Origin of the sequence: Streptomyces sp. KR80, from assembly GCF_052245555.1 — a bacterium.
GTDB lineage: Bacteria > Actinomycetota > Actinomycetes > Streptomycetales > Streptomycetaceae > Streptomyces.
This window is the reverse complement of the sequence record NZ_JBQQCD010000001.1, coordinates 112,651-225,338: the sequence shown is the minus strand read 5'-3', so window position 1 is coordinate 225,338 and position 112,688 is coordinate 112,651. Positions and strand designations below refer to the sequence as shown.

The 112,688-nt window shown below is 69.4% G+C and carries 96 protein-coding genes, 1 other RNA gene and 9 pseudogenes (2 of these 106 only partly in view); 50 read left to right on the top strand and 56 right to left on the bottom strand.

Features of this window, described 5'->3' with window-relative positions:
* Together ACTWQI_RS01040 and ACTWQI_RS01035 are read right to left on the bottom strand one after the other, a co-directional pair.
* Positions 1–793, bottom strand: the 5' portion of a protein-coding gene (locus ACTWQI_RS01040) for an N-acetylmuramoyl-L-alanine amidase (RefSeq protein ID WP_443266468.1). It extends 167 nt beyond the left edge of the window; only the first 793 of its 960 coding nucleotides appear in the window; it begins with the start codon at positions 791–793; its stop codon lies off the left edge, out of view.
* 265 nt (positions 794–1,058) lie between these two features.
* Positions 1,059–1,709: a class I SAM-dependent methyltransferase gene (locus ACTWQI_RS01035; RefSeq protein ID WP_443266466.1), complete on the bottom strand. Its 651-nt coding sequence runs from the start codon at positions 1,707–1,709 to the stop codon at positions 1,059–1,061.
* A gap of 375 nt (positions 1,710–2,084) precedes the next feature.
* Between ACTWQI_RS01035 and ACTWQI_RS01030 the strand changes: the two genes are divergently transcribed.
* From ACTWQI_RS01030 to ACTWQI_RS01020, 3 genes are all read left to right on the top strand, one after another.
* On the top strand, positions 2,085–2,957 hold the full coding sequence (locus ACTWQI_RS01030) for a MaoC/PaaZ C-terminal domain-containing protein (RefSeq protein ID WP_443266464.1): 873 nt from the start codon (positions 2,085–2,087) through the stop codon (positions 2,955–2,957).
* Positions 2,958–3,168: 211 nt separating this feature from the next.
* Positions 3,169–4,254, top strand: a complete 1,086-nt coding sequence (locus ACTWQI_RS01025) for a Zn-dependent alcohol dehydrogenase (RefSeq protein ID WP_443266462.1) — start codon at positions 3,169–3,171, stop codon at positions 4,252–4,254.
* Positions 4,136–5,221: a 3-oxoacyl-ACP reductase gene (locus ACTWQI_RS01020; protein WP_443266460.1), complete on the top strand. Its 1,086-nt coding sequence runs from the start codon at positions 4,136–4,138 to the stop codon at positions 5,219–5,221. Before ACTWQI_RS01025 ends, ACTWQI_RS01020 begins: the two co-directional genes overlap by 119 nt.
* A 450-nt stretch (positions 5,222–5,671) precedes the next feature.
* Here ACTWQI_RS01020 and ACTWQI_RS01015 read toward each other — a convergent pair whose 3' ends face one another.
* Positions 5,672–6,898, bottom strand: a complete 1,227-nt coding sequence (locus ACTWQI_RS01015; RefSeq protein ID WP_443266459.1) for a hypothetical protein — start codon at positions 6,896–6,898, stop codon at positions 5,672–5,674.
* Positions 6,899–7,209: 311 nt separating this feature from the next.
* Between ACTWQI_RS01015 and ACTWQI_RS01010 the strand changes: the two genes are divergently transcribed.
* From ACTWQI_RS01010 to ACTWQI_RS01000, 3 genes are read left to right on the top strand one after another with little or no spacing between them, the layout of a single operon-like run.
* Positions 7,210–8,154, top strand: coding sequence for a Nif3-like dinuclear metal center hexameric protein (locus ACTWQI_RS01010; protein WP_443266458.1), 945 nt, complete (start codon positions 7,210–7,212; stop codon positions 8,152–8,154).
* Positions 8,151–8,894, top strand: a complete 744-nt coding sequence (locus ACTWQI_RS01005; protein ID WP_443267137.1) for a zinc ribbon domain-containing protein — start codon at positions 8,151–8,153, stop codon at positions 8,892–8,894. The genes ACTWQI_RS01010 and ACTWQI_RS01005 overlap by 4 nt, the downstream gene beginning before the upstream one ends.
* Positions 8,895–8,899: 5 nt before the next feature.
* Positions 8,900–10,117, top strand: coding sequence for a bifunctional RNase H/acid phosphatase (locus tag ACTWQI_RS01000; protein ID WP_443266456.1), 1,218 nt, complete (start codon positions 8,900–8,902; stop codon positions 10,115–10,117).
* A gap of 59 nt (positions 10,118–10,176) precedes the next feature.
* On the opposite strand, the gene eda is transcribed toward ACTWQI_RS01000, so the two are convergent.
* Both eda and yaaA read right to left on the bottom strand, forming a co-directional pair.
* Positions 10,177–10,806 (bottom strand): bifunctional 4-hydroxy-2-oxoglutarate aldolase/2-dehydro-3-deoxy-phosphogluconate aldolase, encoded by a 630-nt coding sequence (gene eda / locus ACTWQI_RS00995; RefSeq protein ID WP_443266455.1) that lies wholly within the window; start codon positions 10,804–10,806, stop codon positions 10,177–10,179.
* Positions 10,807–10,952: 146 nt separating this feature from the next.
* Positions 10,953–11,753 carry a peroxide stress protein YaaA gene (gene yaaA, locus ACTWQI_RS00990; RefSeq protein ID WP_443266453.1) on the bottom strand — a complete coding sequence of 267 codons (801 nt, stop codon included), beginning with the start codon at positions 11,751–11,753 and terminating at the stop codon, positions 10,953–10,955.
* A 255-nt stretch (positions 11,754–12,008) separates the two neighbouring features.
* Between yaaA and rnpB the strand changes: the two genes are divergently transcribed.
* Together rnpB and ACTWQI_RS00980 are read left to right on the top strand one after the other, a co-directional pair.
* Positions 12,009–12,410: RNase P RNA component class A (gene rnpB / locus ACTWQI_RS00985), an RNA gene on the top strand.
* Positions 12,411–13,455: 1,045 nt separating this feature from the next.
* Positions 13,456–13,581, top strand: a pseudogene (locus ACTWQI_RS00980) (IS481 family transposase); the annotation flags it as partial.
* A 40-nt stretch (positions 13,582–13,621) separates the two neighbouring features.
* On the opposite strand, the gene ACTWQI_RS00975 reads toward ACTWQI_RS00980, so the two are convergent.
* On the bottom strand, positions 13,622–14,146 hold the full coding sequence (locus ACTWQI_RS00975; protein WP_443266452.1) for a MarR family winged helix-turn-helix transcriptional regulator: 525 nt from the start codon (positions 14,144–14,146) through the stop codon (positions 13,622–13,624).
* Between the two features lie 52 nt (positions 14,147–14,198).
* On the opposite strand from ACTWQI_RS00975, the gene ACTWQI_RS00970 reads away from it, so the two are divergent.
* Positions 14,199–15,119: an EamA family transporter gene (locus ACTWQI_RS00970; protein WP_443266450.1), complete on the top strand. Its 921-nt coding sequence runs from the start codon at positions 14,199–14,201 to the stop codon at positions 15,117–15,119.
* Between the two features lie 577 nt (positions 15,120–15,696).
* Here the strand turns inward: ACTWQI_RS00970 and ACTWQI_RS00965 are convergent.
* Complete coding sequence (locus tag ACTWQI_RS00965) at positions 15,697–16,575, bottom strand: DUF5707 domain-containing protein (RefSeq protein WP_443266449.1); 879 nt, start codon at positions 16,573–16,575, stop codon at positions 15,697–15,699.
* A gap of 405 nt (positions 16,576–16,980) precedes the next feature.
* Here ACTWQI_RS00965 and ACTWQI_RS00960 point away from each other — a divergent pair.
* Both ACTWQI_RS00960 and ACTWQI_RS00955 read left to right on the top strand, forming a co-directional pair.
* Positions 16,981–17,474: pseudogene (locus ACTWQI_RS00960) on the top strand (GNAT family N-acetyltransferase).
* 321 nt (positions 17,475–17,795) lie between these two features.
* Positions 17,796–18,011: pseudogene (locus tag ACTWQI_RS00955) on the top strand (methyltransferase, FxLD system); the annotation flags it as partial.
* A gap of 37 nt (positions 18,012–18,048) precedes the next feature.
* Here the strand turns inward: ACTWQI_RS00955 and ACTWQI_RS00950 are convergent.
* The gene (locus ACTWQI_RS00950) at positions 18,049–18,210 is read right to left on the bottom strand and encodes a hypothetical protein (RefSeq protein WP_443266448.1); all 162 of its coding nucleotides are present in this window, start codon (positions 18,208–18,210) and stop codon (positions 18,049–18,051) included.
* Between the two features lie 216 nt (positions 18,211–18,426).
* Here ACTWQI_RS00950 and ACTWQI_RS00945 point away from each other — a divergent pair, with 216 nt between their 5' ends.
* Positions 18,427–18,648, top strand: coding sequence for a hypothetical protein (locus ACTWQI_RS00945; RefSeq protein WP_443266447.1), 222 nt, complete (start codon positions 18,427–18,429; stop codon positions 18,646–18,648).
* A gap of 437 nt (positions 18,649–19,085) precedes the next feature.
* Positions 19,086–20,498: an FAD-binding oxidoreductase gene (locus ACTWQI_RS00940; protein ID WP_443266445.1), complete on the top strand. Its 1,413-nt coding sequence runs from the start codon at positions 19,086–19,088 to the stop codon at positions 20,496–20,498.
* A 112-nt stretch (positions 20,499–20,610) separates the two neighbouring features.
* On the opposite strand, the gene ACTWQI_RS00935 is transcribed toward ACTWQI_RS00940, so the two are convergent.
* The gene (locus tag ACTWQI_RS00935; protein ID WP_443266443.1) at positions 20,611–20,991 is read right to left on the bottom strand and encodes a DUF2267 domain-containing protein; all 381 of its coding nucleotides are present in this window, start codon (positions 20,989–20,991) and stop codon (positions 20,611–20,613) included.
* 428 nt (positions 20,992–21,419) lie between these two features.
* On the opposite strand from ACTWQI_RS00935, the gene ACTWQI_RS00930 reads away from it, so the two are divergent.
* On the top strand, positions 21,420–21,569 hold the full coding sequence (locus tag ACTWQI_RS00930; protein ID WP_443266441.1) for a hypothetical protein: 150 nt from the start codon (positions 21,420–21,422) through the stop codon (positions 21,567–21,569).
* A gap of 172 nt (positions 21,570–21,741) precedes the next feature.
* On the opposite strand, the gene ACTWQI_RS00925 is transcribed toward ACTWQI_RS00930, so the two are convergent.
* The 5 genes from ACTWQI_RS00925 to ACTWQI_RS00905 form a co-directional block, all read right to left on the bottom strand.
* Positions 21,742–22,746 (bottom strand): SCO1860 family LAETG-anchored protein, encoded by a 1,005-nt coding sequence (locus ACTWQI_RS00925; protein WP_443266439.1) that lies wholly within the window; start codon positions 22,744–22,746, stop codon positions 21,742–21,744.
* Between the two features lie 818 nt (positions 22,747–23,564).
* Complete coding sequence (locus ACTWQI_RS00920; protein WP_443266437.1) at positions 23,565–23,816, bottom strand: hypothetical protein; 252 nt, start codon at positions 23,814–23,816, stop codon at positions 23,565–23,567.
* 96 nt (positions 23,817–23,912) lie between these two features.
* Positions 23,913–24,467, bottom strand: a complete 555-nt coding sequence (locus ACTWQI_RS00915; protein WP_443266436.1) for a hypothetical protein — start codon at positions 24,465–24,467, stop codon at positions 23,913–23,915.
* A gap of 228 nt (positions 24,468–24,695) precedes the next feature.
* Positions 24,696–25,892: an MFS transporter gene (locus tag ACTWQI_RS00910; protein ID WP_443266435.1), complete on the bottom strand. Its 1,197-nt coding sequence runs from the start codon at positions 25,890–25,892 to the stop codon at positions 24,696–24,698.
* A gap of 102 nt (positions 25,893–25,994) precedes the next feature.
* Positions 25,995–26,675 (bottom strand): pyridoxamine 5'-phosphate oxidase family protein, encoded by a 681-nt coding sequence (locus tag ACTWQI_RS00905; RefSeq protein ID WP_443266433.1) that lies wholly within the window; start codon positions 26,673–26,675, stop codon positions 25,995–25,997.
* A 706-nt stretch (positions 26,676–27,381) separates the two neighbouring features.
* Here ACTWQI_RS00905 and ACTWQI_RS00900 point away from each other — a divergent pair.
* From ACTWQI_RS00900 to ACTWQI_RS00860, 9 genes and pseudogenes are all read left to right on the top strand, one after another.
* Positions 27,382–28,785 carry a lysine N(6)-hydroxylase/L-ornithine N(5)-oxygenase family protein gene (locus tag ACTWQI_RS00900; protein ID WP_443266430.1) on the top strand — a complete coding sequence of 468 codons (1,404 nt, stop codon included), beginning with the start codon at positions 27,382–27,384 and terminating at the stop codon, positions 28,783–28,785.
* A 54-nt stretch (positions 28,786–28,839) separates the two neighbouring features.
* Positions 28,840–29,190: a cupin domain-containing protein gene (locus ACTWQI_RS00895; RefSeq protein WP_443266428.1), complete on the top strand. Its 351-nt coding sequence runs from the start codon at positions 28,840–28,842 to the stop codon at positions 29,188–29,190.
* 17 nt (positions 29,191–29,207) lie between these two features.
* Positions 29,208–30,893, top strand: a complete 1,686-nt coding sequence (locus ACTWQI_RS00890; protein WP_443266426.1) for a methionine--tRNA ligase — start codon at positions 29,208–29,210, stop codon at positions 30,891–30,893.
* A gap of 100 nt (positions 30,894–30,993) precedes the next feature.
* Positions 30,994–31,203, top strand: a pseudogene (locus ACTWQI_RS00885) (transposase); the annotation flags it as partial.
* A gap of 971 nt (positions 31,204–32,174) precedes the next feature.
* Positions 32,175–32,837: a DUF2637 domain-containing protein gene (locus ACTWQI_RS00880; RefSeq protein WP_443266425.1), complete on the top strand. Its 663-nt coding sequence runs from the start codon at positions 32,175–32,177 to the stop codon at positions 32,835–32,837.
* Positions 32,838–33,187: 350 nt separating this feature from the next.
* Positions 33,188–33,364: pseudogene (locus ACTWQI_RS00875) on the top strand (Tat pathway signal sequence domain protein); the annotation flags it as partial.
* Positions 33,365–33,372: 8 nt separating this feature from the next.
* Positions 33,373–33,659 (top strand): annotated as a pseudogene (locus ACTWQI_RS00870) (arabinose isomerase); the annotation flags it as partial.
* Between the two features lie 250 nt (positions 33,660–33,909).
* Positions 33,910–34,011, top strand: a complete 102-nt coding sequence (locus tag ACTWQI_RS00865) for a hypothetical protein (RefSeq protein ID WP_443266423.1) — start codon at positions 33,910–33,912, stop codon at positions 34,009–34,011.
* A gap of 19 nt (positions 34,012–34,030) precedes the next feature.
* Entirely contained in the window at positions 34,031–35,047 is a 1,017-nt protein-coding gene (locus ACTWQI_RS00860; protein WP_443267135.1) for a LacI family DNA-binding transcriptional regulator, read from the top strand.
* Between the two features lie 352 nt (positions 35,048–35,399).
* On the opposite strand, the gene ACTWQI_RS00855 is transcribed toward ACTWQI_RS00860, so the two are convergent.
* The 3 genes from ACTWQI_RS00855 to ACTWQI_RS00845 are packed head-to-tail and all read right to left on the bottom strand — an operon-like array spanning position 35,400 to position 38,538.
* Positions 35,400–36,296, bottom strand: a complete 897-nt coding sequence (locus ACTWQI_RS00855) for a carbohydrate ABC transporter permease (protein WP_443266421.1) — start codon at positions 36,294–36,296, stop codon at positions 35,400–35,402.
* Positions 36,293–37,192, bottom strand: a complete 900-nt coding sequence (locus ACTWQI_RS00850) for a carbohydrate ABC transporter permease (protein ID WP_443267133.1) — start codon at positions 37,190–37,192, stop codon at positions 36,293–36,295. The genes ACTWQI_RS00855 and ACTWQI_RS00850 overlap by 4 nt, the downstream gene beginning before the upstream one ends.
* Before the next feature lie 32 nt (positions 37,193–37,224).
* The gene (locus tag ACTWQI_RS00845; RefSeq protein ID WP_443266419.1) at positions 37,225–38,538 is read right to left on the bottom strand and encodes an ABC transporter substrate-binding protein; all 1,314 of its coding nucleotides are present in this window, start codon (positions 38,536–38,538) and stop codon (positions 37,225–37,227) included.
* Positions 38,539–38,867: 329 nt separating this feature from the next.
* Here ACTWQI_RS00845 and ACTWQI_RS00840 point away from each other — a divergent pair, with 329 nt between their 5' ends.
* The 6 genes from ACTWQI_RS00840 (at position 38,868) to ACTWQI_RS00815 (ending at position 44,229) form a co-directional block, all read left to right on the top strand.
* The gene (locus ACTWQI_RS00840; protein WP_443266417.1) at positions 38,868–40,439 is read left to right on the top strand and encodes a glycosyl hydrolase family 28 protein; all 1,572 of its coding nucleotides are present in this window, start codon (positions 38,868–38,870) and stop codon (positions 40,437–40,439) included.
* Positions 40,440–40,618: 179 nt separating this feature from the next.
* Positions 40,619–40,783 (top strand): hypothetical protein, encoded by a 165-nt coding sequence (locus ACTWQI_RS00835; protein WP_443266415.1) that lies wholly within the window; start codon positions 40,619–40,621, stop codon positions 40,781–40,783.
* A complete protein-coding gene (locus tag ACTWQI_RS00830) occupies positions 40,780–42,021 on the top strand; it encodes an enolase C-terminal domain-like protein (protein WP_443266412.1) in 1,242 nt (413 codons plus the stop codon). Before ACTWQI_RS00835 ends, ACTWQI_RS00830 begins: the two co-directional genes overlap by 4 nt.
* A 54-nt stretch (positions 42,022–42,075) precedes the next feature.
* The gene (locus ACTWQI_RS00825; RefSeq protein ID WP_443266410.1) at positions 42,076–43,332 is read left to right on the top strand and encodes a hypothetical protein; all 1,257 of its coding nucleotides are present in this window, start codon (positions 42,076–42,078) and stop codon (positions 43,330–43,332) included.
* Positions 43,333–43,480: 148 nt separating this feature from the next.
* Positions 43,481–43,729 (top strand): Tn3 family transposase, encoded by a 249-nt coding sequence (locus tag ACTWQI_RS00820; RefSeq protein WP_443266408.1) that lies wholly within the window; start codon positions 43,481–43,483, stop codon positions 43,727–43,729.
* 77 nt (positions 43,730–43,806) lie between these two features.
* Positions 43,807–44,229: a hypothetical protein gene (locus ACTWQI_RS00815; RefSeq protein WP_443266406.1), complete on the top strand. Its 423-nt coding sequence runs from the start codon at positions 43,807–43,809 to the stop codon at positions 44,227–44,229.
* Here the strand turns inward: ACTWQI_RS00815 and ACTWQI_RS00810 are convergent.
* Entirely contained in the window at positions 44,210–44,650 is a 441-nt protein-coding gene (locus ACTWQI_RS00810) for a hypothetical protein (RefSeq protein WP_443266404.1), read from the bottom strand. The two genes, ACTWQI_RS00815 and ACTWQI_RS00810, sit on opposite strands and share 20 nt — an antisense overlap.
* A 795-nt stretch (positions 44,651–45,445) precedes the next feature.
* Between ACTWQI_RS00810 and ACTWQI_RS00805 the strand changes: the two genes are divergently transcribed.
* Entirely contained in the window at positions 45,446–48,079 is a 2,634-nt protein-coding gene (locus ACTWQI_RS00805) for a glycoside hydrolase family 97 catalytic domain-containing protein (protein WP_443266402.1), read from the top strand.
* 238 nt (positions 48,080–48,317) lie between these two features.
* A pseudogene (locus ACTWQI_RS00800) lies at positions 48,318–48,554 on the top strand (hypothetical protein); the annotation flags it as partial.
* A gap of 781 nt (positions 48,555–49,335) precedes the next feature.
* Here ACTWQI_RS00800 and ACTWQI_RS00795 read toward each other — a convergent pair.
* The 3 genes and pseudogenes from ACTWQI_RS00795 to ACTWQI_RS00785 form a co-directional block, all read right to left on the bottom strand.
* A complete protein-coding gene (locus tag ACTWQI_RS00795) occupies positions 49,336–50,487 on the bottom strand; it encodes a right-handed parallel beta-helix repeat-containing protein (RefSeq protein ID WP_443266400.1) in 1,152 nt (383 codons plus the stop codon).
* Between the two features lie 17 nt (positions 50,488–50,504).
* Positions 50,505–51,497 carry a right-handed parallel beta-helix repeat-containing protein gene (locus ACTWQI_RS00790; protein WP_443266398.1) on the bottom strand — a complete coding sequence of 331 codons (993 nt, stop codon included), beginning with the start codon at positions 51,495–51,497 and terminating at the stop codon, positions 50,505–50,507.
* A 132-nt stretch (positions 51,498–51,629) separates the two neighbouring features.
* Positions 51,630–51,829, bottom strand: a pseudogene (locus tag ACTWQI_RS00785) (AMP-dependent synthetase); the annotation flags it as partial.
* A gap of 216 nt (positions 51,830–52,045) precedes the next feature.
* Between ACTWQI_RS00785 and ACTWQI_RS00780 the strand changes: the two are divergent.
* The gene (locus ACTWQI_RS00780) at positions 52,046–53,821 is read left to right on the top strand and encodes an NB-ARC domain-containing protein (protein WP_443266396.1); all 1,776 of its coding nucleotides are present in this window, start codon (positions 52,046–52,048) and stop codon (positions 53,819–53,821) included.
* Positions 53,785–54,633 (top strand): DUF1996 domain-containing protein, encoded by an 849-nt coding sequence (locus ACTWQI_RS00775; protein ID WP_443266395.1) that lies wholly within the window; start codon positions 53,785–53,787, stop codon positions 54,631–54,633. The genes ACTWQI_RS00780 and ACTWQI_RS00775 overlap by 37 nt, the downstream gene beginning before the upstream one ends.
* Before the next feature lie 174 nt (positions 54,634–54,807).
* On the opposite strand, the gene ACTWQI_RS00770 is transcribed toward ACTWQI_RS00775, so the two are convergent.
* From ACTWQI_RS00770 to ACTWQI_RS00755, 4 genes are all read right to left on the bottom strand, one after another.
* Positions 54,808–55,611: an NPP1 family protein gene (locus ACTWQI_RS00770; protein WP_443266393.1), complete on the bottom strand. Its 804-nt coding sequence runs from the start codon at positions 55,609–55,611 to the stop codon at positions 54,808–54,810.
* Between the two features lie 99 nt (positions 55,612–55,710).
* Entirely contained in the window at positions 55,711–56,979 is a 1,269-nt protein-coding gene (locus ACTWQI_RS00765) for a glycoside hydrolase family 71/99-like protein (RefSeq protein WP_443266391.1), read from the bottom strand.
* 119 nt (positions 56,980–57,098) lie between these two features.
* Entirely contained in the window at positions 57,099–58,322 is a 1,224-nt protein-coding gene (locus tag ACTWQI_RS00760; RefSeq protein WP_443266389.1) for an alginate lyase family protein, read from the bottom strand.
* A 378-nt stretch (positions 58,323–58,700) separates the two neighbouring features.
* Positions 58,701–59,117, bottom strand: coding sequence for a Fur family transcriptional regulator (locus ACTWQI_RS00755; RefSeq protein ID WP_443266387.1), 417 nt, complete (start codon positions 59,115–59,117; stop codon positions 58,701–58,703).
* Positions 59,118–59,278: 161 nt separating this feature from the next.
* Here ACTWQI_RS00755 and ACTWQI_RS00750 point away from each other — a divergent pair.
* Both ACTWQI_RS00750 and katG read left to right on the top strand, forming a co-directional pair.
* Positions 59,279–59,446: pseudogene (locus tag ACTWQI_RS00750) on the top strand (transcriptional repressor); the annotation flags it as partial.
* A gap of 24 nt (positions 59,447–59,470) precedes the next feature.
* Complete coding sequence (gene katG / locus ACTWQI_RS00745; protein WP_443266385.1) at positions 59,471–61,702, top strand: catalase/peroxidase HPI; 2,232 nt, start codon at positions 59,471–59,473, stop codon at positions 61,700–61,702.
* A 102-nt stretch (positions 61,703–61,804) separates the two neighbouring features.
* Here katG and ACTWQI_RS00740 read toward each other — a convergent pair whose 3' ends face one another.
* Positions 61,805–62,185, bottom strand: coding sequence for a glycoside hydrolase family 88 protein (locus ACTWQI_RS00740; RefSeq protein ID WP_443266384.1), 381 nt, complete (start codon positions 62,183–62,185; stop codon positions 61,805–61,807).
* Between the two features lie 259 nt (positions 62,186–62,444).
* The gene (locus ACTWQI_RS00735; RefSeq protein ID WP_443266382.1) at positions 62,445–62,978 is read right to left on the bottom strand and encodes a mycothiol transferase; all 534 of its coding nucleotides are present in this window, start codon (positions 62,976–62,978) and stop codon (positions 62,445–62,447) included.
* 193 nt (positions 62,979–63,171) lie between these two features.
* Between ACTWQI_RS00735 and ACTWQI_RS00730 the strand changes: the two genes are divergently transcribed.
* Positions 63,172–63,507: a YnfA family protein gene (locus ACTWQI_RS00730; protein WP_443266380.1), complete on the top strand. Its 336-nt coding sequence runs from the start codon at positions 63,172–63,174 to the stop codon at positions 63,505–63,507.
* A gap of 199 nt (positions 63,508–63,706) precedes the next feature.
* Here the strand turns inward: ACTWQI_RS00730 and ACTWQI_RS00725 are convergent, their stop codons facing one another.
* The 3 genes from ACTWQI_RS00725 to ACTWQI_RS00715 form a co-directional block, all read right to left on the bottom strand.
* Positions 63,707–64,468: a class I SAM-dependent methyltransferase gene (locus tag ACTWQI_RS00725; RefSeq protein ID WP_443266377.1), complete on the bottom strand. Its 762-nt coding sequence runs from the start codon at positions 64,466–64,468 to the stop codon at positions 63,707–63,709.
* A 123-nt stretch (positions 64,469–64,591) separates the two neighbouring features.
* The gene (locus ACTWQI_RS00720) at positions 64,592–67,264 is read right to left on the bottom strand and encodes a SpoIIE family protein phosphatase (protein WP_443267131.1); all 2,673 of its coding nucleotides are present in this window, start codon (positions 67,262–67,264) and stop codon (positions 64,592–64,594) included.
* A 118-nt stretch (positions 67,265–67,382) separates the two neighbouring features.
* Positions 67,383–69,773, bottom strand: a complete 2,391-nt coding sequence (locus ACTWQI_RS00715; RefSeq protein ID WP_443266374.1) for an ATP-binding protein — start codon at positions 69,771–69,773, stop codon at positions 67,383–67,385.
* A 318-nt stretch (positions 69,774–70,091) separates the two neighbouring features.
* On the opposite strand from ACTWQI_RS00715, the gene ACTWQI_RS00710 reads away from it, so the two are divergent.
* Together ACTWQI_RS00710 and ACTWQI_RS00705 are read left to right on the top strand one after the other, a co-directional pair.
* Positions 70,092–72,110: an ATP-binding protein gene (locus ACTWQI_RS00710; RefSeq protein ID WP_443266371.1), complete on the top strand. Its 2,019-nt coding sequence runs from the start codon at positions 70,092–70,094 to the stop codon at positions 72,108–72,110.
* 167 nt (positions 72,111–72,277) lie between these two features.
* Positions 72,278–72,472, top strand: a complete 195-nt coding sequence (locus tag ACTWQI_RS00705) for a DUF5999 family protein (protein WP_443266370.1) — start codon at positions 72,278–72,280, stop codon at positions 72,470–72,472.
* An 87-nt stretch (positions 72,473–72,559) separates the two neighbouring features.
* Here ACTWQI_RS00705 and ACTWQI_RS00700 read toward each other — a convergent pair whose 3' ends face one another.
* Positions 72,560–72,784 (bottom strand): hypothetical protein, encoded by a 225-nt coding sequence (locus tag ACTWQI_RS00700; protein ID WP_443266368.1) that lies wholly within the window; start codon positions 72,782–72,784, stop codon positions 72,560–72,562.
* A 170-nt stretch (positions 72,785–72,954) separates the two neighbouring features.
* Between ACTWQI_RS00700 and ACTWQI_RS00695 the strand changes: the two genes are divergently transcribed.
* The gene (locus tag ACTWQI_RS00695; protein WP_443266366.1) at positions 72,955–74,040 is read left to right on the top strand and encodes a MerR family transcriptional regulator; all 1,086 of its coding nucleotides are present in this window, start codon (positions 72,955–72,957) and stop codon (positions 74,038–74,040) included.
* A gap of 72 nt (positions 74,041–74,112) precedes the next feature.
* Positions 74,113–74,751 carry an HAD family hydrolase gene (locus ACTWQI_RS00690; RefSeq protein WP_443266364.1) on the top strand — a complete coding sequence of 213 codons (639 nt, stop codon included), beginning with the start codon at positions 74,113–74,115 and terminating at the stop codon, positions 74,749–74,751.
* Positions 74,752–75,077: 326 nt separating this feature from the next.
* Here ACTWQI_RS00690 and ACTWQI_RS00685 read toward each other — a convergent pair whose 3' ends face one another.
* Positions 75,078–76,031 carry a hypothetical protein gene (locus ACTWQI_RS00685; RefSeq protein ID WP_443266362.1) on the bottom strand — a complete coding sequence of 318 codons (954 nt, stop codon included), beginning with the start codon at positions 76,029–76,031 and terminating at the stop codon, positions 75,078–75,080.
* Between the two features lie 89 nt (positions 76,032–76,120).
* The gene (locus tag ACTWQI_RS00680; RefSeq protein ID WP_443266360.1) at positions 76,121–76,909 is read right to left on the bottom strand and encodes an SDR family oxidoreductase; all 789 of its coding nucleotides are present in this window, start codon (positions 76,907–76,909) and stop codon (positions 76,121–76,123) included.
* A gap of 216 nt (positions 76,910–77,125) precedes the next feature.
* Here ACTWQI_RS00680 and ACTWQI_RS00675 point away from each other — a divergent pair, with 216 nt between their 5' ends.
* The 3 genes from ACTWQI_RS00675 to ACTWQI_RS00665 all read left to right on the top strand — a co-directional run bounded on the left by ACTWQI_RS00675 (position 77,126) and on the right by ACTWQI_RS00665 (position 81,506).
* On the top strand, positions 77,126–78,799 hold the full coding sequence (locus tag ACTWQI_RS00675; RefSeq protein ID WP_443266358.1) for an alkaline phosphatase D family protein: 1,674 nt from the start codon (positions 77,126–77,128) through the stop codon (positions 78,797–78,799).
* A 182-nt stretch (positions 78,800–78,981) separates the two neighbouring features.
* Positions 78,982–80,271, top strand: a complete 1,290-nt coding sequence (locus tag ACTWQI_RS00670; RefSeq protein WP_443266356.1) for a multidrug effflux MFS transporter — start codon at positions 78,982–78,984, stop codon at positions 80,269–80,271.
* Positions 80,272–80,498: 227 nt separating this feature from the next.
* A complete protein-coding gene (locus ACTWQI_RS00665) occupies positions 80,499–81,506 on the top strand; it encodes a small ribosomal subunit Rsm22 family protein (RefSeq protein ID WP_443266355.1) in 1,008 nt (335 codons plus the stop codon).
* A 51-nt stretch (positions 81,507–81,557) separates the two neighbouring features.
* Here the strand turns inward: ACTWQI_RS00665 and ddaH are convergent, their stop codons facing one another.
* Together ddaH and ACTWQI_RS00655 are read right to left on the bottom strand one after the other, a co-directional pair.
* Complete coding sequence (gene ddaH / locus ACTWQI_RS00660) at positions 81,558–82,379, bottom strand: dimethylargininase (protein WP_443266353.1); 822 nt, start codon at positions 82,377–82,379, stop codon at positions 81,558–81,560.
* Between the two features lie 315 nt (positions 82,380–82,694).
* A complete protein-coding gene (locus ACTWQI_RS00655) occupies positions 82,695–83,537 on the bottom strand; it encodes a glycerophosphodiester phosphodiesterase (protein ID WP_443266351.1) in 843 nt (280 codons plus the stop codon).
* Positions 83,538–83,688: 151 nt separating this feature from the next.
* On the opposite strand from ACTWQI_RS00655, the gene ACTWQI_RS00650 reads away from it, so the two are divergent.
* Positions 83,689–84,447 (top strand): bifunctional DNA primase/polymerase, encoded by a 759-nt coding sequence (locus tag ACTWQI_RS00650; protein ID WP_443266349.1) that lies wholly within the window; start codon positions 83,689–83,691, stop codon positions 84,445–84,447.
* 58 nt (positions 84,448–84,505) lie between these two features.
* Here the strand turns inward: ACTWQI_RS00650 and ACTWQI_RS00645 are convergent, their stop codons facing one another.
* Genes ACTWQI_RS00645 through efeO form a run of 4 tightly spaced genes read right to left on the bottom strand, consistent with a single transcriptional unit; the run spans position 84,506 to position 88,913 of the window.
* Complete coding sequence (locus ACTWQI_RS00645) at positions 84,506–85,372, bottom strand: hypothetical protein (protein ID WP_443267129.1); 867 nt, start codon at positions 85,370–85,372, stop codon at positions 84,506–84,508.
* Positions 85,359–86,333, bottom strand: coding sequence for an iron uptake transporter permease EfeU (gene efeU / locus ACTWQI_RS00640; protein ID WP_443266347.1), 975 nt, complete (start codon positions 86,331–86,333; stop codon positions 85,359–85,361). The genes ACTWQI_RS00645 and efeU overlap by 14 nt, the downstream gene beginning before the upstream one ends.
* Positions 86,333–87,730: an iron uptake transporter deferrochelatase/peroxidase subunit gene (gene efeB / locus ACTWQI_RS00635; protein WP_443266346.1), complete on the bottom strand. Its 1,398-nt coding sequence runs from the start codon at positions 87,728–87,730 to the stop codon at positions 86,333–86,335. Before efeB ends, efeU begins: the two co-directional genes overlap by 1 nt.
* 16 nt (positions 87,731–87,746) lie before the next feature.
* A complete protein-coding gene (gene efeO / locus ACTWQI_RS00630; RefSeq protein WP_443266344.1) occupies positions 87,747–88,913 on the bottom strand; it encodes an iron uptake system protein EfeO in 1,167 nt (388 codons plus the stop codon).
* A 314-nt stretch (positions 88,914–89,227) separates the two neighbouring features.
* On the opposite strand from efeO, the gene ACTWQI_RS00625 reads away from it, so the two are divergent.
* Positions 89,228–89,941, top strand: coding sequence for a CDP-alcohol phosphatidyltransferase family protein (locus tag ACTWQI_RS00625; protein WP_443267128.1), 714 nt, complete (start codon positions 89,228–89,230; stop codon positions 89,939–89,941).
* Here the strand turns inward: ACTWQI_RS00625 and ACTWQI_RS00620 are convergent.
* Positions 89,895–90,377, bottom strand: coding sequence for an adenylyltransferase/cytidyltransferase family protein (locus ACTWQI_RS00620; RefSeq protein WP_443266342.1), 483 nt, complete (start codon positions 90,375–90,377; stop codon positions 89,895–89,897). The two genes, ACTWQI_RS00625 and ACTWQI_RS00620, sit on opposite strands and share 47 nt — an antisense overlap.
* Positions 90,378–90,618: 241 nt before the next feature.
* Here ACTWQI_RS00620 and ACTWQI_RS00615 point away from each other — a divergent pair, with 241 nt between their 5' ends.
* From ACTWQI_RS00615 to ACTWQI_RS00605, 3 genes are all read left to right on the top strand, one after another.
* Positions 90,619–91,878 (top strand): glycosyltransferase, encoded by a 1,260-nt coding sequence (locus ACTWQI_RS00615; RefSeq protein ID WP_443266341.1) that lies wholly within the window; start codon positions 90,619–90,621, stop codon positions 91,876–91,878.
* Positions 91,875–93,770 carry a lipopolysaccharide biosynthesis protein gene (locus ACTWQI_RS00610; protein ID WP_443266339.1) on the top strand — a complete coding sequence of 632 codons (1,896 nt, stop codon included), beginning with the start codon at positions 91,875–91,877 and terminating at the stop codon, positions 93,768–93,770. The genes ACTWQI_RS00615 and ACTWQI_RS00610 overlap by 4 nt, the downstream gene beginning before the upstream one ends.
* Before the next feature lie 542 nt (positions 93,771–94,312).
* On the top strand, positions 94,313–95,581 hold the full coding sequence (locus tag ACTWQI_RS00605; RefSeq protein ID WP_443267126.1) for a hypothetical protein: 1,269 nt from the start codon (positions 94,313–94,315) through the stop codon (positions 95,579–95,581).
* Here the strand turns inward: ACTWQI_RS00605 and ACTWQI_RS00600 are convergent.
* The 4 genes from ACTWQI_RS00600 to ACTWQI_RS00585 all read right to left on the bottom strand — a co-directional run bounded on the left by ACTWQI_RS00600 (position 95,547) and on the right by ACTWQI_RS00585 (position 98,368).
* Entirely contained in the window at positions 95,547–95,669 is a 123-nt protein-coding gene (locus ACTWQI_RS00600) for a hypothetical protein (protein ID WP_443266337.1), read from the bottom strand. The genes ACTWQI_RS00605 and ACTWQI_RS00600 overlap by 35 nt on opposite strands.
* A gap of 48 nt (positions 95,670–95,717) precedes the next feature.
* Positions 95,718–96,302 (bottom strand): hypothetical protein, encoded by a 585-nt coding sequence (locus ACTWQI_RS00595; RefSeq protein WP_443266335.1) that lies wholly within the window; start codon positions 96,300–96,302, stop codon positions 95,718–95,720.
* Positions 96,299–97,456, bottom strand: a complete 1,158-nt coding sequence (locus ACTWQI_RS00590) for an ImmA/IrrE family metallo-endopeptidase (RefSeq protein ID WP_443266333.1) — start codon at positions 97,454–97,456, stop codon at positions 96,299–96,301. The genes ACTWQI_RS00595 and ACTWQI_RS00590 overlap by 4 nt, the downstream gene beginning before the upstream one ends.
* Before the next feature lie 204 nt (positions 97,457–97,660).
* A complete protein-coding gene (locus ACTWQI_RS00585) occupies positions 97,661–98,368 on the bottom strand; it encodes a type 1 glutamine amidotransferase domain-containing protein (RefSeq protein WP_443266331.1) in 708 nt (235 codons plus the stop codon).
* A gap of 124 nt (positions 98,369–98,492) precedes the next feature.
* Here ACTWQI_RS00585 and ACTWQI_RS00580 point away from each other — a divergent pair, with 124 nt between their 5' ends.
* Positions 98,493–99,401 carry a LysR family transcriptional regulator gene (locus ACTWQI_RS00580; protein ID WP_443266329.1) on the top strand — a complete coding sequence of 303 codons (909 nt, stop codon included), beginning with the start codon at positions 98,493–98,495 and terminating at the stop codon, positions 99,399–99,401.
* A gap of 347 nt (positions 99,402–99,748) precedes the next feature.
* Here the strand turns inward: ACTWQI_RS00580 and ACTWQI_RS00575 are convergent, their stop codons facing one another.
* From ACTWQI_RS00575 to ACTWQI_RS00560, 4 genes are all read right to left on the bottom strand, one after another.
* Complete coding sequence (locus ACTWQI_RS00575; protein WP_443266327.1) at positions 99,749–100,276, bottom strand: DUF6262 family protein; 528 nt, start codon at positions 100,274–100,276, stop codon at positions 99,749–99,751.
* A 29-nt stretch (positions 100,277–100,305) separates the two neighbouring features.
* On the bottom strand, positions 100,306–102,336 hold the full coding sequence (locus ACTWQI_RS00570) for a tyrosine-type recombinase/integrase (RefSeq protein WP_443266325.1): 2,031 nt from the start codon (positions 102,334–102,336) through the stop codon (positions 100,306–100,308).
* A 449-nt stretch (positions 102,337–102,785) separates the two neighbouring features.
* Positions 102,786–103,919: a tyrosine-type recombinase/integrase gene (locus ACTWQI_RS00565; RefSeq protein ID WP_443266323.1), complete on the bottom strand. Its 1,134-nt coding sequence runs from the start codon at positions 103,917–103,919 to the stop codon at positions 102,786–102,788.
* A 65-nt stretch (positions 103,920–103,984) separates the two neighbouring features.
* Positions 103,985–105,085 (bottom strand): RNA-guided endonuclease InsQ/TnpB family protein, encoded by a 1,101-nt coding sequence (locus ACTWQI_RS00560; protein WP_443266321.1) that lies wholly within the window; start codon positions 105,083–105,085, stop codon positions 103,985–103,987.
* 26 nt (positions 105,086–105,111) lie between these two features.
* Here ACTWQI_RS00560 and tnpA point away from each other — a divergent pair, with 26 nt between their 5' ends.
* The gene (gene tnpA, locus ACTWQI_RS00555; RefSeq protein ID WP_443266319.1) at positions 105,112–105,528 is read left to right on the top strand and encodes an IS200/IS605 family transposase; all 417 of its coding nucleotides are present in this window, start codon (positions 105,112–105,114) and stop codon (positions 105,526–105,528) included.
* Between the two features lie 299 nt (positions 105,529–105,827).
* On the opposite strand, the gene ACTWQI_RS00550 is transcribed toward tnpA, so the two are convergent.
* From ACTWQI_RS00550 to ACTWQI_RS00515, 8 genes are all read right to left on the bottom strand, one after another.
* Positions 105,828–106,124 (bottom strand): hypothetical protein, encoded by a 297-nt coding sequence (locus tag ACTWQI_RS00550; protein WP_443266317.1) that lies wholly within the window; start codon positions 106,122–106,124, stop codon positions 105,828–105,830.
* Positions 106,125–107,484: 1,360 nt separating this feature from the next.
* A complete protein-coding gene (tgmC, locus tag ACTWQI_RS00545) occupies positions 107,485–108,615 on the bottom strand; it encodes an ATP-grasp peptide maturase system methyltransferase (protein ID WP_443266315.1) in 1,131 nt (376 codons plus the stop codon).
* The gene (gene tgmB, locus ACTWQI_RS00540) at positions 108,615–109,565 is read right to left on the bottom strand and encodes an ATP-grasp ribosomal peptide maturase (RefSeq protein WP_443266314.1); all 951 of its coding nucleotides are present in this window, start codon (positions 109,563–109,565) and stop codon (positions 108,615–108,617) included. Before tgmB ends, tgmC begins: the two co-directional genes overlap by 1 nt.
* Complete coding sequence (gene tgmA / locus ACTWQI_RS00535; protein ID WP_443266312.1) at positions 109,562–109,873, bottom strand: putative ATP-grasp-modified RiPP; 312 nt, start codon at positions 109,871–109,873, stop codon at positions 109,562–109,564. The genes tgmB and tgmA overlap by 4 nt, the downstream gene beginning before the upstream one ends.
* Positions 109,874–110,155: 282 nt before the next feature.
* On the bottom strand, positions 110,156–110,560 hold the full coding sequence (locus tag ACTWQI_RS00530) for a hypothetical protein (RefSeq protein ID WP_443266310.1): 405 nt from the start codon (positions 110,558–110,560) through the stop codon (positions 110,156–110,158).
* Positions 110,557–110,784 (bottom strand): hypothetical protein, encoded by a 228-nt coding sequence (locus ACTWQI_RS00525; RefSeq protein ID WP_443266307.1) that lies wholly within the window; start codon positions 110,782–110,784, stop codon positions 110,557–110,559. The genes ACTWQI_RS00530 and ACTWQI_RS00525 overlap by 4 nt, the downstream gene beginning before the upstream one ends.
* Before the next feature lie 179 nt (positions 110,785–110,963).
* Complete coding sequence (locus tag ACTWQI_RS00520) at positions 110,964–112,181, bottom strand: helix-turn-helix domain-containing protein (RefSeq protein WP_443266305.1); 1,218 nt, start codon at positions 112,179–112,181, stop codon at positions 110,964–110,966.
* 242 nt (positions 112,182–112,423) lie between these two features.
* Positions 112,424–112,688, bottom strand: the 3' portion of a protein-coding gene (locus ACTWQI_RS00515) for a PadR family transcriptional regulator (protein WP_443266303.1). The gene runs 263 nt beyond the window's last position; 265 of the gene's 528 nt are visible here — the last part of the coding sequence; its start codon lies beyond the right edge, outside the window — the gene reads right to left on this strand; it ends in the stop codon at positions 112,424–112,426.

Genomic DNA, 112,688 nt, shown 5'->3' with positions numbered 1-112,688 from the left:
AGCGGACTTTCAACCCCGTACCGCCGCCGACGTAGTCGGAGGGGCGGCTGCCCGTCTCGCGGACGAATCGCCCCGCGATCCGCTCGCCCAGCGCACGTGACGGTCCGACGATGGCCGAGGTGTCGGCGTCGCCCCGCTTCACGGCCGCGGGGAGGATCACATGGAAGCCGCGGTTCCCCGCTCCCGAGCCGTCGGCATGGATGGAGACGGCCGCGTCGGCCTTCACCTTGTTCCCGATCCGCGCCCGTTCGTCCACGCACGGGCCGTACGGACGGTCGTCGTCCTGCGTGAACACGACCTTCGCGCCCTGCCGCTCGAGGAGCGGTCGGATCCGGCGCGCGAGGTCGAGGGTGAAGGCGGCCTCGGTGTAGCCGTCGTTGGTGGACGTACCGGTGGTGTCGCACTCCTTGCGGTGGGTGCCGACGTCCACCCGGCGGGCGATCTCCCGGGAGTGATCGCGGTTGCCGGGGTTGTGGCCCGGGTCGATGACGACGACCTTGCCGGAGAGGGGGCCGGTCCGCGGGCGGGTGGGTTGCTCCGGTGTGCCGGACGTGGGCGGTTTTGTGGTCCTGGGTGGGGCCGAGGTGGTCCGGGTGGCCGAGGGTTGGCTCGAGGGCCGGTTGTCCGCGGGCGGCGGCGAGGGCCTGTCGCCGCCCGCGTGGTCCGATCCGGCAGCCGCCACCTGCCACATCAGCCACCCGGCGAAGCCCAGCGGTACAAGCGTGGCGAGCACGACGAGCAGGGTGTGGCCGCGAAGCGGCCGAGACGCGGGCGGGAAGCTGCCGTTCGACACGTCCGCGATGCTAGCCCCTGTCCGGCCGATCATGCCGGGCTCGCGACGCCTGGCACCGCACGTCGCCGCGTTGTCGTCGGTCGCCGATGGCCCCCAGCTACCGCTGGGAGGTGCCCCCACCGCGTGGACTCCCTCCTCCGCCTTGCGATGCTCCCCCAGCTATCGCTGGGAGGTGCCCCCTGCACCAGACGCCGCTCGCTGATCCGGCCTGACCGACCGGACAGGACCTAGCCCCTGTCCGTGTCGCTCAGCTGCCCGCCGCCGGCTATGGCGTACTGGACCCGGCCACGCGGCGCAGCACGTGGAGGGAGCGCGTGGCGGAGACCTCGGTGAAGGCGCCCGAGCCGAGGGCGCGGCGGTAGACGCGGTACGGCGCCTGCCCGCCGTCTGCCGGGTCCGCGAACACGTCGTGGATGACCAGGAGGCCGCCCTCGGCGACATGCGGGGCCCAGCCCTCGTAGTCGGCCGTGGCGTGCTCGTCGGTGTGGCCGCCGTCGATGAAGACCAGGCCGAGTGGCGTGGTCCAGAGCGCCGCGACCTGCGGTGAGCGCCCGACGACCGCCACGACGTGGTCCTCCAGGCCCGCGCGGTGCAGCGTGCGGCGGAAGGTCGGCAGCGTGTCCATCCGGCCGGTGTCGGGGTCGACGACGGACGTGTCGTGGTACTCCCAGCCCGGCTGCTGCTCCTCCGAGCCACGGTGGTGGTCGACGGTGACGGCGACGGTTCCGGCCTCCCGGGCGGCGTCGGCGAGCAGGACGGTGGAGCGGCCGCAGTAGGTGCCGACCTCGAGGAGGGGCAGGCCCAGCGCCGACGCCTCGACCGCCGCGGCGTACAGGGCCAGCCCCTCGTCGGTCGGCATGAAGCCCTTGGCCGCTTCGAAGGCGGCGAGAATCTCCGGCTTGGGGCTCAGGCCCATGGCCTTCCTCCTGGTCGTGCGGTGGGTGCTGCTCCGGCCACCCATGCTGCCGGACGGGGTGGGGCAGGCTGCGGGCGGGGCCGCTCCGCGCCCGGCGGGACCTCCGGGCCCCCGGCGTCCGCGGCCCGTCGGCCGGGTCGTATCGCCGTACGACGGCGGGCATCCGGCAGCGGCGGCTCGGCTATCTGACATGCCGTCAGCAGTCTTCCCAACTGCTGAGGGGTGCGTTATACATGGGTGCCATCAGCTAGAACGCGTTCTAGGCGGCATGTCCGGGCGCGTTCGGGCCGACCGGAATCGACCCCGGTACGACGACGGTGCGGACGGCCGTGCCGGGGTCTTCAGCACCCCACCGTGGCGAAGGAGCAGCCCCCGATGCCCATCGACGTCGGACGAGCCCTCTCGGCCGAGCCCTGCCGGACGGATCTCGTCTGGGGACACAAGGACATTCAGCTCTACCACCTCGGCATCGGCGCGGGTGCGAACCCGGACAAGGACGGCCCGGCCACCGACCCCGACGAGCTCCGCTACACCCTGGAGAGCAGACTGCACGTCCTGCCCAGCTTCGCGACCGTGGCCGGGGGCGCCCTCGCCGCGGCCGGCGGGCTCTCGACGCCCGGCATCGACGTCGACCTCGCCGCGGTGCTCCACGGCGGCCAGCGCCTGGAGCTGCACCGCCCGATCCCGGTCGAGGGACGAGCGGTCCAGACCTCGCGGATCGCCGCCGTGTACGACAAGGGGAAGGCGGCCGTCATCGTGCTGCGCTCCGACGCCGCCGACGAGGATGGGCCGCTGTGGACCAGCGACACGCTGATCTTCGTACGCGGTGAGGGCGGCTTCGGTGGCGAGCGGGGGCCGTCCGAGCGGCTCGAACTCCCCGACCGGGAGCCGGACCGCACCGCGCTGCGCCCCGTCCGCGAGGACCAGGCGCTGCTCTACCGGCTCTCCGGAGACTGGAACCCGTTGCACGCCGACCCCGAGTTCGCCAAACTCGCCGGCTTCGACAAGCCGATCCTGCACGGCCTGTGCACCTACGGCATCACGCTCAAGGCCGTCGTGGACACGGCGCTCGACGGCGATGTGTCCCGGGTGCGGGCGTACACCACGCGCTTCGCCGGAGTCGTGTACCCGGGCGAGACCCTGCGCATCCGGATGTGGCGGGACGAGGGGCGCGTACAGGTGTCGGTCACCGCGGTCGACCGGGACGACGCCCCCGTCCTCGCCGACACGGTGATCGAGCACGGCTGAGCCTGGGGGTACCCCCTGGGGGCACCACCCAGCGTTAGCTGGGGGAGCGACCTGCACCCGCGTCCGCCGGGCCCCACCCGTCGCCCGGTGCTTCGCGCCGAGAGAGCCCGCGCCGCTGGGGAGCGCGGGCGGGTCCTGCGGCATCAGCCGCTGATGTCAAAGCCTCCCAAGCCCTCTGGGCTGGGGAGGGAAATAGTGAAGGGAGTACACCGTGCGCGCAGCCGTACAGCACGAGATTGGGCAGGACAAGCTCGAGGTGCTCGACGACATCGAGGCGGTGGGGTTCGGCCCCGGGAAGGTCAGGCTGCGCATCCGGGCCACCGGTCTGTGCCACTCCGACGTCTCCGCGATGAACGGCGTACTGCCCCAGCCCGCCCCGTTCATCCCCGGCCACGAGGGCGCGGGCGAGGTCATCGACGTCGGCGACGGCGTGACGAACGTCCAGCAAGGCGACCGCGTCCTGGTCTGCTGGCTGCCCGCCTGCGGCGCGTGTCCCTCGTGCAAGCGCGGCCAGCCGCACCTCTGCCTGGCCGGCTTCATGAACGCGGGCACCCCCAACTTCAAGCGCTCCGGCGGGAGTCCCGAGGACGTCTTCGGCTTCGCGGGAACCGGCACCTTCACCGAGGAAGTGGTCGTCGGAGCGGGGTGCGCCGTGCCGATCCCCGACGACGTGCCGTTCGACATCGCGGCGCTCATCGGCTGCGGCGTCACCACCGGCCTCGGCGCCGCGCTCAACACGGCCAAGGTCGAGGCCGGTTCGTCCGTGGCGGTGATCGGCTGCGGCGGCGTCGGCATCAGCACCATCCAGGGGGCCAGGGCATCCGGTGCGGCGCAGATCGTGGCCGTCGACCCGGTCGCCTCCCGGCGCGACGCGGCGCTGCGCTTCGGCGCCACCGAGTCGGTGTCACCGGAGGAGCTGGCGGATGCCAAGGCCCGTATCACCGGGGGAGAGGGCTTCGACTACGTCTTCGAGGTCGTCGGCAAGTCCGCCACCGCTCGCACGGCCTACGAGACCACGCGCCGCGGAGGCACGCTGTGCATCGTCGGCGCGGGTGCGATGGACGACTTCTTCCAGGTCAGCATGTTCGAGCTGTTCTTCGACGAGAAGCGGATCCTGCCGTCGATGTACGGCGGCGGGGACGTGCTCCGGTCGTACGAGCGCGCCATCGCCCTGTGGCGTGCCGGCCGCATCGACCTCGCAAGCCTCATCACCCACCGGGTCCAACTGGCCGAGATCAACGACGCGCTGGACCAGATGCGCACCGGTGAGGCGCTGCGCACCTGCATCGAGATCTGAGAGGACGACGCGTATGTCATTGCACGGCAGGACGGCCGTCGTCACGGGCGGTGGACGCGGGCTCGGGCGCGCCGAAGCCCTGGAGCTCGCCCGCCTGGGCGCGAACGTGGTCGTCAACGACCTCGGCCGGCCGGGGCGGGACGGTACGGGCGAGGCCTCGGCCGCCCCGGCCGAGGAGGTGGTCGCCGAGATCCGGGCCGAGGGCGGGCAGGCCGTGGCCCACCTCGGCGACGTGGCCGACTTCGAGCAGGCGCGGGCGCTGGTCCGGCTCGCCGTCGACACCTACGGCTCGCTCGACATCCTGGTCAACAACGCGGGCATCCTGCGCGACAGGATGATCTTCTCGATGACCGAGGAGGAGTGGGACGCGGTGATCCGGGTGCATGTGAAGGGCCACTTCAACACCACGCACTTCGCCGCGGCGTACTGGCGCGAAAAGTCGAAGGCGGCGGGAGGCCCGGTCTACGGCCGGATCGTGAACACCTCGTCGGAGGCCTTCCTGGCGGGGTCGGCGGGTCAGCCCAACTACGCGGCCGCCAAAGGCGGCATCGTGGGGCTGACCACCTCGACCGCGCTGGCGCTCGGTAAGTACGGGGTGACAGCGAATGTCATCTGCCCGCGCGCCCGGACCCGTATGACCGAGGACGTCTTCGCGACCGCACCGGCGCCGCAGGGCGGCGGGGAACCGGCGGACGGAGCGCTGGACGTGCTCGCTCCCGAGCACGTCTCGCCGCTCGTCGGCTATCTCGCCTCGCCGGCCGCCGCGCAGATCAACGGGCAGCTGTTCGTGGTGCACGGCGGGATGGTCGCGATCGTCGAACGGCCCAAGGTGGCCGCGAAGTTCGACACGGCGAAGGACGTCTTCGGCCATGAGGAGCTCGACGAGCTGCTGACCCCGTACTTCGCGGAACGCCCACCGAACGAGACCTTCGCCGCGGTGGAGGTTCTCCGGCTGAAGAAGGGATAGCCGGCCCGTACCGACCCATGCCGGCCCGGGCCAACTGACCCCGTGCCGACCGTCCCGGCCCGGCCTTGACGAGCCGGGCCGGGATGACATCGGTGTCGGCTCAGGATGCCTGGTCCGGGCGGCGGTGGCGGCCGTGGGCCGGGGACTGGCTGTCCTCGGATGCCGCCTGGCCCCGGTGCCTGCCGCGGCCCGTCGAGGTCCGGGCAGAGGCGCCCTTGGGCTGGGGCGTGGGGGACCCCGGTGTGGGAGCTTCGGTGGTGTCGGCCCGTGTTTCGGACATGTGGGATGTCACCCCGTCGTATCGCTTCGTGCTGTGCGCATGGGGTGCTCGCAGCGTGTGACCGCGCGTCAACCAGCACCCCACACGAGACCGGTGAGCACCCTTCGGTGCCCGGTCGGTGCAGCTGCGGAGCCCCCACACCGAGTTTAACCAGGGTGATGATCGCGCAGCTACCGGGCCCTGGCCATGGGCGCCTGCTGCAACGGGATCGGCCGCAGGGGCAGCGGTCCGGCCGGATTCGCTGCCGAGGCCGGTGCGCAATCCCGCGCTTGTGCGGGCCTTGCCTGCGGGGCCTGTGGCGCGGGTTCCGTCACCGCGGCCACTCGCGCCAGCCCGCACGGCACATCCGCCGTCGCGTACGGCAGCCGCAGCTCGCCCTTCGTCGTCCACAGCCCGGCTCCCGCCAGCCAGCCGTCAGGCGCGGGCAGTTGGCGCAACTGCCGCTCGGACGGCCGCCAAATTCCCACCCTCCCCCAGCTACCTCCCCCAGCTATCGCTGGGCGGTGCCCCCTGGGAGGTACCCCCAGCCCGCCGCCACCCTCAACGGATGCCCCGTCGATTCGCAGCGCCACCCCGCAGCTCTCCGGCATCAGCATCTGCCCCGGCTGTATGGCGAAGGGCGTGACCGCTGCGCCCGCGAGCCGTAGCGCCTCCGGGAAGCGCACCGGCCGCCTGCTGCCGAGCACCCCCCAGCCCAGTCGGTCGTGCCCGGCCGCGTCGGACCGTACGAGGAGCAGCCCGCTGTCCGGATCGGCCATCAGCAGACGGTCGTTGCTCTCCTCGGTGATCTGCAGCAGAGCGCTGGTCTCGCCGCCGCGGCCCAGATCCACGGCGACGGCCTTCACCCTGCCGTCCGCCGACTCCTGATCGAGGGCGAGCATCCGGCCCGTACGGTCCAGCCATGCGCCACCGCTGCACCGGCCCGGCAGCTCGGCCACGCGCTCCGGGCCGGTGCCTCCCCCGTGCACGAGCCACAGCGCGGTGGACCGCTCGCCGGGTGCCAGGGCGTACGCGAGGGAGCCGCCGGGTGCGGGCGGCAGCAGCGTGAGCCGCTCACATTCGACCGTGCCGAGCGGCAGTTCGCCGGTGCCGGGATCGGTCGGGTAGAGGAGGGCGAGCAGGTGCCGGTCCGCGACGCGGCGGCGGATCAGCACCCGGCCGTCGGCGAGCGGCAGCACGTCGCTGTCGGGTTCCTCCGGCTGGGCGAGGGGCAGCGGCACGGCGTACGGCTCCGGGCCGTCCAGCGTCCAGCGTTCGGGGAACCAGCTCTCCGGCTCGGCACCTCTCACCAGCCGCGCCGCGTAACTGTGGTCCGCGGCGATGGTCATCGGTGCCGGTCGCGCCTGTCGCGCCGTGCCGCCTGCTTCCGTGGCGGTCTCGAGTGCACAGGCCGTCATCACAGCATCACCTCCGGCGACCGAAGCTAGTTTTCGCACTTCCAGCCGACGAACGTGAGTTGCAACGACTTCACACATACGGGTGGCTCTGATCCGGTTCCGCTGAGAGCCGGGGGCCGGTTGTGCTCGTGCCGCGTGATGAGGGTCCCCCTGGGGGACGGAGTCTGGGGGAGCTCGAGGCAGGCTTTGCCTCAGGAGACGGCCGTACGGCAGGCCCCGCGGCCCCGGCCGAGCGTCGGGCGGGCAGTCATCAGGCCATCGGGCCCCCGCGGCCGCTCGCGGGTGCACCCCTGCGAGGTAACCTCTCACCCGTGCCCGCATTGCCTGAAGTCATCGCCGCGCTCGACGCCCTCTGGCCCCCGGAGCGGGCTGAGGACTGGGACGCCGTCGGGACGGTCTGCGGAGACCCGGACGCTGAGGTGCGACGAGTCCTCTTCGCCGTCGACCCCGTCCAGGAGATCGCCGACGAAGCCGTGAAGCTCGGGGCCGATCTGCTGGTCACCCATCACCCGCTCTATCTGCGCGGAACGACGACGGTCGCGGCCGCGACCTTCAAGGGCCGGGTCGTACACACGCTGATCAAGAACGACATCGCCCTGCACGTGGCGCACACCAATGCCGACCGAGCCGACCCCGGCGTCTCCGACGCCCTCGCGGGCGCCCTCGACCTGAGGGTCACCGGCCCGCTCGTCCCGGACCCGGCCGATCCGGCGGGCCGCCGCGGCCTGGGCCGGATCTGCGAGCTCGACGAGCCGATGACGCTCGCCTCCTTCGCCGAGCGGGTCGCGGCCCGGCTGCCCGCCACGGCGCAGGGCGTCCGCATGGCGGGCGACCCCGAGGGCAGGGTCGTCAGGGTCGCCGTCTGCGGCGGCTCCGGTGACAGCCTCTTCGACGAAGTGCGGGCGGCGGGGGTCGACGCATACGTGACCGCCGATCTGCGACACCACCCCGCGTCCGAGGCCCAGCAGCAGAGCCCGCTGGGTCTGGTGGACGCCGCGCACTGGGCCACCGAGTGGCCCTGGATCGAGCAGGCGGCCGCGCAGCTCGACGAAATCTCCGACCGGCACGGCTGGAACCTGCGAACCCACATCTCCCGTACGGTCACCGACCCCTGGACCGCGCACGCCGCGTCCCCTCGTCCCGGAAGCCGGGACACCGCCCGTCCCGGTGCCGCCTCCTCCCCCTCGGTCGACTCGGTCGACGAGACCGACCCCCGTACCACTCGTCCCCACGATTCATCTGGAGCCCCCAACTGAACGCCGCGTCCGCCGACCAGATCCGCCTGCTCGACGTCCAGGCGCTCGATCTCCGTCTCACGCAGCTCGCGCACAAGCGCCGGAGCCTGCCGGAGCACGCGGAGCTCGACACCCTGAACGCCGACCTCGCACAGCTGCGCGACCTGCTGGTCGCCGCCCAGACCGAGGAGAGCGACACCGCCCGCGAGCAGACCAAGGCGGAGCAGGACGTGGACCAGGTGCGCCAGCGCGCCGCTCGCGACCAGCACCGGCTCGACTCCGGGGCGGTGACCTCGCCGAAGGACCTGGAAAACCTCCAGCACGAGATCGCCTCCCTCGCCAAGCGCCAGGGCGACCTCGAGGACATCGTCCTGGAGGTGATGGAGCGCCGTGAGTCGGTACAGGAGCGGGTCGGTGAGCTGACCGAGCGCGTGGGATCCGTCGAGGCCAAGGTTTCCGACGCGACGGGGCGGCGGGACGCGGCGCAGCAGGAGATCGACGGCGAGGTCGCGGCCGTGACGAAGGAGCGCGAGGTCGTGGCGGCAGCCGTCCCGGCCGACCTGATGAAGCTCTACGAGAAGCTGCGCGGGCAGCAGGGCGGCGTCGGCGCGGCCCGGCTCTACCAGCGGCGCTGCGAGGGCTGCCGCCAGGAACTGGCCATCACCGAGCTGAACGAGGTGCGGGCCGCCGCCCCGGACGAGGTGGTGCGGTGCGAGAACTGCCGCCGCATCCTGGTCCGGACGCCCGAATCGGGGCTGTAGCTCCGATGAGTCGCCGGAGTCGACGCTTCATCGTCGAGGCGGACGGCGGTTCCCGGGGCAACCCCGGACCCGCCGGCTACGGCGCGGTGGTCCTCGATGCGACATCGGGCGAGCCGCTCGCCGAGGCCGCGGAGTACCTCGGCACGGCGACGAACAACGTGGCCGAGTACCGGGGACTGATCGCCGGTCTGCGGGCGGCCCACGCGCTCGACCCCGAGGCGGAGATCCGGGTGCGGATGGACTCCAAGCTCGTCGTCGAGCAGATGACGGGGCGCTGGAAAATCAAGCACCCGGACATGCGCCCGCTGGCCGCCGAGGCCAAGTCGATCTTTCCGCCCGGCCGGATCTCGTACGAGTGGATCCCGCGGGAGAAGAACAAGCACGCGGACCGGCTCGCGAACGAGGCGATGGACGCGGGCAGGGCCGGGCGGCAGTGGGAGGCCTCGCGGTCGACGGCGGCGCTGGAGAGCGTGCCACGACCGCTGGGCGCGCCGGAGGGGGCGGCGGTTCCGGTGGAGGAGGCGGTCCCGGAGGCGGTGCCGGCGCCGCTCGCCGAGCCCAAGGCCGCCCCGGTCGGCTGGGCCGCCACCGCGGACCTGGGCGCGCCCACCACCTTCGTCCTGCTCCGGCACGGCGAGACCCAGGTGACACGCGAGAAGCGGTTCTCCGGCAGCGGCGGCAAGGACCCGGAGCTCTCGCCCGCAGGTCGCCGCCAGGCCGAACAGGTCGCGGCGGTGCTCGCCGCGCGGGGCACGATCCAGGCGATCGTCAGCTCGCCGCTGCGCCGCTGCCACGAGACGGCGGAGATCGCGGCGGCACGGCTCGGGCTGGAGGTCCGTATCGACGAAGGGCTGCGGGAGACGGACTTCGGAGCCTGGGAGGGCCTGACGTTCGCGGAGGTACGGGAGCGCCACCCGGAGGACCTCGACGCCTGGCTGGCTTCGGCGAAGGCCGCGCCGACGGGCGGCGGCGAGAGCTTCGCACAGGTCGCGCGGCGCGTCGCGCTCTCCCGCGACAAGCTGCTGGCGCGCTATGCCGGGCGTACGGTCCTGCTGGTCACCCATGTCACCCCGATCAAGGTCCTGGTCCGCCTGGCCCTGGGCGCGCCCCCGGAGTCGGTGTTCCGCATGGAGCTGTCGGCGGCGTCCCTGTCGGCGGTGGCGTACTACGCGGACGGCAACGCGTCGGTGCGCCTGCTGAACGACACGAACCATCTGCGGTGAGCCTGGCGTGACGCCTCGGCCCATGGCCCGAGGCGTCACGCGCGTTGGAGCGCGGTGCCTCAGCGCGCGGCCGGCGCACGGAGCGCCGCGGCCTCGCGGGCCAGGCGCTCCACCCGCCCCCAGTCCCCGGCCCTGAGGGCGTCCGGCGGCAGCATCCACGTGCCACCGACGCACCCCACGTTCGGCAGGGCCAGATAGGAGGGCGCCGAGTCCGGGCCGATGCCGCCCGTGGGACAGAAGCGGGCCTCGGGGAGCGGCGAGGCCAGGGACTTCAGATACGCCGTGCCGCCGGCGGCCTCCGCGGGGAAGAACTTCATGTCCGTGACCCCGAGTTCCAGCAGGGCGACGACCTCCGAGGTGGTCGAGACCCCCGGCAGGAACGGAATTCCGGAGGCCTTGAGCGCGTCGAGCAGCCGGTCCGTCCAGCCGGGGCTGACGAGGAAGCGGGATCCGGCGGCGAGGGCCGTCCGCACGCTCTCGGGCGAGGTCACGGTGCCCGCGCCCACCAGTGCCTCCGGCACCTCGTCGGCGATGGCGCGGATCGCCGCCGGGGCGGCGGGCGTCCGCAGCGTGACCTCGATCGCGGGCAGGCCGCCCGCCACCAGCGCGCGGGCGAGCGGCACGGCGTGGGCGGCGTCTTCCAGGACCACGACCGGAATGACCGCAGCGAGGTCGAGCACGGAATCCATGCGGTCATCCTGCCGAGCCACGTCGCGCTGCGCAACGCACGTTGCACATATTGCAACCAGCCTGCTGACGTTTTCCGCGTACTCCCGCATGACGTGGTCCTGCACGGACGGCCCGCCGTCGTCGGTGGGGGTGCCGTCCTGCGTCGTCAGTGGAGTTCGGTCACGACGACATCCACCTGCCATGCCCGGCCGCTCTTCGCGGGCTGCTGGGCCTCGACCATGTGGCCGAGCCCACGCAGGACGTCCACCAGCGCCGCCGGGCTCTCCGGCTCCGCACCCGCCGCCAGCAGGTCCCGGACCAGCCGTCCCTTGGTCGCCTTGTTGAAGTGGCTGACGACCGACCGCTTCTCGACGCCGTCCACGACCCGCGAGTGCAGCACGCGGACAGTGGCCGTACGTTCCGCGACCTCGCCCTTGGGCTTCCATGCGGTTGCGTACGCGGCGGAGCGCAGGTCCAGGACGAGTCCGTCCCCGGCGAGCTCGGGCATGACCTCGGCCATCGGCTCCCTCCAGTACGGACCGAGTGCGCCGAGGCCGGGCAACTTCACCCCCATCGAGCAGCGGTACGACGGGATCCGGTCGTCGATCCGTACCGCACCCCAGAGCCCGGAGAAGACCAGCAGCGCTCGCCCGGCCAGCTCGCGCGCAGGCGCGTCGAGGGAGGCGAGGCCGAGGGCGTCGTACAGCACGCCGGTGTAGATCTCGGCGGCCCGGCGGGCGGGTGCGGTCCGCAGCTCTGCGTTCTTGGCCACCTCGCCTCGCAGACCCTCGCTGAGCCCGAGCACCTCGCGTGCCTTCTCCTCGTCGCCCGAGCACAGCGACACCAGCTCGTCGAGGACGGATGCCCGCGCGGCGGAGAGTCCCGGCAACGACAGTTCCCCGGCCTTCAAGGGCGCCCCGGAACCGCCAACGGCCTTCCCTTCGGACGGCGGCAACAGCACGAGCACAGTCGATCTCCTTCACATGAGGATGCGGGGGTGCGGCCCCGGCGCCGCAGCCTAACTGCGACCGGCGCGGGCTCATGTCCCCGGTGTGCGGACCGCGGACGAGCCGCCGCCACAGCCGGACCGGCGGGGCGGGAGGCGACGCCCGAACCTGGAACCGACGCCCGAGCCGCCGCACACCAACCGCGCAGGGACCGGCCGCACAGCAGGTCGCGTACACCCGGCCTGACCGGCAGGTACCATGGTCGGCACGGCAGACGAGCCGAGCGGGCGGCCGCGACGGGGCCTTGGGCCCTGCCGAGGAACGTCCGGGCTCCACAGGGCAGGGTGGTGGGTAACACCCACCCGGGGTGACCCGCGGGACAGTGCCACAGAAAGCAGACCGCCGGGGCCGAAAGGCACCCGGTAAGGGTGAAACGGTGGTGTAAGAGACCACCAGCGTCCGAGGTGACTCGGACGGCTCGGTAAACCCCACCCGGAGCAAGGTCAAGAGGGGTCATCGACCGATGGCCCTGCGCGGACGCTCGAGGGCTGCCCGCCCGAGTCCGCGGGTAGACCGCACGAGGCTGCCGGCAACGGCAGTCCTAGATGGATGGCCGCCTCCCACCGGGCCGCGAGACCCGGCGGAGACAGAACCCGGCGTACAGCTCGACTCGTCTGCCGCCTGTATTTCCGCAGGTCAGAGGCTATTTCTTGCTGTGAACGTTCCGGCCGGGTCGAATCCTGGTCGCATTTGCGTCGACGTGCGGCGGACATCTCGGGCGTGTACTTCAGGGCTATCGGGTGTTCCGCGGAGATTTCCGCAGGTCGGGTGGGGCGTTGAGGTGCGGAGACATCTCGGCGTTGTACTCAGAGTATTGTCCGGCACGGCCCGCAGGTGGCAGGACTGGCCTTCCCCTGAAGGAAGCGGCCGTCCGTTCATCTATGCAAAGTTGCGGTTGGTTGTGAGTTCTGTCGTCCCATGCCCTGGCGGCCTGGATCGAGGCCTCCCCGAACTGGTACCGGAACGTCGGCTAGGAGATGCCAGCCGACGGCGACTGGGCCCTCTTCGCACGTGCATTGAGCGCGGCACTCACGTACGAGTGACCCCAGCCACCCACCGTTTCAGGTGAGTGCCAGAACGAGCGGGGAACACGGTCAATGCAGGCCAGTTTGAGCCCGCGCCTTATACGACAGCGCTGGCGGGCCCGCTCTCTTGCCGACCCGGGCGCGGCGGAGCTCTGGTCCCGGGTGGCTATTACGACCGCACCGCGCTCGCCCCGGCCGCCCCCATCGCGAACGAGGACCGCACCGTTCGCCTCCTGTGCGAGCTGGCCGATCGCCTGGTCGCTCAGGCTGCTTGAGGGGTGTCGAGGAGCTTCTCGAGATGGCGGCCGAGACGGGGCGAGCGGCGGTGAGGTCCGTCGGCGGTGTAGCTCCGCCGCCGACGGACCGAGCGCAAGCGCGACGCGGGGAGGCGCTTTGGCGCTTCCGCCGGGTGGCGGCGAAGGCCCGCCCCGGGGGCGTGTTCAGAACCCGGGGTGGAAACCCGGCAGTGCGACTGGGAGGTCCGCACTTGAGGTGGGCCTTGCGAGTGACTCTACGGATCCGGAGGGCTCGGGAGAAGGCGGATCCCACTTCCTTTGCGCGCTTCTGACGCTCTTCCGCCGACCGTGTCAAAGCCACCGGTGGACCGTGGCGTGGGACGGCAGCGGCGCGGCGCCCCGAGGTCCTGGCCGACAACGGCAAGCAGTTCACCGGCCGCTACGCCAAGCCGCTGCCGGTGGAGGTGATGTCCGAGCGGGTCTGCCGGCCACACGGCATCACCGCCCGGCTGACCAAGCCCGAAAGCTGCCTCGCCCTCGAGGGCGCGTTTCGGGAGGGGTGGCGGGTCAGTCGCTGCCGGGAGTGCGCGGATGTTCCAGGCGGGAGAGCCAGGTTGTGAGCAGCGTTTCGAGTGTCTCGGCCTCGCTGGGCGTCAGTAGATCCAGGAGGTGGCGTTCGTTGTGCATGTGGTCGGTGAATGCTCGGTCGATCAGTTCGCGTCCAGGTCTGGTGAGGGCGACGATCCGGCCACGTTGGTCGTCGTCGGAACGGCGGCGGGTGACGAGTCCGGCTCGCTCCAGGCGGTCGATTCTCTTCGTCATCGCGCCGGTGGTGACCATGGTGTGCGCGGCGAGCTCGCCGGGTGCCCGTTCGTAGGGCTCCCCGGCGCGGCGCAGGGCGCACAGGACGTCGAACTCTCCCTCGCTGAGACCGTAGCGGCCGTAGACGAGGCAGAGTTCCTCGGTGAGCCGGTCGGACAGGCGGTGCAGTCGGCCGATCACTCCTTGCGGGGTGACGTCGACGTCGGGCCGTTCGCGGCGCCAGTCGGCCTGGATGCGCGCTACGCGGTCCAGCGGTTGCCGGTGTTCCATGCACACCATGATAGCTTCCCGGGAAGCTATGTCATCTTCCATGGAAACTAATATGCGTTGGGTGGTTCTGACCGCGGTCGCACCGGTGGCCTGGGGGACGAACTACTTCGTCACGCACGAATTCCTGCCGGCGGACTGTCCGCTGTACGGGGCTGCCCTGCGGGCGCTGCCGGCCGGCCTCGTCCTGTTGGCCTTGTGCAGGCAGCGGCCGCGCGGCGCGTGGTGGTGGCGGTCCGCGGTGCTGGGGCTGCTCAACGTGAGCGTGTTCTTCGTTCTCGTCTATGCCGCCTCCCAGCTGCTTCCGACGAGCGTCGCCTCGACCGTCATGGCGGTGTCTCCGCTGGCGATGATGCTCATTGCCTGGTCCCTGGTGTCCGAGCGGCCCGGAATCGCGCACCTGGCCGGCGCCGCGATCGGGCTCGGCGGGGTCTGTCTCATGCTGCTCACGGGGGTGGGAGGGGCGAGCGTGCCGGGAGTCCTCGTCTCGGCCGCAGCCATGCTGGTGTCGTCCTTCGGCCACATCGTGGCCAAGCGGTGGAGTGCCGGCGCCGATGTGCTCGCCTCGACCGCCTGGCAGCTCGCCGCCGGAGGTCTCTTCCTGCTCCCACTCGCCGCAGCCGTGGAGGGCCCTCCGCCCGCGCTCTCCACGCCGGCGCTCCTGGCGTTCGGCTACGTCGCCCTGGTCGCCACCGCGCTGGCCTTCGCCGCCTGGTTCACCGGGCTGCGGCACCTGCCCGCGGGGACAGTGGGTCTGATCGGACTGCTCAACCCCGTTACGGGCGTACTGCTCGGCACAGCGGTTGCCGGAGAGGTGCTGACGGTCCAGCAACTGTGCGGGCTGGTACTCGTCCTGGCCGGAGTCGTCCTCGGCCGGCCCAAGCGCGCGGGCCGACGCGGCAGCAGTCAGGCACCTCCCCATCCTGAATCTGACGAGTGTCCCGCGCGACAGCCCTCTATGTGCAATCCCCGGTGAGGCTCAGGTATGCGGGGTAGGGCTCCGGCACGGATCCGTACGAGGACGAGTTCGTCGACCAGGACGACGCCGACGACGGACCGGTCCTGGACGCGTGTGACGTGTGCGGGCGGGTGCTCCGGATGGAGCTGCATGGCGGTGACAATCCGCTGCCGGTGACGTCCGTGCGATGGTCGGCGGGTTCGAGGCCGCGCTCGGCGACCAGTGGGCGGCATTCCGGGAGATCCGCATGCCGGAGTACAAGCTCTGGGCCCTTGTTCAGCGCGTACCGGGAGCACTGTCGGATCGACGAGGACGGCAACCCCCTCGACGAGGGCGGCGCACCGCCTTCGGAGCCCTCCTTCACCTGACCGACCGCGGCCAGTGGTGGCGGATCTGCCTCGTCGCCGCGGGGGACGGACGCCTGCTTCCTCGTCGTGACGGGGACTCCGGCGCTTCTTCGCACTGAAGCTGGTGGGCATCACGATGTCTTGGGCCACGGTCGCTAACGCGGCGGTGGCGGCGGCCGCCCTGGAGTGCCTGTGGGGGTGGGTCGGCCACCGCTTGCCCGCGCAGCGTGTGCCGCGGGGACGACCGGCTACTGCACGTCGACGTAGTCGCTCGTGGAGGTGGCGGAGCCGGTGGTCGAGGTGCCGGCGAACCTGTAGCGCCAGTAACCATCGTAGGTGGCGGTCACAGTGGTCTTCAGGTCGCCGTAGCTGTTCGACGTCACCGTCTTGACGTTGCTGTAAGTGCTGGAGCCCGACTTACGGAACTGCAGCGTCACCGACTGGTTCGTGTAGCCCTTGTAGGTGCTCGTCTCCCAGTTGGCCCGGGTCAACTTGCCCGTGACGGTGAGGCTCTTGCCCTTAGCAACCGGCTCGGGAGAGGCGTTGGTGGTGAGCTTGGCGTAACGCTTCACCTTGTGCATCTTGTAGTAGTCGTTCCAGTAGAAGCTGCCATCACCGGCGAGCGCGGCGGCGGTCACGTGCCAGGTGCCGGCCAGCGCGTTGGCGTACAGGCCGTTCATGTCCGGGGCGCCCTGCGGGTCGGCCGTGATCGTCAGCTTGCAGGTCGACGTGGTCGCGCTGCTGGCGGTGCAGGTGGCGGCTTCCTGGTTCGGACCGAGGTAGCCGTCGATGTTGTCGACATCGGAGCCGTGCCACAGGTCGATGTATGCGTCCTGGATGCCCGAGGCGTGGCTGGCGGTCAGCGAGACCGTGAAGGTCTTCAGGTTGGTGGTACCGACGACGACGTCCTTGCCCGCGTTGACGGTGACGTTCGAGACGACCGGCTCCTCGGCCGCCTGTGAGGTGCTGAACGCCGACTTGGCCGCAGTGGCGGGACCGAAACGCTCGCTGGCGTTCGCCTTGTGCAGGCTCTCGACCGGCTGGTAGTTGGCGTGGGCGGCCGGGACCACGAGGGCCCCGAGAACGAGGGCGCCGGAAGCGGCGGCCACGGTGGAACGAATGCGCATGTAGTTCCCCATGAGGAGAAGGGGCATCGCGCTTCTTGACTGTCACGCGATGCCCAGCGATCTAGGAGTCTGCTGACTCCACGGATCAGACTCGGGAGATCCACGCATGGTTGTACGCACGGTAAAGGATCGGTGAACCCTTTTGCCAATGGACGGGTGACACAGCAGGCCGCGCCCAGGAAACGGCACCGGCGGGTCAGTCGAACCAACGGTCCCGTGCCAACTCTGTGCACCTCCTCTAATCCCCGGAAGGGAGGTGCGCGGTGCCTCTCAACGCGGGCTATGCCGTCCTTCAGGTCACCCCGTCCGTCCGGGGTACTTCCGACGAGCTGCTCCGGCAGCTGATCGGCCAGCCGGGGACGCGATTGGGTTGCTGCTGACCCCGTTCTGCGACAGCCTCCTTGCATGATCGAGTTGCGGGTCCTGACAGCGGACGACTGGCCAGGTGGCGCGAGCTGAGGCTGGCCGCGCTTGCTGAGGCGCCGTATGCCTTCGGGTCCAGGCTCGCGGACTGGCAGGGTGATGGCGACCGCGAGGAGCGATGGCGTGCCCGGCTGAGCATCCCCGGCTCATGTAACTTCCTCGCCGTACTCGATGGGAAGCCGACCGGGATGGTCAGCGGCTTCCCAGGCCCGTGTGATGGTGCCGTCGAGCTGATCTCCCTGTGGGTCAGCGAGGAGGCACGGGGACATGGTGTGGGGGATCACCTGGTTCGGGCGGTTGGGCAGTGGGCTTTGCAGGGGCGGGCGGAGGTCTTGCAGCTCGCGGTTGCGCCCGGCAACGATCACGCGACCGCGCTGTACCGGCGCCATGGTTTTGAAGACACGGGACAACTCGGTGACGTGCTGGCTGATGGGTGGAGAGAACACGTCATGGCGAAGAGACCCTCCTCTGGCTGAACTTCACGTCGGCCGGGTTTGGTGACCTTCTTCTGGTGGGGGCCGACGGTAGGGCTGGCCGGTGACGAGGACGGGGCCGACGTCGTGGCGGGGTGCCGAGCGTCGGTTACGTGACGCCAACGTCATTACGCTTGAGAAGACCAAAAATCGTCGTGCAGGACGGAGTTGTTCTGGATGCGCGCCGTGCAGGGGAGGTATCGAGTGCCCCGAGCAGACCCATGACCGACAGATCCACTACCTGGGCCCAAGCGCAGTGCCAAGGTCCATACGTTCCGGAAACCGAACAAGAACGTCGTCAGTCCGACCACCGCCGCACACGCCCGCAAGATGCTGGACGCCGCCGGATACGGCGACGTACGGATCATTACGCGGGACGGCGCACTCAGGGCAAGCGAGTACACCCCTGTCGATCGGATGATCGCCACGGTCGGTGTGTGGGACCTTCCCGCCGCCTGGTGGGACCAGCTCTCCGTCGGTGGCTGTCTCGTGCTTCCGCTGCGCTGGCGGCCTCTGCCGTCAGGTCTTCCACGACGGTGACGGCTGCGCCGCGCCTGTACGTTCTCGTCACGACTAGTCAGCCCTTGTCCTCCAGTGACTGAACAAGCGCCAGCACATCGTCACCCAGCTCTTCCGCAAGATCGTCGAAGCCGGGCCAGTGGCCATCGTCCAGGCGGTCCACGAATTGCCAGAGGGCCGCCGCCTCCTCCGTGCTGATGTCGTAGTCCACGGTATCCATGGCGCCACGCTAGATTCGTGCAGCTCACACTGCGCGTCAGCAGAGCCGTTCGGCTGAGCGTGGCACTGAGTCCATCAAACAGCCCCGGTTGCCCGCTTTCCTCGTGACGGATGGCCGGGGCTCCTTGTTGGTCTGTGCACGCCTCTTGACCAGCAGATGCCCCGGAGGGGATCATGATCAATTAACCCCCACGTGGCTTAGCGAGGGGAGTTGCACATGCCTGGCGACGTCACCGAAGTCACGCCGCTCACGATGCACATCGTCACGTTGCGCGACGGCAGCGAGGCAGCCATTGCCTGCGTAGCTGGCTGCTGCTCAGACGAACAGCTCGTCGATCAGCTCCAGGCGGAACTCCCCGACGACGGGCGGCTGGACCTCTTCGCTGCTCAGCGCCCAGAGCTGCCCTGGACTTGGTACGAGGTCAGAGCAAGACGCTAGGTACGCCCGATAGGGAAAGAAGAAGCCGTCCCCTGATCGGCAGACCCAAGGGGGCGGCTTCGTGTTGCCAGGTCGTCGCGCACGGGCACCATTCATCCCTGTAAGGCATGACTACTGAACGTGGTTATGTGCGCTGCGGGCAGGAGCCGCACGAGTGTCGGCCGTGGCGTCTGTGGTGCAGCCTGGATGTATGGCCGTGGGGGCACCCGTGATCGTGTCCCCCCGGTTGGCGGCCTGCGCCGCGTCACCATCCGCGGTGAGCGAGTGGGCCCCGCGGAGAGCTTGTCCGACCTGGTCGAGTTCATCCGCCGTGCGGGACTGCGGGCGGGCGATTGCTCCATCGACGATCCGGAATTGATCGAGTGGCGCGGCGGTGTTTCCGACTACTGGCCGGAAGCCTGACGATCCCCGGGCCGGGATCCGTGGAGGTGGGAACCATGAGCGGGGAGCACACGCTTGCTGATGCCGTCGTAGAGGAGTTCGCCTCGCGCTTGCGGGGTCGGCTCGTCCGGCCCGGGGATTCGGGCTACGAGTCGGCGCGCGAGCTCTGGAACGGGATGATCGACCGGCGTCCGGCGCTGATGGCTCGGTGTGGAGGCGATGAAGACGTAGTCGCCGCGGTCGACTTCGCCCGTGACAACGGGATGCTGGTTGCCGTGCGCGGGGGCGGACACGGCGTCGCCGGTCACGCGGTCTGTGACGGTGGTCTGGTCATCGATCTGTCGGGGATGAGAGGGGTCGATGTGGACCCGGAGGGGCGGAGGGCGGTTGCGCAGGGTGGCTGCACGTTGGGGGACGTCGATCGGGAGACTCAGCGCCATGGGCTTGCCACTCCGCTGGGCGTGGTGACGGCGACTGGGATAGCCGGCTTGACCTTGTCCGGGGGAATGGGCTGGCTCCGGCGTAAACACGGGTTGAGCTGCGACAATCTCCTGTCCGCACGGGTTGTAACCGCTGACGGGCGCCTCCTGGTCGCCAGCGAGAGCCAGAATCAGGACCTTTTCTGGGCTATCCGCGGCGGTGGCGGCAACTTCGGCGTGGTCACCTCGTTCGAGTACCGCCTGCATCCCATCGGGCCAGAGGTCTTCTTCTGCTTCGTGTTCTACCCCGCAGCCCGAGCCAAGGAGGTGCTGCGGTCCTGCGAGCGCTACCTGTCCCAGAGGCCGGACGACTTCGCCCCGATCGGGATCCTCGGGAAGGTCCCGGAGACGGGGGACTTCCCGCCCGAGGCGCACGGCCAGGGCTATATAGCACTGCTCGCGCCGTACCCGGGTGACCCGGCGGAGGGCGAGCGACTCCTGCGGTCGCTTCGAGAGATCGCCGACCCGATCCGCGACCTCAGCGGCACCATGCCCTACACGGAGGCGCAGGCGATCCTGGATGAGGACTACCCCGACGGCTGGCGCTACTACTGGAAGTCCATGAACGTGCCCGAGCTCAGCGACGAGCTGATCGAGCGGCTCGCCGAGCACGCCGCCACAGCGCCTTCGCCCCAGAACACCATCGACGTCTGGTACCAGGGCGGCGCCATGGCCCGCGTCGGCGAGCAGGAGACCGCCTTCGCCAACCGCAACGCCCCCTACCTGCTCGGGATCGAGGGAAACTGGCAGGAAGCGGCTCACTCTGCCAAGAACCTGGCCTGGGTGCGGGAGGCCTTCACCGACGTGGGGTCGTTCTCCAGCGGCGGCGTCTACCTCAACTTCCCCGGCTTCCTCGAGGAGGGCAAGCAACTGCTGCACGAGGGATACGGCAGGAACTACGAGCGGCTCACGGAGGTCAAAGCGCGATACGACCCCACGAACCTCTTCCGCCTCAATGCAAACGTTCCGCCGAAGCCGAGCAACAGCTAAGACCCCGGTGGCGCAGTCGCGCCACCCTTAACGACCTGCCCTCCCCGAAGACACGCCACTGCGCCGCCTCAGCGGAACCGTGCTCTCACAGGCCCGCGCAACATCAGCCCGGCTACTCCGGCTCACCAAACAGAGGGGCGTAACCGGAGGGCAGTTGGCTCAGGATCTTCTCAAGCTGGTCAGCGTGAATCATTTCGGCGAGAGAGGTCAGCACCGCACTGACATCCCACCCCGCGGTTGCCTTCGATCCCGTCCGCTCACCCACCCGACGGTAGAACTCCTCAACGCCGAAGGACTCCGCCTCTCCCTCCCGGCGGCTCTCGAAGACCTCGGCCAGAACCGCAGGCAGTTCAGCGGCAAGGCCCTGCGCCACGCGAGAGCAGAGCCGGGAGGCAAGCACCTCAAGCACTGCGCTGATCACCAGTTCGGCCTGTACCACGCTGGCGTACCCACCGCGGTCACAAACCCGGGCCAGAAACTGGTCATAGCTCATGCCTCGGCACAACGACGATCAAGTCTCCGGGTTATCGAACAGCTGCTCATCTATGCGCGTCCCTTGACCAGCGAATGGCCCGTCAGCGGATCGTGATCAGCGCCCCCACATCGCACACGCGGGGAGAGCAGCGATGCCGCCTGACGACACCACCGCATCCTGTGACCGGGAGCCGATTCAGAGGTCCGCTCGGCTCCACGCCCGCCCGCTTGCTGTGGACGCACCGACGCCGACCCTCGCCCACGAAGTGCCTTCCCCAGGGGGACGGGAGTGGTGCTTTAGGCCTGTTCGGCGCGGGTGGCCATCGGGCCTTCAGGGGGCCCGAGCAGGCCGACCAGGCGCAGCACTTCCATGGGCATTGGGCTATCTCTCCGCCCACGCCGACCGCCGCTACACCCTCGCACGGTGGACGACCGCCCGGGCAACGTGTGCCCGCCATCGCCATCCCCTTGATCGCGGGCTACGCCTTCATCCGCCTGCCCCGCCCCCTCCACCAGGACTCCGGCCGCATCGGCATCGCCCTCCTGCGCCTCGGGCTGGTCACCCCGTTCCGCTCGGATCCGCGGACGTTGCCGTAGGCGCCTGGCACCCACACGACCGTGCGGACTGGCCCGCGGTCTCGAACGGCCTCTCGTCGCGGCGCTGTCCGTGCGCAAAGGGCGAAGCCCATCGCAGCCCGTAGGTTCGGGCGGCGATGGGCTTCCATCAGGTTGGTTGGGCCCGAGTGATCAGTCTGCGACCGGGGCTGAGTCAGCTGTCCTGAGCGGTGCTGCGACGACGGCGGATCAGGTACATCGCTGCGCCACCGAAGACGACGAGCGCCCCGCCCACGCCGGCGATGACGGGCGTGGCTGAACTGCTGCCGGTCGCAGCGAGGTCCTTGCCGCCGTCGCCGGTCTGGGTCTCGGGCCCATCGCCCGCGGAGTCGCCGCCCTCGGCGCCGTTCGAGCCGGCGGACCCGCCGGACGTCTGGCCGTCGGTCGCGCCACCGTCGGAGCCGCCGCTGCTTGAACCGCCGTTGGTGCCGGAGCCGCCCGGCATCGTGCAGGTGGCCTCGGCGAGCACGATCTCACCGGATGCCTTCACCACGCCCACGGCCGTCGGGTTCACCGTGTACGTCAGCCGCAGCGCGGTGGCGGCCCCCGTGCTGTCCGTCGTGGTCGCATGCTCCAGGACGAGATCGACCGTACCGACGCCGGGCACCTCGACGTGCTGGTTGCCCGGCCGGTCAACCGCGACCGGCTTGCCGAAGACGGCCACGTTGTCCGTCAGTGCGGCCTTCGCGAGGGGCTTGTTGCCCTTCACGCAGGAGGCAGTGGCCTTCAGAACGTCGGCGCTCAGCAGCGGGCTGGCGGGCAGGCCAGGTGCGTAGGCCCGGACGCCGACGAGCTTGACGTCGCCCACCGAACGGTGCGCGTTCGCCTTGGCGCTGGCGCGGGCGACCTCGGCCTTGACCAGCGTCAGAGGCTGCCCCTTGTTCGTACCGCTCACCTCTGCGGTGAGCAGCGTCCGCTCCGCGTCCCCGGGAGCGGTCACGTCGTTGAGAGCCGCCGTGACCGGGACGTTGCCGACCCCGTTGACGGAGACGTCCAGGTTGGCGCGCGCCGCCACCGCGGTCGCCTTGCCGGTGGCACCGGAGCGCTCCGACGGCGTGGCGTAGGCCGGGCCGGCGGTGAGTGCGCCACCGGCCACGAGGGCTGCGGCGCCCAGGAGAACGGCTGGGCGTGCGGGCACGCCGAAGACATGCGTGTACATCTGAGAGACCCCCACCAATGAAACGCGGCCGCCGGCGCCGCTGTGCTCAGGACAGCGCGCCCGCCGACGACTCGACTGGCAGATCATGGCGCCTAGGCAGTCACAGTGCGACATCTACGGCAGTAACTCGTTAGCAACTTTCTAGCCTCGTTTCGGCCCAGAGACCATGATTAGACGGTTCGCCCTATTCATTCGGCATGACGAAGGTCGAGGCATTCACATCTCGCCGCAGCTGTGCCAGGGGGCGCCGCTCCGATCGCGAGATCTTGCGCGGTGGGTGGGGAGCACGAGCCATCCACCCTGAACTCCGCCCACACGACTTTGCCGACCGGCTCGAGCCGCTCCACTCCCCACGCGTCCGGCAGCTCGCCGACAAGCAGCAGTCCGCGCCCCGGTCTCGTCGTCGACTTGAGCCATCGGCGACCGGTAGGCCGTCCCGTGTTGTCGTGGACTTCGATGCGATACCTGCCCTTCATCGCAGTTGGCTGATGAGACGTCACAGTGATCACGATGTGCGCACAAGGTGCTTAGGAATAAAGGGGGTTGACTGCTTCTGGCGGGTTGCAACGCGCGTGAGTCAGTTCCCGACCTCCCGAACTATGGCGCACGTCACATTGTTGTCTTGGGTTCGAGTAGTCCTCTATGTGCTTCTCTGTCCTCGTATTTGATCTTTTCTCTCTGGATACCTTCCGGTTCGCCTGATCACCACGATCAAGAGATACGGAGTCCAGAATGGGCAGACATTGGCTCACTTCGGGTGGGCGTGGGGGGCCACGGTCCTTGGAGGGCCGTCGCCGCAGTGTCGTCTTCACTACGCGTCATGTGCGGCGAATAGCTGTCTCTTTGGTCATGTTGCTGGCCGCTGAGGCAGCGGTGACGGTTGCAACCACTGGGCAGGTGGCGTTGGCGGAGGGCATCGATGAGGAACTGGTGGAAAAGTTCCCCGGCTTGGTGCCGGTGTGCTTCCCGTCGTCCCACTGCGTGACGATAGGGACGTTGCTGTCGGCGTAGCAGTACCACCCGTCGGTGTCGTCGGTCTTGGTGACGGGGACGCTCGTGCCTGCGTTCATGTAATAAGGCTGTTTCTGATCTTTGACCCGCGGCGATTGCTCTGTTGTGTGGGCTGGAGGGAACTCAACGGCAACTGGTGGTCGGGCGTGGCCCGCCTACTTGACTGTCCCTGCGAAGATCGCCGGATCGGCGAGGCCCGGCGCGATCTCTATCTGAAGGTACGTTTCGTTCCTCGGCAGCTCGCATCCCAGTTGGGCGGTGATGGAGCGATCGGGGAGCAGGTGGGTTGTCGGGATTCCTTCTAGCCCTTCGTCGGAGATCTGGTCGCCTTTCATGCCCGGGTCCCCGTAGAGGCATTGGAGTGTCAGAACGTTCAGGTCGATGGTCCTGTCGGCGCCGTTTGTGATCTTGATGGTGAATCTCGCGTAGGGTGTGTTCGCCGGGGACGCGGTGCCACTGGAGACGGCGCGGGTGAAGGAGGACAGCGACACCTGGATATTGTCTTGGAATGTGGCTGTCTCGGTCAGCGACAATGTCTGCTCGCCGGTTTCCTCGGCCTCGGGGCTGGTTTCCGGTTCCGTCTGCCTGGGTGTCTCTTCGGGGCTGGTGACGGTCTCCGTCGCTGGCGGCGGACGTCCGTTGTCATCACCGCACGCCGTAAGCGCGGCGGCGAGGGCGACGGCGGTGACCAGAGCGGTTCTGGCTTGCATGGTGCTCCACTGTGGGTAGTGCTCGATCTCATTGTGTGAGCAGCGGGTGATGCACTCGCCAGCTGTGCTGAGCTACCTGGACGGGAAGCAAATCAAGTACTAAAACGCCGATGGCCCGTCGGTCACTCGGCGGGCCGTCGGCTTACGGAGTCCGGACAGGCGGGGTTGAGCACGTTGGCACCATGCGTGGAGCGAATTGACACCAGAGTGGTGCTGGCGTCCGGCGCTTCACGTGGGAATCTGATCGCGTTGCGGCGACGTACTGGCCGGGAGGGCGGGCCCGAGTGGCGCTGTGGCGCGATAGCTGTAAGCGGCGATGAGAAGCGTCGTGACACCAAGGAGGGCTGCTGGGGCCGCCAGCCACTGCGGGCTGGCCATGTGTATGACTGCGCCACCCAGGAGGCCGCCGAGGGCGACGCCCGCGTACAGGGCGGAGCTGTTGAGCGAGACTATGACGGGTCCTCCGGGTCCGGCCAGGGACAGCAGGCGGTGCTGCTGCGGTACGGGATACATCCACCCGGTCATTCCCAGAAGGAACATCGCTGCGACCGCTGTCGGCAGTGCGCGGGACCATAGGGGCAGCAGAGCGAGGGTCACGGTCATGCCGGCGACCGACATCAGCAGCACCGTGCGGTCGCCCAGGCGCTCGATGGCGGGGCCCACGATGGCGTTGCCGGATACGGCGCCGATGCCCAGGATCAGCAGCAATATGGGCGTGACCAGCTTCGATTCGTGTCCCACGTCTGCCAGGGCCGGGACGATGTAGGTGTAGACGACCTGCTCGGTGGTGACCGCGAGCAGGGACACCACGAGGGTGAGCGCGACGGCAGGGTTTCTCAGCTCGGCTAGTTGACCGCGCAGGGGGCTCCTACCCGCGGGGCCCAGGCGGGGCAGCAGGGCGAGCGCCCCTAGCAGAACGATCGCTGCCATACCAGCGGTGCCGGCGAAGGTGGCTCGCCAGCCGAAGGCCGCACCGGTGAAGGTGCTCAGCGGGATGCCGAGCGCGGTGGCCACGGTGAAACCGGCGATGATGACGGCGAGCGCCCTGGCCCGCCGTTCTTCGGGGGCGAGGGCGAAGGCCACGGCGGAGGCCAGTGGGGTGAAGGAGGCGGCTCCGGCCGCAGCGAGGATACGGCCCGCGAGCAGCAGCATGTAGTGGTCCGCTGCCGCGGAGACGAGGTTGCCGAGGATGAAGGCCGCAAGGGCCCCCACCAGCACGGTACGGCGGCAGGCCGACCGGGTGAGGGAGGCGATGGTGGGGGCGAGGGCGGCGTAGGCGAGGGAGTAGGCGGTCACCAGCTGGCCGGCTGCTCCCACGGACACCTGCAGGTCGGCTGCGATGTCCGGCAGGATGCCAGCGACGACGAAGGCATCGGTGCCGATCGTGAAGGTGCCGATCGCGAGGAGCCACAGAGCTGAGGGCACGCCGGACTCTCATCCTTTCCTCGGGACTACGTCTTCTCTGTTCGGCTGGTGCCTGCCACTGGTGAAGGTGCCAGAGGGGCCGTGATGAAGGGACGATCCGGCTTAGCCGGCACGGGTGTTGCTGCGGGCGGTGATGTGCTTGGGCGCTTCGATCCCGTCTGGGAGAAGGGGGTCGGCTTCCGGTTCACCCCACGTGGTGACCAGGGGGAGTACGCCCGCCCAGATCCCAAGTGCGGCGTCGGGTCCATCGCCATCGTCGGGACCGCCGGTGCGTATCTTGACCGACGCCTCCTCAAGCGACAGAGCGAGCAGGGCGGTCGCCGCCAGTTCCTTGCGGCTCGGTTGCCGCGCGTAGTCCCACTGTCCGGGTGTCGCGTGCTCGGTCAGACAGCGCAACCCGGCCATTTTCTCCTCCTGATCCGTGATCAGGCGGGGGACTCCGTAGATCGTCGCGCTGCGGTAATTGACGCCGTGTTCGAAGACCGATCGTGCGAGGACCAGGCCGTCCACGTGCGTGACGGTGACGCACACTGTTGCCTCAGGCGAGGCGATCAGGCTGCGGCTGGCGACGGAGCCGTGGAAGTAGAGGTTCTGTCCGTCGCTTCCGTAGACGGTCGGTACGACCATCGGGTGTCCGTCGATGACCACCCCGAAGTGGCAGATGAAGCCCGCCTCCAGGATCGCGTTGAGTTCCGATCGATCCAGGCTTCCCTGTTCCCGCAGTCGGCGGTGACGGGTGCGTTCTGTCTCCGGCAGCGTGGAGGGGAGTTGGCTGTTGTTCACGTCAGCTCTTTCACAAGTGCAGTGGTCATTAAAGGACTTCACAACGTGGCGGACCCGTCGGAGGGGATGTGGCTGGTGCGTCCGAAGACAGCCACCACCCAGGCGGCCCCCAGCATGACGAACCGGTCCCGCCGAGGACGCGTGTCGGCGGCCTCCGACGGGGATGGGTCGGCGCGGCAACACGGTGTGCCCGACCTGCCTGCAGCGCACCGCTCGGGCGTGCCGCGGAGGCGCAGACAGGCAGGGGCGTCCAGACCTCGGCCAGGCATGGCATGCCTGACCCACAGGTCGGGGCCAGATGCGGCCTTACGCTACCGATATCGACTGTCTGAACGCCATAGGTCAACGAAATCAGTTCTGAATCAGCTTGATCGCTGCGGATAATCTTGCCGATGCTTCAGTCGTGTGCCAGGCTCGTGATCACCGGCGGACGGGGGCGGTGGCTCACCTATGGGTGTTCTGCTGCCATCGCGATCGTCGTCAGGTTCCCCTTGCTGACCGTGGGGGTGTGTCTGACGCACGTGCTCGGCCATCCATCAGCGTTCCGTGTCATTCCCGGCAGGGGACCTGGTCCGCCGGCCATCCACACGGGCAGTCATGTGCATCTCTCCCTGCCCGCATCTCTGAGGCGCTGCCGTTGGAACATGCCGACCCGCGATGGCGCGCACCGCTCAAGCGGGGCCGGTGGTGGAACGGAAAGGACGTTATGAAGGAACCGTGGTCTCCCCAGGAGGAACCGCTTGACCTGTTGGGCATTGGCATCGGGCCGTTCAATTTGTCCGTTGCGGCGTTGGCCGATCAGGTGCCGGGGCTGAGGACGGCCTTCCTCGAGCAGAAGCCGCGCTTCGACTGGCACCCGGGAATGCTGATCGAGGGGGCAACGCTTCAGGTGCCCTTCTTGGCCGACCTCGTCAGTCTGGTCGAACCCTCCAGTCCTTGGTCCTTCTTGAGCTACCTGAAGTCCCGTAAGCGGCTCTTCCCCTTCTTCTTCTCCGAGCGGCCGTACATCTACCGCGCCGAGTACGACGCGTACTGCCGCTGGGTTGCAGACGAACTGCCCCACTGCCACTTCGGTTACCAGGTCAACGCCATCGCTTGGGATGACGCACAGCAGGTCTTCACCGTCGACTACGTCTTCGAGGACCCGGACGGCGAGGACGTGAACGCCGGAAGCTGCCAGGCCCGCAACCTCGTCCTGGGCATCGGCACCGCACCCGCCATCTCGGCCGCCGTCCGCCACCTGTACCAGGAAGCCTCGGAGCTGGTGCTGCACTCGGCGGACTACCTCTCCCACCGGGAGGAGCTGCTGTCGAAACAGCACATCACCGTGGTCGGCTCAGGCCAGTCGGGGGCTGAGGTCTTCCTGGACCTGCTCAAGTCCCGGCCGACGGGTCGTGAAGGGCTGCACTGGATCGCACGGACTCCCGCCTTCACGCCGATGGAGTACTCCAAGCTGGGGCTTGAACAGTTCACACCCGAATACGTCTCCTTCTTCCACCAGCTTCCCGAGTCGGCCCGCGACCGGTTGTCGGCTGAGCAGTGGCGGCTGTACAAGGGCATCAGCACGCAGACCATCGGAGAGATCCACGACGAGCTCTACCGCCGCAGCGTGGACGCCGATTGGCCGGATGCGACCCTGCTGCCCGCTACGCAAGTGGTCGCCGCGCAGCGCAGGCAAGGCCGGATTGAGCTGGAGATTGAGCACACGCAGCAGGGCGGCTGCGCGCGGGTAATCACCGACGCCCTCGTGCTAGCCACCGGGTACAGGGAACGGCCCACGTCAGGACTCTTGGAAGACCTCGCGCCGCGCCTCGTACGTGATTCATCGGGCCGGGCTCTGGTGGACCGCGCCTACCGGCTGGTCTGTGAGCCCCGGATGCCCGGGTCGGTGTTCGTTCAGAACGCGGAGCGCCATACCCACGGCGCCAGTGCCCCGGACCTGGGCATGGGGGCATACCGGGCCGCCACGATCGTCAACGCTGTGACGGGACGGGAGACCTTCCGGCTTCCCGCCCGCTCCGCTTTTACAACTTTCGGCCTCGCCCAGACAGCGACCGACGCAAGTGATGACCGCGTCGCCTCCATGGCCCTCACCGGCGAACAGCCCTAGACCAGGCGGCCCCTCCAGCCCATCACCCGATACAGAACGCTTACGAGGCATTCCATGCTGATCAGAGACATGGGGGAGCAGCAGCTGATCGATGCCTATGGCATCCGATTCCAGCAGCTGTACCCGAACAGCGGTGAAGAACTCGCCCCTTGGGGGGTTGGCCGTGCCGTTGTCGAGCCCCACGGCACCACCGATCCGCACCACCACGACGAACACGAGATGTTCGTCTTCCTCTCCGGCACCGGCGTGATGACGATCAACGACGAGGAGCGCGTCATCTGTCCCCAGACGGCGGTGCTGATCCCGGCGGGAAGCCGGCACCACGTCCGCAACAGCAGCGACACCAACCGACTCGTCTTCCTGTCCATCTACTGGCCGACCGGCCACGGCCCCATAGACCTGTGAACCGAAAGAAGCACACGATGCGTTCCTTTGCCCTGGTGACCGCCGCACCGCCCACCCCTAACGGGGACCTGCACCTGGGACACCTCGCTGGCCCCTATTCCGGTGCCGACATCTACATCCGGGCCCGCCGACTGCTCGGGGACGAGGGACTGTTCCTGACGGGCTCTGATGTGCACCAGAGTTATGTGCCGACCAAGGCACGCAAGGCGGGTGTCGAGCCGCTGGTCATGGCGCAGGACTTCGCCGACGAGATCGCCCGCATCTTCGCCTCGGCAGGCTTCGCCACCGACTCCTACGTACGCCCGCAGCACTCGGACCTGCACCGCCGCATCGTTCAGGACTTCTTCATAACGCTGCACGAGCAGGGCAAGCTGGAGGCCCGCTCCGCCGCTGGCCTGTACTGCCCCACATGTGACCGCTACCTCTTCGAGGCCCACGTGACGGGCACATGCCCGGCCTGCGGAGCCACCAGCGACGGCAACTCCTGCGAGAACTGCGCACTGCCCAACCTATGCACAGACCTTGTCGACGCGGCGTGCAACGGCTGCGGAAAACCGCCACAGCAACGCGAATACCAGCAGCTGTACTTCCCCCTCAGCACCTACACCGAGCGACTGCGCACGTTTCATTCGACCGCGGTCCTCAGCCCGCAACTCGAAGTCCTGTGCGCGAGGATGATCGCCGACGGCCTTCCAGACGTCCCCGTAAGCCACCCCACCGACTGGGGCATCGAGATGCCGGTGCCCGGATTCGAGGACCAGCGCATCTACGTGTGGGCGGAGATGGTCCCCGGATACTTCGCCGAACTCGCCGAGGCGCTCCAGGCCAGGGGCCGCGACCCGCAGGACTGGCGCAAGGTCTGGGACGACCCCGCCACCGACATCACCCAGTTCTTCGGATTCGACAACGGATACTTCCACGCCGTGCTCTTCCCCGCGCTGCTCATGGCCTACGACCCGTCCGTGCGACTGCCCTCCGCCCTGCTCACGAACGAGTTCTACCAGCTGGAGGATTCGAAATTCTCCACCAGCCGACGCCACGCCATCTGGGCCAACGACCTGCTCGCCGCCGTCCCCCCGGACACCGCCCGCTACGTCCTCGCCCACGACCGACCGGAGACCTGGCGCACCTCCTTCACCTGGGACCGCTTCCACGAACTGGTCGACGGCGAGCTCGCCGGCACCTGGCAGCACTGGCTGACCGACCTGTTCCAGCGACTCGACAAACACGCCGACGGGATCATCCCCGAACTCCCCACCACCCCCACCAGGTCGCACCAACACTTCCTGCATCTCGTCGAACGGATCGCGGCGCAATGCCTGGACGCCTACACCGCTGACGGCTTCTCCCCCCGCCGTGCCACACGCATGCTCAGCGAACTGGCCCGCACCGCGTACGACTTCGCCATGGGCCAGGCACGCTCCCTCGACACTGAACCCCACACAGCAGCCGCCGCGCTCGCCGCCGAGGCAGCCGCCGCAGGCGCGCTCGCCCAACTCGCTTACCCGATCATGCCCGAGTTCGCCAGCCACCTCTGGACGGCACTGGGATGTTCCGGAAACCCCCGCTGGGACGGATTCCGTCCGCTCCCGGCCGGACAGCGCGTCGACACTCAGGCCCGCTTCTTCGCCCCGCTCCCCGATGGCCTGGAGCAGGCCGTCATGGGGGCATCGTCCACGCCCACCGGCCAACCGGCACCGTAAGGGAAAGAGGGTGAGCACTCGCATGACCGGGACCGCCGTTGTCGTGGGCGCCGGAGTGTTCAGTCATCCGTTGGCCGATCCGCGACTCCTGTCCATCGGTCCTCACCGCCGTGACCGCGGCCAGACCGAACTCCCGACCTGGAAAGAGGAACACAACCACTCCCACAAGCAGGTCCGCGCCCGAGTCGAGCACACCTTCGCCGACATGAAGGGCTGGAAGATCCTGCGCGACTGCCGCCTCAAAGGCGACGGCGTGCACCACGCCATGCGCGGCATCACCCGCCTCCACAATCTCGTCCTCGCCGGATAGGCGAACGGATCGCACAGCGCCCACCCCTATCCACATCGACCCCAAAGATCATTTACGGGACAGCCCTTAGTGAGCAGGCGCTCGTACGTGCGCAGCGGGACTTCGATTTTTTTCCAGTTCCGCTCTGCTGAGAACTGGTGAGAGCTGTTTCCGCATGTCAGCCGCCCTCTGGCGGAGTCGGTACAGGTCAAAAGCTTTCATCAACAGAACGCGGCGTACAGCTCGACTCGTCTGCCACTGGGGCTCTGACCAGGGAATACTCCCTTGTCAGAGCCCTTGGCGTGCCGCCGCACTTCCCTCCTCATCCTGGGATTTCCCGGGAGTTCCCGCGCGAGTGTGCACCCTTTGTGCACGCGATCCGCCCGCACGTGGCCACCCCTCTGGGCGGGGGCCCATCCACACGCCCGGCCATACCCCTAGCCTCCGTGGGCTCTTCAACGCTCTGCGCCGCGTGAGCCGACAGCCGCACGCTCGGCTGCGCAGTGAACTTCGCCGGCGTGATCATGGTCGCCGCGAGCCATGTCGCCGCGGCCGTGGTTACCGGTCGGCCTCGACCACATCTGTGAAGCGCCCGAAGAAGAAGGGATGCCACACATGAAGAACAACAAGTGCTGGCGCTCCGCGGTGCACATCAGCCTCTGCAGCACCACCGTCTCCAGCCGGCGTCCGCCCAGCGCCCTCGGCGGCTTGCTGTTCCTGCTTCGCCAAGCCGCCTCCACCGACAAGGAACAGATCTGCCGGCAGTTCGTCCTGCAACAGACCAGTGGCCACAAGGCGCAAACGGTGCCGGCCGAGCCCCGGTTAGCACTATCCATATGTGCGACGGACGTATCCCTGGGGGACTTGGCTACTACGCGCATGCCATGGCTCAGCGGACGAGGCTGGTGGTGGGGTAAGTGGTCGTCGAGCCAACGGGGACACCGCCTACCCTGCAGCCCGGACGCGAAGTATCGCAGCGTAGAAGCATCGACATGGATGTGGTGGTCCGGCGCGGTTGTGCTCTGGTGGTCTCGGCGGTGGCCGCGTATGCCTCGTACCGTCACCAGCGCGACTTCGCCTTGCACGGTGGAGCCGACCCGATGAGCGCTGCTTTGTGGCCGTTGTCGGTAGACGGGTTGCTGTTACTGGCAACAGTCGGACTGCTGAAGCCGTCCCATCGTTCCAGCCGACGTGCGCGGTATGCGGTCTGGTCGGCCTTCCTGCTCGGTATCGCGGTGTCCCTTGCCGCCAACATCGCCGCAGCCCCTTCGCCAGCATGGAAGCCGATAGTGGTCGCCGGCTGGCCGCCCATTGCACTGCTGCTCTCCGTCGAACTCCTGTCTCACCGCCCGGATAGCGAAGTGGCAGATGACAGGAGCCACACCGACGAGGCGGGGGTCGGCGGGGACCGCGTCCCACCTGGCACGGATGCCTGCGCTGATCAGGGACAGGATCCCCTCCTTCTCCGTGCACACCAGGAAGACGCCCGGCACCGAGAGAAGCACCAGCGGCCCATCTCCGCCGAGACGCTGCGCAAGGAGCTACGGATCGGTGCCGCCAGGTCGAGGTATCTCGTTGCATTGGTGCGCGCCAGCAGTAGAGATCACTCGGCGAAGCCGCACGAGCAGCGAGATGGGGGAACGGCGGATGAGTAGGAAGCTCACTGCGGAGAGGAGCCCCTCGGCCGAAGCTTGCCGGGTGTTGTCGGGCGGGGCACCCTCATGAGGTTGCCGCGGGTTGGCACCTGGGGGAATGTGCTACGGGCGACAGTGGGCTCCGTCTCGCTGAGCAAGGTGAGAGCTTGGTCGTGTGGCACTCGATCACGCTTGCCGAAGACACGCACGAGCTGATCGCGGAACGAGATCGCGGATGCTGATGATGCTGCGCAGGTTCGAATCCTCGGCGGGACACCACACAGAAGGTGGAAGGTCTGACCTGCGCTTTCTCACCGGGCGACTGGTTATCGAGAGCCGATTCAAGCTCCCCGCGCTGAGGGCGGTTTGATGGCTACTCCGACTGGAAGATCCTCTTCGACGGCAGCGGGCTGAACGCCTTCGGCGAGGTCGTGGTCGACGACACCCGCTTCGCCCAGGACGGGGTCCTGTCGTTCATGTACCAGCAGAAGTCCAGCGGCACGACGCCCTCGCCGATCGGCGTCGTCGACTTCGCTCTGCCCAAGTGAGGAACCCCGTGACCACCGCACGCACCCCCGTCGTCACCAGCAAGCCCAAGATCGGGCTCGTCGCAGGCGGACTCGGGGCGTACTGGCCCCAGTTTCCTGATCTCCTCCCGCAGTTGCGGCGCTCGGCCGACTGCGTCACCGCCGTATGCGTGACTCCGATGCCGAGGTCATCGACGTCGGATTCATCTCCGACGCGCAGGAGGGCGCGGTGGCCGCCGAGAAGCTGCGGGCCGCCGACTGCGACCTGATCGTCGGCTTCTTCACCACCTACATGACCGCCACCATGCTGGTGCCATCGCCCAGCGCAGCAATACCACCTCGCGTGTCGACTTCGGGTGCGATCTGGGAGAGTGGACCGATGCCTGGGAGTGCGAGCGGAGTCGGCCACCACTGGGCCCTCGCGACCGGCCGGCTGCTCCCGGACCTGCGCTGCCTCGCCGACCTGACCGGTCTCGAGCTGGTGGACGTCGCGGTGTGATGGGCCAGGCGGTGGGCATCGAGGACGGGGCCGGGTCGCGGGAGTCTCTGTCGGTACGGTCTCCAACGTGATCAACCGCCCGCAGGGGGTCTCCGAGGGTACCCGGGCCCGGGTCGTGGACCCAGGAGGCCGGAGGGAGCACCGGCACGCACGGGACAGGAGTACGTAGCATGTCGTTCGTGGCGCGCATGGCGGGGATCAAGGACGTCGCTCGGCAGGCCGGAGTGTCGGTCGGGACGGTCTCCAACGTGATCAATCGGCCGGGCATGGTCGCCAAGGAGACCCGGGAGCGGGTCCAGGCGGCCATCGCTGCGCTGGGCTACGTCCGCAGTGAATCCGCCCGGCAGCTGCGCGCCGGCCGGAGCCGGATCATCGCTCTGTTGGTGCTCGACATGACCAATCCGTTCTTCGTGGACGTGGCGTCGGGCGCGGAGCGGGCGGCGCGCGCCGCCGGTCTCGGGGTGATGCTGTGCAACAGCGCGCAGAGCCCGGCCGAGGAGGCGGAGTACCTCTCCCTCTTCGCGGAGCAGCGGGTGCGCGGGGTACTGATCACGCCGGCCGACATGACCGGCCGCAACCTCGCGGAGTTCCGGCCCCGCGGGATCCCCCTCGTCTTCGTCGACCGGGTCCAGGGCATCGCCGAGGGCTGCTCGGTCTCCCTCGACGACGTCGCGGGCGGCGAACTCGCGGCCCGGCACCTCATGGAGCAGGGACACCGAGGCCTGGTCTACATCAGCGGCCCGATGTTCCTCACTCAGTGCCAGGACCGACGCACCGGCGCCTGGCAGGCGCTGCGCGAGGGTGGGCTCCCGGAATCGGCGCTTCGGCACATCGAGGCGGAGCGCATGGATGTGGCTGCGGGGAGGGACGCCGGGGCCAGGCTGCTGGGCATGTCTCCGCGGCCGACCGCGGTCTTCTGCGCGAACGACCTACTCGCCCTGGGCGTGCTCCAGGCGCTCTACAGCGCCGGGCTGACGGTCCCCGAAGACATCGCCCTGGTGGGGTACGACGACATCGAGTTCGCGTCGGCCGCCGCGGTGCCCCTCACGTCGGTACGGCAGCCGGCACACCGCATGGGACGCATGGCGGCGGACCTGTTGATCGAGGAGACCGGCGACCAGGCAGAACAGCATGAGCACCGGCAGATCGTGCTCGAGCCCGAGCTCGTCGTCCGAGGCTCGACGCTGTCCCGCCCGCGCGGCTGAGCCCGCTGCGCGGGCCGGCACGATCTGTCCGCGGGAGCGGTCGCCGGGCGCTGCCACAGCCCGGCAGCGCGCTCTCGTCGCAGAAGCGGGGCGCGCGCCCCACGCCAGTCAGCAGCGCGTCGACTCCGCGCCCGGCACGGAGGGCGGCTTGCATTTCCCGATCCCGGCAGCGGGCCCGCGCCGCCCACCGGCGGCAGTTACCGCCGATGGGGGCTGGGGTCGAGCGCGCGTGGCGGCGGCGGTTCGACCGCCGTCGGCCGTGGCTAGCAGGTCACCCCGCAGCAGTGCGGGAAACGCTACTGCGGGGTGACGACGCTCCGCGCCGGGGTCGGTGTGGATCAGGCCTTGTGGATCAGCCCTTCGTCGCTCCGGCGGTAATACCTCGGATCATGGAGCCCTGCAGGCAGAAGTAGACAACGAGACTGGGAAGCAGAGCGATGAGGGCTCCGGCGAGCACTGCCCCGGAACCGACGATGGGGTCGGTGCGCATGATGGACAGGGCTACGGTCAAGGTGTAGTCGCTGGGATCGTTGGCGGCGATCAGAGGCAGGAGATACTGGTCCCAGATCATCAAGAACCCGAAGATGCCGATGACGCCGAGGGCCGGGCGGCACAGGGGCAGGATGATCTGCCAGAGCATCCGCATCTCCCCGACACCGTCCAGGCGTGCCGCTTCCTCGATTTCGGCAGGGATCTCCTTCATGAACTCGGCCATCACCAGGATGGAGAAGCCCCAGAGTCCGACAGGGAGGACGATGCCCAGCAGAGTGCCCTTGAGACTGATGCCGAGGACCGGAAGCTCCCCGATGACCAGGGACAGTGGGACTGCGATGATCTCCTCGGGCAGCATCATGGTGAGCAGGAAAAGCGACAGGACCAGGGCCTGGCCGCGGAAGCGATGGCGAGCCAGAGCGTAGGCGGCCAGTACGGAGACGGCGATCTGGAGCAGTAGTCCGCCCCCCGCGACGACGAGGGAGTTGGCGAAGTACCCCCAGACGCCGCGGTGTTGTGCCACCTGGAAGTTCTGCAGGGTTATGTCGCCCGGCAGGAGGGACAGCGATGTGGTCTTTGCGTGGGCATCGAAGGTGCCACTGAGAATCACCAGGAAGGGGGCGGCGAAGATGAACAGGGCAAGTGTGCACAGGGCGATACGGAGGACGAGCGCGGGGCCCAGGCGCGGAGTCCAGCCCAGGGCGGTGTCGAACCTGTCGGCTTGCGAGCCATGCCGGCTGATGCTGGAGGTGCTCATCGGTCGGCCTTTCGCCGCAAGAGGTTGACGGCGAGGGTCAGCAGCACAGTCACGGCTAGCAGCAGCGCGGCGGCAGCGGAGGCGACACCCAGGTCATTGCGTTCGAAGCCCAGAGAGAAGACGCGCGTCATCCATACCTCCGTCGATCCTGCCGGTCCGCCGCCGGTCAGCACGTAGACCTCGGTGAAGATGCGCAGACTGCGGATCGCGGCAAGGGTCAGCACGATGGTCATGGCGGGCCGCAGCGCGGGCAGCGTGATGTGCCGCAGTCGTTGCCAGGTCGAAGCACCGTCCATGGCGGCGGCCTCGTAAAGGGAGCGGTCCACCGAGGTCAGCCCGGCCAGGAAGATCACCATGTTGTAGGGGGCGCCCATCCATGTCCCCACCGCCATGACCGACACCAGCGCACTGTCGGGGCTGTCCAGGAACGGCAGCGGGCCGATGCCCAACGGGCCGAGGACGCTGTTGATGAACCCGTCCGGTGTGGGTGAGTACAGCAGGCGCCACAGCTCGCCGACCACCGCGGTGGCCGTGACCACAGGAAGGAACACCGCAGTGCGCAGTATCCACAGCGATTTCGCTTGGCCCTCGAGCAGCAGGGCGAGCAGGGAGCCCACCGCGATGGCGCCGGCGGTCTGCCCGAACCCGAGCAGCACGGTGTGCACGATCGCTGTGCGGAAGCGATCGTCCTGGAGCACCTGCCCGTAGTTGTCCCAGCCCACCCATTGGTCACCCAGGAAGGGCTGGACGTCGTAGAAGCTCATCCGGATGCCCTTGAACATGGGGATGAACTTGAAGTACAGCGCGAGCAGCAGAGCGGGGGCGAGCAGCAGCCAGGCAATCCAGGGGCGCCGCAACGGGCGGCGGCGCTTCGACCGCTGAGGGCGAGGCGCCATGCGGGCCGTCGGCCGGTCGAGGACGGGTGCGCTCACTGCAGGTCCTGCCCCGCAAGTTCGCTGTTGATGTCTTCGTGGAGCTGCTTCAGCTCGGAGGAGATGTTGTCGCTGCCGCAGTCGGACAGGATGCGGTTGAGGCCCTCGGCCGTGGTCTGCTTGACCGCGGTGAAGTCGATGTCCTGCGGGAATGCCTTGCTGTCCTGGTCGTACTGGTCTTGGACGAGCTGCCAGCGCTCATCGCCGTGCTCGCGGGCGGCGTTCAGCGTGGTGCTGACGGGCAGGCGGACCACCGGCTGGGTGGCGCTGTCCATGGCGATATTCTGTGCTTCGGGAGAGATCAGGAACTCGGCCAGGCGCTTCTGGGCCGCCGACTTCTTCGATCCCGCCGCGAGGTAGATGGTCTCGCCGTCCGCCAGGGTGGTGCTCGTCTTCGGGCCCTTGGGCGTGGGGATGATCTCGTACTTGTCCTTGCCGAGCTGCTGGTCGAAGCCGGCCATCATGTAGGGCCCGGTGAGGTAGATGCCAGCCGAACCTTCGTGAAAGTGGGGGGCGTTCGCCGTTGTAGTGGTGAGCGCGCCGGGCTGGACGTTGCCCTTGGTGCAGAACTGCTTCTTGATCCAGGTGACGGCCTCGGAGGTGCCGGGGGAGTCGATCGCGCTGCGGTAGGTGTCCCCGCTCTTCTTCACCAGGTCGCCTCCGGCCTGCCAGATGTAGGAGGCCGCCCACCAGGCGAGATAGCCGCGCTCCGTGCCACCGGGTGCGACCATGCCGTAGGTGTCCTTCTTGCCGTTGCCGTCAGGGTCCCGGGTGGCGAAGGCGGTGGCCATCCTGGTGAGGTCGTCCCAGGTCCTGGGCACCTTCAGGCCCAGCTTCTCGCGCCAGTCCTTGCGTATGTAGGTGTTGAACGCCTGGCGGGAGAACGGGACTCCGTAGTGCTTGCCGTCGAGCCCCCGGGTGAATCCCCAGTCGGTGTCGGAGACGTCCTCATGGCTCTGGACGGACTTGGGCTCCACGGGCAGCAGGAGGCCCTGGGACTGATAAGTCCCGAGGAGGGACGCGTCGTTGATGAAGAGGTCAGGCAGGTTCTTCGAGGACGCCCGGGCCTGCAGCTGCTTGTCGAACTCGATCACGGGCTGGTAGTTGACCTTGATTCCGGTCTCCTTGGTGAAGGCCGCGAACACCTTCTTGTACGTCGCAGCCGGCTCCGGTGCGCTCCGGGTCCACACCTCAAGTGGCGCATCGGCGGCGCGCGACGCCTCCTCGTTCAGCCCGCAGGCGGTGAGGGTGCCCAGGAGGCCGGTAAGTGCGAGGGCAGCGAGGGGCGTTCGGAGAGAAGAGAGACTCATCGCGGCTCCGTTCAGATGCGTGAATCGATTCATGACTATGAACGTCCGCAGAGATTAGGTGGCCGTCGAGAGCGTGGTCAACGTTGAGCGCAGCGGTGTTGGTTTCTGTTTGACAACGTTATCCTCCATGGCGAAGTGACCAGCAAGTCCCAAGACTTTCACCCATGGTGGCCACAGCGTGCGGCGGGCGCTGTGCCGCCGTCTCGCCCGAAGGGACCCGCATGAGATCTTTGAATCGTCAAAACTCGGACCGGCACGCACCAGTCAGATCGGCAGTGGGGGGCCGTCGGCTCTCCCCGTCCCCGGTGACAGCCTCACGTTCATTCGTCGTGGCGTCTCTGGTTGCCGTGCTCGCGGCGCTGTTGGGCATGTCCGGAACCGCGCAGGCCGCGGCACCGGTGGAGGTCTATCCCGTCCAGTCCATCTACCAGTTCTCCACGGACTACCGGCTGACGGTGAACGGCCAGCAGGTGCCGGTCACGAAGTACCCGGGCTACGACATCGCTCAGTTCGCCATGGGGGCGGGCGAGGCCAAACTGGCCGTCACGAAGCTCAACAACACGAACATCGGCTCCTACAGCATCAGTCCTGCGAAGCTGAATCTCCCGGCCTCTACGAGTGGCTCCACGCTGACCTTCACCGTGCCGAACCACGAGTACCTCATCGTCAAGGTCGACGGCCGGCCCCGGCTGGTGATTGCCATCGACCCGCTGGAGACCGACCGCCCGCCCTCCAGCGGCACCGGAGTCTTCAACGTCCGCCGCCCTCCCTACTCAGCCCAGCCGAGCACGAGTGTGTACTCCACCACGGCTTTTCAGAACGCCCTCAACGATGCCGCCGCATGGGGCAGCGCCAACGGTAGGCAGGGCATCGTGTACGTTCCGGCCGGGGTGTACACGCTCGGCAATCTCTACCTGCGCAGCAATCTCGCCTTCTACCTCGAGCCAGGAGCCGTGCTGCGCTACACGGGGGAGCGAGATCACTACGACGTGCACTGGCGCAAGAACTCCCAACAGCGGGACATCACGTGGTTCATCTCCACCCGCTACTCGTCGAAGAACATCAAGATCTACGGGCGGGGGACGATCGACGGCAACGGGAAGGCCGCGCTCCAGCCGGGCAACCTCGGGGTGAACCTGCTGACGCCCATCTACACGTCGGGGTTCAAGCTGGACGGCATCACCTTCCGGGAGTCGAGCAGCTGGGCGATCATGCCGACCCGGTCCACGGACATGACCTTCCGGAACATGAAGATCTTCAACCGGTTCGACATGGGCGAGAACGACGGCATCGACGTCATGGAGTCTACGAAAGTCACCGTCACCCACGCGATCGGCATCGGTCTTGACGACCCGTTCTCCACCAAGACCTGGGACAACAGCGTCGACCTGTTCGCGAAGGTCCCGGGTAACCCCAGACCGCTCGACGACGTCGTCTTCGACGACCTGGTGTCCTGGACCTACTGCTACGGCGTCAAGGTGGGCCAAGGGGTCATGCAGCCGCAGTCCGACGTCACCTTCAAGCATGCCGTCATCTACGACGCCGCAGTTGCCCTCGGAGTGCACCACAAGTACGGGTCTGCCGAGGCGACCAACGTGCGCTTCGAGGACGTCGACATCGAGCGGCTCAGCTTCTCCAACGACGGCAACCGCACCTGGTTGGCGCTGTGGACCGGCAACAGCCACGGGGTCGGACCGGTCAACGGTGTCACCATCTCCCAGGTGAAGGTGCGTAATGCGGGAACCACCGCCGCCCGCATCAACGGCCAGCCGGATGCCCTGATCTCGGGTGTCGTCCTCGACCGCGTGGTGATGCCCGGCAGCACTCAACCCGCCAGGACTTTGGAGGAGATGAAGCTCACCAATCTCTCTCACCACGGCCCGATCAAGATCACTGGGTGAGGCAGAGACGGCAGACGTCAGACGGCAGACCGGTGTGAGCAGGTGCCGCGCCTGCTCACACCGGCTCCTCCCGTCGCTGTCGGGTCAAGTCTCGCTTGGTGTGGCTGTCGAAACGTCTTCTGACGTTTCGTTGATGAATTTGCCACGTGAACGCTGATCATGATTATGAACGAGGTCTCATGGGTTCATTCCCTTCCAGCCCAGCGACACAGATCACCGCTACGGCCATACCAAGCGGACCGGATCCCTTCGACGGGGTGCCGCTCACCGATCCCACGGCCGAGCACCCGTCGCGCTTGGAGAAGCTCATCGCCCACGGCATCACCCTGGCGGAGCGCTCATGAAGATCGTAGACGTCGTCGTCACGCCCATCGCCTTCCGTGACCCGCCACTGCTCAACGCCACAGGTGTGCACGAGCCGTTGGCCCTGCGCTGCGTCGTACAACTCCACCTGGATGACGGCACGATCGGCCTCGGCGAGAGCCCCGGCGGCCGCGCCGAGACCGACCGCCTCATCGCCGCGGCCGAAGCGGTACGCGGTCTGGACGTCTTCGCCACGAATGCGGCACGACAGGCAGTGCACGACGCACTCCGTCCCACTGTGCCGCGCATCGAGGACCGCGACGGCGCATGGGCGCCCCTGGAAGTCGCGTGTCTCGACGCCCAGGGAAGACTCATGGAGCGCCCGGTGTGCGATCTGCTCGGCGGCCCGGTGCGCGACTCCGTGCCGTTCAGCGGCTACCTCTTCTACAAATGGTCCGAGCACCCCGCGCTGGACGGCCGCCCGGCGATCGCGGACGAGTGGGGCGAGGTCCTCGACCCTGATGGGGTCGTCGCCCAGGCCCGCCGCATGATCGAGCTCTACGGGTTCCGCTCCCTCAAGCTCAAGGGCGGAGTCCGTCCACCCGACGAGGAGGTGGCCGCGGTGCGTGCCCTGCACGACGCCTTCCCGCAGCTGCCGCTGCGCATCGACCCGAACGCCGCCTGGACTGTAGAGACGTCGCGGCATGTGGCCCGTGAGGTCGAGGGCTTCCTTGCATATCTGGAAGACCCGACGGGCGGGATCGCAGGCATGGGCGAGGTCGCCCGGGCCACCGCCGTACCTCTTGCCACCAACATGGTGGTGTCGAACCTGGAGCACATCAGGCCGGCGCTCGAGCACAGTGCCGTGCAGGTGCTGCTGCTCGATCACCACCTGTGGGGTGGCCTCCGGCGCAGCCGCGGACTTGCCCTGTTCTGCGAGGCGTTGAGCATCGGGGTGTCCATGCACTCCAATTCCCACCTGGGCATCAGTCTGGCCGCAATGACGCACCTCGCGGCATCCGTGCCGCACCTGACGTACGCCTGTGACACGCACTATCCGTGGAACGCCCCCGACGACGTCGTACGCTCCGGGGCGCTGCGCTTCGTCGACGGCAGTGTGCCGGTGCCCACTGGTCCCGGTCTCGGCGTCGAACTCGACCACGAGGTCCTCGATCGCCTGCACCGCGTCTATCTGGCCTCCGGCCGCGACCGCCGCGACGACACCGGCTACATGCGCCGCATCGATCCTGCCTACGACCCGGCGCTTCCTCGCTGGTGAGCACCACACCGCGTACGGCACCGCGACCGCCAGGCCTTTCGAAAGGAACACTCCGTGACACAACGCCGTGCGCGTCTGGAAGCATGCCTGTGGCTCACGCCCAAGATCTTCGATGACCTGGCCGTGCCCGAGCTCGCCATCGAGGAGTTCTTCGACCATCACGCCGACTGGTGCGCGAGCCGCCACCTCACCGTCGTCTTCTGCGCCGGAAACGGCGACCACATACTCAACTACGCCGGTGACCGAGATGAGGGGTTCGACTGGGCCCGCTACAACTGCTACGCCCCCGCCCCGCACGGCAACGGGCCGGCGGCGCTGGCCCGCGCCCACAACGCCGACTGGCTGGAGCGGGTGCGCGAGGGTGGGGAACGCTCCTTCAACCCCTACTCGGCCGGCCCGATGTTCACCCTCTCAGAACAGCCGATGGACTACCGGCTGCTGGCCGGCGCGTATGACGCGGTGCGCCGGACCGCCGCCCGGCGCGGCCTCGACGTCACACTCCTCGAGTACCTCGAACCCGGGCCCGAGTTCTGCCGCAGCGAGTGGAAGACAGAGCGCCACCCCGAGGTGTCGTCCGCCGCCGCCGACGCGGGCGGCCACATGGTGCCCGGCGTCATCGACGTGACACTGCCGCTCGCCGCCGACGACCGCACCTACCGTGCATTCGCCGGCGGGATCTCCGGAGGACTCCTGGCGGGCGACTTCGTCGCCGCCCAGGCCGCTGCATTCACCGAGGACTTCGGACTGGATGGCGTGCTGCTGGGCAACCAGTTCGGACTCGTCGGCTTCTGGCACCCCGACAACGCACCGGAGCTCACCCACGACCGGGCGCGCGACATTGAAGGCTTCTTCGTGTCTATGCGCAAGGAGATGAACGACCGACTCGTGTACTGGATGGACACCTACTGGCGCACGGACGTCGAACGCTCCGTCTGGGGAATGACGGACACCTGCTACGCAGCCCTGGACGCCGTCCTGGTCAGCGATTTCGCCGTCCTGGTCGAACGCAGCGAGATCGTGCCGAACCTCCGCAGCAAGGCAGCCCTCCGCAAACCCGGCGAGGCCGGCCCGCGCGTCCTGCTCGGCCTCGACTTCGTCGATCCCTGGTACTGGTACCGCACACATCTCGACGACCGGCGCACCTACCTCTACCAGCGTGAGGTGCTGCGCACCGAGGCGGCGTACCTCGACGGCATCTCCTTCTTCGCCAACGACACCTTCGGCCAGTACGTGCCGCGCGCCCGGCTCGACGAAACACTCGAGGTCGTGCGCGCTGCCGACGCGGTCGCGCGAGTCCTCTCCGACACGTGATCGGCACAACACGCACGCCTTTGTGTACTTCCACGACTCGATGAGGTCGTAGCCGGTAACGAACGGGAAGGGCGCTGGTGGTTGTACTCGCCGCGCCGTATCCGCTGCTCGGCGAAGGCTCTCCAAGCCCCCCAGAAAGCCTCTCGCTATGTTCGAAAGCCTCGTCCACGTCAACACGCTGCTGCTTCAGCAGGTCCTCGCCGAGCCGAAGTGGGCGAAGAAGCTGTCGGACGAGGACCGGCGCGGCCTGACCGCGCTCTTCTGGCCCAACGTCAACCCGTACGGAACCTTCCGCCTCGACATGGACAAGCGGCTCGACCTCGCGTCGGCCTCCGCCGTTCCGCGCTCCCGCACCCCGGCGGACATCACCGCCCGGACGGCCACCGGGACACGATGAGGTGCGCGGTGCGCAGCGCCCGCTTCATGCGCTCTCCCGTTCGGACCGAGCGTCCTCTGCCTGAGAGCTGGTGTCTTGTGTACGACGCCGACCGAGACCCTGACAACAGCGGCGATTTCGCGAATCGTCTGCCCTTTCGCGCGACGCGAGAAGATCGCCGCACGCTTGTCGTCGTTCACCACGGGCCGCCGGTCGCCGACCCGCTCGTCGCCGGCCAGAGCTTCCCGGCGCTGGTGTGGGACGAGCGGTACGGGTGGCGCACCGCGACCAGCCGGCGCCATCCCATCGGCAAGGACACCGGCACCGCACCCGAAGGCGAGGGCATCCGCTACCTCGGTACCAGCCGCAAGCCCGGGCCGGCCGAACTGCTCGAGGCACTCGCCGACGGCCGCAAGGGCTCCAAACGCCCCAAGGTCTGGGGACTACGCCGACAGGTCGCCGGGCGGGCGGTCGCGGCCCACCCGGAGACGCTTACTCAGGTCACGCGCTCACCAAGGTGACCTCGAGCGGGAGGTTCGACGGCAGCTCGACGGCCGTCACGGTGACGGAGTGCGTGCCGCGATTCAGCGAGACGCACTGCGAGTCCCCGTGGGTGTAGAAGGTTCCCGGGCTGGGGGCGACGACGACATCCTCCAGCGCGAGTCCGTCCACAGAGGACGTGACTCGGGCGGCCGTTTCCGGGTAACTGACGCCGAACCGGAGCTTCCAGTGCCCGTTCTGGGGCACGTCGACGGAGAACGTCTTCGTGGCGCCCTCCTCGACCCAGCCTACGGCGACCTCGGACGCCGTGGCCTCGGACGCCGTCAGGTCGCTGGTCACCGCTGCCTGCGCCGTCATCCCCGTGGTCAGCGAGGCGAGACCGATCATGACTGCGGCGACAGACGCACGGAGACCAAGTCGCTTGTGACGTGTTGCTTCCATGGTGTGGGGGGCTCCTCATTTTGTGTTGGCTACAAAGAGATGTGGTCAGGACGAGAACGCTTGGCAAGGAAGGAAGGCCCTACAGGCATTCTCGAGAGCGCTCTCAGAATCGGGGTCACGAACGAGGAGTGTCAATGAATCTGACGCGACTTGCGTGACGACACCAGGTGGCCGGCTCAGAACGCCCGAGCCACCGACAGTGCCCCGCCGGGCAGGCGGACATGGTTGCGAACCCGACCCTGGCCTGCCGCCGGCCCCAGGGCCCAGGACGTGCCCGCGGCCGGCAGTCGTCGACGATAGTGATCTTGCCCCTCGTCTTCAGAGGGATCGAGCACATCATCACCCGCAACATCGGCCGGTAGACCGCGTACGCCGTCAACGACCGGCTCGTCGACGCGACAGGCATCCAGGACCTTCTGAGGTTCCTGGCCGAGCAGGAGGGCGGCCCGGACGATCAGATCCCAGTTGCGATCGAGATTTCGCGAGGACTCTCAACAGAGCTGACGTGGCGTGAAACTCCCAGAGTTGGCGCGCGAGGGCTTTACAGCACCAGAGCAACACTGTAGGGACTCTACTTGCGCCGTCCGAATACGTTTGAGCCTGTTGGCAGTTGAGCGGTTGGCAGCCGATCAGGAGCACGGAGAACGGGGCTCACGTGCGGAACGGCGCTGACAACGTTGCCAGGCAGGCTGCGCAGGCCGGCAGCCCAGCACACCGATGAGCTGTGCGAAGCGGAGGACTTTGATGCATATGGGATCGCTCCGGTCCAGACGCCCCCTGAGAGCGCTCACAGCCGTGTTGAGCGCTGTCCTCGGTGCCGGTGTGCTCGCGCCGCAGGCGCTCGCCGCCGACCCGGAGGACAGCGTGTGGACGGTCAACCGCCCGTCGCATTCACGTGGCCCCGGTCTCTCCGCCGACGTGGCCCTGGACAGCGGCAACGGCACACTGTCGCTCGCCGTCCGCCGGGGTGAAGCCAGCATCCTCGAACCGGCTCCGGTGGGTATCGTCACCGACGCGGCGGACCTGTCCTCCGGGCTCACCCTGCGCGACCGCACCGAGCGGACGGTGAACGAGCAGTACACGACCACGACCGGCAAGCAGCGGGAACGGTCCGTGCAGATGACCGAGTCGCGCTTCTCCTTCGCGGGCAGGGGCGGGGCGCTGATGGACCTGGTGGTCCGGGTCTCCGACGACGGGATCGCCTACCGCTACGTCTTGCCAAACCAGGGCGGGGTCACCGTGCAGCGCGAGACGTCGGCCTTCCAGCTGCCCGCCGGCTCCCCGGCCTGGCTGGGCCGATACTCCGTCAACTACGAGCGCCCCTACGACGAGACGACGGCCTCGGGCGCCCCCGTAGGCGACTACGCCTACCCGTCGCTGTTCCAGGTCAAGGACGACTTCGTCCTGCTCACCGAATCCGACGTCGACGGCCGGTACTCGGGCAGCCGCCTCGTCCACCGTGCCGCGACCGGACGCTACGACGTCGCGCTCGCGGACGAGCGGATCAGCTCCGACGGACCGCTGGCGACGCCGTGGCGCACCGCTGTGATCGGCGACCTGGCGAAGATCGCCGAGTCGACCCTGGTCGATGACCTGGCGCCCCCCTCCCGGATCGCCGACACGTCGTGGATCCGTCCGGGCAAGGTCGCCTGGTCCTGGCTCGCCGGGTTCGGGGAGGCTCAGCGCAGCCTGGAGACGCAGAAGCGGTTCGTCGACTACAGCGCGGCGCACGGCTGGGAGTACAGCCTGGTGGACGACGGCTGGAAGACCACGGACTGGATGCCCGAGCTCATCGACTACGCCACGGCACGGGGCGTCAAGATCCTGCTGTGGATGCACTGGACCGACCTCGACACGGCCGCCGAGCGCGAGGCGAACCTGTCCAAGATCCAGGAGTGGGGCGCCGTCGGCCTGAAGATCGACTTCATGGACTCGGACTCCCGAGAACGTTTCCGGTGGTACGACGACATCCTCGCGGAGACCGCCCGGCGTAAGCTGCTCGTCAACTTCCACGGCTCGACCATCCCGCACGGGATCCACCGCACCTGGCCCCATGTGCTGGCGATGGAGGCGGTGCACGGCGCCGAGCAGGGCGATGTCGCCGTCGACGATGTGGCCACGCTGCCGTACACCCGCAACGTCGTCGGCTCCATGGACTTCACTCCGATGGGCTTCCAGTTCGGGCAGCGCAACACCTCCGAGGCGGCCGAGCTCGCGCTGTCGGTGGTCTACGAGTCCGGCTTCCAGAACTACGCCGGATCCATCAAGGCCTACCGCGACCGCCCGCAGCTGGAACGCTTCCTGGAGCAGGTCCCCACCGTGTGGGACGAGACCCGGCTGCTCGCCGGTCACCCCGGTGACGGGGCGACGTTCGCCCGGCGCCACGCGGACCGCTGGTTCCTGGGGAACGTCACCGCCGGAGAGGCCGGCACCCAGCGGGTGCCGCTCCGCTTCCTCGGCGGCGGGCGCTGGCGGGTCGAGACCGTCCGCGACGGGCAGGGCGGGCTCGTCCGGGAGAGTCGGGTGGTGAACCCCGCCGTCGACACGCTGGAGGTTCCCACGGTCCGAGGCGGCGGCTTCGCCGCCCTGATCTGCAAGGACAGCCCGGACCGGCAGACCTGCGACGAGCCGGTGCGGCGCATCCCGTTCTCGACACTGACCGTCACACCGGAAAAGACCGACGCGGAACCGGGGACCTCCGTGGACGTCACCGGCCGGTTCACGGTCGAGGAATTCGGCCCGCTCACAGGCGTCACCCTGACCGCCACCGCCCCGGCGGGGTGGAAGATCGAGGGCACGGGCGCCCGCGCGGACGAGCTGGCCACGGGCCAGGCACTCAACGCGCAATGGAAGGTCACGGCCCCGGCGGACGCACCCCCCGGCTACACGGAGATCCCGGTAACGGCCGAGTACCGCGCCCCCTCCCAAGGAGCGGACGCCCCCGCGCTGCGCTCCGAGAGGTCCGTACGGGTCTTCGTCTCGCCGCCCGGTATCGACTACGCCAGCGACCTGCCGTTCGCCTCGCAGAGCAACGGCTGGGGACCGGTGGAGCGGGACATGTCCAACGGCGAGACCGGGAGCAGCGACGGCAGTCCCCTGCGCATCCGCGGTAAGGCCTACGACAAGGGCCTCGGCGTGCACGCCACCTCGGAAGTCACCCTCGACGTCCGCGGGTCGTACGACCGCTTCACCGCGCAGGTCGGTGTCGACGACGAGGCCGGAGACGCCGGCTCCGTCGTGTTCGAGGTGGTCGCCGACGGGAAGGTCCTTGTCCGGACCGGGGTGCTGACCCCCGCCAACGCCGCCCATCCGATCGATGTCGGCATCGCAGGCGTCCAGAAACTGACTCTGCGCGTCACCGACGGCGGCGACGGCGTCTACTTCGACCACGGCGACTGGGCCGACGCCCAGCTCCATCTGGCGGGCTGACGGCCCGTCCCGCCCCGCCCCGTCGCCATTTGGCCCTTCCTGCCCTCGGGCAGGAAGGGCCAAGCCTGCGGATCCACCCTCCCGGAAAGTCCCAGACGTTCCTCGAACCGCAACCGACGCGCCGACGGCAGCGTGCCGGAGTCCGAGCCGTGGCGCGCCCTGGAAGTCCTTTGCCAGCGAAGGGCAGTAGACGGTCGTTGGCCAGGAGTGAGCGGTTGTGGCCGAAGACCCGTTGAGGGTTGCGGTGTCGTGCATCGCGGCCGGGCCCGATGCGTGGTTCGCCGAAGCGGTTCTAGCCCACGGTGGGCGCCTAGAGGTGGTAGTACCCGCTCGCGAGTATCGCGAGGGCCTGCCCGACTGGCACCACCCTGTCTATGACGAGCTGATGCGGCAGGCGGCCGACGTGCACGACACCGGTCTCATCGTCTCCGACTCGGCCGCGCACATGGCAGGTAGTGAAACCCTCATCGGCCTAGGACCTGTCCGGGCGATCATACGAAGGAACGGGCTCGGGCTCGGGGGGTCAAGGTCCCGAAGGAGGCCACGTTCCGGGATCTGCGGCACTTCGCTGACGCGGTGCTGGTGGCCTCGGGCCTGGAGCCGCGCAAAGTTCAGGCTCGCATGCGGCATGCTCGCCTGGCCGAGACGCTGGACACGTACGGCTACTTAGTCTGGGAAGTGGACTGGGAGAATGCTCCGGCCTCGTTCGAGGAGCTGTACGGCATTCCGGCGCCCTCTGGCCTGCCGAAGGCCGCCCTGGTGCCCCAAGCCGAGCGGCAGGAATGGCGTCAACCCCTAACTACCTTCTGTCATTGGATGGGGGGTAGTGGAAGGTTGGACGAGTACGTGTGGCGGGTAGTTCGATCGCAGCGCGATGCATGCACTGAAACGGGCGAGATGGAGCGCAGGAGTCGTCATTGCCGAAGCCACTCGTACCGCCGTGACTCACCGGCGTCCGGGGGTTGTGTACGCGATGTGCATTGCGATGGGGCGTACAGCACGTATGTGCAGGTCAGAGCACGCTTGGGCGAACATTGTCACTATCCCCGGCGTACAGCTCGACTCGTCTGCCACTGGAGCTCTGACCAGGTCCTACGACCTGGTCAGAGCTCTTGGCCTTCAGGCCGGAGTCCCCTCCTCATCCTGGGATCCCCCGGGAGTTCCGCGCGAGTGTGCACCCCGGACGGTCGAGGCGGGGGCGAGGTGAGTAACCCTGACCGCCCGGGGAGTTGCGATGACCGTGAACCGGGCTGGGCTCAGCCACCCGGCGTGGTCTCGATGTTGGTCAGGCCCTTTCCGCCGCTCGACTTGTTGGAGGAGTAGACGACGTTGGGGTTGCTGCCACAGCGACTCTTGCTGTTGTTGGTGACGTTGATGGCGTAGCCCGGGGCGTTGCCCAGGTCGAAGGTGTTGCGCGAGAAGGTGTTCGCGCAGCCGTAGGGGCGTTGCGCGGTGTGGGTCTGGAAGCCGTCGGTGAGCGGGTTGCTCACCTTGTTGTCCTCGATCTTGTACGTGTCGCCCTTGGTGTCGATCGCGGAGTCGCCGTAGTGCTGGCCCTGCTGACCAGTGCCGTCAAGGGTGTTGCCGCTGATGAGGCCGTTCTTGGTGCCCTCCTTGATGTCGATGCCCTCGGCGGTGACCTGCGGCCCGATCTTGTTGTTGAGCACCTTGGCGTTGTCCGAGGCGTCGACGCCGTTCGAGCCCGCGTAGCACTTCCAGTTGCTCTTGGCGGAGCCGATGTAGACGCCCTCGCCGTACTGGGGCTGCTTCTTGCCGGCGTCATGGATGTTGGAGTTCTGGATGACGCCGTTCGGACTGTTCTTGCGGAAGTGCACGGCCTCGGCGCCGGTGTTGCGGACCTCGATCCCGTCGATCGCCACGTTGGGGGACGCGTCGATGACGATGCCCTTCGCGGCGGTGTCGACCGTGAAGCCCTTGAGGTTCCAGTTCGAGGCGCCGTTGAACCACAGGCCGTAGCCGAAGCCGCCGGTGGGGCAGCCATTGCTGTCCGGTGGCGGCGGCTCGCCGCCGTCAATGAACTCCTTGCTCTGCAGGATGGCCTTGCTGGAGCCGGTGAGCGTGATCGGCGCGGCGGAGGTGCCGTTGGCCGTCGTCTTGAACTTCCCGGTGTAGGTGCCGTCGGCGAGCTCGATGGTGTCGCCCGCCTTCACCGCGCCCAGGGCTGTCTCCAACTCGGCCGCCGTGGAGACCTTGTGGACGGAGCGCGTGCCCGAGCCGGATCCCGTTCCCGTCTCCGCGGCGCCCGCCGGAGCGAGCGTCCACGCCGCGATCGCGGCTCCGCCCGCCACCGCGACGGTCAGGCCCGTGAGGAACTTCCGGCCGCGTGCGTCGCATACGGCAGTTGTGGCCCCAGTGGTCTCGCCGCTGCTGTCAGAGCTGCGTTCCATGTGGTCCGCCCTCCGCTTCATCCGACCGGTATGCCGGGGTTGGTGAGGCCCTTGCCGCCGCTGACGGTGTTGGACTTGTCGACCTTCACCGGGCACTTGCCGGCGTCGTAGTTGGTGACGTTGATGGCGAACTGGTCCTTGCCGGTGGAGCCGTTGAGGTCCGACTTGTTGCCGCGGAAGGTGGCGTTGCAGCCCCAGCCGCTCTGGACCTCGTGGGTCTCGAAGCCGTTGTTCGTGGTCTTCGTTCCGGTGTTGTTCTCGACGAGGACGTCATTGCCCTTCACGTCGACCCAGGAGTCGTCGTAGTTGGCGCCGGTGAGGCCACTGCCGTCGAAGGTATTGCCAATGATCTTGGTGCCCGTGGTGCCTTCCTTGACGTCGATGTTCTCGCCGCCGACACCCGGGCCGATCGTGTTGGCCTGGATCAGGATGTTGTTGCTCTTGTCGCTGGTGCCGCCCGCGCTGCCGACGTACACCCCCTCGCCCATGCCCCGGCCGTTCTTGCCGGTGTTGTAGATCTTGGAGTTCTTGATGGAGCCGTTGGAACTGGACTTACGGAAGTGCACGCCCTCCATGTCGAGGTCGTGGACGGTGATGGAGTCGATGTGGACGTTGTTGGCCCCGTCCATCATGATCCCCTTCTGGCCACCGGTGACGGTGAAGCCCTTCAGGTTCCAGTGCGACCCTCCGTTGATGTGGAGCCCGTAGCCACCGCCCGCGGTGAGCACGGCTTTGGGGGAGCCGGTCAGGGTGACGGGGGAGCCGGAGCTGCCGCCGGCGGTGGTCTTGAAGTTGCCCTGGTAGGTGCCGTCGGCGAGCTGGATGGTGTCGCCGCCCTTGGCCGACAGGAGTGCGGCCTTGAGCTCCTTCGCGTCCTTCACATGGATGACCGCCGAGGTATCGGAGGTGGTGTCCGCGGTGGCTCCGTTGGAGATGGGTCCTGCGGATATCAGCGTGCCGACGCCAAGACAGGCGGCGGCCGACATCGTGGCCGTTCTACGACTGCGCATGGGGACTCCTCGAAATGCGCATGTGGGGGCTTCTCGATGTTCAGCAATGTGAACGCTGAGCGCTCTTCTGAACGCCGATGGGTGTTCGGTGAAGTTAGGGGCAAGCCAGGGACGCGTCAAGAGCCTCAGTCCGGTGATGCGACGCTCGCCGCCGTGCTCCTCCACGATGTGCAGGGCCTGCGGTCATTGCCCTCGGCGATGCGGTCGACCAGTCCAGCGCCCCGGTGAAGTGCTCGGGCCGCGGCCAGCTGAAACCGGCATACGCTGTGTCATGGTCTTCTCTGGGCCGCAGCAGGGAAATCCCGGGCATCCCGGAACTCATCCGTCGCGCTGCCATGTCGGCTGGGGAAAGCGGCCTAGCGTGTCCACAGTTGACGTGCCGCCCTCGCCAAGAGCCTCAGGGTTTGGTGTTGACGAGCCGAACCGTTGACAGCGGGGGTGTGGGGTGCTGTGCTTCGGGAACCGGTAGGAAAGTTTCCTAACTAATGACCCAGCGCCGCCGCGTGGTATCGGGCGCAGCGGAGCACGCGCGCCGGGTGAGGTGGGCGATGCGCCAAGAAGGTTTCCTGCCCGTTCGGCTGCCTGCGGCGGTGTGGTCCAGCGAGGAGACCCGCGCCCTGTTGCTGGACCGGCGGATCGGCCAGTTGTTCCTGCTGGCCAAGAAGCACGCCGGGGCGAGCCAGGCACGGATCGCCGCGGCGACGGGCCTGAACCAGGGCGAGGTGAGCCGCATCCAGCGCGGCGAGCGCTGGGTGACCGCGATCGACGTGCTCGAGCGGATCGCGGACGGCTTCGCCATGCCGGACCCGGCCCGGGTACTGCTTGGTCTCGCGCCCGGCGACTGGGCGCCGGAGGACAACCCGCCCGAGCGCGCCGTGCCTTCGCCGGCCGTGGTCGTGCCGGCACAACTGCCTCCGGTGGTGTCCGGGTTCGTCGGTCGGTCCACGGAATTGGGCCGGCTCAAGGAGCACCGGCACGCCGGATGCGTCGTCGTGACCGGACCTGCGGGGATCGGCAAGACCTCGCTGGCGGTGGCCTGGGCGCGGGCCGTGATCCCGGAGTTCCCGGACGGCCAGCTGTACGTGGAGGTGGCCGATCCCGCCGACGCGTTGGCCGGGTTTCTGCGGGCGCTGGGCGCCGAGGTCCCGCCGACACTGCCCGAGCGGACCGCGCTGTTCAGGTCGGTGTTGGCCGGCAAGCGCGTGCTCATCGTCGTGGACGGCGCGGTTTCGGCAGCGCAGGTGCGGCCGCTGCTGCCGGGCGACCACCGGTGCCTGGTCGTGGTCACGAGCCGCGATGGCCTCGACGACCTCGTGGTCCGGGAGGGCGCGGCGCGGCTGCGGCTCGACCCGATGCCCGCCCAGGAGGCGCTCGACCTCGTCGTCCAGGTCGCCGGGCGACGCCGGGTCGAGGAGGATCCGGCGACGGCGGGCGAACTGGTGGACTCGGCCGGGCGGGTTCCGCTGGCGCTGCGGGCGGCGGCCGTGCGGTTGGCCGGCGGCACGGCCGAGGACCCGCGGTCGCGTCGCTGGCCGGTCCTGGTCGGCACGTTGTTCGCCTTGGCCTTGGCCGTGATCGCAGGCGGCGCCGGGCTGGCCGACGTCGTGGACCGGGCGACCACGCACGCCGTGGTCGCGACCCGGAACGGGCAACTCGCGTTGCTGCGCATGCTCGTGCTCGCGGGCTGCGGTGTGCTGCTGCCGACGATCGCACGGTCGGCGCGCCGACGGCCACACCTCGCCGCCGGATGCCTGCTCGGTGTTCAGCTCACCACGATCACCGCCGTCGTGGGCCGGTCGCCGAACGGTCCGCCTCCGCTGGTCGACGTGGTGCACCTGGTGGGCGCGTCGGTGTGGATGGCGAGTCTCGGAATCACCGTGGCCGCGATCCTCCCGGCGATGCGCCCGGGCATTGCCCATTCGGTCGCGCTTCTCGTTGCTGTAGGCGGAAGTTGGCTGCTCGTCAACCGCCTGGCCGGGCACGGAACGGCGACCAACCAGACCTATGGGCAGTTGTTGATCTCAGGCGCGGCACTGGCTTTCGTGATCCTGGGCCTCTCGGTACTCCGGGCACGCCGCTCACGGACACCCGCGGGCCGTCCGCACGTCATGGCGGTAGCCGTGCTGCTGGTGACCGCGCTGCTCGCCGCCGTCCCCGGTCCGGGGGCCACCCGCGCCCGACAGCGCGCTTATGACTCGGTCGTATATGGCCGGGACATCGAATGCGGCTTCGCCGGTTCGCAGACTGGGGCAGATCAACAGTCGCCCAGGCTCACCGTGGAGGCGGAATGCGTAAGAACCCCCTGTTCCTGCTCGCCTGTCTGATCGCCGTCGCGGCGGTGGCAGTGGCCCTCACGCTGCCCGCGACGGCGCCAAGGGCGGCGACACAGCCGAGTGCGCAGGGAATCACCGGCAAGTTCAGCAGCGTCTGTTACTACAGCCATACCGCTGCCGACGACCCGATTCTCTATCCGGGCCAACCCGGCAAGGCGCACATGCACGACTTCATCGCCAACTCCGGCGCCAACGCCCATTCCACCGGCCAAAGCCTGCTGGCGGGCACGTCCAACTGCCTTAACGCCAAGGACAAGGCCGCCTACTGGGTGCCGACGCTGTCGGTCGGCGGGAAGGTCGTGCACCCCAGCAGCGTCACGGTGTACTACCTGACCAGCCAGACCGGCAAAGTCACGCCGTATCCGTTGGGGTTCAAACAGATCGCGGGCAACATGCACGCGCACAGCCCGGCCGAGGCCCGCAACATCCGGTGGGGCTGCTCGACCACGTTCCCGGACAAGCCCGAGGCGCCCAACTGCAAACCGGGGGAGAACCTGCACGTGCGGGTCGACTTCGCCGACTGCTGGGACGGCAAGAACCTCGACAGCCCGGACCACGTCAGCCACGTCGCGTACAGCAGCAAGGGCAAGTGCCCGGCCACGTTCCCCGTCGTCATCCCGATGCTGCAGCTGCTGCTCAAGTACCCGGTCAGCGCCGGCAGGACGGCCACGCTGTCCAGCGGCGGCACGTACTCGATGCACGGTGACTTCTTCAACGCCTGGGATGAGAAGGAGTTGGCGGCGCTGGTCGACAAGTGCCTGAATGCCCACATCGACTGCCCGCGTCCGGACGGCGGGGACTGACGCCGGCCGGCCCCCTTGCGAGTCGGGCGCAAGGCGCGAGCCCGCCAGGCCACGTCCCGGCGGGCTCTGCGGCGTCACGCCTTGGTCAGGACGTCCACCGTCAGCTCGCGCACCACGTCCTCGTCCACGTCGACACCCAGACCAGCGCCGGTGGGTAGCGGATGGTGGATTTGATCAGGCGTAGGGGTTGAAAGGAATGTCGGCGGGCTTGGCAGCGGCGAGAGCGTCGTTGAAACGACCTTCGCTGATCTTGATCGTGGCGGCTCCGAAGTTGGCGTTCATGAGCTTGTCACGCAGGCCGCTCGGGTAGCCGTCGTCCCAGCCGACCAGACGTGGGAAGAACCAGCCGCCGGTGTGGTTCTCGGGCGGCTCGTCGTTGTTGTTGGCCAGGCGGAAGAAGTGCGTGCTGGCACCGTCCTTGTGATAAACGACCTTTGGGTGGCTTCCGTCGAAGCGGACTTGGGAGCGGGGGTACCACTTCCAGCCGCTGTGCTGGGACGACGAGACGTACTGGACCTCGTTGTTGTTGACCCACGCCACGACGTGCTCCCAGTCGTGGCGGTGGCCGATGGCCCCGGGGCCGAGGGTGGCCTGGTCCTTCTCGAAGTAGCTGGCGTACATGATTGCGCACCAGCCGTTGTTGCACTTCGCGCGTGAATACGTGTTGGAGTTGTCGAGCTGCACCTTGTCGCGGCAGCGGCCGTTGACGTCGCCGCCCAGCTTCAGGCCGGGGTTGAGAGTGCCATTGCTGTCGATGGCAGCCGTGGCGTAGCAGCCGTCCTTGTCATAGTCGTAGGCGGGGGAGAATGTCTGCTCGAGTCCGCTGGCGTTCTGGGGCAGAGGCTGGACGATATCGGCGTGGGTGATGGTCGGGAGCGCCAGGACCAGTGCCGCGGCGCCGAGGGCACCTGCGAGCGCAGCCCTCCGGATTCCGCCTGAACGCTTCGAGCGAGGAGGTTTCTTACCTCTTCTCTTCATTGCTGGTGGTGTGCGATGCACGTCAACTCCTTGGCATATGTGGGAATATGGGGGTTCACCATGCACCCGCCCTCGCAACGCATGTCGACCGTGCCCTGGTTACAGCATCGGCTTGGTGGGCCGGGCGGCTGTCAGGGGGATCCGCCTCTTCAGCATCCGGCCGCCGTCGCCGGTCAGCCGCAGGTAGTAGTCCGAGGAGCAGCTCGTACCGTCCTCGTCCAGTGCCAAGATGCCGGAGCCTGAGGGAACCTGTGAGGCGTTCTCCGCGGTCTTGGCGATCTGGTTGCCCTCGTTGTATTCGTCGAACATCGAGATGTAGATGCCGTTCGCGCCGGCGCGCACCATGTTGTAGAACTGCCGCCACATGAAATCGCCGTGGACGCGCTGGCGCTCCTGGAGGTCGCCGGGCAGGACGCACGGCTGGTAGTCGATGCCCTGGGCCTTGCACTCCGCTTGGTCCGGCAGGTTGACGTTCTCGTAGAAGTGGTCGGAATCGCCCATCGTGCCGATCCGACCCACCATCCACGGCGAGATCATGTCGAAAGACCGGTACACCTTCGCGAATCCAGGCCGCGAGTCATTGCTGCTGGTGCGCCAGTGCGTCGGGACGCCCCCGATCACATAGCAGCCTTGGTCCTTGAACCACTGCACGACGTCAAGGCACTGCGCCCGCTCGAACGCGCGGGTGTCGTCGTTGAAGCCGAATCCCCAGATACACACGACGGGCTTGCCGTTCTGCCGCGCATAGGCGCTCGACGACGTGTGTGCCCGCATCTTCGACGTCCAGTCCTCCTTGATCTGGGACTGCATGGACGTCCAGCCGGTGACGTCGTACATGATGTAGAACTTCCGGCCGTTGGCCTCCGCCGCCTGCCGCACCTTCTGCGCCATCGCGTCCCGTGTCGGGCCTTCCGGACTGAACGGGTTGAACCGCTGCAGTGCGGCGGTGTCGATGTTGTACTCGCGCATCCAGCGGAAGTGGGTGTCGACCGTCTGCTGGTCCCGCGAGGAGAACAGCGTCGCGTCCCCACCGCCATTGAGGTTCGGGTACTCGGTGGCGTACCCGCGGGTGTAATCCCGCATGTCGGGCCACGACTTGATGCCGGTGTTGGATGGCGACGGCGGGCGGCTCATGTCCCGGCTCCAGTGCCACCAACCGTTGATGGGGGCTTCGTCGCCTTTGCAGGCGAACCAGCCCTGGTAGCCGACGGATATCTTGCCCACGACGTCCCCGGGCCGGCTCGTGGTCGGGGCCTCTGCGGCCTTCGGCTCCGGTGCGGCCGTCGCCCGCTGGAGCCAGAACGCGCCGTATCCGGCCGCGGCGACAGCCGTCGTACCGAGCAGTGCTCGTCGTCGTGTGATGCTCACGTGGGAATTCCTTCACCGCATCGATGACCGAAGATGACTGGACCCGGCAGGGTCGGGGACCGGGCCGATGGGCCGGGCGTCAGTGGGGTCACGGGCGCCCGGCCCGGCGACAACCCGGATCAGCGGGGGTTGTCGCCGTGCGTGAGGGTCTCCCAGGCGACGAACAGGTTGTTCGAGCCGGCGGGACGATTCCGCTCGGTCAGCTTCTGAGTGTTGGCCATCGTGTGACCGAGGCGATTGTGGAGGGCGTTGTAGCCGACCTCCGTGACCGGGCCGAGGCCGCGCTTGAGCGAGCCTCCACACAGCCAACTCGGCGGTGTCTCACCGAGCTCGTACTTGGCCTGGAAGCCGAGCGCATGACGCAGTCGCTCGCCGACCTCCGGGTAGAGGTCCTGTCCCTGGATGCGGCTGGTCTCCGCGACGTGCGAGATGGCCGAGAGCCCGTACCCGGTGTGGGTGAAGTCGCGACACGTCTCCTGGGTGAGGCCGGAGCGGAAGGTGTTCTGGCCGTGCCAGTACTTGACGATCTCATCGCGGGTGTCGAGTCCGCTGCCGGGCGCGGTCTTGGGCAGCGAGCCGTCCGACGCGAGATAGATGTACGCCGGGACGCGCCCGCGGAACTTCGTCACGGCCTTGTCGTACGACGCCTTGTCCTCGAGGAAGACGGATATGCCGATCGCGGCCTCCATCATCGACAGCTCCCAGTTGCCGTTGGAGTGCGAGCCGTTGATGACTTCGGGCAGGTAGACGTTCCGCAGCATCGTGCCGAAGCGGCCCGCGGCCGGCCAGCCGCCGCTGTAGGTGTACTTGATGATCTCGGCTGCCTTGGGCCATGAAGAACCCGCCCAGCCTGTCTGCAGCGGGGCGTTGCTGTTGGTGTGGTCCTTGATGGTGGCGGACCAGGCGTCCATCAGCTCGATGGATTTCTTCGCATATCGGGCGTCGTGGGTGAAGTACCAGGCGAGCGCCGTCGTGTAAGCGGCGATCGCGTCCTCGCGCTCGTCCGTGCAGCCGTAGTTGGGCTTCGAGTAGGAGCCGCACTCGACGACCGCGCGGGGCTTGGGGGTACGGGAGAGCGATGCGTACGTGCTCGCCATCATCTGGTCGTAGGCGGTCTTCCAGGGCTGGGCGCCCGCATTGACCTTGTCGCGAGCGAAGTCCAACTGGCCGCGAGAGACCGTGACTCCGGGGTGGACGAAGGTGCCGGGTGCGGCGGTGGCGTGGCGCGCGGCGGGCCAGGCGAGGAAGCCGGCGACGAGGGCGACGGTCAGAGTCGCGACGGTCGCGACGAGGGCGGGACGGGGTGTACGGCCGTGGCTTACAGAAGCGGCAGGATGCGGCATGTGGGGGCCATCCGTTCTCCAATGTGAACGTCAAGCGCCTTTATGAACGCCTGCGTTGGTCGGTGACCATAGGTACGGACCAGACTTCCGTCAAGAGGTGAAGGAAGTTCTCCCATCGCGGCATGACGCAAGCAGGTTGCCTTGTTTGCGCTATCCCCGCCGCATCGCTGCAGCACGATGCGACGTGCGGCAGCGTCAACCGCCGTGCCTCAGAGGGCGCGGAGGACATGCCGCCCGAGGCCGGACGGGAGAGCCGCTGGAGCGGCTGGCGGGTGCGGCGCGGCTGTCCCGGCCGGAGCGGGACGCGCTGGCGTCGCGGCTGGCGATAGCGAGTCGCCGGTGATCAGCGGGGGACGGGACGCGGGTGCGCGGGCCGGTTCAGGCGCGGACGCAGTCGGGGCACAGGCCCCGGTAGGTCACCTCGACGTCGGAGACGGTGAAGCCGAACCGCTCGGAGGCGGGCAGATCGGCCAGTGGGTCGCCGCCGGGGTGGACGTCACGGATGGCGCCGCAACGCGAGCACACCAGGTGGTGGTGGGGCCGGTGGGCGTTCGGGTCGTAGCGCTTGGCGCGGCCGTCGGTGGCCACCTCGATCACCTCGCCGAGCGAGACGAGCTCACCGAGGGTGTTGTAGACGGTCGCGCGGGAGATCTCCGGCAGCCGGGCGGTGGCGCGCGCGAGGACCTCGTCCGCGGTGAGGTGGACGTGCTCGCCGTCGAGTACCTCGGCGACAACCCGGCGCTGGGCGGTCATCCGCCAGCCACGTCCGCGAAGCCGTTCCAGCAGGTCACTCATGGCCACCAACCTAACAGTGCTCGTCTGACGAATGAATTCTTACGGCTCTCGTTGTTGTATTGACTTGGATTTAGTCCATCGTAGGATCGGTTCCGGCGACAGCCAAGGGACAGGACAACAGCAGGGAAAAGCACGTGACGGTTCAGCAGACGAGTCCGCTCGTCGTCTGTCGGTCGTGCGGTGTCGTCGCTGACGTCGACTGCGCGGTCGGCGAGGCGCCCTGCCTGGCCGCGTCCGACGACCACGGCTTCTCGATCGACGATGCCGAGGTCATCTACTGGGGCATGTGTCCCGACTGTTCCACCGCCCGTAGTTCCTGCGCACCGTGATCCGCCTAGTCCGGAAGGATTCCCATGTCTGAGAACCATGAGGCAATCGTCGTAGACGCGAAGACGGAGGGCGGAGGTGGTTGCCCGGTCGCGCACGGGCCTGCGCCACACCCCACTCAGGGCGGCGGAAACCGCCAGTGGTGGCCGGACCGGCTCAACCTGAAGATCCTCGCCAAGAACCCCGCCGTGGCCAACCCGCTCGGTGAGGAGTTCGACTACGCCGAGGCGTTCAAGAGCCTCGACCTTCCGGCCGTGAAGCGGGACATCGCGGAGGTGTTGACGGACTCGCAGGACTGGTGGCCGGCCGACTTCGGCCACTACGGCCCGTTCATGATCCGGATGGCGTGGCACAGCGCCGGCACCTACCGGATCAGCGACGGCCGCGGCGGCGCCGGGGCCGGCCAGCAGCGCTTCGCACCGCTCAACAGCTGGCCGGACAACGGGAACCTCGACAAGGCCCGCCGCCTGCTGTGGCCGGTCAAGAAGAAGTACGGCCAGAACCTCTCGTGGGCCGACCTCATGATCCTCGCCGGCAACGTCGCTCTGGAGTCGATGGGCTTCAAGACCTTCGGCTTCGGCGGCGGTCGTGAGGACGTCTGGGAGCCCGAGGAGGACGTCTACTGGGGTCCCGAGTCCACCTGGCTCGGCGACGAGCGCTACACCGGCGACCGGGAGCTGGAGAACCCCCTCGGCGCGGTCCAGATGGGCCTCATCTACGTCAACCCGGAGGGCCCGAACGGCAACCCGGACCCGATCGCCGCGGCCCGCGACGTCCGTGAGACGTTCCGCCGGATGGCGATGAACGACGAGGAGACGGTCGCCCTGATCGCGGGCGGCCACACCTTCGGCAAGACCCACGGCGCGGGCCCGGCGGAGAGCGTCGGCCCGGACCCCGAGGCCGCCTCGCTCGAGGAGCAGGGCCTCGGCTGGAAGAACAGCTACGGCACCGGCAAGGGCGGCGACGCGATCACCAGCGGTCTCGAGGGTATCTGGACGAACACCCCGGTGACCTGGGACAACAGCTTCTTCGAGATCCTGTTCGGCTACGAGTGGGAGCTGTTCAAGAGCCCCGCCGGTGCGCACCAGTGGCGGCCGAAGGACGGCGCCGGAGCGGGCACCGTCCCCGACGCCCACGACGCGTCGAAGAGCCACGCCCCGACGATGCTGACGACCGACCTCTCGCTCCGGTTCGACCCGGCCTACGAGCAGATCTCGCGCCGCTTCCTCGAGAACCCCGACGAGTTCGCGGACGCCTTCGCCCGGGCGTGGTTCAAGCTGACCCACCGCGACATGGGCCCGATCGTGCGCTACCTCGGGCCGGAGGTCCCGGCCGAGATGCTGCTGTGGCAGGACCCGCTCCCCGCCGTGACGCATGAGCTCATCGACGCCGAGGACATCGCCTCCCTCAAGGGCCAGATTCTCGCCTCGGGCCTGTCGGTGTCCCAGCTCGTGTCCACCGCGTGGGCGTCGGCCTCGTCCTTCCGTGGTAGCGACAAGCGCGGCGGCGCCAACGGTGCGCGCATCCGCCTCGAGCCGCAGAGCGGGTGGGAGGTCAACGAGCCCGACCAGCTGGCGACGGTGCTGCGCACCCTGGAGGGGATCCGTCAGGGCTTCAACGCCGCCCAGAACGGCGGCAAGCAGGTCTCGCTCGCCGACCTGATCGTGCTCGCCGGTGGTGCGGCCGTCGAGCAGGCCGCCAAGGACGCCGGCTTCGACGTCGAGGTCCCCTTCACGCCGGGCCGCGTGGACGCGTCGCAGGAGCAGACCGACGTGGAGTCGTTCGCCGCGCTCGAGCCGACCGCCGACGGGTTCCGCAACTACCTCGGGAAGGGCAACCGGCTGCCGGCTGAGTACCTGCTGCTCGACCGGGCGAACCTGCTGACCCTGAGCGCCCCCGAGCTGACGGCCCTCGTTGGTGGGCTCCGCGTCCTGGGCGCGAACTACCAGCAGTCGCCGCTCGGCGTCTTCACCACGACCCCCGGGTCCCTGACCAACGACTTCTTCGTCAACCTGCTCGACCTGGGCACGACGTGGAAGGCGACGTCCGAGGACGCGAACACGTTCGAGGGTCGCGACGCCGCCACGGGCGAGGTCAAGTGGACCGGCACCCGTGCCGACCTCGTCTTCGGGTCGAACTCCGAGCTGCGCGCGCTCGCGGAGGTCTACGCGAGCGATGACGCGAAGGAGAAGTTCGTGAACGACTTCGTCGCTGCGTGGGACAAGGTGATGCACCTCGACCGGTTCGACGTCGTCTGATCGTCCCGATCATGCCGTCCAGGTCGGCCCGCGCGGGCCGACCTGGACGTCCTCAGCCCGAAGGATCTCGACATCGTGCGCCTCCAGCGCGAGTCGCGGACCCTAGTTCGCCAGCTGAGCGAGTTCGGTACCGGCCAGGAGGAAGGCGCCCACGCCGAAGTCGGCCGTGGTGTCGTACGTGACGGGCTGGCTGGACTCCGGGCGGTCGCCAACGTTCCGGACGTAGCCCAGGAAGCCGTCGGGGTGCACTGCGGTGGCGACCATTCCGTTCCAGCCGCGGGCGGCCACCGGCAGGTACGCGGACCGGTTCACCAGCCCGGCGGCGACCGCGTATGCCATGCCGTACGCGAAGAAGCACGTGCCGCTCGTCTCCGGGCCGGGCAGGTGGTCGGGATCGCCTCGCGGTCGTCGCCGGGGTCGGCGTGCGCGCTGATCCAGTGGTCGGCGACCCGCCGCAGTACGGCGAGGATCTCGGCCCGGCAAGGAAGCCGATCGGACAGAGGTGCGGTGGCGGTGGTGGCAGGGGTTGGGGTGGCGAAGGCGGTGGAGGAGGCGAAGACCGGGAGAGTCGGCGCGGCCAGGGCTAATGCAGCTCCGTGCGCCAGGAGTTGACGTCTATCCATGTGAACGCCTTTCACGTGTATGGAAGCACGCGCATGATGCAAGGCGAGACCTCAACGTGTCCATAGCGCGCGGTCAGCCGTCGGTCCGGGCCGGCTGATGCCTGGCTCACCTGCCTGGGCTATGTGGCATGGGGCCGCTTGGTCCGGCGGCGTTCCAGGGAGCCGCGGACGAAGGCCGCCTGGCCGGCGTGCTGGAGGTCGTCGGCGATGACGCTCACCAGGCGGACGCCCAGGGTGACCGGTGGGGACCACGAGTCGTCCACGACCCGGTTGAGTGCTGTGCCCTTCAGGCCTCTGACGAAGTCCATGGTCTGTTCATGGACGGCGTCGAAGTAGCCGAGCAGCAGCTCGGGCGCGTCGACCCGGACCTGTGCGACCTGCTTGCTGGAGTGGCCGTAGCCGGTCGCCTCCGAGGCGAAGGGAAGGTCGAAGCGGGCTACCCAGTCCTGAGAGAGCCACACCTGCTCCTGGTTGGAGGCGTCAGCCACGTGGTCGTCCTGGATCCGTGTGAGGTGCCATACCAGCCAGGCGATGGAGTTGGCACCGAGGTCGAGCCGGGCATTGAGGTCCTCCGCTGTGAGCCCCTCCACGGCCTCGTGCACCACCTCCTGGACACGTCCGAACGCATCAGCAAGTACATCTGCGGCATTCATGCGGTGAGTGAACCCCGTGCCACCCCGCGGTAGGAGTAGACACGCCCGGCTACGGGTCCGATGTGCGTAGGGGCCGCCGCGGCCCGCCGCCGTCTGCCCCTCCGGGGCCATCATCGTCATGGAGGAAAAGGCAGGATTCAGAGAATCTGACTGCCGCCGCCCTGTCCTTCATCGAGAGAAAGCCTTGCACGCCATGCTCGTCGCTCGTTCCGTCGCCCTGTTCGCTGTTGCCGCTCTCTTCGAGATCGGAGGCGCCTGGTTGGTGTGGCAGGGCGTGCGGGAACACCGTGGCTGGCTGTGGATCGGCGCCGGCGTCGTCGCGCTGGGCGCCTACGGCTTCATCGCCACGTTCCAGTCCGACCCGCACTTCGGTCGCATCCTCGCCGCGTACGGTGGGGTCTTCGTCGCGGGATCGCTCGCCTGGGGCATGGTCATGGACGGTTTCCGCCCCGACCGCTGGGACGTGATCGGCTCCCTGGTCTGCCTTGTCGGGGTGGCCGTCATCATGTACGCACCCCGCGGCCAGTGATGGCACGGGCCGGTTCGGTGACGAGGACCCGTCAGACGGCCCGTACGGTCACGACGGCCACCAGGCCGGTGCGGAGACCGGCCTTGGCCCGGCCTGCCGCCGCCCTCAGGCGGATGGGCCCGCCGCGCACCAGCCGCAGCGGGCCCGTCCGGCCCCGCCGGGGCCATTCAGGCCCCCGGGGGCATTGCGTCTCGTCCGGTCAGATTCCGTTCTTCTGGGCCAAGATGAAGGCGAACTGGTCGGCGAACTCCAGCCGCTGCTCGGGGTGTTGCTCGGCTATCTCCTCCAGCCCGCGGTCGAGTTCGGCGTCGGAGAACGTGGACAGGACCGACATCCAGCGACCGGCGACCAGCCGCAGCCACCGGTCCCGGTCGATGGCCACCGGGAACTCGTCGATGGCGACCGTGGTCGTCAGACCGGCCCTGCGCAGCGTGGCGGCGATCGTCTCCGGAACGGGCTGGCCGTCGGCGAAGCGGCTCAACGCCGCCTGGAAGAGCGGGTACGTAAGCTTCGGAGGGAGCGTCACGATGAGGATGCGGCCGGTGGGGGACAGCCGGTCGGCCAGGCCCGCCAGGGTGTCGTCCAGGTCGTTGAAGTGATGGACCGCCTCCTTGATCACAAGGACGTCGAGGGCGTCGCAGGGCAGGGCCGCGCGGCCGGTGGCCAGTTCCTCCGCGGTGGCCTGGAGGGGGTGGATGCGGGGATCCCGGGGCAGTCGGCCGAGCATCGCCGCCGAGGGATCGACGCACACCACTGGTGTCAGCGTCGTGGCGTATGGCAGGAGCCGGTTCAGGAACAGGCCGGTTCCAGCGCCGATATCGGCGATCCACTCCCCGGGACGGGGGTTGAGCCGCCGCTGGATGCCGTCCGCCATCCAGTCCACGTACGCGGGGCGGTGGCCCCATGTGTCGTCGTAGGTGTCCGCGAGCTGCATGTAGTGATGCTGGAGCTGATCGTCCATCCGCTGATCCTCGGCCCCATGAATGGCGCTCCGCAAGAAGGACTAGAGGCGGATGGGGTCCGTACGCGTCCGATCTACAGACGGGTACGCGCGATCGGAAGACCGTGGGATGACGTGATTCCGCTACCAGTCGGCCGGCTTGTACGGCTGGGTTGCCCGCAGAGGCTGTTCGGTCCAGATGATCTTGCCTTCGGGTGTGTACCGGGTGCCCCAGCGTTCGGCGAACTGGGCCACGAGGAACAGTCCGCGGCCGCCCTCGTCGAGGATCGCCGCCCGCCGCAGATGCGGCGAGGTGCTGCTGCCGTCGGCGACCTCGCAGATCAGGGTGGTGTCGCGGATCAGCCGGGCCCGGATCGGGCCGGTGGCGTACCGGATGGCGTTGGTGACGAGTTCACTCATCACCAGCTCGGTGGTGAACACCATCTCGTCCAGCCCCCAAAGAGACAGCTTCTGCGCCACGGCGGTGCGTACCTCGGCGACCGCTGACGGATCGAACGGCACGTCCCAGTCGGCGACGGTCTCGTCGCTCAGCGCCCGGGTGCGGGCCACGATCAGGGCGATGTCGTCGATGGGGTTCTCCGGCAGGAGCGCGTCCAGCAGCGCACCACAGGTCTGCTCCGGCGTCCGTCCGGGGTGGGCCAGGGTGCGCCGCAGCAGCGCCAGCCCTTCGTCGATGTCCCGGTCCCGGTCCTCGACCAGCCCGTCGGTGTAGAGCACCAGCGAGCTGCCCTCCGTCAGCTGGAGTTCCGCCGTTTCGAAAGGCAGGCCGCCCAGGCCCAGGGGCGGGCCGCTGGGCACGTCGACGAACTCGACGGTGGCATCGGGTAGTACGAGGGCTGGCTGGAGGTGTCCGGCGCGGGCCATGGTGCAGCGCCGGTTGACCGGGTCGTACACCGCATACAGGCAGGTGGCCCCGGTGATCGACGCCACCCGTCCGTCGGCCGCCTCGTCCTGGTCGATCCGGGCCACCAGCTCGTCCAGATGCCACAGCAGCTCATCAGGGGGCAGGTCCAGGGAGGAGAAGTTGTGCACCGCGGTGCGCAGCCGGCCCATGGTGGCGGCCGCGTGCAGACCGTGGCCCACCACATCCCCGACCACCAGCGCCACCCGGGCCCCGGGCAGCGGAATGACATCGAACCAGTCCCCGCCGACCCCGCCCATGCCCGGCTGCACGGGCAGATACCGGAAGGCGACGTCGAGGGCGCCCTGCTCGGGCAGGACCCGCGGCAGCAGACTGCGCTGCAAGGTGACGGCCATGGTGTGCTCGCGGGTGTAGCGGCGGGCGTTGTCGATGCTCACCGCCGCGCGATTGACCAGCTCCTCGGCCAGGGAGACGTCGTCCTCCTCGAACGCCTCGGGCTTCTCAGCACGCCAGAACGTCGCCATGCCCAGGACGACGCCCCGGGCCCGCAACGGAACCGTGATCATCGAGTGGATCCCGTACTCGACGATCTGCCGGGCCCGCGGCGGATCCTGCTCCTGCCACCCGGAGAACGCCGGCATGTCCGCCTCGACGACGGTCTGCCCCGTGCCGAATCCGAAGGCTTGCGGGGTCTGCGGGACGAAGTGGATCAGCTTGCCCAGCGGATAGAGGGGAGGATCGTCCCGGACGCCGCTGAACGCGATGCGGCGCATGTCCGGGCCCTTGCCCGTGGGCTCTTCACCGGACAGCACCGGATCGGCGAGGTCGACGGTCATGAAGTCGGCGAACCGGGGGACCGCGAAGTCCGCCAGCTCCTGGGCGGTCCGTACCACATCAAGGGTGGTGCCGATCTTTATGCTCGCGTCGTAGACCAGCCGCAGCCGCCCGCGCGCCAGGTCGGCTCTGCCGATGAGCAGGCTGAGATCGGTGGTGTCCCGCAGGGTGGCGACACTGCCGGGTGGTCCGTCCGATTCAGCCGTCGAACGCTGGTTGACCGCCAGCAGCCGGTCGCCGGCCAGGTGCACTTCGTCGGTGGCGGCCCGTCGGGAGGCCAGCAACCGGGACAGGCGCGGGTCGAGGCCGAGCTCGGAGACGGGTCTCCCTTCCGCGTTTCCCGGGAGGTCGAGCAGCCGCCGCGCCTCGTCGTTGGCGAGCACCAGCCGCCCCTCGCCGTCGAAGATGACCACGCCCTCCCGTACGGCGTGCAGCACCGCGTCATGGTGTTCGTACATCCGGGTGATCTCGGCGGGTTCGAGGCCGCGGGTCTGGCGCCGCAGCCGCCGGCTCACCAGCGCCGCACCGCCCGTCGCGAGCGCGAGGGCGGCAGCGCCGCTGCCGAGGATGACCGGCAGGTGCCGGTTGAGCTGGCTGGTCACGTTCTCGACCTTGAGTCCGGCTGAGATCAGGGCAATGATCCTGCCGTCGTCGTCCCTGATGGGGAGAACGGCCTGCACCTCCTCGCCGAGCGGGCCGTCGACGGTCTCGACGAGGACGCGTCCGGCCAGCGAGGGCTCGATGGTGCCGACGAATTTCTTCCCGATCCGCTCCGGGAGCGGGTGGGTGTAGCGGGTCCCGTCCCGGTCCATCACGACGATGAAGTCGACCCCGGCTGCCCTCCGCGCCTGCTCGGTGAGCGGCTGCAGCACCGCGCTCGGGTCAGGGCTCTCCAGCGCTTCCTCGATCCCCGGGGAGCGCGCGAAGGTCTCCGCGACGGCGACAGAACGCTTCCGAGCCTCCTGGTCGCTGTCGTTCCGTGACTGCAGCACGAGCGCCACCACCGCGGCGGCGACGAGCAGCACCACGACGGCCACCTGCACGACGAACACCTGACCGGCGACGGAGCGCACGCTCAGCACCGAGCGCAGGCGGGCCATGAGTCCGGCCACGAGTCTTTTCTAACACCGCTTGCCTACGGTTCGCGAACGGTGCACTGCGGGGTGCAGCGCCCTGAGCTTCGCCGCCCGTGCTCGCGCCGATGGGCGCCTACAGTCGTCAGGAGGGCTCGTCGTGCCCTGGTGCACCACGGTCGTGCTCGGCCTCCGATGCACCACGGTTCCGCTCCGCGACCCAGACCGCCACCTGCGCGCGGGAGTGGAAGCCCAGTTTGCTCAGGATGCGCTCGACGTGGCCTTCGGCCGTGCGCTGCGCGATCACCAGCGCGGCCGCGATCTCCTTGTTGCTCAGCCCCTGAGCGACCAGATCGGCGATCTCGGTCTCGCGGCGGGTCAGCGGGGACGGCCGCTCGGCCGCTCCGCCTCCCGGCTCGGCCGGCAGGCGGTCCTCGAGCGCGTAGTCGAGCGCCTCGTCGTAGGAGAGCCCGGCGCCCTGCTTGACCGTGTCCCGGAACGCGGCCGCGCCGAGGGCCGCACGGGTACGTACCGTGCACTCGTCGTGGTAGCGGACGAGGTGTCCGTACCCGGACAGCGGCGCACCGATGGTCTGCCAGACGGTCTGCAGAACGCCCAGGAGCCGGGCCGCCCTCGGGTACTGCTCCTCCGTAGCGGCGATCCAGGCCAGCACCTCGAGGTTGACTCCGACCCCCAACGGATCGTCGAGCGACCGGTTGAAGGTCAGGCTCTCCATCTCCAACGCGGCGGCGCGGCGGGTGTCGCCCTGGCGCCAGACCTCGACTCCGAGCGCCATCATCGTGTACGCCCGGTGCCAGCCCTCGCCACGGGCGTCGCACACCCGGAGGGACTCCTCGCCGAAGGCGATGGCGCGCGGCGAGTCACCGAGGAAGGAGTGGGCGAGCGAGAGCCGGAGGAGCGCCGACGCGAGCCCCACGGGGTCGTTGCCGGCCCGGTGCCGGTCGACCGCCTCCTCGTAGAGACCGATCGCGGTTTCGGCGTCCCGGCCGTACATGGCGATCATCCCGGAGTACAGCGCGGTGTAGGCGAGGACCGAGTCGTCGCCGAGCTGCTTCCCGATGGCCCGGCTCTCCTCGAGCATGTCGGCCGCCGAGGCGGTGTCGGACTGAATGATGGCCAGCCAGCTGTTCGACCACAGCGCTCGGGCCCGGACCGCGCTCGGCTCGGGGCAGACGGCGAGGCCCTGGTCGAGCCAGCGTCGTCCCTCGCCGAGGTAGTAGCTGGTGATCCAGTGGAAGAGCAGGTCCGCGGCCATCGCGAGGCCGGTTCCGGCCTCCCCCGGTTCGGCGTAGCTGTACTCCAGCGCCGTCCGCAGGTTGGCGTGCTCGAGGTGCAGCCGGGTGAACCACGCCACCTGGGACGGTCCGAACAGGTCCGCGCGCGCATCGGCCGCCAGCCGGCGGTAGTAGTCGCGGTGGCGCCGTTGCACCGCTGCCATCTGCCCGGACGCGATCAGCTGCTCCCTGCCGTACTGCCGCAGCGTGTCCAGGAACCGATACCGGACCGCGGAGGGGTGCTCCTCCTTGATGAGGATGGACTTGTCCACGAGCCCGGTAACGACGTCCAGCATCTCGTCGTGCGGGATGCCGTCGCCGGAGCACACGGCCTCCGCCGCATCCGAGTCCAGGCCACCGCTGAACACCGAGGCGCGAGCCCAGAGCAGCCGCTCCTGGTCGGTGCACAGGATCCAACTCCAGTCGATCAGTGCCCGCAGCGTCTGGTGGCGGGGCAGCACGGCGCGCGACCCCCCGGTGAGCAGCCCGAATCGGTCGTCCAGCCGGTCCAGCAGCTGCTGGACGGAGAGCGCCCGCAACCGTACGACGGCGAGCTCGATCCCGAGGGGGAGGCCGTCGAGCTGTCGGCAGACCCGCTCCACGGCGTCCCGGTTGGCCTCGGTGACCGCGAACTCCGGCAGGATGGCTCCGGCCCGATCGGCGAACAGCCGCACGGCGTCGCACTGCGCGAGCGACCCGGCGGACCGTCGCGGGCTCCGGGCGTGCGGCAGGTCCAGCGCCGGCACGGCCATGGTCTGCTCGCCGGCGACGCCCAGCACCTGCCGGCTGGTGGCCAGGATCCGCAGACCGGAGGTGGCGCGCAGCAGGCGGTCGGCCAGCACGGCGCACTCAGGCAGCAGATGCTCACAGTTGTCCAGCACCACCAGCACCCGCTTGTCCCCGAGGTGGTCGATGAGCACCTCCAAGGGCGGGCGGGACGAGTGGTCGCGAATCTCCAGGGCCTCGGCGACGGTCTGGGCCAGCAGCTCGGCGGTGTCCAGCGGCGCCAGGTCCACCAGCCATACGCCGTCCGGGAACGTCTGCCGGAGATCGGCCGCGACCCGCGAGGCCAGCCGGGTCTTGCCGACTCCGCCCACGCCGGTGAGGGTCACCAGACGCGATGCGGACAGCAGTCGTTTGACCTCGGCCACCTCGTGCCGACGTCCGACGAAACTCGTCACCTCGGCGGGCAGGTGACCGGTCTGCCGAGATGCCGGAGTGGTCGTTACCACGACAGCCATCGATTCTTCGGATCGGTCCCCCCGCCGACACACCAGGTACGTCGGACCGAGGCCTTCATCTTCAGGCTATGCCTCGGAGCTCCGAGTGTTCTTCCCCGGGGCGGGCCGCCGCAGAGGCCGGTGTGCCGGTCCGCACCGTGCACGCGGAAGGTAACGGGCCGTGTTCGAGCACCTTTTGACCACCTCATGAGACGGATCTAGGGTGAGGTTGTTATGGCCTCATTTGCTCCTATTCGCGGGGTGGCACCTCCCAGCGCTAGCTGGGGGAGGGGCAACGTTCCTGTCGAAGAACGGCCCCCGGTCGGCCGCCGACGGCAGGTGTCCCAGGTCAAACGGCTCCTGAGACAGGGGCGGCTGGTCACCCTCACCGGGGTGGGCGGAGTCGGCAAGACCCGGCTGGCGATCGCCGTCGCCGACGAGGTGCGCGAGACCTTCCCGGACGGCGTATGGCTGGTCGAGCTCGCCGCGCTGGAGGACGAGGGGCTGATCCCGCAGACCGTGGCGACGGCGATCGGACTGCGGGACCAGACCGGGCGGCATCCGGCGGATCTGCTCTGCGACCAGCTCCATGGCCTGCGGTCCCTGGTGGTCCTGGACAACTGCGAACACCTGCTGCACGGCTGCGCCGTCCTCGCCGACCGCCTGCTGCGGGCGGCTCCACGGCTGCGCATCCTCGCCACCAGCCGAGAGCCTCTGGGGGTCTACGGGGAGTCGATCCTGTCGGTGCCCTCCTTGCCCGTACCGGACCCGGAGCGACGTCTCCGCCCGGGGACGGCGGCTCAGTACGCGGCGGTCAGACTGTTCCAGATGCGGGCGGCTGAGGTGTTGCCGGACGTCACGCCCGGCCTCAAGAACGACGAGACGGTGGTCCGGCTCTGCCGGCGTCTGGACGGCCTCCCGCTCGCCATCGAACTGGCCGCGGCGCAGCTCAGGGTCCTCACGCCGGAGCAGATTCTGCACCGTCTTGACGAGCGGCTCGAGCCGGCTCCCGGCCACGGCACCGCGGTCCTGCCCCGGCACGAGACCCTTCGCGCCTCGATCGACTGGAGCTTCGACCTGTGCTCACCCGACGAGCGGTCGTTGTGGGCGCGGGTGTCGGTGTTCGCCGGAAGCTTCGACCTCGAGGGGGCTGAAGCCGTCTGCTCAGGTGAGGGCATCGCCCGGGAAAGCGTCGTCGACCTGGTGGCCGGACTGGTCGACAAATCGATCCTGGTGCGGGAGGAGCAAGGCCCCCGGGTCCGTTACCGGCTCCTGGAGACGATCCGCCGGTACGGCTCGGACCGTCTCGCCGGAGCGGGGGAGAGCGCGGCGCTGCAGCGCCGCCACCGGGACTGGTACCGCCGACTGGTGAACCGCGCTGAGGCGGAGTGGCTGAGCCCGGATCAGGAGGAATGGCTCGCCCGGCTGTCCAGCGAGCACGCCAACCTCCGGACAGCGCTGGACTACTGCCTCACCGAACCGGGAGAGGCGCAGGTCGGGCTGGAGATCGCCGCGTCCCTGTGGTTCCACTGGCTGTGCAGTGGGCTCCTCAGCGAGGGCCGCCACTGGCTCGGCAAGGCACTGGCCCTCGCCTCCCAGGACACCGTGGCCCGTGGCAAGGCGCTCTGGGTCGACGGCTGGCTCACCATGCTCCAGGGCGACACCGCCGGTGCGCTGCCGCGGCTGGAGGAGAGCCGAGCCCTGGCGCTCCGGCTCGATGACAGCCCCACCCTGTTCAACGCCACGCGATGCCTGGGCGGCGTCGCCGTCTACGAGGGCGACTTCGAGCGCGGGATCAGCCTTCTCGAGGAGGCAGTGGAGGGCCACCGCGCGGTCGGTGACCGCAACAGCATGATGGTCGGCCTCTACGGGCTCACCGGGGCCTGCGCCCTGTCCGGCGATCCCCGCGCCGCGGATTTCGGCGCGGAGTGCCTCGCGATGTGCGAAGCAGCCCACGCCCAGTGGTCCCGCTCGTACGCGCTGTGGGCGCTGGGGCTGCACACCTGGCGTCAGGGCGAGCCGCAGCGCGCCACCGAACTCGTCCGGGACGCCCTGAGGACCAGGTGGTCGATGGGCGACGGGTGGGGCATCGCCCTGTGTTTGGAGGCGCTGGCCTGGATCGCCGCCTCCACGGGGCAGGTGGCGTACAGCGCGCGTCTGCTGGGCTCGGCGGAGGCCGTGTGGCGTTCCATCGGCATCTCGCGGGCGGGGTTCCGGCACCTGGCCGCGGGCCATGCGGAGGCCGTGGCCCGGCTGCGCAGCGACCTCGGCGAGCGCAGGTACGCTGCCGAGATCCGGCACGGCGCAAAGCTCGGAACCGACCGGGCCGTGGCCTTCGCCCTGCACGACCCCGGCTGACACGTGGTGTGACCTGTTGGTCGCGCAGGGAAGCCGAAGCCGCCCGAGGTGTCGTGGGCCGGGTACGATCCGGGGATTTCTCCCCTTCCCGAGCGTCCGACCGGGGGCACATCATGGTGACCTCGAACCAGTCCGCCGCTTCCGGCGGAGAACCGAGGGCCCGAGCAATGTGTGAGCACCAGCCACTGTGTCCGTCCGCCGACGCGCCCGACCGCGATGCGGCCCGACTCGTCGTCCACCACGCCGAGCAGGGATGGGCCCTGCTGTGCAACGGCGTGATCGTCTTCGAGGACACCGGCGAGCTCCTGCCCGACGGCCGCGTCCTCTTCACCGACCCGGTCGCCAGGGGGACGGCGGCCTGACACCGCCGGGCACGCCGCGCGCGGTGTCCCGTTCCGGCCCTCCCCGGTGCGAGGCCGCCGGTGAGGCGTGGCGCCGATTCCGCGCTGTCACGCCGCCGGGCGCGGCCAGTGGTCGAGGTCGCCGCCGCGCCACTCGATCAGGGCCGGGTCGCCGAGTGAGACCTCGGCCGGGTCGATGCCCGCCGCCCGCAGCAGCTCGCACACGTCTCCCCGCCCATGCGCCAGACCCACGATCTGGCCGTGCACGGTGATCCTGCGCCCGCCGGAGGGGGTCGGCGGGTGCACGATCACGGGTGGGTGCTCCGCGGCCATACGTCCAGGGTGCGGCGAGGCAGGCGCCGGCGCATCCCGGTGCTTCAGACCGCGCCGCGCCGCTGCCCGTGCGGCCCAGGTTGACCTTGCCCTTGGGGGAAGCCGCACGATCACGGTGGCCGGGCGTAGGGCCCGGCTTGAGGCAGGCGAGCGAGGAGCAGGAGCGGGCCATGGGGCTGCTGACGATCGGGGCGTTCGCGAGGGCGGCGCGCCTCTCACCGAAGGCACTGCGGCTGTACGACGAACTCGGGCTGCTGACACCCGCCCGGGTCGACCCGTTCTCCGGCTACCGGCTGTACGACCCCGCGCAGCTGGAACAGGCGCGGCTGGTGGCCTGGCTACGCCGGCTGGACATGCCCCTGGCCCGGATCCGGTCGGTGTGTGCGCTGGAGCCGGCGGCGGCGGCCGCGGAGGTCGCCGCGTACTGGGCGCAGGCCGAGCGCGACTTCGCTACCAGACGGGACCTCGCCGCCTTCCTCGTCGACCAGTTGCACAGAGGGGGCTCCACCATGTCATCCACCAACGGCCCGCTGGGGATTCGCTACGCCGCGCACTCCGACGTCGGAGGGGTCAGGGAGAGCAACGAGGACGTGGCGTACGCCGGTCCGCGGCTTTTCGCCGTGGCCGACGGCTTCGGAGGCGGCGAACCCGCGGGCGCCGTCGCGATCGAGGCGCTCAAGCCGCTCGAGACCGACGTCCCCGTCGGAGACCTCCTCAGCGCCCTCGAAGAGGCCGCCCGGTCCGCTCACGAGACCGTGAACGGACTCACCGAGTCCGACCCGTCCCGGTCCGGTACGGGAACGACGCTCACCGCGATGCTCTGGTCCGGCTCCCAACTGGCCCTCGTCCACATCGGCGACTCCCGGGCCTATCTGTTGCGCGACGGCGAGCTCTTCCAGATCACCCACGATCACACGCTCGTCCAGTCGATGGTCGACGAAGGTCGCCTCACGGCGGAGGAGGCCGCCTCACACCCCCAGCGGTCCCTGCTCGTACGCGCTCTGGGGGTCGGCGGCGCCGACGGCTTCCGGCCCGATCTCGATCTGCGCGAGGCGCGGGCCGGCGACCGCTATCTGCTCTGCTCGGACGGACTGTCCTCGGTAGTGGCCACCGAGGAGGTGCACCGGATCATCGGCTCGACGCCCGACCCGGGGGAGGCGGTCCACACACTGATCGGGCTGGCCAACCGGGCAGGCGGTCCCGACAACGTCAGCTGCGTCGTCGCCGATGTCGTCGACGCCGTTGACGGGCTGTGACCTGCTGAAGTGGGCGCGACGGCGGTGACCTGCCGTCGCGCCCGCGCCATCCGCGCGCCGTAGGCTGCCGCCATGATCGAGGCTGTGGCATTCGACGTCGGCGAAACCCTCGTGCGCGACGACCGCTACTGGGCGTCCTGGGCCGACTGGCTCGGCACTCCGCGGCACACGCTCGCCGCTCTCGTCGGGGCCGTCGTCGCGCAGGGGCGGGACAGCGCGGACGCGATCCGGCTCGCGAAGCCCGGGGCCGATGTCGCCGCCGAGTACCGGGCGCGGGAGGCGGCGGGGCAGGGGGAGCGGCTCGACGACAGCGATCTGTATCCCGACGTGCGGCCCGTCCTCGCCGAGCTGCGGCGGTCCGGGCGACGGGTGGTCGTCGCCGGGAACCAGAGCGCCCGCGCCGCCCAACTGCTGCGCGCGCTCGATCTCCCGGCCGATGCGATCGGCACCTCGGGGGAGTGGGGCGCGGCCAAACCGGAGCCGACGTTCTTCGATCACGTGATCTCCCTCGCGGAGGCCGAGCCGCGGCGGATCGTGTACGTCGGGGACCACCCGGCCAACGACGTGGCCCCCGCGAAGGCCGCCGGGCTGCGCGTCGCGCACATCCGCCGCGGCCCCTGGGGTCACTTGTGGGCGGGCACTCCCCATGTCGCCGCTGCGGACTGGCAGATCGGGTCTCTTGCCGAGCTTCCGGAACTCATCTCTGTATAGGCCCTGTCCGGCCGGGGCCACCGGCTCGTTGTGTGCGCCCTTCGCACCCCGTGTGAAGGGCGCACACGCACATGTCCGCGCGCACACCCTGCCGCGGTGCACGCTCCGCGCGGTTCACTCGAACCCTGGGCCGCCCGTCCCCGCTCCGCGGCCCGCCCCGCCCCCGTCGCGTCCACTCCCTCCCTCCCGGCGGCGAGGGCGGGGGTCGCGCGTGCCGGGCCGTACCCCGCGACGCGGGCCGCACCCCGCGTCGCGGCCCCGGCGTTTCGCCGAGCGACAGGTCCGCACGCTGCGGGAGTGCGACGGCCACCGACTGCTCATCGCCCTCAGCCCGCGCCCGCGGCCTGTTGTCCGCCGCCACCGCCGCCCGGATCCGGGTTCGCGGTCGGGGGCGGCTGTTCGGGAGTGCCGGCCGAGGTGCTGGATGTCGGCTGGCCAGGCCCAGGTCCGGGGCCCGCGGGGGGCGGAGTGTCCGAGGCGCCCGGAGCAGGGCCGGTGGCACTCGGCGCCCCGCCGGGCCCCTCCGCAGCGGGAGCCCCGCCCTTGCCGCCGGGTGAGGGCGAGCCCGATCCGATATCCGCAGTGCCGGAGGGCGCGGACGCGGACGGGGAAGCCGAGGCCGAAGGGTCGCCGGAGCGGGCCGACGTCGTGCCGTCGCCCGGTGCGCCGGCCGCGTCACCGGACGTCCCGGTGACGTTCCCGGGCTCCGTCTGTTCCGCGTCCCCGTCCGCGGGCACGGCGCTGGGGACGCCGGGGAGCGGGAGCAGAGTCCGGGGGGCGATGGACGTGGCGCCCATCAGACTGAGCGTCAGACCTGTGGCGTAGAGGGCGCAGACGCCCCCGACGACCCAGGCGACGCGCCGCCCGTTCCGGCCCCCGGCCGGGGCGGCGGTCTGTGCGCTCGCGCCCGGGCCGGCGCTGTCGCTGGGACTCTGACGCCGCTGCCCGTTCGTGCCCGGCTCTTCCGCGTTCGGCCGGTTCCCCTCCTGCCGGGGGTCGCCCGGTCCGATGCCGGCGCGCGCGGTCCCGGCCGACTCCCCCTTCAGCGCGGTCGCCGGCGCGGGAGCAGGCGTGCGTGTCGTACGGGGCGGGGGCGGCCAGGCCAGGGCGTCGCCGGACTGTTCGGCCGAGGCATCACCCGGCTCGGGAGGCGGCCAGGTGACGGCGGCGCTGTACGGCTCGGCGGGGGAATCCTTCGCTGCCGCCGTCAGCCCCGCGGAGGGGTCCGGCGCGCCGGCCGAAGCCACGTCGGCCGAAGGCGAGTTGGGCGTGATGCGCATGGTGCAACGTAACGCGCCGCTATCGGCCTCCGACGGTGATTGTCGCGGTTTGCCGCACTCGGTCGGAATCTCATCTCAAGCGGTCGGATTCAGCCACGACCGATGTAGGGCATCGCCGTGGCCATGACCGTCGCGAACTGCACATTCGCCTCGAGCGGCAGCGACGCCATGTGCAGGATGGTGCGCGCCACATCCGCGGTGTCCATCACCGGCTCGACCGCGAGCGTCCCGTTCGCCTGCAGGATGCCGGTCCGCATCCGTTCGGTCATCTCGGTCGCGGCGTTGCCGATGTCGATCTGGCCGCATGCGATCCCGTACGTCCGGCCGTCCAGCGACAGCGACTTGGTCAGGCCCGTCACCGCGTGCTTGGTGGCCGTGTAGGCGATGCTGTGCGGCCGCGGCACATGGGCCGAGATCGAGCCGTTGTTGATGATCCGTCCGCCCTGCGGATCCTGATCCTTCATCAGGCGGAAGGCGCCCTGCGCGCACAGGAAGGCGCCGGTGAGATTGACGTCGACCACCGATCGCCAGTCCTCGTGCGTCAGCTCCTCCAGCGGCACGGGCGGGCCGAAGCTCCCCGCGTTGTTGAACAGCAGATCGAGTCGTCCGAACTGCTCGCGCACCGCCCGGAACAGCGCGTCGACGTCGTCGGGCCGGGTGACGTCGGTGCGTACCGCGAGGACGGCGGCACCTTCCCGGGCCAGCCGCGCCGTTTCCTCCAGCGCCGCCACCCGGCGGCCGGCGAGCACCACCGACCAGCCCGCGCGGGCCAGTTCGAGCGAGACCGCGCGCCCGATCCCCGAGCCCGCGCCGGTCACCGCGGCGACCTTCGGCACCCCGTCGGCTCCCGCCGGGCGCCCTTCGTTGATCTCCGTCATGGGGCGCAGCGTACGTGAGCGGCCGACGGGCCCGTGGTGGCGCGGCGCACCGGCGGCGGTACGGGTCGGCGGTACGGGTGACAGGGGATTGTCCTCGAACACCCTTTGATGAGGGGAAGCTCATCAACTCGACATGTATGTGTAGTGCACGCGACAACGCGCCGCCGTTCCCCGTCGCTGCAATTCCCTGGACAAATTCCGTCCTGGGAGGGGCAGATGACATCCACCTCACCGCAGCAGACGTCGCACGACCAGGAGCTCCGGGCCGCCGCCGCGCATCTGGGCCGGCGCCGTCTGCTCACCGTCACCGGAGCCGCCGCGGCGCTCGCCTTCGCCACCAACCTGCCGGGCAGCGCGCAGGCCGCTGAGGTGGACGCGCGCAGGGCCGTCATCGCTTACCCGTTCACCCTCGGCGTCGCCTCCGGCGACCCGCTGCCGGGATCCGTGGTGCTGTGGACCCGGCTCGCCCCGAGACCCTACGAGACCGGGGGCGGGCTGCCGAGGGCGCGGATCGAGGTCCAGTGGGAGATAGCCCGCGACCGGCGGTTCACCCGCGTCGTCCGCCGCGGCGAAGCCACCGCCCACCCCGAGTTCAACCACACGCTGCACATCGAGGCCGCGGGACTCGACCACGACCGCGTCTACTACTACCGCTTCCGGGCCGGGAAGTGGATCAGCCCGGTCGGCCGCACCCGTACCGCTCCCGCGAGCAGCGCCCGCCTCACGGATCTGAAGCTCGCCGCCGTCTCCTGCCAGGCGTACCACGACGGTTACTACACCGCATACCGGCACCTCGCGGGTGAGGACCTGGACGTCGTCTTCCATCTGGGCGACTACCTCTACGAGTACGCGGTGAACGCTACCGGCGGTGCCCGCAACTACACCGACCGCACCCTGCCCGCTCACTTCAACCGCGAGACCGTCACGCTCGAGGACTACCGGCAGCGCTACGCCCTCTACAAGACCGACCCGGACCTGCAGGCTGCACACGCCGCGCACCCCTTCGTGGTCACCTGGGACGACCACGAGACCGAGAACAACTACGCCGACGACATCCCGGAGAACGGCGTTCCGCGCGCGGGCCCCTCCTCCCCGAAGGGGGGCGAGGAGGGAGAGTTCCTGATCCGCCGGGCCGCCGCCTACCGCGCGTACTGGGAGAACCAGCCGCTGCGCCGCCCGCAGCAGCCCAGTGGCCCCGACATGCGGCTCTACCGGCGGCTGCAGTTCGGCCGGCTCGCCCAGTTCGACATCCTCGACACCCGCCAGTACCGCTCCGACCAGGCGTACGGCGACGGCTGGCAGGCTTCAGGACCCGAGTCCGAGAACCCGTCGCGCACGATCACCGGTGCCACGCAGGAGCGCTGGCTCATCGACGGCTGGCGGGCCTCGCGGGCGCTGTGGAACGTCCTGCCGCAGCAGGTCGTCTTCTCCCGGCGGCGCAGCACCCCCGCCGCCGCGTACAAGCTGAGCATGGACGCCTGGGACGGCTACCCGGCCTCGCGGGACCGCGTCCTCGCCGGGGCGCAGTCCGCCGGCGTCGACAACCTCGTCGTGCTGACCGGCGATGTGCATGTGAGCTACGGCCTCGACATCAAGCGGGACTTCGCGGACCCGGGCTCGCGCACGGTGGGCACGGAGCTGGTCACCACGTCCGTCTCCAGCGGCAAGGACGGCGCGGACCAGCCCGCCAACTGGGCCACGTACATGGCGGCCAATCCGCATATGAAGTGGTACAACGGGCGCCGCGGGTACCTCACGGTCGCCCTCGGCAGGGAAGCGGCCCGGGCGGACTTCAAGACGGTGTCCGCGGTCACAACGCCCGGCGCCCCGATCACCACGGCTGCCTCCTTCGTGACGGAGGCGGGCAACCCGGGCCTGAAGCCCGCCTGACGCGCGGGTGGAAGCGGCGTACCGCCCGCAACCGCATACCGCGCAACCGCGCACCGGGCAGGCGCGCCCGGCGGGTCCTCGCCGGGCGCGCTCCGCGTCCCGCGATCCGTTGTCGACGCCCGGTTCCGGTCCGGTTCCGCCGGGCTGAGAAGATGGGGGTCTTTGAGCGGATGGGAGGGCGCATGCCGGACGTCGGCCCGGCCACCCCGGGGCAGATACCGAACCAGCGGGCCACCGGACGGCAGCGCGAGACCGCCGAGCCGCGCCGTACCGCCCTGCTGGTCACCCTCGTCCTCGGCGGGCTCACCGCGCTTCCGCCGCTGTCCATGGACATGTACCTCCCGGCGCTGCCGGAGGTCACCGCGGCGCTGCGCAGCCCCGCCGCGACCGTGCAGCTCACCCTCACCGCCTGCCTCGCGGGCATGGCGCTCGGCCAGCTGGTCGTCGGCCCGATGAGCGACAAGTGGGGCCGTCGCCGACCGCTCATCGTCGGCCTGGTCGGCTATGTCGTCGCCACCGCGCTCTGTGCCTTCGCCCCCACGGCCGAGCTGCTCATCGGCTTCCGGCTGCTCCAGGGCCTGGCCGGGGCCGCCGGCATCGTCATCGCCCGTGCCGTCGTCCGCGACCTCTACGACGGCGTGGCGATGGCCCGGTTCTTCTCCACGCTCATGCTCGTGTCCGGTGTCGCCCCCGTCGTCGCCCCGCTCATCGGCGGACAGGTGCTGCGCATCACCGACTGGCGCGGCGTCTTCTGGGTCCTCACCGCGGTCGGTGGCCTGCTCACCGTGGTCGTCGCCCGTTACCTGCGGGAGACGCTGCCTCCGGAGCGACGGCACGGCGGCGGCCTCCCCGCCACGCTCCGGACGATCCGCGGGCTGCTCGCCGACCGGGTCTTCACCGGCTACGTCCTGACCGGCGGCTTCTCTTTCGCCGCGCTCTTCGCCTACGTCTCGGCGTCACCATTCGTCGTTCAGGAGATCTACGGGGCCTCTCCCCAGACCTTCAGCCTGCTCTTCGGGCTCAACTCGATCGGTCTGGTCGGCGTCGGGCAGCTGAGCGGCAAGGTCCTCGTGGGCCGGGTCAGCCTCGACAAGACGGTGGGCGCCGGCCTCTCGCTGATCACGCTCGCGGCGACGGCCCTGCTGCTGATGGCCTCCGGGGTGTTCGGCGAGGTCGGCCTGGCGCCGATCGCCGCCGGGCTGTTCGTCCTGATGTCCGCGATGGGCCTGGCGCTGCCGAACACCAACGCGCTGGCCCTGATGCGGACCCCGCACGCCGCCGGCTCCGCCTCCGCGCTGCTGGGCACCTCCTCGTTCCTCATCGGGGCCGTCGCCTCGCCGCTCGTCGGGATCGCGGGCGAGGACACGGCCGTGCCCATGGCGGTCGTCCAGTTGGGGTGTGCGCTGACGGCCGTGGTCTGCTTCCTGGGACTGTGCCGCCCGTGGCGGAACGCGGACGTTCAGCAGACCTAGGCCCTGTCCGGCCGGTCAGGCCGGGCTCGCGTGCCCTGGCACCGCGCCTCGCTGCGTTGTCGTCGGTCGCCGATGGCCCCCAGCTACCGCTGGGAGGTGCCCCCACCGCATGGACTCCCTCCTCCGCCTTGCGATGCTCCCCCAGCTATCGCTGGGAGGTGCCCCCTGCACCAGACCCCGCTCACTGATCCGGCCTGACCGACCGGACAGGACCTAGACTCGCTCCGATGCACGCCCCCGAATCCACCCGTGACGATGCCGCCGTGCCCGACGCGCTGCGGGCCGCGCTCGCGCGGCTGCTGGACGGCCTGCCGCCGCGTCAGGCTGCGCAGGCGGTCGAGCGGCTGATCGCCAACTACCGGGGGCGTACCCCGACCGATGCGCCGGTGCTGCGCGACCGCTCCGACGTCGCCGCGTACGCCGCGTACCGGATGCCCGCGACGTTCGAGGCCGTGCGGTCCGCGCTCACCGCCTTCCGGCGGCAGGTGCCGGACTGGTCGCCGGTGAGCCACGTGGACCTGGGCGGCGGAACCGGGGCGGGGGCCTGGGCGGTGGCCGCGACCTGGCCCGAGGGGAAGCACCGTACGACGGTCCTGGACTGGGCGGAGCCGGCGCTCGCGATCGGCCGGGAACTGGCGGCGGACTCCGGCCACGCTGCGCTCCGCGGCGTGGCGTGGCACCGCCGGACCATCGGCACCGGGCTGGTGCTGCCGGAGGAGACCGACCTCGTCACGGCCTCGTACGTGCTGGGCGAGCTGACCGAGGCGGACCGCGGCGCCGTCGTCGACGCGGCCGCCCGGGCGGCGCGGGCCGTGGTCCTGGTCGAGCCGGGCACTCCGGACGGCTACGCCCGGGTCATGGCGGCCCGGGACCGGCTGATCGAGGGCGGGCTGCGGGTCGTGGCGCCGTGCCCGCACAGCGCGGCGTGCCCGATCGTGCGGGGCACGGACTGGTGCCACGTCGCCGCCCGCGTGGGCCGCTCCTCCCTCCACCGTCAGGTGAAGGGAGGAGCGCTGCCGTACGAGGACGAGAAGTTCAGTTACGTGGCGGCGGCGCGCTTCCCGGCTGCCGCAGCCGAGGCCCGGGTGGTGCGCCGCCCACGGCTCCGCAAGGGCCAGGTCCTGCTGGATCTCTGCGATGTGAACGAGTCGCTGCACCGCACGACGGTGACCAAGCGGCACGGCGATCTCTACCGCGCCGCCCGGAACGTGCAGTGGGGCGACACCTGGCCCTGACGGCCACCGGTCCGCCGGCCCACCGGATGACTGGCCCACCGGCCCACCGGCTTACGCGGAAGGCGCCCCCCGCAGCTCCTGCGTGCAGCACTTCACGCTGCCGCCGCCCTTGAGCAGCTCCGAGAGGTCCATGCCGATCGGCTCGTACCCCCGTTCCCGCAGCGGGGCGAAGAGACCCACCGCACCCTGGGGGAGCAGAACGTGGTGGCCGTCGGAGACCGCGTTCAGCCCCAGCGCCGCGGCGTCCGGTTCCTCCGCGATGATCGCGTCGGGGAAGAGCCGGGCGAGTACGGTCCGGCTGCCCGGCGAGAACGCGGCCGGGTAGTACATCACCTCGTCCCCGCCGAGCACCGACAGCGCCGTGTCGAGGTGGTAGTAGCGCGGGTCCACCAGGTCCAGTCCGATCACCGGGCGGCCGAAGAACTCCTGCGCTTCGGGGTGGGACAGCGGGCTGCTGCGGAAGCCGCGGCCGGCCAGCAGCCACGAGTCGGTGACGGCGAAGTCCCCCTCGCCCTCGTTGATGTGCGTGGGCTCACGGACGTCGGTCCACCCGTGGGAGCGGAACCACTCCCGGTGGACGGCGGCCTCGGCCGAGCGCTGCGGGTGAGCGAAGCGGGCGCCCAGCACCCGTCCGTCGACCACGGTCGCGCCGTTCGCCGCGAAGACCATGTCCGGCAGGTCGGGGCGGGGCTCGAGCACCTCGACGGTGTGGCCGAGAGAGCGATAGCGGTCGCGCAGATCCTCCCATTGCGCGAGGGCCAGCAGCAGGTCCACTGGCTTCGACGGATCCATCCAGGGGTTGATGGAGTAGGTGACCTTGAAGTGCGTGGGTGGGCACATCAGGTACCGGCGGGGCGTGTAGGACGAACGCAAGGAGGTCTCCTCACGGATGGGATGGGCGCGAGTGGATGTACGCGCGCTCACATGTTCCACCCCGGAGCCGCCCCGCGGCAGTGATCTGCACGGGTGGTTCGCCACGGTTTCGCCGCGGTTCACGCTGCGGCGTGGGGGCGGTGGGTTGCGTGCCGCCCAGGAGGCCGCCCAGGAGGCCGGGCAGGTGGGGACCGCGAGGTCGCCCGCGGCTCGCTCTCGAGCTGCTGCTCGGCCCGCTTGCCGACGCTGGCTGCTGCGGGCACTCCCGCTCACCCGCGCGTACGTCGGCACGGTCGTCGCGTACCCGCTGCGCGGTCAGCCCCCGCCGAACCCGGCCCGCACCGGCGCAGCCGCCAGCCGTGCGGGCGCGTCCGTGATGATGCCGTTGCAGCCCAGCCGCAGTGCCCGGTCGCGGGCGTGCGGGGTGTTCACGGTGTGCGCCCAGACCCGGGGGATGCCGGATGTGGCCGCGCGCCGCAGATCCACGGCGCGCGCCGAGTGATCCACGTCCAGTAGCGCCACGAACCCCCGCCACCGCTCGGGCCGGTCGTGGCGCATCTGCCGGGCCGAGCGCCACAGCTGCGCCCTCAGCCCCATCCGGTGCGCCTGCCGGGCCACCGACGGCCGGTTGGTGTTCACGAACACGGAGCGGGCGAGCCCCCGGGCATGGATCAGCCGGGCGAGCCCCGGAAGGCTCGCCGGATCCTTGGCCTCCAGCATCAGGACGATTCTGTGGCCGAACCGGTCCAGCACCTCCGCCACCGTCGGCGGGCGCTCCGGCCGCCAGGCTCGCCCCGCGAAGCGGCCGGACGGCCCCCGGGGACGGAGCCGGACCTTTCGCCACTGCCGCCGCGTGAGATCGCGCACCCGTCCCCGCCGCCCGGTCGTACGGTCCAGCGTCGGGTCGTGCATCACCACGAGCGTGCCGTCCCGCAGCATCCTGGTGTCCACGTCGAGCACGTGTACGAGGCCGCTGTGCAGTGCCGCCGTCAGGCCCGACATGCTGTTCTCCGGCGCCTCCAGTGCCCCGCCGCGGTGCGCCACGTAGACGATCTCCGGCAGGTTGTCCACGGCCGGAGCACGGCCGAACTCCGGCGGAACGATCGGCCCCGCCAGGGATACCGCGAGGGCGCCGGCCAGCAGAGATCTTGTGACCATGAAGGCAACGCTAGGGCTGGATATACCGCTATGCCCTGTAAAAGCATCCCAATGGAGGGGCGGGTCATCGCACCCCGAATGCGGACTCCGGCCACTTGAGGAGGAGGATGGTGGCAGCATTGATCGTGCGACAGTCGAAGTGAGGGGATAGATGCGCTCGGACAGGAGCCGCTACCGCGGCGGGGACACGAGGTTCTCCCAGTGGCTGCGTCGTCGTCCCAGGAGTGGGACGGGCGTCGCGGACTCCGGCGCGTCGGCCGCCGTCGACCGTGCGGACCTGCTGCTGGCCGCGGCCGCCGCGGGCTTCCCGCTCGCACAGGCCGCCCACCCGTACGGATACGGCTGCTCCTGCGACCGGATCGGCTGCCCCACGCCCGGCCGGCACCCCGTCTCCTTCGCCTGGCAGACCCAGGCCTCCACCGACGCCGAGCAGGTCACTCGCTGGCTCAATGCCCAGCCGCAGGCCAACTTCATCACGGCGACCGGTATCAACCACGACGTTCTCGACGTGCCGGCGGAGGCCGGGCGCAGCGCGCTGGACCGGCTGGAGTCGGAAGACGTCGAGGTCGGCCCGGTCGCCGAGACCGGCGAGGGAGCGCAGAGCCGGGTGCTGTTCTTCACCGCCACCCGCGGCACCCCGGACGACGAGGACGAGTGGTGGCCCTGCGAACTGGACTGCCACCCCGAGACCATGGACGAGCATCCGGGACTGCGCTGGCACTGTCGCGGCAGCTATGTCCTCGTACCCCCCGCCGAGTTCCCGTCCGGGGGTTCGGTGAGCTGGCTGCGGGGGCCGGAGCGGTCACTGCCCGATCCGCTGACGCTGCTCGAGGCGCTGACGGACGCCTGTGCGCGGTACGCCGACCACGATGCCGAGCACGAGTCGGCCGTCTGGCCGCTCCATCGCTGAGCGGGCTGCCGACAGCAGACCGCTGAGCCGCCCACTGGACAGGACTCAGGCCCCGGACCTAGCCGCCCTTCGCGGCGGTGATCGACTCCAGCCGGTTGAGGAACTTCACCGGCCCGTCGCCGGCCGGGATCCGTACTGCCGACTCCGAGATCCGGCTCAGCGACACCCACTTCTCCGGCTCTCCGGACAGCAGCGCGTTCGCCGTGGTGTCGTTGATCTTGCCGACCGAGAAGCCCGGGGCCATCGTTCGCTTCTCGGCGTGATGGGCCGCGAAGAAGGCCAGTGCGCCGCCGTCCGCCGTTCGCAGTGCCACCGAGGTGTACTGGGGCGGCTTCGCGGGCTGGTCGATGTACTCGGTCCAGAACCTCGTCGTCTTCGCCAGCCCTTTGCGGGTCTGGACCTGCCCCGATGTCGCCGGACCCGGTGCGAAGACATCGCCTTCGCCGGTCTGGAGGTACTCCGCGTACGTCGTGCTGAGCCGGCCCGGAGCCATCACCAGATCTGACGCCGCGTCATCGGTGACCGGCTCCGCCCAACCGTCCTTGTCGGTCGTGAACTTGGGGACTTCTTCCTTCTTGAGAATCGACAGATAGGCGGCCTTCCACGGCTCGTCCGCGCCGAACCGGGTGAAGACCAGCAGCCAGCGGAAGTCGCCGCCCCGATTGCTGTCCGCGTCGGCCAGGAAGAACTTCGGCCAGCCGGCCTGCTTCGGGATCGTGTACGTCACGTCCGTCAGCTCGAGCGCGGGGTAGTTCGGGTTCCCGCCCGGGGAGTTGACCTGCTGCGCCTTGAGCCCGGCCTGGCCCATCGTCAGCAGCGGACCGGATTCCACATCGGCGATCGCATCCGGGCTGGACTCCCGGTATGCGGTGTTGTATCCCTCTGTGAAGCGTTCGAGTGCCTTGGCCGCCTCAGCCTTCGTCACCGACGGGATGATCTCCCGCTCCCCGTGCACCGTCACGCACCCCGTCAGCGTCAGCAGTGCTGCTGACAGGAGTGCCGTCACCGGGGGCAGCGACCTGCGTGACGTCCTGTTCATCGGGCTGGGGCTCCTTCACGGACTCCTTCGGGGCTTGAGTCGGCGCAACCCTACCCGGAGCGAGGAACAGCGTCAGCGTGGGGACCAGGTACAGCAGCCACACCGTGACCTGCAGCACCGTCGGGTCCGGCTGGAAGTTGAAGGTGCCCTTCAACAAGGTCCCGTACCAACTGTCCGGCGGAATCGCGGCGCTGATGTCGAACGCCTTCGTCTCCAGACCCGGCAGGAAGCGCGCCTCCTGCAGATCGTGGAAGCCGTACGCCAGCACGCCCGCCGCAACGGCCACCAACAGCCCGCCCGTCCACGTGAAGAACCTCGACAGATTGATCCGCAGCGCGCCCCGGTAGAACAGCCAGCCCATGACCACGGCCGAGACCAGTCCGAGCAGCACCCCGATCAAGGGCCGCGCCGTGCCGTCGTCGGTCGCCTTCACCGCCCGCCACACGAACAGCGCCGTCTCCAGGCCCTCCCGGCCCACCGCGAGGAACGCCGTCGCCACCAGCCCGCCCGTGCCGATGGCCAGCGCCTGGTCCAGCTTTCCCTGCAGCTCGGCCTTCAAGTGCCGGGCGGTGCGCCGCATCCAGAAGACCATCCAGGTCACCAGGCCGACCGCGACGATCGACAGGGAGCCGCCGAGCAGCTCCTGGGCCTCGAAGGTCAGTTGCTGGGAGCCGTACTCCAAGGTCGCGCCGAAGGCCAGGCTCAGTCCGACGGCGATACCGACGCCGGTCCAGATGGGCCGCAGCGCCTCCCGGCGGCCGGTCTTGACCAGGTAGGCGACGAGGATGCAGACGACCAGGCTCGCCTCCAGACCCTCGCGCAGGCCGATCAGGAAGTTGGCAAGCATCAGGAGGCCGCCCCCTCGGATCCCTCGAAGAGTTCCCGGCCCCACCAGTCGTCCTGGTCACGGACGCCCGGCGGTACGGCGAACAGGCCGGAACCGATGTGCTGGATGTACTCGTTGAGGACGTCGGACCGCGCCAGGCTCCGCTGCACCGGCACGAACCCGGTGCGTACGTCGCGCTGGTAGGCGATGAAGAAGAGCCCAGCGTCGAGCAGCCCGAGTCCGTCCGTACCGTCCGTGAAGGAGTAGCCGCGGCGCAGGATCGTCGCGCCGCTGTTGCGGTCCGGATGGGCGAGCCGTACGTGCGCCACCTCCGGCATCGCCTTCAGGTCCGGCTCGTCGCGCTCCCGCCGCTTGCCGTACGGAGCGCCCTCGCCCTTCGTACGGCCGATGATGTCCTCCTGCTCCTTCAGGGAGGTGCGGTCCCAGGTCTCGATGCGCATCCGGATGCGGCGGGTGACGAGATAACTGCCGCCCGCCAGCCACGCCGGGCCATCCTTCTCGGAGACCCACACGTGCTTGCGGAGGGCGGGGGCGTCAGTGCCCGAGATGTTGCGGGTCCCGTCCTTGAAGCCCATGAGATTGCGCGGAGTCTGCTCCTCCGGAGTGGTGGAGGAGGTCTTGCCGAAGCCGAGCTGGGACCAGCGGATGGCGACGGTGCCGAAGCCGATCCGGGCGAGGTTGCGGATCGCATGGACCGCGACTTGAGGGTCGTCCGCACACGCCTGGACGCACAGATCGCCACCGCTGCGGTCCGGGTCGAGGTTGTCGCCCGGGAACAGCGGCAGCTCGACCAGCGCTTCAGGAAGCCGGTCCTGCAGGCCGAAGCGGTCCTCGCCGTCCTTCTCGAAGAGCGTGCGGCCGAACCCGACGGTGACGGTGAGGCGGGACGGCTTGAGGCCCAGGGCTTCACCGGTGTCGTCCGGCGGAGCCTCCGGGATACCACCGACCGCCCCTGCGCCGACCGGCCGGCCCGCGGTCATCGCCGCAGCCGCCTTGGTCCACTCCTTGAGGAGGCCGATCAGCTCCTCGCGCGAGTCGGTCTTCACGTCGAAGGCTGCGAAGTGCAGCCGGTCCTGAACGGGCGTGGCGATGCCCGCCTGGTGCGCGCCGTGGAACGGGACGGCGGCGCCGTCGCTCGCCACCGGCCGGACGTCGTCGCCGCCGGTCAGCGCGGCAGCCGCAGCGCCGGCCGCCGTGGCGCCGAGCGCCAGCCCCGCGCCGCCCCAGCCGAGCAGCGAACGGCGCGACGGCGCCGGAGTCTGCGCCCTGCCGCCGCTCTCGTCGATTGCTTCGGCTGCTTCGGCTGCTTCGGCTCCTTCGGTTGTTCTGGTGGCCTCGGCTGCCTCAGTGGCGTCGGTGACCTCGGTGGCATCGGTCGTGCCGGATGCGTCGGTCATCTGCCCTGTCCCCCTGTCACTTCACGACGGCGGCGGCGAGCTTGGAGAGCGGCTCCGCAAGGGCGTTGACTCCGTCCGACAGCTCCTTGCGCTCGGCCTTGCCGACCTTGTCGTACGCCTGGAACTCATACGAGTTCTTGTCCTCGCGGTAGCCGTCCAGCAGCTCGTTCAGGGCCTTGAACTGCCGGTCCAGTTCCTTGACCAGCGCCGGGTCGGTCTCGCCCGCGACCGCCTTCAGCAGCTCGTAGGACTTCTGCGCCCCCTCGACGTTGGCCTTGAAGTCGACCAGGTCGGTGTGGCTGTAGCGCTCCTCCTCACCGGTGACTTTGCCGGTGGCGACCTCGTCCAGCAGCTCCTTGGCACCATTGGCCATACCGGTCGGGGTGATGTCGGCCTTGCCGACCCGCTTCTGCCAGTCCTCGAGGTCCTTCACCAGCGTGTCGGCGAGCTCCTTCTCCTGCTCGCCGATCTTCTCGTCCTGCCACAGCGCCTTCTCCAGGCGGTGCCAGCCGGTCCACTCCTGGCCCTTCTCCAGGCCGTCTTCGCGCAGGTCCACCTTGGGGTCAATGTCGCCGAAGGACTCGGCCACCGGCTCCGTGCGCTCCCAGCCGACGCGCGACGGCGCGTACGCCTTCTTCGCGCCCTCGATGTCGCCCTTCTTCACCGCCTCGGTGAAGACCTTGACCTTGGGCAGGGTCTCGTCGGCCTGCGCCTGCGCGTACTTGCGGTACTCGGCAACCGCGGTGTCCAGGCGCGGGTCCCGCTTCTGCGGGGCGCCCTTGCCGGTGGCCGTCACCTTCTGGCGGATGCCGTCGCCCTTCATGCCCGGCTTGCAGGCGATCTCGTACGAACCGGGCTTCACCTCGGCGGTGATGTCGGCGCTCGTGCCGGGGCCGATGTTCTCCCGCTCGGTGACGATCCGGTCGCCGGGGGCGTAGATGTAGACCTCGGTGACCTTGGCGCCCTTGTTCTGCACGGCGAGCTTCACGTGGCCGGCCGGGAACTCCTTCTGCGACACCTCACACGTGGTGTCGGTGGCGGTGACCTGGATTCCGTCGGAGCCCTTGGCGTCGCTCTTCTCCGCGCAGCCGGCGACCGCGGTGAGGGCGGCCGCGGCGGCGAGGGCGACGGCCGTGCCGGAAGGATTACGGACAAACTCGCATGAGAGCTCCAGGCGTTGCATCGGGCAGGCGGGCAGGAAACGGACAGGCAGTGAGGCCGACCTAACTTATCTGAGGCTTACCTCAAGAGTTCCGCCCGGTCCAGAGATCCGGTCTCACTGCCCATGACCCGGGCGGCTGTCGCCGGGCCGTGCCATCATGCTCGTGCCTTTTTGTGCTCGCCTTCTCATCGCTGGGGGCACGCCCCCTGGCTTCGCCGGGGGGACCCCCGGCCCAGGGGGCACCGCCCAGCGATAGGCCCCTAGCCTGCGGCATGGGGAACCCCTGGGGAAGGTAGCTGGGGGAGCGACATTGTGGGGGGATAGTGGCTGAAACCATGGCCTTCGGTGCGGCCCTTCGGGAGTTGCGCGGTGCGCAGAAGTCGGCGAAAGGGGTGTCGCTGTACTCCCGTCACATCAACCGGCCGGCGGGCCGGGTGCTCGCCGCCGCGGCCTGTCACATCGGTCTGAAGCCGAATCACGTCACGCTGATCAGTGCGGCGTTCAGCTTCACCGCGGTGGCCGCGCTGGCGTGCACTCCGCCGTCCTGGCCGCTGGCCCTGACGGTGTATCTGGGGCTTGCGGTCGGCTTCGCCTTCGACTCCGCCGACGGGCAGCTCGCCCGGCTGCGCAGGGAGAGCAGCGCGGCGGGGGAATGGCTCGACCACGTCGTGGACTGCGCCAAGATCACTGCGCTGCACGCCGCCGTGCTGATCTCCTTCTACCGGTTCTTCGATCTGCCGGACGACGCGTGGCTGCTGCTTCCGCTGGGCTTCCAACTCACCACCGTGCTGATCTTCTTCGGCGGCCTGCTCGCCGACAAGCTGGCGCCCAAGAGGGCGACAGCCACGCCTCTCCCCGCGCCCTCACGGATCCGAGCCGTCGCCCTGCTGCCCGTCGACTACGGCGTCTTCTGCGTCGTCTTCCTGCTGCTGGGCAGCCAGCGAGCGTTCCTCGCCGGGTACGCGACGCTGTTCGCCGCCCATGTGCTGTTCCTGGTGGCCTTCATGGCGAAGTGGTTCCGGGGGCTGACCGCGGTGCGCCCGGCGTGACGGGCGAGGCGACCGGCGAGGCCAGGACCTCCAGGGCCCGCCGCAGCTGCGTGCTCGACGTGTGCACGGTGTAGGGGAAGTAGACGACCTGGACCCCGACCGACGCGAAGTCGCGTTGCAGCCGTTCGCCCTTCGGCGTGCCGCGCCAGTCGTCGCCCTTGAAGAGCACATCGAACCGGACCTGCTTCCAGGTCTGCAGCTTGTCCGGCACGGTCTCCACGAACGCCGCGTCCACGAAGCGGATGCTGCGGACGATCTCCAGACGCTCGATCAGCGGTACCACCGGCGCACTGCCCTTGGCCAGCTCGGCCATCTCGTCCGAGACGACGCCGGCGACCAGGTAGTCGCAGTGCTGGCGGGCGTGTCTGAGGATGTTGAGGTGACCGACGTGGAACAGGTCGTAGACGCCGGGTGCGTAGCCCACGGTGTGTGGCATGCGAAATGGACCCCCCCATTCGCGATGCGCTCCCCAGCGCATCAGAGCCACCGACGATAGCCGGGACCGCCCGTTTCCACCGGAAGATTGCTGCTTTCTGTCGTTCTCCCGTCGAGACCGCGGGATGACGGCATGACGGGCACTACGTCCGTACAGAGGGGAAGCAGCGTAGAAAATCGGTATGTTGCACCGATGACGGGCTAGTGTGCATCCGATCGACTCTGGGGGGAGGAGATGCGCCATGCCGAAGCTTGGGGGGCGGCGCCTGCTGCTGGTGTCCACCAACTACGCGCCCGAACAGGCCGGAATCGGCCCGTACGCGACGCAGATCGCCGAACACTGGGCGGCCTGCGGGGGGCACGAGGTGCATGTGCTGACGGGGCTGCCGCACTATCCGGCCTGGCGGACCGACCCCGCCTACCGGGGTGTGTGGCGGACCGAGGAGCAGCGCGCGGGGGTGACGGTCCACCGCCGCCGGCACACCGTACCGCCGCGCCAGACCGCCGTACGGCGCGCGCTGTACGAGGCGTCGATACTCGCCCACGGCCTGGTGGCGCCGCCGCGCATGGGCCGGCCGGACGCGGTCGTCGCCCAGCTGCCCAGCCTGGCCGGCGGCGTCATCGGCGCGCGGATCGCCCGCCGGTACGGCGTCCCGTACCTCCCCGTCGTCCAGGACCTGATGGGTGCCGCGGCCGCGCAGAGCGGTATCCGCGGCGGAGACCGGGCCGCGGCCGCCGCCGGTGCGGTCGAGGCGTATGTGCTGCGGCGCGCCACGCTCGTCGGCGTCATCCACGAGACCTTCGAGGGCAAGGTGGAGGCCATGGGCGTGCCGCGGAACCGGATCCGGCTCGTGCCCAACTGGTCGCATGTCGCCCGCCCTTCGCGGGACCGCGCCGGCATGCGGGCCCGCCTCGGCTGGGACGACGGCCGGACCGTCGTCCTCCACTCCGGCAACATGGGCCTCAAACAGGGCCTGGACGTCCTCGTCGAGACCGCCCGGCAGGCCGCCGATGTCCATATCGTGCTGATGGGCGACGGCAACCAGCGTGCGCAGCTGCGGTCCCTGGGCGCCGGGCTGTCGAACCTCACCTTCCTCCCGCCCGCCGACGAGGCCGAGTTCCCCGACGTGCTCGCGGCCGCCGACGTCCTCGCGGTCACCCAGCGGGCCTCCGTGCTCGACATGAGCGTCCCGTCCAAGCTGACCTCCTACTTCGCTGCGGGGCGGCCGGTCGTCGCCTCCGTCGCCGAGCGGGGCGGTACGGCGGCGGAGGTCCGCCGGTCGGAAGCGGGCGTTCTGGTACCCCCGGAGAACCCCACCGCGCTGCTGGCCGCGGTGCGGCAGCTGGCCGAAGACCCCGACGCGGCGGACGCGCTGGGATCGTGCGGCCCGGCCTACGTCGACTCCCACCTCAGCCGTGCGGCGGGCCTGGCCCGGATCACCGGGCTGCTCGACGAAGCGCTCGGCAGCCGCGTCGTACCACCGAAAGGGGCGCGGACATGACGGCGACGACGGATCGTTCGGCCGGACCGCAGCCGCACGACGAACCGGACCTGCTGCGCGAGCAGTTCAAGCAGCTCCTGCGCTATCGCGCCCTGCTCGTGGCGGGCGTGGTCGTCGGCCTGCTCGGCGGCGCCTGGATCGGCCTCGCGGGCGGCGCGTCGTACGTCGCCACCAGCGAGGTGACCGTACGGTCCGCCACCGTCGACCCGTTCGCGCCCGGCGGCAGTGCGCCCGACAAGCAGGTCAGCATCGGCTCGGAGCGGCAGACCGCCGTCAGCAACGCCGTCGCATCGCGCGCGGCGAAGGCCCTCGACACCCCGGACGAGGCCGAGTTGCTCAGCGGTCTGCAGGTCACCAACCCGCCCAACACCCTGGTGCTGCGCTTCGCCTACACCGCCTCCTCGCCTCGGACGGCAGCCGACCGCGCCAACGCCTTCACCACGGCCTACCTGGACAACCGTCGGGAGCAGACCCAGTCCCTGATCGACAACATGGTCACCGGCTACGAGAAGCAGCTGAAGCCGCTGGAGAAGCAGCGCGACGAGCTCGCCGAGCAGATATCCGGCCTCGGTGACGGCCGGGCGCTGGACACCGCCCTGTCCGTGCAGTCCGGGGTCGTGGGCAAGATCTCCGAACTGCACGCCGCCATCACCAAGCTCAAGGCGCTCGACACCACGCCTGGCTTCGTGGTCCGCACCGCGACGCCGCCGACCGAGCCCTCCGGCCCCGGGCTGCCCATGGTGCTGGGCCTGGGCGCGGCCGTGGGCCTCGGACTGGGGCTGCTCGCGGCGTGGGTGCGGCTGGTCTTCGACCCGACGGCCCGTTCCGAGAGCGATGTCGTACGGGCCCTGGGCGCGCCGGTGCTGGGCAACCTGCCGCGCGGCCGGCGCGGGCAGGCCCGCGGGCTGCTCGCCGAGGGGCGGCTCGCGGAGGAGTACCGCTCGGTCGCCTTCCGGCTCGCCTACGACCAGCGGTTCGCCGACCGGAGGCGGCTGCTCGTCGTCGCTCCGCGGGGCGCCATCGACATGGCGGCGGCCGTGTGCGTCAACCTCGCCGCCTCGTTCGTCGAGATGGGTCGCGAGGTCCTCCTCGTCGAGGCCGACCTGCGCACGCCGTCGCTCTCCGCCCGGTTGCGCGCCGCGGACGGCGTCCGGCCCGGCTGGGCGTCCCGCACGCCCGCGCGCGGCGACAGCGGCTGGCCGACGGGCGAGCAACTTCCCATCGACGCGGGGGAGTCCGGCGCGTTCGACCTGATCCCCGGCAGTCGGGTGCGCAACGTCGCCCGCGCCCTGACCTCTGCCCCGGCCACCCAGCTGATCGCCACGGCCGACGACCCCGACGCGGTGGTGGTCGTCCTCGCCCCCGCACTCCTCTCGTACGCCGACGCCATCGCGCTGGCCGACCGCGTGGACGGCGTGCTGGTGGTCTGCGACCCGCGCGCGGTGCGCCGCGACGACCTCGAGCGCATCCGCGAACTCGTCGGCGGGGCAGGGGGCACGGTGCTGGGGGCGTTGCTGCACGCGAAGGGCAGCGCTCCGCGCCGCGGCGCACCGGCGAACGACGGCCCGAGCGCGCGCCCCCGCGTCGGCGGGGCACGACCCGCTGACCCGGCGGGGACGACGGGCGTGGTGCCCGGTGGAGCGGGCGCAACGTCACCGGACCGCGGCGGCCGGGCACAACTCGCAGGCCAGCCAGGCGTGGTGCCGGGCGACGAGGCCGCGGCTTCACAGGGCCCGGCGTTCGGCGCCGGCGCCGACGCGCCGGCACGTGACGGCCAGGACGACCTCGACGGCGGCGACGGCGGGAACGGACCGGGCACCGACCCCGGCACGCTGGCCCTGCGAGCGGTCGACCCCGCCGACCTCCCGGCCGGCCCGCCCTCCCGCCGGTGACGAACCCGGAGCCGGGGCCCGAGCCGAAGCCCCGGGGCACTGAGCCGCCCGCGAACAACGGCTCAACGCCTCCCCCCGACGACGGTCCGCACCTGTCTCCGGATGACGGTCCTCCGCCGGTGCCGTGCAACAGCCCGCAGCCGCTCCCACCGTGCTCGGGGGCCGCCGGGATGAGTTTCGCCGACGGTCCCGAGCGGCGTCTGATCGTCGGCCCGGCATCGCACGCGGATGAGGGCCCGGCGCCGGGCCCAGCGACGCCCCCGGTCGACGGTCGGCCTCCGCGTCCGGATGGCCGCCCAGCGCCCGGCGGTCTGGCGTCGGGCTCGACGCCGTACGCGGCTGAAGTGCCGCCGCAGCGTACGGAATCCGCTGTCGAAGCGGCGTTCGGCGGCGGTACGGAGACCGGTCCGGGCGCGCAGGCCGGTGGTGGTATGCCGGCGGATGTGCGCGGCGGGAGCGTCGGCGATATGGCGGCGAGCGGGGGCGCCGGTGGCGGCGGCTCAGCGGCGGGCTCCGGCGACGCCAGCGCCGGGGGCGAGGGGATCGGCACCCGCCTCGCCGTTTTCTGCTCCGTCGCCGACCAAGGCGTGGCCGCGCTCACCAACATCGCGGTGCTCGTGGTCGCCGCCCGGCTGTCCAGCGCCGCCGGATTCTCCGTCTTCTCCCTCGTCTACACCGTCTTCACCGTGCTGCTCGGGCTGTCCGTCTCGTACGTGGGCCAGGCCCTCGTACTCGAGCGTGGCGCCTGGCAAGGAGTGCGGGCGGCGTGCCGCTCGGCGGTGGTCTTCACCGGCTGCGCCTCGACGGCGATCGGCGTCCCTCTGGCCGCCGCCCTCGCCTTCGTCCCGGGCGACACCGCGCGCGGCCTCTGCGCCCTGGGGGCCGTGCTGCCCATCGTCCTCACCCAGGACGGCATGCGCTCCTGCTTCTCCACCCTGCGTCTGCCGCACTACGCCCTGGCCGCCGACCTCGTAAGGCTCGCCGCGGCCGTTCCCGCTCTCGCAGCACAGCCGCCGGACGCCGGGCCCGCCCGCCTCGTGGCCGTCTGGGGTCTGTCCGCCGTCCCCGCGCTTCTCGTCGGGGCGGCTCTGCTCCTTCCCCGTCTCCGCGGCGTCCCCGCCGACCCGGTCCGCTTCCTGCGCCGCGGCCACCTCGGCAGGCGCTTCGTCGTCGAGTTCGCCGTGGGCAACGGGGCCGGCCAGCTCGCCGTCGTCGGACTCGGCCTGTTCGCCACGCCGTTGGCGGTCGGCGCGCTGCGCGGCGCGACCACCCTCTTCGGTCCGATGAACGTCCTGTTCAACGCCTGCACGGTCTTCGGGCCCCCGGTCCTGAACCGCTACCGGGACGCCTCGGACAAGGTCCGCGCCACCGCTCTCCTCGCCGCCGCACTGGCCGTGGTTGCCGCAGCCTGGGCGACGGTCCTGATCTTCCTCCCGGACCGCATCGGCCGGGAACTCCTCGGCGACACCTGGGCGGTCTCCTCCGCCCTCCTCCCGGCGACCGGCAGCCAGTACGCGGCCATGGCCCTGGGCACGTGTGCCCTCCTCACCCTCCGCGTTCTGCGGCCCCGCGCCACTCTGCCCCTCCAGGTGGTCTTCTCGCTCCTGTCGGTGGCGTGCCTGCTCACCGGCTACGCGGTGGGCGGGGTGACGGGCGCGGCCTGGGGCCTGTGCCTGGGCTCGGGCCTCAAGGCGGGTGCGGCGTGGACCCGTACAGTCGTCGTCCGCAGGAGCGGGAGCAGGAGCGGGAACGTCCCGGGGGGCGTCCGCCGGTGGGTCACCGGTCGGCGTGCAGAACGGCCCAAATCATGACGAAGGCCACGATGTGAATGGCGGAGAAGAAGTAGGCGACCCGCCACCACAGGTGCCGGGAGGCCTGCTTCTCGTCGGAGGAGTCCATGAGAGTGCGGTCACATCCTGTCGTCGGGCCTTCTCGCCCGACCCTAGTTCAGCTCAGCAGGTCCTCCGGAGCGGCGGGGAGCCGGTGCAGGTAACGCCCGGTGCCGACCATGTCGGTCAGCAGCCGGTAGCCGTCGGCCGAGGAGAGAAGCCCGCGCCGGACCCCGATCCGCACGAGGTCCATCGTCTGGAGAGCGGCGATGCCCCGCCGTACGGCGTACCGGAAGGCATCCCGGTCGTCGGTGATCCACCGGGACCCGTGGAACTCGTCCCACCGCTCGATGACATGGCACGTCTGTGCCTCACCGAGGTGCTGCAGCGGGCGGGACCGGCTGCCGCCGAAGACCGCGCGCCGGACGGTCTCCACCCGCCGGACGTCGGCGGCGTGCGAGATCTCCACGGGGTCGCCGAGCCAGCCGCCGGTGAAGACCGTGGTCATCGCCGGCAGATGGCGGGCGGACCGACGGGCCTCCAGCGCCACGGCCTCGGTCCACCGGCCCCGGCTGTCCAGGATCTTCTCCAGCAGGTCGACGCGCTGCACCGCCGCGAAGTTGCATAAGACCGTGTTGTCCGGGAACCACCATGGGGGCACGCCCGGGGGGACCCTCACCCGGCGGTAGCTGGGGGAGCTCATGGGGTGAAGACCGGCTCCCCCGTCTCCGTGGCGGGAGGCGCCGTATCGGCTGCCGGTTCGAGCAGCTCGCGAAGGTCGTCCACATCGCTGCCGAGCAGTGCGGCCAGCGGGCGCAGGGTGGTCTCCCCGGCCTGGTACGCGGAGAAGAGCCCGTTCACCAGCCGGACGGGGGGCTGGGCGGTATTCGACGCGGCGGCCTGGATCATGTACGCGTCGATCGCTCCCGCCCGTTCATGGCACGCGGTCGTCGTGAGCCGGCGCAGCCGGTTCCGGTGCCGGTCGTCGATCAGACCGAGGACATGCAGCCGGGCAGCCAGGGCGCTCGGTGAGACCCGGTAGCGCGTCACGAGGCGAGCAAAAGCGCCCTCGTCCGGCGCTGCCGGGACATCCGACCGGAGGTCGCCCTCCGGCATGAGCACCGCCGCGGCGAAGGCGTTGGCCCGGATCTCGCTCGGCTCCTCCGCCAGACCGGGCGCCATCCCGGACTCGACCAGCAGATCCTGGGCATCCCCGGCCAGCACATGCCCCAACTCGTGGGCCAGGGTGAACCGTTGCCGCGTCCACACCGGATGCGTCCCGAGGATCACCAGCCGCAGCCCGTCGGCCTGCCACGTCAGACCGTCCAGGGCGCCCGGGAGTTGGGTGACGGCCACATCAATGCCGAAGACCTGCGCCCAGGCGGCGATGAGCCCGCTGAGATCCAGCTCCGCGAGCGCCGGCACGCCCGCGTCCTGGAGCGCGGCGAGGACTGCTCGGGCCAGCTCCTCACCCTGTTCGTGAGGTGTGGTGCCGTCCGCCGGTGCGGCAGGCAGGTGCGGCAGCTCGGGCGCGCGACCGAGCAGGGAGAGCACGTCGTACGCAGTGGTGTACCGGCCCGCCAGATCCTCGATCGCCCGCGCGTCGGGCGCCGCCGCGGCCACGGACCGCGCGGCGAGCGCGGGCTGGGCGGGGGCGCGTCCGGTGAGCAGCCAGTCGACGGTGACGTCGCCCGCCTCCGCGATGAGCGCGAGCTCCAGCGAGGTGAAGCGCCGCGCTCCACCGAGCGACTTCGACAGCTTGTCGCCGGTCATCCCGATGTCTTTGGCGAACGCCGCCTGGCTCGCCGCCACCCTGCTGATGACCGCCCGCACCCGGTCGGCCAGAGTCTCGTCCATACAGCCAAGCTACGCCCGCCTTGCGAAAATCGCAACGCGCGCCCTGGGCTTCGCAGTGCCACTCCGCACTCAGGGACGCAACTCCCTCCGCGGCCGGGGCCGGGCACGACCTCCCGACGCGCCCGGCCCCGAAGGGCACGTTGTCGCTCGCAGCTGGGCTGCCGCCCGCTCGCGGCTCTGGCTTCCCGTGCCGACTACTCGTGATCAGGCGGTGCTGCCCGCCCGCAGGGCCTCGATCACCTGCTGGGCGGTCTCGACGCTGGACTGCGGGTTCTGTCCGGTGATGAGGTTCCCGTCCACCACGACCTTGCTCGTCCAGGCAGGACCCGCGTCAATGACGGCGCCGAGCTCGCGGAGCCTGCTCTCCACGAGGTACGGGACCGCGAGGCCGCCCTGCCGCTCCTCCTCGTCGCTGAAGGTGGTCAGCCGGCGGTCGGCGAAGGGGAAGCCGCCGTCCTCGGCGCTTGCGCTGAGCAGCCCCGCGGGGCCGTGGCACAGCGCCGCGACGGTCTTCCCGCGCCGGTCGGCATCGGTGAGCAGACGGCCGAGGTCCGCGTCGCGTGCCAAGTCCTCCATCGGGCCGTGGCCACCGGGGATGTAGACGGCGTCGTAGTCGCCGACCGTCACATCGGCCAGGGCCAGCGGCTTCGCCAACTGGTCGGAGATGGAGTCCAGATAGGCCCGGAACTCCTTCGCGGCGCTGGGGTCCACGCCGCCGCGCTCGTCCAGGCTGATCGGGTCGACGGTGGGCCGTACGCCGCCGGGGGTGGCGATGTCCACCTCGACACCGGCCTCACGCAGCACGCGGTGCGACGCGGCGACCTCCTCGGCCCAGTAGCCGGTGGGGTGGGTGGTGCCGTCAGCCAACGTAAGGCTGTCGGCGCCAGTGAGGACCATCAGGATCCTTGCCATGGCGAACCTTCCTTTTCCTGCTCTCTCACCTGTGCGGTCTGACGTCCAGTCCAACACCCGCAGCCCTCGGATTCCTCCGGTAACGTGGCTGCTGTCATCAGATTTCTTATGGCAGGAGGGTTGCGTGCCGGACCTCGACCTGCTCTCGACGTTCCTGGAGATCTACCGGGGCGGGTCGATCACCGCCGCTGCAGGACGGCGCGGACTCACCCAGCCGGCGGTCAGCGGACAGCTCGCCCGCCTGGAGGAGCAGCTCGGCGAGCCGCTGTTCGTACGCTCGCGCCGGGGCGTCATCCCCACCGAGCGTGCCGACGACCTCGCCCGGCGTATCGGCACGCCGCTCGATGAACTGCACCACGCCCTCGCCGCCACCGACGACGACCGGGCGGTGTACCACGGCACGGTGCGCCTGGCCGGCGCCTCGGACCTGATGGCCGCACGCGTGGTGCCCGCGCTCGCCCCGCTGAGTGCCCGTGGGCTGCGGCTGAGGATCACCCTCGGCCTCGCGGAGGACCTGCTCTCGGAGCTCGCAGGCGCGCGTGTCGACCTGGTGGTGTCAGCGCTGCGGCCGCGGCTGAAGAACGTGGTGGCGACGCCCCTCGCCGACGAGGAGTTCGTGCTGGTGGGATCACCCAGCCTCGCCCGCACGATCGACCCCGAGCGGCTGTCCACGGAACCCCTCCAGGCACTGGCGCACCTGCCGCTGGTCGGGTACGCGGAGGAACTGCCCATCATCCGCCGTTACTGGCGCAGCGAGTTCGGCCGCCGTCCGCCCAACCCGGTCGCCCTCACGATCCCCGACCTGCGTGCCGTCCTGTCCGGTGTGGTCGCCGGCGCCGGGGTGTCGGTCCTGCCGCGCTACCTGGTCGAACCGGCGCTTGCGGCAGGCTCGGTGGAGATGCTGCACCAACCGCAGGTGCGCCCACTGAACACCTTGTACCTGGCAACCCGCGTCGGCGGCCTCGCCAATCCTTCCGTGGCGCTGGTCCACCGTCACCTGACGGAACGCTCGCGCGAGTGGGACTTCCTTTGACCTCCTCGCCCACGTGAACGTGGGCGATTCCCTCCCTGGCGTCCGTTGTCACGGTTCGCCTTGAGCTGGGTTCCTGCTTCCTCCCCACGCTGGTGGGTGTTGTGCGCGCTGCCGGGGCAAATCCTGGTCTTACGTGCGCTCTGCAGGCGTTTACCTTGCCGGTTACCCGGCAAGGGCCCCCGGTCCGGGGGTGGGTGGTACTGCTCTATGCGGCGCGGATGCGCCTCCCTTCGTACTTCACGTTCTTCGCCGCATTGTGGTCGCGGTCGTGTCGGGTTATCTCTAGGCGATCTCTCGTTTCCGCAGGTGGGATGACCTTCCGTGATGTGATGCACGTGGGTTAGGTGTCAGTTCTCCCTGCGGATCATCTTGCGCAGGCTCTGGCGTGACGCGGCGAGATCGTCCTCCAGTTCGGCGACGTGCTCGCGGAGGGCCTGGTTGTCCGCCTTGGCCTGTGTGAGCTGGTGGGAGAGGTCGTCGCGTTCCCGGGAGAGCTGGTCGATGGTCTCGATCAAGCCGGAGTTGTCGTGCTGCTCCAGCTCCGCGCCGAGTTGGAGCCGAAGCCGGTCGCGGAGTTTGTCGCGCTCTTCTCGCAGTTCCTTGATCTGCTGGCGGGCCAGGGCCAGGTCGGTCATGAGGCTGTCGGGGCTGACCCGGGCTGCGGGCGGAGTTTCGATCCCGTGGTCGATCTGGTCCTGTCGTGCGGCCTCGACGTGCTCGCGGACGCCGGCGGCATAGACGAGCCAGGTGGAGACGCCGGCTGCCTTCGCGACGCTGGAGAAGGTGATCTTCATGCCGTCGCGTTGCATCCTGGCCAGTGCGTCCAGGACGTGTGCTCGCTTCTCTTCGCTGTCGCGCTTGCGTGCAGCTTTCATCGCAGTAGTGCGGGTGTTCTCGGGCGAGGTCACGGCCTCTCCTCGCGCTGGTTGATCACGGTGAGGGGAAGCAGTTGGTGGGCAGAGGTGGCCCGTGCCTTGCGCAGGGTTCTGCTGGCTTCCTCGATTTCCTGCCGCTCTTCCTCGTCCAGTGAGGCGAGTTGGCTGCGCATGGTGGCGGCGGCCTCGCGGAAGCTGTCGATCTGGGCGGTGAGGTTGTCGAGGACGAACGGTGCCGCGCCGATCGCGTTCGCGGTCTCGCGGTCTGACTTGAGGCTGCGGACGTGGTCCTCGATGGCGGGCAGGTAGGACGGGTCGGGCCGGTAGAAACTGCAGCCCGAGCATTGGAAGCGGATGGGGCAGGAGCCGCCGCCGGCCTTGACGTTGCTGGGCTCGGTGCAGTTCCCGAAGGGCACTGCGACGGACCCGATCTCGTAGCGGTCGGCGGGGAAGGGGGCGGGGTTGCCGAACCGGTCGACGGCGAGAGGTGCCATGGCCTGGACGGCTTCGCGCTTGCGCTTCAGCGTTACCTGGTAGTAGCCCATCGTGGTGTCTACCGACTTGTGGTCCATCAGGTCGCGGAGCACGTCCACTGGCACTCCGGCGTCCGCGTGCCGCTGGGCATAGGTGTGCCGGAACGCATGCGCTGTGATCAACGACCGGTCGAAAGGCAGCGGCGTCCCGTCGGGGCCGATGACCTCACTCTCAAGCTGCGGGATGGAACGGACCCAGTCTCGAAGAACGGCAGCCAGGCTGTCGCCCCGAATGTGTCCCGACCCGCGGGCCAGGTGCATGGAGCTGGGGAAAAGCCAGGGTTGGGCAATTCTGCTCAGTGGAAGTGCAGCCCGACATTCCTCCCATTCCAGAATCAGATCAGCGAGTTCGCGAGTGATCGGCAGGCGTCTGCCATGTCGACCCGCCTTTCGGTTGTCATAGACCAACTCCGGATTTCCGTCGGTAAGTTCGAGGCATCCGGTCTTCAAGGTCACGACTTCACCGAGGCGGCGCCCCGTGTCCCGCAGAACCGCGTAAGCGGTCTGGTGGAACCGCTGCGATGTCTCTGCGCTCCACCCGCGATTGCTGCCGACCAGCAGGTGAAGGTTGGCATCGAGCTGCCGGACGACGTTGTCGGGCAGGGCCCGTCCTGCCTGCTCTTCGTTGGGGTCGATGAGGGCGACGCGGTGGTGACGGGCTCGGCTGAAGGAGCCAGGAACGTCATCAAGGAGTCCGCTGGAACGTGCGAAGTCCAGGACGCTGAACCATCCCCCCAGGAATCCGCTGAGGCTGCTGGCTGCATAAGGGGATCCGTCATCTTTGCGGGCTTGCTTGATGGCCTGGACGACAGCGGTCATGTCGGCGCCGGTGAGACGGGAGGGGGTTTCCCCGCCGCCGGGCCTCCGGGTGAGTGCTTCTGCCGCGATGGTGAAAGCTCTGAGGTTGATGCGCAGTGATTGCACGTCGGGACGGACCGACCGTGCCCACTCCTTGAGGACCTCACGCAGCCACTTCTGCCGCACGGTCGTGAAGTCGATGGTGCCGCTCACCGTGTCGTAGCGCCGATGAGAGGCAGCCCACAGGCCCATGGCTGCAGCGTCCCAGACATCGTCCAGACTCGGGTCGTCCCCGGAGAACTGCCGATGAGCGTTCTCGGTAATTCGTTGCATTGCTCCCAGCAGCGACCGGCCGGCTTTGCTGTTGCGGACGCCGCCGAAGTCGATCGCCGAGATGTCCAGCCCGCATAGTGTCTCCGCGTCAGCCAGGTGCTGCACCACGAGCCGGACAGCAGTCGGATCGAGTCGGTTCCCGGCGCGTTCGCGGTCCTGAAGGGCGAACAGGATTTCGGTCCTGACGATCGGAGACAGACCTCCCAGCCAGAACTGGTGGTTCCGCAGGACCGGAGCAACGGCAGGCGCCGAGTCGGGAGGCCCCTGGTGACGAGATACATGCGCCTGGCAGAGCTGATGGGAGACCTGCTCGCGGTTGCAGCCGATGACGATGCAGAAGCCTCGATGGGGCAGGGGTTTCGGTGCTGATTCTCGCTGCCAGTCCGCGACGGTCAAGCCCGGCACCTTCCGGGCCCACCTCCGGAAGGCAACCTCGTGCGCATTGCACATTCCCTTGCCCTGGGCTTCCCGTTCGCATTGACCAGCAGCCCCAACGACCAGGCACCGAGGCTGTTCCGGACTCCCTACCAACCTCTTGGCCCGCGAGGGCTGGTGAGTGGCATCGAACTCGTCGCCCGACATCTGAGCCCCGCGTGCGTCGCGAGCGCACGAGGCGCAACGGCCACCATTCACCCGGACCAGGGTGGGGCAGACAGCAACGCGGCACTGCCAGATCATCGTCCAGTCGTTCGCGGGATCGCCTTCGAACAACAGCCGGTCGGCCTGCCACTCACCGGGACGCCAGGCCGGATCGAGACGTTCCCCAAGCCAGGACAGCCAGTCCTTCTCCTGCCCAACAACGGGTGCCGCCTCACGCGGCTGCGGGACGAGGGCCAGGCCGGCGTTCAAGAAGCGGCCTCCGTCCGCTGGGCGGCGACTTTCTCGACGGCAGCCCGCTTGTCCTCGTCACTGGCATGGAGGTAGACGGCGGTCGACGAGGGCGACGCGTGACCGAGGAGCTGCTGGACGACGTCGATCGCGACGCCGGCGCGGACCCAGGCGGTGGCAGCGGTGTGCCGGAGCATGTGCGGGCGGACCGTGAATCCGCAGCGGCGCGAGAGCCGGTCGAACATGTCCTTGGCGGCCTGGTAGGACATGGCGCGTCCGCGAAGTCCGCTGTAGAGGTTGATGAACACCATGTCGTTCGCATCCGCGGTCGGCTGGTCATCTCGCTCGTAGGCGTACTCGGCGTAGGCCGCTACGACGCTGTGATCGACGGGCACCGCCCGCGGAAACCGGGACTTGGCCAGGGCGCCGTTCAGGTTGTCCCGGCGGTGGCGCACGTGGATGTGGGCGCCGGCGACCGTGCAACCGAGGGAGCGCGAGTCGGGGAGGAAGTGCATGTCCTGGCGGCGCAGCCCCAAAGCCTCGCCGATCCGGATGCCCGTGCCGAGCATCAGCATGGCCATGAACCGGTCCCGGCTGTTGCTGCAGGTCTCGACCACGGTGGAACACTGGTCGGCGGTCAGCGCTTCGTAGGGCTTCTCCACCTCACGGACCTTGATCGCCTTGGCCCGGACCACGCGCCGCTGGTCGTTCTCGCCGGGGTCAAACCCGGACGGCAGAGTCGTGAGATAGCGGGTCTCCGACATGCGGTTCGCGACTTCTTGGGCGATCACGCCATGGGCCGCGCAGTAGCGCAGGAACTCGACGACCGCGGTGATCGTCGCGTTGATGGTCGCCGCGCTCCGGGGACGCCCGTTGCCGCCGGGGGTGGACTCGAGCCAGAACCGGAACCGGGCCATGGACGCCAGCGTGATCGTGCGCCAGTCCACTGCGTGACCGGAGCACCAGGTCAGGAACACAGCCAGTCGGCCGGCGTAGACCCGCAGCGTGTTCGGGGACCGGTCGGCCCCTTGGAGGACGGTCAGCCAGTCGGTGGCCTCGGGATGCAGTTGAAAGTCTTCGTCCAGAACGACCCACCGGACTCTCTGTCCTTGAGGAGAGATCGCTCGTTCGGCATGGAATCGGATGCTCATGACCTGACCAACGTGCCTCACGCCTATCGGATACTCGTGAGACACGAAGGTGGGACACAACGAACTTACGTCCCTAGAACCAGATCCTGCCTAGAGATAAGTCGGGTGCCGCACCGGTCGCAGGTCCATGCCCGGATGTGCAGTTGCTTGGGTCCGTCGCGACGCCCGCAGGCGGAACACACCTGGGAGGACGGGAACGCCTGGTCCACCTTGGTGAGGGTGCGGCCGTACCTGGCGGCCTTGTACTCCAGCATGTTGACGAACGTCGACCATCCCGCGTCGTGCACGGACTTGGCCAGCCGGGTACGGGCAAGACCCTTCACACTCAAGGTCTCCACGCTGACGGCTTGGTTCTCGCGTATCAGCTTGGTCGAGAGCTTGTGGTGAAAGTCCTTGCGCGCGTCGGCCACCTTGGCGTGTGCCCTGGCGACTTTGACCCGCTGCTTGTCGCGGTTGTTCGAGCCTTTGGCTTTGCGGGACAAGCGGCGCTGCTCACGGCGGAGTTTCTTCTCGGCCCTGCGCAGGAAGCGAGGGGACTTGATTCGTGACCCGTCGGCCATGACGGCGAAGTGGGTCAGGCCAAGGTCGATGCCCTGGTCTCCTTCGGTCGGGGGCAGGATCTCGGCCGCCGGGTCGCTCTCCACGAGGAAGCTCGCCCAGTACCGGCCGGACGAGTCTTTGATCACGGTCACGGTGGACGGCACGGACGGCAACACGCGGGACCAGCGGACCTGCACAGGGCCGATCTTGGGAAGATTCAGCTTCCCGTCGGCTGTGATCGACCAGCGGGCATTGGCGGTGAACCTCACGGCCTGCCGATTGTCCCGCTTCGTCTTCATGCGCGGCTCACCGATCTTCGGCCCCTTGCGAGTGCCCTTGATGCTCCCGAAGAAATTGGAGTACGCCGTATCCAGATCCCGCAGGGACTGTTGCAGCACCACAGCGGACACCTCCCCGAGCCATGCCCGCTGTGGGGTCTGCTTCGCCTCGGTGATGAACCGCTTCGACAACTCCGCCGACTTCGGATACGGCAGGCCCGCGGCGCGCGCGTCCCGCCGTGCCCGAAGGCAGTCGTTCCACACCACCCGTGCGCAGCCGAAGGCCTGGTTCAGCGCGATGCGCTGACCGGGGCCCGGCTCGATACGGAAGGCGTAACGAAGCTGCATGCTGATCACCGTACTACGGTTGGTTTATGGCTCAGTACGGAGAGATCAGAACTGGCAGACACTGTGCGTTTCTCATGCACGCGCACTTGGTTTTCGTGACGAAGTACCGGCATAACGTGTTCACCGACCGGCACCTGACGCGATGCGAGGAGATCATGCGCGACGTGTGCGCGGACTTCGAGACCAAGCTGACCGAGTTCAACGGCGAGACAAACCACGTGCATCTGCTGGTCAACTTCCCGCCCAAGGTCGCTGTCTCCAAGCTGGTCAACTCCCTCAAGGGCGTGTCCTCCCGCCGTCTTCGGCAAGAGTTCCCCGACCTGGCACAGCACTACTACCGCGCGAACAAGCTGTGGTCCGGCTCGTACTTCGCCGGGTCCGTGGGCGGAGCCCCGCTGTCGGTCGTCCGTCAGTACATAGAGCAGCAAAACCGTCCACTCTAAGGCGCACCTCAGAGCACTTCTCAGAATCGCTTCACCACCGGGCTGAAGCCCGGCGCACTGCGGTTGATCCCGGTAGCGGCCCTGGCCAGGCGAGAGTAAGTGCTCTTCCCAATGCCTAAGAGGGCGGGCGGGTTTCGGCGGCCTCACCCCCCAAGAGGGGCTCAGATGGCTACGGGGACTGCTGGAGGCCGTCTCCGTGGGGAAGCCCGGATACGCCTCCGGGGGCGCCGAGTCAAGGGGGCGAAAGGGCCCCGGGGGCTCATCGCTCCCGGGGCCGCCGTCACAGCACCCTTATCGGATCAGTGCGTGATCAGGTACCACGCTCCGCTCCCCATGAAGGTGCTCGTTCCGGCGATCCACCGGAGAAGCTTGGGGGAGATGTACAGGCGCAGCTCGAAGTGCCCGTCGATGTTGATGTCGAGCTTGCGGCGACCGTCGTCACGGTCCCTGGTGTCGGGCCTGCCGGGGGGATTGCCCCCGGTGCCACGGGAGTTGATGTCCGGCCTCACGGGAGGGTTGCTCCCGTTGTCGCCGGTGCCGACACCGCCGGGAGACGCGCTCCCGTGCCCTTCGGGCTCGCGGTGGACAGTGCTCATGGGTCTCCTAGAGGGGTTGTGTGAAGTCGGGCCTGTCGGCCGAACTCCGGTCTGACGAGGGGAAACCGGTCCGCGTCCAGCTCCGGCCAGGGAGGCGCGGACCGGGTGGTGCTGTGCGGGTAATGGGGGGTATACGCCAAGCGGATCTGCGAGTGCAACTGATGTGACCCTTAAGGTTGTTCACCCGCACGGACGGCGCTATCAGGGGGCAGGAGTACAATCGCGCCCTGACACGAGGGCCATATGGTCAGTTGATGGATGATAGCCGCCCAATACGCCACTCTTACCCACGGGTATATTGGTGTATACCAACCGAACTACCCTTAAGTAGCGGCTACTTGAGGCCTGGCCGTACGGCTGCGGTATGGCCTTTATCTCACTCTGCGATACGCCGAACATGGGCAAAGTCGCCAATCTCCGACTGCTCGGGAGAGTCTTGGCGTCAACCCCATACTTGGTCAAGAGATCTTGAAATCCATCAACACCGTGCACCCAGATCGTTTGCACCTTCACAATTTGCAAATGGAATGTGCTGGGTGCGTGTCAGTCGATGGGCCGCGCGCAGGCCTGCTCGTGACTGCCTGTAATCCGGGACTGAATAGGTGGCGGCTTACGTGAATGTGATCCGGCCGCTAATGGGGTGCCAATCGATTGCCAACGAAGGGCGCATCTTCGACCGCGCACGACTTGTCGACATACCGATTCGTCAGCCGTATCTGGAATGGACTCCGCCGCCCCTCCCTCTGGCCGGAGCTAGGGGCGGCGGGCCTCGTCAGACATGGAGACCACGCCTGAACATTTTCCTGCGAGGCTGGCAGGAGGGCCGAGATCAGCACGTGTGAATGTGCAGGCCATTCCTCCCAGTTCCGGGCCGAGGATAGTGATTCGACGTCCTTCACGGGAGCCGTACAACTCGCATGTGAGTGTTATTTCAAACACGTGTTGTGCATTCCCCACAGCTCGGGCCATAGATAGCTCCACTATGGCTGTTGCGCCGGAGCCGCCGCATCTTCTACGGCTGGGCGCCGCCTGAGGGTGCGCTGTGGGTGTGAGCTCAGAGGCGTGGAAGCGTGCCGGCTTGGACTGTTTGCACAGTCCACGGCAACCGCCCAAACCACCTCATACGGCCGTAGTGCAAACGCCAGTGGCGAATCCCGTGCCGTGACACTCCCGTCACGTTGTCGGCCCTCCCATTGGGGACACGGATGGTGACGGGCACTGGTTCATGCACCGGCCCCGGTCGGCCCACCGCCGCGACACGGGGGTCGGGCCCGGCGACGCGTGCTCGGGCGAGTGTCGGCCGTGCCCGTAGTGCGGAGTCACGCGGGCCGCGGACGGCCGGGGCTGGTCTTCGACGGGATCAGCTCGACCAGGCGATGGTTTGGCCCTGCGGGGTCACCATGACCTCGAACTGGTCCAGGTCCGGTGCGCCGTCGGAGCGCCATTGCGTCACGCGCTCCTCCACTGCGTCCCAGAGGAGGGTCGGGCCTCCTTGCCGCACCGTCCAGTCGTCTCCGTCCTTCGCGAGAGCTGCCCAGGCGCCGGCCTCGACATCGATCAGGACGTGTTCGGTCCGGCCGTTCCGGGACAGGCTGATGCGCTGGGCGCGGGGAGCGGCCAGCTGCGCGACGAACCGCGTGTTCCAGTCGTCGAGGACATCGGCACCCAGACGGGCGCGGCGTTCCTCCCCGCCGTCCAGGTTGGGCAACATGCCGAGCGGCGGCGGCAGCTGGGGGCGGGCGAGCATGAAGGAGATCTGCCCGCCGAGCAACCGGCCGCGCGCCGTGCCGTCCTCCTCGACCGTGAGACGGGCCAGTTCGGACGAGTACAGCCAGCCGCACAGGGTCGCCAGGATGACCCCGCCCGGCTTCGTCTGCTCAACCCAGGTGTGCGGCAACTTCAGCACGCCGCAGGTGGCGACCAGTCGGTCGTACGGTGCGCTGTCCTTGTGCCCGGCCAGACCGTCGCCGACGACCAGCTCGGGAAAGTATCCGCAGGCGCCGAGGGCAGTGCCGGCCCGGCGGGACACCTCCGGGTCCACCTCCACGGAGGTCACCTGTTCGTCGCAGAGCCGGTGGCAGAGCAGGCCGGTGGAGTAGCCGGTGCCGGTGCCGATCTCCAGCACCCGGTTACCGTCCTCGACCTGGAGGTCTTCCAGCATGCGTACGACGAGGTTCGGCATGGTGCTGGACGAGGTGGGGGCGCGCATGATCTCGCCGCGGATATCTCCGGGCACGATCGTGCCCGCGATCTGGGTGACCAGCGATTCGTCGACGTAACAGCGCTTCAACCAGCCGTCAGTGTCGGGCAGCACCGGTCGCCAGGCAGTTGGCGCTGAGCCCTGGACCTGCTCGAAGAATCCGCCGCGCAGGAACTCATGGCGTGGGACGGACTCAACGGCTTCTCGCCACGGCTCGGTGCGCAGTAAGCCTCCCTCGGCCAGGCGATCGGCCAGCGCTCGGCGCAGCGCGGCGGAGTGGGTCTGGGTCATCAGGGGGTCGTCCTTTCCAGCAGGTCGGCCATGGCCGCGAGCATCGGCAGGCCGGTCTCTGGCTCCAGCCAGTACCACTGCCCGGACGGGTTGCACTCCAGGAACCACCATCGGCCCTGGCGGTCGATGGCGAAGTCGAAAGCGCCGAAGACCAGCCCGAAGTGGGCGAGATAGGCGTACAGGGCCTCGGTGATGCCCGGCGGCTGTGTGGCCACGGAGTAGCGCACGTGGCTGTAGTCGGTGCGCCAATCCAGCAGGTCGGAATCGATGCGTACGGCGAACACCTGTCCGCCGATCACGGTGACCCGTACGTCCGCGGACTTCTCCACGCGCTGCTGGAACAGGTGCGCGGTGCCGGAGACCGCTTCGTCGATGTCCTCGTCCGCGACCTCGGCAACCTTCACCGTGCACGAGACGCCGTGGAGGCGGTACAGGGGCGCCGACAGCGGCTTGTAGATCACCGGGCCGTGCCGCTTGATGAAAGCCCGCGCGGCGTCCGGGGCTGAGGTGACCATCGTGGGCGGGAGACGGAACCCCACGCTCGCCGCAGTGGCCAAGCCGGACGGTTTGAACTCCGCGTCCCCGATGCAGTGCGGGTGGTTGACGTACAGGCATCCCGGCAGCGACGCCAGCACGCCGCCAAGCCCGTAGCGGGCCTGGGTGAGCGCGAATCGGGCGTTCTGGTCATCGAGGTGGGGGAAGGTGAAGCCGGAGGGCCGGCGGTAGTACAGGGACCGGACCCGGGACAGGTCGGCGGTCCGCGACGGGGTGGACAGCGTGCCCTCCACGCCGTTCGAGGTGATCACGGCCGCGACCGACAGGGCGTGGGGGAAGTCCCCCGAGTCGAACCGCACGACCGGGACGCCCCGGTCGTGCAGCTCGTTGATCACCACGTCGGCCGTGGGGTCGTCCAAGTTGGTGGCGACCAGCACCGGACCGAGATCGCTCACTGGTCGGAGTCGTTCCCCGTGTCCTGGTCACCGCCGCCGCCCCCACCGGGGCCGGCGCCGTCGGACGGGTTGCCAGTGTTGGTCGGCGGGTTCGTACCGGTGCTGGTGCCGTGTCCCGGCATCTGCAGCACTTTGCCCTGAGCGTCGAAGTAGCGGGCGGTCTGGGTGGCCGGGTCGAGCTCGGTGCGCGCGTAGCCTGGGGCGAACGCCGGATAGGGGGCCATACGCCGTAAACCCCAGGGCACCGAGGTAACGGCGCCAGACGGCAGCGGCGTCCCCGTCGGAAGCCGGTCGGAATGAGCGAACATCGTTCCTCCTTCGTCGATCGGACCATCGATCCCCTGCCGGGCTCAGCGCGCAGGCAAGAACTCCGCGCCCGGCAGGGGGCATTCGGGCCCCCGGCCGCCGACCTGTCCAGGGCTCTGGGGCCGGGCCGGGGGCTTATGGGGTGCCCGCTGTTTCGGTGTCGGGCTCGACGACGGCGTGAGGCCGTAGGCTCGCAACAGGCGTAGAGCATGCCGCCGGGCCGCTCCCGGTCTCCACCACCCGCACGAGCCTCGCCCCCTCCGCGTGGCCCGCGTGCCAGTGGCTCACGACGCCGCCACCCGCGGGCCGAGCGCCGCCAGAATGGCGGCAAGCAAGGCGTCCGGATCGGTGAGCAGCCGGTGCGGCCGCGGCGGGACCAGCCACCACAGGGCGGTCTCCCGCAGCGTGCCAGGGATGAGCACCTGGTGACCGTCGTCGAGGATCTCGATGCCGTGAACCAGCGGCAATTGCCAATTGGCGGCTGAGTCGTTGGGAATGAGCCAGTACATGCGGCGTGTGTGCTGCTCCTCGACGACAGCACCGGTGGCCTTCCCGAGCTCGTCGAGGACACGGCGGCCCCAGCTGGAGGGCATGCGCACCACGTGCCACCCGATCGCCCCGCAGTGGGCATTGCGGACGCCCGCAGTGCGCGGGATCCAGTCGAGATCGAAGGCCTGGGACTGGTTCACTGCGCGCTCTCCTGGTTGGCCTCGTCAGCGCAGGCCAGGCGGCGGACGGAGGCGGGCGGCAGGCCCGGGCGCTCCTCCAAAACCCACGCCCCCTTGGCATGCTCCTCGTCTGGGTGCGTCGAGCCGGGCTCGCGGAGGGGCGGCTCCGAGGGGATGCCGACGGCGGCGTCAGCGAGTGCGGCGCGGCGGGCGCGTTCCCGTGGGCTTCGGCGGGGCGTCGTCACGTTCGGCTCCTGTGGTCTGCATGGGACGCGGCGCCGAGCTCGACCTATGGCCGGGGGTGCGAGGACGGCGTCGCCTCATGCAGATCACGCTAAGGAGTCGCGCGATCACGGGCCAGTGACAGAGTTCCCCAGTCGATCCATCAATTGCCACTTAACTAGGACGCGTTGTCCCAGACGGGTCACAGGGTCGGGTCGACGCCGAGACGAGCCGCGAGCCCGCGGAGCGGGGTGTTGCGGCGCCGCTCTGACTCCAGCATCTCGCGCACGGTGGCCGCGGCAAGGGTCTGGTAGCGGATCCACTCCGGCTGATCCTGCTCGACCTCCAGCAGAGTCTCCAGCGCGCCGTCGCTGTCGCCGGTCTGGTACTTCGCGTGCGCCACATCGACCCGGTGGGCCGCGCTGTGTACGGGGCGGGAGATCGCGGAGACGTCCACGCGAGCAGCGAGGGCGAGGGCCTCGGCGGGTTCGTTCTCCTCCCCGGCGAGGGCGATGTTCACCTGCTGGGTCTGCACGTCTACGGGCGAGAACGCCGTGCCGTACACGCGCACGGGCCCGGACCGGACTGCCGCGCTCTCGGCCAGGTTCAGCAGCTGCTTCGCCTCATTCCGGTTCCCTCGTCTTGCGGTGGGTGTGGCGGCTGCCAGCAGCAGATTTCCGTACACCGCCAGTTGGGGCTTCGTGGCCCGCCGGAAGGAAGTCTCCAGGGCGTCCGCTTTCCGCTCGGCGACCTTCTGCGCTTGCTCCCAACGACCCTGCCGCAGTAGCACCCAGGAGAGCGTCGAGACGCCCATCCCGGCCATCAGCGGGTCGGACGCCCGCTCGGCCGCGGCGAGCTGCTTCTCGACCGCCTGGAATGCCCAAGAGGCATGCCCCGCCTGCATCGCAAGGGACGCTGCGAGCTGGTACGCGAGAGCGAGCTGCTGCCATACCCGGTCGGCCGCGCTGCCGGTGGCCTCGCGGGCGGCAGTCCGACCATCGCGCAGGATCAGCGGCAGCGTGCCAGCGAGTTGGCTGTAGCCGCCCCGCCAGTACAGGGAGGTAGCCGCGCGCACAGCAGCGGTCCACTCGTCGGGTGTTGGCGGCCCCTCCTCGATGTCGTCGGAGAGCACGCCGGGCAGCGAGTCGATGTCCTGGATCGCGTCGCGGAGGGCCAGCAGGCCACCGTCGTCAGGGAGCTGTGGTGTCACGGTGGGCTGACCCAGGAGCCGTTCGAGTTCGGTATCGAGGGCTGAGGCGAGCGCGCGCAGGGTGTTGATGCGCGCGGACTGCCGCTGTCCCTGCTCAAGCTTTCGGATCGTGTCGACATGGACGCCAGCGCGGGAGGCCAGCTCCTCTTGCGTGATGTCGCGGAACTCTCGGAGCGCGGCGAGTCGGTCGCCGATGCTGCTCGTGGACATGTGCACCCCCGCGAGAAGGTTTGCTTCCACGCTACGGCACGCGGGGAAGAGCCGTACGCGCTCGGTCACTCTGCGCCCCAGGCATGACGGAAGGCCCCCTGACCGGCCCCGTAGGCCAGACTGGGGCCTCTCGCGCACCACGTCGCCCGAGGATGTGCACCAGGGACCATGCGGCGAAGCTCATCCAGGCCGCAGCAAATACAGCCCGACCCGGAGGGGTGTGAACCCGCGGCACCGGGTCGTCAATGCTGCGGTGAGTGACTTCGGTGGGCTGCTTGGGCGTTGGTGTCTTGGTCGAGTTGTTCGATGGCCCATTGGGCCCAGTCGCGGATGGTGTGCATCTGCCGGATACCGAGTTCCAGGGCGAGCGCGCCGAAGTGGCCGGGTGCGTGCTCGGCGGTGCTTCGTAGGGCTTCGAGTTCTTGGATGCGTTGTGTGGAGAAGTCGGCTTCCCGCTGGAGTACGGCGCGTGCGTCGTCCTGGCTGACGAGGGGGATGAGGAAGGCG

What these genes read in the sequence shown, in the direction of transcription:
- ACTWQI_RS01035 (WP_443266466.1), bottom strand. Translation starts at nt 1,709, where the DNA reads ATGGGCCTGAGCCCCAAGCCGGAGATTCTCGCCGCCTTCGAAGCGGCC.
- ACTWQI_RS01030 (WP_443266464.1), top strand. Translation starts at nt 2,085, where the DNA reads ATGCCCATCGACGTCGGACGAGCCCTCTCGGCCGAGCCCTGCCGGACG.
- ACTWQI_RS01015 (WP_443266459.1), bottom strand. Translation starts at nt 6,898, where the DNA reads ATGACGGCCTGTGCACTCGAGACCGCCACGGAAGCAGGCGGCACGGCG.
- ACTWQI_RS01000 (WP_443266456.1), top strand. Translation starts at nt 8,900, where the DNA reads ATGAGTCGCCGGAGTCGACGCTTCATCGTCGAGGCGGACGGCGGTTCC.
- eda (WP_443266455.1), bottom strand. Translation starts at nt 10,806, where the DNA reads ATGGATTCCGTGCTCGACCTCGCTGCGGTCATTCCGGTCGTGGTCCTG.
- ACTWQI_RS00975 (WP_443266452.1), bottom strand. Translation starts at nt 14,146, where the DNA reads ATGGAACACCGGCAACCGCTGGACCGCGTAGCGCGCATCCAGGCCGAC.
- ACTWQI_RS00970 (WP_443266450.1), top strand. Translation starts at nt 14,199, where the DNA reads ATGCGTTGGGTGGTTCTGACCGCGGTCGCACCGGTGGCCTGGGGGACG.
- ACTWQI_RS00965 (WP_443266449.1), bottom strand. Translation starts at nt 16,575, where the DNA reads ATGCGCATTCGTTCCACCGTGGCCGCCGCTTCCGGCGCCCTCGTTCTC.
- ACTWQI_RS00950 (WP_443266448.1), bottom strand. Translation starts at nt 18,210, where the DNA reads ATGGATACCGTGGACTACGACATCAGCACGGAGGAGGCGGCGGCCCTC.
- ACTWQI_RS00945 (WP_443266447.1), top strand. Translation starts at nt 18,427, where the DNA reads ATGCCTGGCGACGTCACCGAAGTCACGCCGCTCACGATGCACATCGTC.
- ACTWQI_RS00940 (WP_443266445.1), top strand. Translation starts at nt 19,086, where the DNA reads ATGAGCGGGGAGCACACGCTTGCTGATGCCGTCGTAGAGGAGTTCGCC.
- ACTWQI_RS00935 (WP_443266443.1), bottom strand. Translation starts at nt 20,991, where the DNA reads ATGAGCTATGACCAGTTTCTGGCCCGGGTTTGTGACCGCGGTGGGTAC.
- ACTWQI_RS00925 (WP_443266439.1), bottom strand. Translation starts at nt 22,746, where the DNA reads ATGTACACGCATGTCTTCGGCGTGCCCGCACGCCCAGCCGTTCTCCTG.
- ACTWQI_RS00920 (WP_443266437.1), bottom strand. Translation starts at nt 23,816, where the DNA reads ATGAACGCAGGCACGAGCGTCCCCGTCACCAAGACCGACGACACCGAC.
- ACTWQI_RS00915 (WP_443266436.1), bottom strand. Translation starts at nt 24,467, where the DNA reads ATGCAAGCCAGAACCGCTCTGGTCACCGCCGTCGCCCTCGCCGCCGCG.
- ACTWQI_RS00900 (WP_443266430.1), top strand. Translation starts at nt 27,382, where the DNA reads ATGAAGGAACCGTGGTCTCCCCAGGAGGAACCGCTTGACCTGTTGGGC.
- ACTWQI_RS00895 (WP_443266428.1), top strand. Translation starts at nt 28,840, where the DNA reads ATGCTGATCAGAGACATGGGGGAGCAGCAGCTGATCGATGCCTATGGC.
- ACTWQI_RS00890 (WP_443266426.1), top strand. Translation starts at nt 29,208, where the DNA reads ATGCGTTCCTTTGCCCTGGTGACCGCCGCACCGCCCACCCCTAACGGG.
- ACTWQI_RS00880 (WP_443266425.1), top strand. Translation starts at nt 32,175, where the DNA reads ATGGATGTGGTGGTCCGGCGCGGTTGTGCTCTGGTGGTCTCGGCGGTG.
- ACTWQI_RS00860 (WP_443267135.1), top strand. Translation starts at nt 34,031, where the DNA reads ATGGCGGGGATCAAGGACGTCGCTCGGCAGGCCGGAGTGTCGGTCGGG.
- ACTWQI_RS00855 (WP_443266421.1), bottom strand. Translation starts at nt 36,296, where the DNA reads ATGAGCACCTCCAGCATCAGCCGGCATGGCTCGCAAGCCGACAGGTTC.
- ACTWQI_RS00850 (WP_443267133.1), bottom strand. Translation starts at nt 37,192, where the DNA reads ATGGCGCCTCGCCCTCAGCGGTCGAAGCGCCGCCGCCCGTTGCGGCGC.
- ACTWQI_RS00845 (WP_443266419.1), bottom strand. Translation starts at nt 38,538, where the DNA reads ATGAGTCTCTCTTCTCTCCGAACGCCCCTCGCTGCCCTCGCACTTACC.
- ACTWQI_RS00835 (WP_443266415.1), top strand. Translation starts at nt 40,619, where the DNA reads ATGGGTTCATTCCCTTCCAGCCCAGCGACACAGATCACCGCTACGGCC.
- ACTWQI_RS00830 (WP_443266412.1), top strand. Translation starts at nt 40,780, where the DNA reads ATGAAGATCGTAGACGTCGTCGTCACGCCCATCGCCTTCCGTGACCCG.
- ACTWQI_RS00820 (WP_443266408.1), top strand. Translation starts at nt 43,481, where the DNA reads ATGTTCGAAAGCCTCGTCCACGTCAACACGCTGCTGCTTCAGCAGGTC.
- ACTWQI_RS00810 (WP_443266404.1), bottom strand. Translation starts at nt 44,650, where the DNA reads ATGGAAGCAACACGTCACAAGCGACTTGGTCTCCGTGCGTCTGTCGCC.
- ACTWQI_RS00795 (WP_443266400.1), bottom strand. Translation starts at nt 50,487, where the DNA reads ATGGAACGCAGCTCTGACAGCAGCGGCGAGACCACTGGGGCCACAACT.
- ACTWQI_RS00790 (WP_443266398.1), bottom strand. Translation starts at nt 51,497, where the DNA reads ATGCGCAGTCGTAGAACGGCCACGATGTCGGCCGCCGCCTGTCTTGGC.
- ACTWQI_RS00780 (WP_443266396.1), top strand. Translation starts at nt 52,046, where the DNA reads ATGCGCCAAGAAGGTTTCCTGCCCGTTCGGCTGCCTGCGGCGGTGTGG.
- ACTWQI_RS00775 (WP_443266395.1), top strand. Translation starts at nt 53,785, where the DNA reads ATGCGTAAGAACCCCCTGTTCCTGCTCGCCTGTCTGATCGCCGTCGCG.
- ACTWQI_RS00770 (WP_443266393.1), bottom strand. Translation starts at nt 55,611, where the DNA reads ATGAAGAGAAGAGGTAAGAAACCTCCTCGCTCGAAGCGTTCAGGCGGA.
- ACTWQI_RS00760 (WP_443266389.1), bottom strand. Translation starts at nt 58,322, where the DNA reads ATGCCGCATCCTGCCGCTTCTGTAAGCCACGGCCGTACACCCCGTCCC.
- ACTWQI_RS00755 (WP_443266387.1), bottom strand. Translation starts at nt 59,117, where the DNA reads ATGAGTGACCTGCTGGAACGGCTTCGCGGACGTGGCTGGCGGATGACC.
- katG (WP_443266385.1), top strand. Translation starts at nt 59,471, where the DNA reads ATGTCTGAGAACCATGAGGCAATCGTCGTAGACGCGAAGACGGAGGGC.
- ACTWQI_RS00735 (WP_443266382.1), bottom strand. Translation starts at nt 62,978, where the DNA reads ATGAATGCCGCAGATGTACTTGCTGATGCGTTCGGACGTGTCCAGGAG.
- ACTWQI_RS00730 (WP_443266380.1), top strand. Translation starts at nt 63,172, where the DNA reads ATGCTCGTCGCTCGTTCCGTCGCCCTGTTCGCTGTTGCCGCTCTCTTC.
- ACTWQI_RS00725 (WP_443266377.1), bottom strand. Translation starts at nt 64,468, where the DNA reads ATGGACGATCAGCTCCAGCATCACTACATGCAGCTCGCGGACACCTAC.
- ACTWQI_RS00720 (WP_443267131.1), bottom strand. Translation starts at nt 67,264, where the DNA reads ATGGCCCGCCTGCGCTCGGTGCTGAGCGTGCGCTCCGTCGCCGGTCAG.
- ACTWQI_RS00715 (WP_443266374.1), bottom strand. Translation starts at nt 69,773, where the DNA reads ATGGCTGTCGTGGTAACGACCACTCCGGCATCTCGGCAGACCGGTCAC.
- ACTWQI_RS00705 (WP_443266370.1), top strand. Translation starts at nt 72,278, where the DNA reads ATGTGTGAGCACCAGCCACTGTGTCCGTCCGCCGACGCGCCCGACCGC.
- ACTWQI_RS00700 (WP_443266368.1), bottom strand. Translation starts at nt 72,784, where the DNA reads ATGGCCGCGGAGCACCCACCCGTGATCGTGCACCCGCCGACCCCCTCC.
- ACTWQI_RS00695 (WP_443266366.1), top strand. Translation starts at nt 72,955, where the DNA reads ATGGGGCTGCTGACGATCGGGGCGTTCGCGAGGGCGGCGCGCCTCTCA.
- ACTWQI_RS00690 (WP_443266364.1), top strand. Translation starts at nt 74,113, where the DNA reads ATGATCGAGGCTGTGGCATTCGACGTCGGCGAAACCCTCGTGCGCGAC.
- ACTWQI_RS00685 (WP_443266362.1), bottom strand. Translation starts at nt 76,031, where the DNA reads ATGCGCATCACGCCCAACTCGCCTTCGGCCGACGTGGCTTCGGCCGGC.
- ACTWQI_RS00680 (WP_443266360.1), bottom strand. Translation starts at nt 76,909, where the DNA reads ATGACGGAGATCAACGAAGGGCGCCCGGCGGGAGCCGACGGGGTGCCG.
- ACTWQI_RS00675 (WP_443266358.1), top strand. Translation starts at nt 77,126, where the DNA reads ATGACATCCACCTCACCGCAGCAGACGTCGCACGACCAGGAGCTCCGG.
- ACTWQI_RS00670 (WP_443266356.1), top strand. Translation starts at nt 78,982, where the DNA reads ATGCCGGACGTCGGCCCGGCCACCCCGGGGCAGATACCGAACCAGCGG.
- ACTWQI_RS00665 (WP_443266355.1), top strand. Translation starts at nt 80,499, where the DNA reads ATGCACGCCCCCGAATCCACCCGTGACGATGCCGCCGTGCCCGACGCG.
- ACTWQI_RS00655 (WP_443266351.1), bottom strand. Translation starts at nt 83,537, where the DNA reads ATGGTCACAAGATCTCTGCTGGCCGGCGCCCTCGCGGTATCCCTGGCG.
- ACTWQI_RS00650 (WP_443266349.1), top strand. Translation starts at nt 83,689, where the DNA reads ATGCGCTCGGACAGGAGCCGCTACCGCGGCGGGGACACGAGGTTCTCC.
- efeU (WP_443266347.1), bottom strand. Translation starts at nt 86,333, where the DNA reads ATGCTTGCCAACTTCCTGATCGGCCTGCGCGAGGGTCTGGAGGCGAGC.
- efeB (WP_443266346.1), bottom strand. Translation starts at nt 87,730, where the DNA reads ATGACCGACGCATCCGGCACGACCGATGCCACCGAGGTCACCGACGCC.
- efeO (WP_443266344.1), bottom strand. Translation starts at nt 88,913, where the DNA reads ATGCAACGCCTGGAGCTCTCATGCGAGTTTGTCCGTAATCCTTCCGGC.
- ACTWQI_RS00625 (WP_443267128.1), top strand. Translation starts at nt 89,228, where the DNA reads ATGGCCTTCGGTGCGGCCCTTCGGGAGTTGCGCGGTGCGCAGAAGTCG.
- ACTWQI_RS00620 (WP_443266342.1), bottom strand. Translation starts at nt 90,377, where the DNA reads ATGCCACACACCGTGGGCTACGCACCCGGCGTCTACGACCTGTTCCAC.
- ACTWQI_RS00615 (WP_443266341.1), top strand. Translation starts at nt 90,619, where the DNA reads ATGCCGAAGCTTGGGGGGCGGCGCCTGCTGCTGGTGTCCACCAACTAC.
- ACTWQI_RS00610 (WP_443266339.1), top strand. Translation starts at nt 91,875, where the DNA reads ATGACGGCGACGACGGATCGTTCGGCCGGACCGCAGCCGCACGACGAA.
- ACTWQI_RS00600 (WP_443266337.1), bottom strand. Translation starts at nt 95,669, where the DNA reads ATGGACTCCTCCGACGAGAAGCAGGCCTCCCGGCACCTGTGGTGGCGG.
- ACTWQI_RS00595 (WP_443266335.1), bottom strand. Translation starts at nt 96,302, where the DNA reads ATGAGCTCCCCCAGCTACCGCCGGGTGAGGGTCCCCCCGGGCGTGCCC.
- ACTWQI_RS00590 (WP_443266333.1), bottom strand. Translation starts at nt 97,456, where the DNA reads ATGGACGAGACTCTGGCCGACCGGGTGCGGGCGGTCATCAGCAGGGTG.
- ACTWQI_RS00585 (WP_443266331.1), bottom strand. Translation starts at nt 98,368, where the DNA reads ATGGCAAGGATCCTGATGGTCCTCACTGGCGCCGACAGCCTTACGTTG.
- ACTWQI_RS00575 (WP_443266327.1), bottom strand. Translation starts at nt 100,276, where the DNA reads ATGAAAGCTGCACGCAAGCGCGACAGCGAAGAGAAGCGAGCACACGTC.
- ACTWQI_RS00565 (WP_443266323.1), bottom strand. Translation starts at nt 103,919, where the DNA reads ATGAGCATCCGATTCCATGCCGAACGAGCGATCTCTCCTCAAGGACAG.
- ACTWQI_RS00560 (WP_443266321.1), bottom strand. Translation starts at nt 105,085, where the DNA reads ATGCAGCTTCGTTACGCCTTCCGTATCGAGCCGGGCCCCGGTCAGCGC.
- tnpA (WP_443266319.1), top strand. Translation starts at nt 105,112, where the DNA reads ATGGCTCAGTACGGAGAGATCAGAACTGGCAGACACTGTGCGTTTCTC.
- ACTWQI_RS00550 (WP_443266317.1), bottom strand. Translation starts at nt 106,124, where the DNA reads ATGAGCACTGTCCACCGCGAGCCCGAAGGGCACGGGAGCGCGTCTCCC.
- tgmC (WP_443266315.1), bottom strand. Translation starts at nt 108,615, where the DNA reads ATGACCCAGACCCACTCCGCCGCGCTGCGCCGAGCGCTGGCCGATCGC.
- tgmA (WP_443266312.1), bottom strand. Translation starts at nt 109,873, where the DNA reads ATGTTCGCTCATTCCGACCGGCTTCCGACGGGGACGCCGCTGCCGTCT.
- ACTWQI_RS00520 (WP_443266305.1), bottom strand. Translation starts at nt 112,181, where the DNA reads ATGTCCACGAGCAGCATCGGCGACCGACTCGCCGCGCTCCGAGAGTTC.